This is a genomic window from Gracilimonas sp., from assembly GCF_017641085.1.
Taxonomy (GTDB): Bacteria; Bacteroidota; Rhodothermia; order Balneolales; family Balneolaceae; genus Gracilimonas.
Genome location: NZ_JAEPPI010000001.1, coordinates 346,029 through 461,371 on the forward strand (window position 1 = coordinate 346,029; position 115,343 = coordinate 461,371).

Consider the following 115,343-nt stretch of genomic DNA (forward strand, 5'->3'; position numbering starts at 1 on the left):
TTTTGTGGATGCCGAAAACTATATTCGCCGTTTTGACCTGGATTCCAACTTACTCGATGAATTCCGAATTCCGTCAGAAGTGAAATCTATAGATGAAATGAATGTGACCTCCCGGGAGATTTTGATTCTCGACAAAGAATCAAAAACGATTCACCGGTTATCCTTGAATGGAAATTATGAAGGGTTCTTTACTGCCAATGGAGTTCAAGCCCTGTTTGCCAACGAAGGGGGGATTTGGAGAGCTTTTTCAGATCGGGTTGAGTTTGAAAGCCGGTCAAGGCAGACGAAAACCATAAATCTATCTACCGATTTAAAAGCCACAGATATGCAGGTGGAGGATGGTATGATATTCATTCTAAGCTCAGGTGACTTGTACAAAATCCCAGGTTCCAACCAATGATTACCCTGGAAGAAATTTTTGATGCTGGAACATCTTTTGAAAAAAAGGCCGTTCAGGTCTTCGAATTTCAGCGAACTAATAACCCGGTGTACCAACGTTTTTGTAAGGCTTTAGATATCGTTAAAGTAACTTCGCTTAGCGAAATTCCCCTGTTACCCATACAAGCCTTCAAAGACACCGAAGTGCTCACTGCTCCTGAAAATTCAAAATCCAAAATCCAAAATTTAGAATTTCAAAGCAGTGGCACGTCAGGAATGAGCAGGAGCAGGCATGTTGTCCCCGATCCTGAGGTATATCTTCAGTCGATTACCAGGGGGATGAAGCATTTCTACGAACTGGATGATTATGTGATTTGGGCGTACACACCGGGCTATATCGAGAACCCCAATTCTTCCCTAATCTGGATGCTGAACGTACTTATGGAGCGGGAAGAATCAGGTTTGAGCAGATTTATGGAACTAGGCCAACCGATGAATATAGCCGGGTTAAAAAAAGTTCAAAATTCAGGAAAGAAACTGATGCTGTTCGGGGCCGCTTTTGGGCTGCTGGATATTTTGGATAAGGGGGAGATCCGGTTGCCGGAAGATTCTGTGATCCTTGAAACGGGCGGAATGAAAACGCACCGGCGGGAGATTACTAAGACTGAATTGCATGATCAATTAGCGAAAGGCTTTGGTTTACCCAAGTCGCAGGTTCACTCCGAATATGGGATGGCAGAGTTGTTGAGTCAGGCTTACAGCCAGGAAGGAGAATGGTTTGAGTGTGTGCCGTGGATGAAGGTGAGTATCCGAAACCCGAAGAATCCCATGGAAGAAGCAGCGTATGGGGAGGAGGGATTAATCGGAGTGATTGACCTGGCTAACCTGTATTCATGTTCCTTTATTTTAACGGGAGATAAAGGCCTCCAGCGGGCTGATGGAAAATTCCAGGTATTGGGGCGATGGAACCCGGAAAACCTGCGCGGATGTAATTTCTTAATCGATCAGGATTGAGCGGGTGTTTTATATAGCAGAAATGAAATTTCTAAAACTCGTTGTCATGCTGAACTTGATTCAGCATCTGATGCGGTTTGATAATTAGCAATGGCAGAAGTAAATCTGAACAAATATATTTCCAAAATACAGAAGGCTGTAGAGGAATGGCTGAGTCAGGAGAATCAGGTTCTCTGGAAAGCCGTACAGCAAACTGTTGATGATGGATTGTTCAGTCAGCACGATATTGAATTCCAACTTTCCGTTTTAAGAGAAAATATTGCGAACGGAGATATCCGGGAATGGGTGAATCGATCAGAGTTGAGTGATCGGCAAAATGCTAAAGGCCAGAAAGTGCTCTGTCTTCATGCCGGAAATTTACCGTTAGTTGGCTTCCAAACCGCTCTGGGAACCATTCTCTCCGGCGCTGATTACCACGGTAAGCTCTCCCGAAAAGACCCGCATTTATTGGCTTCTTTTTTGGATGAAATAGGAAAATCTCTGCCTGAGAAAAAGATTCACTATTCAACAGATCTGGAAAAATTTACAAACCTAAAAGCTGATAAAGTTATTTTTGCAGGATCTGAAGAATCCATTTCTGAAGTAAAAGAGAAAATCCGGGAGCTGAAGGCGGCAAAAGAAAATGCAGAGTACATCATCCGGACGGCCAAATTCTCCATTGCTTACCTGGAGGACTGGAATGAAGAGACAAAAAAAGAGTTGATTGAAGCGATGCTGAGGTATGGCGGGAAAGGCTGTCGATCGGTAGCTGTAGTGGTTGCCAATTTTGGACTGAAGAAGGTCAAAGAAGAACTTGAAAAAGCTACTAGAGAATTTTGGGAATTGAATCCCCAACATCAAAAACCCGCTCCGGATTTACAGTATCAATATGCCTATAACGCAGCCGTGGAAAAGAGGCAGCTTTGGCTGGAGGACTTCCTGATCCAGGAATCCGAGGAACTGCCGGATACCGACTTTACGGTAAACTGGGTGGAAGGAGGAGAGGAGAAAGTCAGAGAGTTAAAAACTCAATTCGGAAAGAAGGTGCAGTCGGTTTATTCAGCCGGTAAAAAAATTGCCGGAATAGAGACGGAAGAATTGGAGAGGGCTCAGCTCCCGCCACTTTGGTGGAAGCCGGATGGGGTGGATGTGGTGGAGCGGTTAATCAGGTAAATCCCACCAATCCCATAAATCATAGTTCCAAGTTTGAACCTTGATTTATGAGATTTTAGGATTGCCGGTATTGTTTATTTCATCCCCTCAATATAATCCCCAAACTTCCAGCTTGATTTAAAATCTTTATCCAATTCCTGATTGGTAAGCAAGGCTTTCACCATGGCAACGGGAATGCTGTTGTTTTGGAGGATGGTGTCGTGAAATTCCTTTTCGGTCATTTGCCCGGATTCGACAAGTTCCTGTCGCAGTGAATAAAACTGCATGGCTCCAACCATGTAGGCGATTTGATATAACGGCCCATAATTGCCTTCAAACGAGCGGCGGACTTCCGCTTCGGCATTGGCATATTCATGGCCCACTTTATCCACCAGGTAATCAATACATTCCTGTGGCGACCAGTTTCCAAGATGGTAATTCAGTGAAAACACAATACGGGCGGCACGGTGCATTCTCCAGTACAACATTCCGATTTTGTCTTCCGGGTTATCAGGGAAATCTTTTTCCCAAAGCACGAACTCCCAATACAGTGCCCATCCTTCCGTCCAGAAAGGCGTTCTGAATATTCGTCTGTGGGTTTCATATCGCCGGTTCATAAATTGCTGTAAATGATGGCCGGGAATGAGCTCGTGATGGACTACAGCCTTGGAAAAGTGAGGATTATTCCCCCGCATGCTCATCATTTTCTCTTCATGAGTCATGGTATAGGTGGGGTAGGCTATTCTTACAACCTCACCACCTAAAAAGAAGGGTGCAATTTTTTGCCATTCCGGGCTCAGCATCACCATGCGCCAGGTTTCCTTGGCCAGGGGCGGAATAGTGAGCAGGTCTCTATCTTCCAGGAAGGTGACGGCTTCTTCGGCTAAATCCTTCACCAACGGAGGTTGTTCTCCGGCGGGAACGTGTGTTGTCTTCACATACTCAAGGGCTGCTTTCCAGTCATCACCGTAGCCCAGCTCCCGGGAGGCTTTCAGCATTTCACTATAAGTCCACGCATACTGTTCGTTGGCAATATCTATGAGTTCCTGAGGTGTGTATGAAATCATCTCGAAGCCTAAACGGCGGATAATTTCACTTTTACCAATGGGGTTACCGATGATTCCTGAACCGTCATCATCTTCTGGTTTTTGATTGTAGTGTTGAGCAAGGGCTTTTTCATATTCTTCAAGAGAGGCAGTAAGAGCTGCATAGGGTTTCTCCACCCACCAGGTGAAATCAGGGTCGTAGCCATAATAAAACTCATAGGCTTCGGTAATTGCCTCTCTTCGTTCTTCGATTATACCGGCTGCTAACCCGGCCTGCTGCTTGGATAGCTTGGGGGTTTGCTCCAGTTCATTCAGCAAAGTAGCTGTTTCTGAATGCCAATTGTTAAACCGGGTGGCTACCTCTTTTCCATCCAGGGAGGTGCCCGACCTTCTCTCGGTAATAAAATCCATCATTCCCGTTTTAGCCGGAATACGTTCCGAAACCTCGTTAAACCGCTGGCGATCAGCCTGCAGGAAGTACAAAGAGCGTTCCAGATCATTCTTAAAAAGGAGGAAGTCCACTTTATCAGGATGAGCCAGCTCTTGGAAATTAATTTCATCCAGGTAGCTCAGCCACCGGGTATAAAATTCATCAAAACGGGTGAAATATTGTTCGGAGTTTTCTACAGAATATTTCCTGGATAATGCCCCGTAATCTTCCTGGTAAACAATAATGGCATCTTCAATAGAAGAAAAGGTAGTCTGAGCCACTATTTCATATTGAATAGAACACAGAAAAAGTGAAGTAAAAAAGGCCAGCAATGATGTTCGCATAAATTCCCGCTTTGTTAAAGAATATGGAAGCTATGAAAAGAAAAAACCGGCAGAACTGCTATGGGGAATTTGTTAAGGATTGAGATAGATTTTTATGAATGTCTCATATTCTTCTGAATAAGGCTTAAGATTTATTTCTTTGGGTGACTGATTAAGAGATTAAAAGCCAAATTTTACATATATTCCATCGATCAATAAATCGTAAAACATTATGGAAACAGTAAAAATATCTCCAAAATTTCAGGTGGTTATTCCTGCTAAGGTTAGGAAATCTCTGAACCTGAAAGCAGGTCAACGTGTACGGATGATCCCTATAGATGGAAAAATTGAGGTTGTTCCTGTTCCTGAAGCAAAATCATTGCGAGGTTTTGCCAAGGGTATTGATACCTCCATTGAGCGGGAGGAGGATAGGTTTTGAATGTTTTAGACTCATCGGGATGGCTGGAATATTTCACGGATGATAAATATGCAGATGTATTCGAGCCCATTATTGAAAATGATGAAGAGTTATTGGTGCCTTCCATTTGTTTTTATGAAGTGTATAAAGTGTTAAATAGAGAGCTGGGAAAATCAAAGGCGCTGGATGGGATAGCGCTCATGGCCAACGGTAAAGAGGTGTCGGTGGATCAGGAAATTGCACTTACAGCTGCACAAATAAATGCGGAGTTAAAATTGCCTATAGCAGACTCCATGATTTATGCAATTTCCCAAAAATATGAGGCTGAGCTCTGGACTTTAGATTCTGATTTCGAGGGGCTGGAAGGCGTGAAATACTTTTCGAAGAAGAGTTGAACCTTGATTTATTGGATTTCAGGATGCCCTTGATTTAAATTCTTTTGGTCAAAAAGAATAACTGAATAATTGAAAGTTCTCTTACCTCCCCAATTAACCCCAAAATCCATTTCAAAGGTTAAACAGGATTGTCTTATCTTTAATGCTCTGAGAATTTCGAAATTCAAAAAAGCATAAATGCACTCTTACAATCCGGCCGACATCGAGTCTAAATGGCAACAACACTGGCTCGAAAACAAAACCTTTGAAACGCCCACCGATAAATCCAAACCCAAGTATTATGTGCTGGATATGTTTCCGTATCCAAGTGGGGCGGGGCTTCATGTAGGTCACCCGGAAGGATATACGGCTACGGATATCATTGCCCGCTACAAGCGAATGAAAGGCTTCAACGTACTTCACCCGATTGGCTGGGATGCATTTGGATTACCAGCCGAGCAGTATGCGGTGAAAACGGGAACGCATCCGCGAATCACCACAGAAAAGAACGTAAATAAATTCAGGGAACAGCTGCAGGCTATTGGTTTCAGTTACGACTGGGATCGCGAAGTGAATACCACCGATCCGGATTACTATAAGTGGACCCAATGGATTTTCCTGAAGCTGTATGAAAAGGGACTGGCGTATGAAGATGAGGTTGCTGTAAACTGGTGCCCGGAACTGGGAACCGTACTGGCGAATGAAGAAGTCATTGACGGTAAAAGTGAAGTGGGTGGATACCCCGTTATCAGAAAGCCGATGCGCCAGTGGGTGTTGAAGATTACAGAATATGCCGAGCGATTGCTTCAGGATCTGGAAGAGCTGGACTGGCCGGAGTCGTTGAAGGAAATGCAGCGCAACTGGATCGGGAAATCGGTTGGGGCTGAAATTGATTTTGAGATTTCCGGCCACAATGAAAAGCTGAAAGTTTTTACAACACGACCGGATACCATTTTTGGTGCTACTTATATGGTGATGGCTCCCGAGCATCACCTGGTGGATAGAATCACGACCGAAGATCAAAAGCAGGCGATTGCTGATTATCAGGAAGAAGCGGCCAAGAAATCGGACCTGGAGCGACAGGAACTGAACAAAGAGAAAACGGGCGCTTTTACCGGCGCTTATGCCATCAACCCGGCCAACGGTAAGCAAATCCCAATCTGGATTGCCGATTACGTGCTCGACAGTTACGGAACAGGAGCCATTATGGCCGTACCGGGACAGGATGAAAGAGACTGGGAATTTGCCGAGAAATTTGATCTGGAGATCGTTCGTACGGTTCAGCCGGAAGAAGGATTTGAAGGAAAAGCCTACACCGGAGAAGGAGTTGCCATAAACAGTGACTTCCTGAATGGGTTGAAAATCAAAGAAGCCAAAAATAAAATCATTACGTGGCTGGAAGAAAAGGGAGCCGGAACCAAGTCGGTTAATTACAAACTGCGCGACTGGCTGTTCTCCCGTCAGCGTTATTGGGGTGAACCGTTTCCGATTATCCATGTGGATGGGGAACCAAAACCGCTGCCTGAATCTGAATTACCGGTAGAGCTTCCGGAAGTGGATAAATATCAACCTACCGGTGATGGCGAACCGCCACTGGCGAATGCAAAAAATTGGGTGGAAACCACCGATCCGGAGACCGGGAAAACAGCCATCCGTGAAACCAATACCATGCCGCAATGGGCCGGTTCCTGTTGGTACTACCTGCGGTACATCAGTCCAGAATTTGACGGCGGTCCCGTAGATCCGGATTATGAAAAGTACTGGATGCCCGTGGATCTGTATGTGGGTGGAGCCGAACATGCGGTTCTGCACCTGCTGTATGCCCGGTTTTGGCACAAAGTGCTATATGATATTGGCGTGGTTTCAACCAAAGAGCCATTTAATAAGCTGGTGAATCAGGGGATGATACTGGGTGAAATGGAATTCACCGGCCCCGATGGCAAAAAGATTACTGAAGATAAAGTAGAGAAGAAGGGTGAGGGCTTTGTGCTCAAAGGCACTGATACGAAAGTGGAAGCCCGGGCTCACAAAATGTCCAAGAGTCGCGGTAATGTCATCAACCCCGATAACATCATAGCTCAATACGGAGCCGACTCGCTGCGATTATATGAGATGTTTATGGGACCGCTGGAGCAGGTAAAGCCCTGGAGCACCAAGGGTGTAGAAGGTGTGAACCGGTTCCTGAATCGTGTTTGGCGCTTGCTGGTGGATGAAGATTCCGGAGAGATTTCTGCTAAGGTGAAGGATATAGAGGCCGAGAAGAAACACCTTAAACCTCTCCATGAAGCCATCAAGAAAGTAAGCGAAGATATTGAGGGACTCCGTTTCAATACTGCCATTTCCGCACTGATGATTTTTGTGAACGAAGCCAATGGATGGGATGAAATTCCTTTATCGGTAGCTGAAGAATTTATTCAGATTCTGAATCCTTTTGCTCCACATATAACGGAAGAGTTGTGGCGAATGCTGGGTCATGAAGAAACGCTGGCTTACGAAGACTGGCCACAATTCAACGAAGAATACCTGAAGCCCGATTCCATTACGTATCCGGTTCAGGTGAATGGGAAAGTCCGTGCTGATATCGAAGTGGATGCTGATAAGGCCAAAGACAAAGATTATGTGTTAGGCTTAGCCAAAGAAGAAGAAAACGTAGCCAAATATCTTGCTGATGGAAATCTGGTGAAAGAGATCTTCGTGCCCGGGAAGATTGTGAACCTGGTAGTAAAATAGTCAGGCCATAAAAAAGGCTCCGATGCAAAGCATCGGAGCCGTATAAAAGTGTGAATCGCAGATTATAAGGATTATGGGATTTCACTGATTGTTGTCATACAATCAGTGTCACACCCCTAAATCCGGTTGATTCGTGTTTCTAAATACGCGATTGAATTACCGCTCTTCAACGGATGTCCATTCCAGCCCTTTCTCACCAACATAAAGAGCACGCGGACGAATCAGGCGGTTATTAGCTGCTTGTTCCATGAAATGCCCGGTCCATCCTGAAACACGACTCATCGTGAAAATACAGGTGTACAGATCAGGCTCAATTCCAATTGAGTAGTACACGGTAGCTGAGAAGAAATCTACGTTAGGATCAATATCCTTCTCACTCTTCATGGTGTTCAGCATATCCATCGACCACTCATATAACTGCTGGTGTCCCGTTTCTTCAGAAAGATCTTTGGACATTTTTTGCAGCAATCGGGCACGGGGGTCAAAAGTCTTATACACCCGGTGACCAAAACCAGAAAGCTTTTCTTTATTTGCTAACTTTCTTTTGGTGAATTCTACAGCATCCGCTGTATCCGGATCTTTATCCAGCTCAAGAAGCGTATTCATAACTGCTGTGTTTGCTCCACCGTGGAGTGGTCCTTTAAGCGCACCAATAGCTCCTGTGATTGCAGAATACATGTCAGACTGTGTAGCGCAAATGGTACGGGCGGTAAAGGTAGAAGCATTCATTCCGTGCTCGGCATGCAGGATCAGGCAAAGATCCATGGTCTTTTCCGCTTGCTCACCGGGCTTCTCACCGTTCAGCATATATAAAAAGTTAAATGCGGTGCTGCCTTCATCAAGTGGCGCTACAAAGTCTTTGCCTTTACGGGCACGGTCAAAGGCTGCAATGATAGTAGGAATCTTAGCCGTGATGTCGATGGCCTGCCCCTCGAATAAAGTGTCATCAAACTTGCCATGCGTATCATCAAAGTCTGCAAGCATGGAAACGGCTGTTCTCAGAACGGCCATAGGCTCAGCACTCTTATCGGTAGTATTAATATAGTCGAGTACCGGTTGTGGAAGTGAACGATGCTCAATCAAAAGCTTCTTTAAGCTTTCCAGTTCTTCCGCGTTTGGCAGGCGATCATTCCAAAGCAAAAAACAAACTTCTTCAAAGGTTGCGTTTTCAGCCAGGGTGTCGATAAGATACCCGGAATAAATGAGTTCGCCTTTTTGTCCGTCAATAAAACTTTTAGATGTAGAAAAAGCTACAATGCCTTCAAGTCCTTTATTGATATAAGGATATTGTTGCTCGTCAAAGCCTGTGTGAATGCCTTCTGACATTTAGTACTCCAATTTATGTTAAAAGAATAATCTGCTCGGTAAGAGCCAACTTCACGCTGCTAACATTTTTAAATATACAAGCGTTTGTGGTTGGTAATAAAATCCGATTCTCGTTTGAGAAGAGCATCGAATATAGTAAAACGACCGCACAATTTTAAGTCAAAATGTTTAAAACTATTTCAATAAAACAAATGATCTTGAAGAAAGTGTGAAGATGTGCAGGTTTTCTGAAATTGAGCCAAGTGTAACATCAAAGATACCACAGCGTACTTTTTTATCGAACCAATTTAAATAACGCTATGGAATCTTATCAATTTGACTCTATCGGACTTGCTCACTTCGGCTTTGCTATTCTTTCTATGGTTTTGGGTGCGCTTGTCATTTTTAGAAAGAAAGGAGGATCCGTCCATAAAAAGTTAGGATACGTCTATTTTGGCTCAATGATAGGGCTGAATGTAACCGCCTTAATGATCTACAAACTCTTCGGTTTTTTCGGGCCATTCCATGTGTTTGCTTTGATCAGCTTGGTTAGTGTGATAGCCGGATTTGTTCCCGCTTACCTCAAGAAACCAAAGGACACCTGGCTGGAGTATCACTATGAATTTATGAACTGGTCGGTGGTGGGCTTATATGCTGCGTTCTGGTCAGAGACTTTTACCCGGTTCTTCAGTTTTCAAGGCTGGGATGGATTCTGGATGTTGGTAGGTACAGTCACGGTAATTACAGTTGCCATAGGTGCTTACCTGATTAAAAAGAAGAAGAGCTATTTTTTAGAAAAGTTTGGCGGAAAAAAATATGCCCCGGTTGATTAAGCCTGATTCTTGGCCTCATTCCAAAATACATCCATCTCTTCAAGGCTGGCATCTTTGAGGGCTTTATCCTGCTCCTTTAGCTTTTTCTCGATGTAACGAAAACGTTGCTCAAACTTGGCATTGGTTTTTCGGAGACTATCCTCTGCATTGAGGTCAAAATACCTGCTCACGTTAACCAGGGAAAACAACAAGTCACCAAACTCATCGGCGAGTTCATCAGGATTATTTGTCTCTAAAGCTTGCCGGAATTCCTGCAGTTCCTCATCCAGTTTTTCCCAGGCAAGTTTCCATTCCGGCCAGTCGAAGCCCACATTCGCTGCTTTCTCCTGCATGCGTTGCGCGCGGATTAATGCAGGAAGGTGTGCAGGCAGGCCATCCAGCGTAGATTTCTTTCCTTCTTTAAGTTTGATGTTTTCCCAGTTTTCAGAAACCTGTTCTTCGCCATTTACTTCCGTATCACCAAAAACATGAGGGTGCCGGCGGATAAGCTTTTCCATCAGCGTGTAAATCACATCCCCCATGTCAAAAGTCTCGGTTTCGGTAGCCATCCGGGAATGAAATACGACATGGAGCAGCAGGTCGCCGAGCTCCTTTTTGAACTCATCGAAATCCTGATTGTCAAGCGCTTCAATGGCCTCGTAAGCCTCTTCGATCAGGTTGTCTTTGATGGATTCATGGGTTTGCTTACGATCCCAGGGACATTCCTTCCGGAGAATAGCTACCAACTCTACAAGATCTTCAAACTTCCGGCTTGGCTTCATACTTGAAATTTTAAATTAAAAATTATGAATCTGAAATTACCCAATTCAAAATCTATAATTTCCAATTTCTAAGTTTTTTTCTTCTTCTTTTTGGCGGCGGGGAAGAGGATGTTGTTCAGTATCAGCCGGTAGCCGGGACTGTTGGGATGTAAGGCTAAATCGGTGGGGGGATCGTTTACCCGGTGCGTGTAGTCTTCAGGATCATGCCCGGCGTAAAAGGTGAAGGTTCCGCGACCGTAATTTCCATGGATATATTTAACCTGCTCTCGGCCGGGAGATTCGCCCAATATTACCGCCGATGATTTAACTTTGTCTTTCTGAAAGGCGGTAGTTTGTCCGTAAAAGCCACGCACGCTGCTCACGTGATTTTGAGTTAGCATAGTAGGAACCGGGTCCCACTTGGCTGAAAATTCAAAGAGGGTAAAAAAGTCCAGCGATTGGTCAACCCGGTTGATGCTTACCGGAACGTCAATGTTGGCATGCTCGTATTCACTGGGATTCAACACAATTTCAAAATCCTCAAAAGCGAGTGTTTTATTGAAATCCAGCTTTTCCTGGGCATTGGGATCGGCCGGGTCGCCGTCAAATTGTTCGGGGGCTATATCCACGCCTTCGGCAGCCAGAGCAATGTCGAACGTATCGGTTCCGGAGCACATCGAAAACAGAAACCCACCATTGCCTACATAGCGCTTGATGGTACGGGCTACTTCTTTCTTCTGTTCGCTGACTGAGGAATAGCCGAGCTCGCTGGCCATCGCTTCCATTTGCTTAACTTGCGCAATGTACCAAGGCATGTTGCGATATGTGGCCCAAAATTTGCCATACTGACCGGTGAAATCTTCGTGGTGAAGGTGAAGCCAGTCGTATTCATCCAGCTTACCTTCCAGCACTTCCACATCCCACACTTTCTCATATTCCACTTCGGCGTAGGTGAGGGCAAGCGTCACGGCATCGTCCCAGGGCAGAGCCTGGTCGGGAGTGTAAACGGCAATTTTTGGTGCCTTCTCGAGGTTCACAACGGCTGTATTGCTGCTGTTACTTTCTACATCCGCTACAATCTGCCGGGCTTCAGATGCGCTGATGGTTTCAAGCGAAACATTGCGCAGCCTGCTTTTTCGAACAATGTCATTTTCAACCGTTGCCAGGAAGCTTCCTCCGCGATAATTCAACAGCCACTGGGCGGTATATCCATCGGTGATGTGATTAAAAATGACACCATAGGCTTTGAGGTGGTTGGTTTGCGAAGCATCCATCGAAATCAGCACGTGCTGCTGGGCCGAAACCATAAGCATCGGGCTTAGCGCAAATAATAATATGGTAAGCAGTCTCTTGATCATATCAGGAGTTTTGATTGGTTAATTCTGTCAGTCGTTCTCTTGCATATGGGGCGTAAAATCCCTGCGGATATTCCAGTATAAGCCTCTCATAAATATCTTTTGGGGAAATTTCTACTGTTGAAGTTGTTGAATCAAGGTTCCAAAAGCAATCCTCTGTAGATTCACACGCCTTTTGTACAGATTGAATGTTAGTCTGTTCAGCTAGTTTTGCCTGTTCCCAAAGTAATTTCTCTTTGATGGGGGTGGCAGGATTTGATGCCAAAAATACGCTCAGCTCATTATACTTTTTGGCTTTTTGAATATGCGGAGATTCAACGAAAAAGAGTAAAGCATCGTCTTTTAAAGCAGTAAAACGCTCATCGTTTATCATTTCCAAAAATGCTTCAGAGCTTTTTGCAGACGCACCGTTATTTTCCATGAAAACAGCATCGGCAAACCGGGAGAGTAACTCGCCTGAAGTATCTACGGCCGTTCCCTGTTGCAGCCATAACCGAAGTTCGAGGGCGTCGTTGGCATAATAAGAGGTGTTCTGCCTGCCCAGCGATTTCAGCTGAATGCCAGCAAATTCGTAATCACCGGCATAGAAATCGGTGAGGGCGAGAAAGTAACGGGTTTTTTCGGCGAGTTCTCCAATTTCAGCTTGCTTATTAGCCCGTGTAAAACTGATGCGCGCTTCGGTAAACTTTTTCTGAGCAAGATGAATTCTTCCCTCCAGGTAGGGAATTTCGGGTGAGTCTCGCATGGCCGGGAGGTTTTTGAGTTTTCGCAGCGCTGTCCGGGCTTTGTCCAGATCAAAAACATGGTCGAGGGCTAACTCGGCTCTTTTAAGCTGCACATTCCCCATACCGCTATAATTGTTGGTCTCTGTCTCGATAGAATCCAGCATAACGGTAGCAAGTTTAAAGAGGCTGTCTCGTTTGTTGGTGAAGTCGAGATTGTAATCATCGATATACTTGGCCCATTTTGAATAGGTGTCCGCCAGTTCTTCCAGACCCCGCCACTTAATCTCACCGTAGGCATTGTCGGTGTAATAGGTGAAGGCATCTTTAGCCAGTTCAAATTCATTATTCTCGGTCAGCTGCCTGCCCAGGTTAAACAGCGAGTAGTTGTAGGATTGAGATCGGCTCTCATATTCTTTAGCTGTAGCAAGCGCCCGGCGGTATAATTTGTTTTCCTGAAGCAGCCAAATCTGCAGCTGGTAAAACGTTTGATAGTTGGGGGATGAAATGGAGAGCTTACCCAACCGCTCATCAATTTCAATGATGGTGATGTCGTACAGAATTGGGTCGTTATACCGAAGCAAACTGCGCTGTATATATGAAATCTGGTTTGGGGACGATTCCAGTAAATTCAGCCATTCTTCAATTGCCAGCTCGTATTCGCCGGCCCTCATGTAAGCGTTAGCTATATCCCCAAAAAATAAACGGTCGTTTTGAAATACATTACGCGCCTTTTTATACACCTCAACGGCTTCAACATATTCACGCCGGCTCACCATGGTTCGGGCGGTGGTTATATAAAGTTGTAGCTGACGGGGATGAGATTCCAGGTTGGCATACCAGATATCTAATGCTTTTTCTGTGTCTTCCTTGAAATGATAGATTTCCCCGATTCGGATCTCTACCTGACTCTCAACTTCGGGCTGGTCCTGGTATTTGTGTGCTATTTCGAGTCCCTGATCATATTGCTTTAACTGGATCAGGCAGTCGATTAACCGGTCAGCATAAACGTAAGTGCCGGGATTGTTATCGTGCAGTTCTTGTAACAGGGGCAGGGCATCGGCATATTGTTGCTGCTGCATAAGCCGGGTGGCAAGCTGGAAGTCGCTGTTGTTTTGAGCTGTGGCCGTGAAACTCAGCAGCCCGATAATCAATAAAGAGAATACGGTTTTTAAAAAAGTGTTCATGAACTCATGATATCAAATTCCGGGAAGAAAGATTTTATCTCCCTGTAAAAACGGTTCAGAGGAAACCCGACTACATTATAGTAGTCCCCATCAATTTTTTCTACAAACAAGGCGCCCAAGTCATCCTGAATTCCATAAGAACCGGCTTTATCCATGGGGTTACCGCTTTTTATATACGCTTTAATTTCCTGTTCACCTAACGTGCTGAAGGTAACTTTTGTTTGTTCATAAAAGGTGTGTTTGGCTTGAATGATGCCATTTTTATCAGTTTTAACAAATGCGACTCCCGTATAAACAAAATGATGGGTTCCACTTAACCGGCTCAAAAAGGCAAAAGCCTCGTCAGCGTCTGCCGGTTTACCCAACACTTCTCCATTATGCACCACGATGGTATCAGAACCGATGATGAAGCTATCGCTGAATTTGGAGGCAACATCGATGGCTTTCAAAGCGGCAAGGTCTTCCACCATTGGCCCGGGCTCTGTGTGCGAGCTGATTTCTTCTACATCACTGGGGGAAATCTCAAAAGCCAGGCCAATCTGTTGTAATAATTTCTTTCTTCGGGGGCTCTGAGAAGCCAGAACAATTCGAGTCATACCGTATTTGCACTTTTGGGTTTAGCAGATAATTAAATAACTTAGCCAACCATTTCGATCATAAATTTCAACTAAGTTAACTAAAAGAACATGGCAAAACGAGGACGTAAACAGGCGGATCATCAACCGATGTTTTTTTCCGCATATAACTACAAACTCATCGGGATAGCAATTTTCCTGATTGTAGCGGGTTTTACGGCCATGTACCTTGAAAATGAAGTGGACGGCTTTATTTCTCTTTTTATCTCTCCGATTGTGATTATGGCCGGCTATATCCTGGTTATATTTGCTATTATGAAGCACGACCGGGATGAAGAACCTGAAGCAGCATCCAGCTAAATATAAACGTGCTCGATCGCTGGGTAAATATCTTCTTTTCGTTAGCACTGGTTTTTGTATTCATCCTGTTTGGTGACTCTCAACAACACAACCAGATTCTTTTAGGGCTTTTTCTCGCCGCTTTGTTATCCATCACCGCTTTCATTTTGAACTGGTTAACGATTGACGGTGCTTCTTCAGCAACCATATTTGGTGGATTTGCTTATGGTTTAGGCGGACTTGCCGGGGCTGCCGTAGTGCTGGCCTTCTTTATATCGGGATCGGTGCTTTCCAAAGATTTAATATCCCGCGAAGGTTTCCTGGAAAAGAAATTCCGGCGTAATGGTAAACAGGTTTGGTCGAACGGGTTTTGGTTTGTCCTCTGGATTTTAATTTGGTTCTTGACCGATGTAGATGCTTTTCTGATTGGCGCCGTAACATCCATTGCAACCGCTGCTTCCGATACCTGGGCTACAGAAATTGGAGAAAACCGGCTAAAGGGTAAAACCCGGCTTATTACTACCGGAGAAAAAGTTCAGCCCGGAACCGACGGCGGCATTAGCTTTTATGGAACCGTTGCTGCACTTACCGGCGCAGCTTTTATAGCGGCTGTGTTCTGGTTTTTTGCTATTAACACCATGCTTTCAACCATTTTGATAATTGCGATCACCGGATTTTTTGGTTCCCTCATCGATTCTTACATTGGCGCCCGGTTTCAGAATGCGGCGTACAGCCTTCCCGGACTTTCATTAATTGGTTTGGAGAATATGTATGTTAGCAACAATTTCGTGAATTGGATTTCTGCAGGCCTGGCTTCAGTAATCAGTTTGATATTAATCTTAATCATTGGCGTATGAAATGGTATAAAAAACTACACTGGCAAATTATAATTGGATTGATTTTAGGTCTCCTTTGGGGGCTGCTGGCCAGTGTCACCGGGTTAAATGAATTTACTTCTGACTACATCAAACCCTTTGGCACCATTTTCATAGCCATGCTGAAGCTGATCGCGATGCCACTGGTGCTGGTATCACTTGTGGTAGGGGTTACCAGTTTAAATGATACCACCAAGCTGTCGAGGATGGGTTTCAAAACAGTGTCGATTTATGCCGTAACAACTGTTTTTGCGATCACTATAGGTTTAGTAGCGGTGAATGTGATTCAACCCGGAAAAACCCTCCCGGCCGAAACAACAGCCACCCTGCAGGAAAGCTACAGCGAGTCAGTTGACGATCGAAGCGCCACGGCAGAACTGGTGCAGAATCGCGGTCCGCTCGACTTTATTGTAGATATCGTACCCGAAAACTTCTTTGCTGCTGCATCCAATAACTCAAGTATGTTGCAGGTGGTATTTGTAGCTATTCTACTTGGAATTGGGATTATCCAGATTGGAGGTAAAAAAGCCCAGACGCTGGTGGATGTATTCGATGCCTTTAATGATGTAATTATTCGGATTGTGGAGCTCATCATGCTTACCGCTCCCTATGGGGTTTTTGCGTTGATGGCCTCCTTGATCATAGATCTCGCCGGGGATGACCTCTCTCAGGCTATGGAATTATTATACGCATTGGGGTGGTATTGCCTGACGGTAATCATAGCCCTTATTCTTCACGTTTTTATAGTTTATGCCAGCCTGTTCAAAGTGATGAGCGACATGAAGCTTTCGACCTTTTTCAGGGCCATACAACCTGCTATGCTGCTCGGTTTTAGTACCAGCTCCAGTTCAGCTACGCTTCCGGTTACCATGGAGCGTGTGGAAAAAAACCTGGGTGTTGAAGACGAAGTTGCCAGTTTTGTGCTTCCCATCGGAGCAACCGTGAATATGGATGGAACGAGTTTATACCAGGCAGTAGCGGCCGTATTTATTGCCCAGGCATTAGGGATGGATTTAACCATTGCTCAGCAATTGATGATTGTGTTAACGGCAACGGCAGCTTCCATTGGTGCTGCCGGTGTTCCCGGAGCCGGTATTGTGATGCTGGTTATTGTACTGGAAGCCATTCAGGTGCCCACAGCGGGAATAGCGCTCATCCTTGGGGTAGATCGCATTCTGGATATGTGCCGAACCACAGTCAATATCACGGGAGATGCTGCGGTGGCAGTGGCAGTGGCATCCTCAGAAGGGCGGTTAGGGGCTCCTAATCTGGATGATTAGAATTTCAGAAAACAGGAAATTTTATATGCCTTTATGCCTGAAAATCTGTTAATTGAAGGAACAAAACTAACGAGTAACACGTGTGCCTATGGCTCAAAAGTTACTATCCGGTAAACATTTAAAAGCACTACATATCGCCCTCTTCTTGCTGGTTGCCGCCTTGGGTTTCAAGGCAACAGCCCAGTCTGTATTGCTTCCGGGCGATGTAGTTATTGTATCTGCAAATGCGGATACTCATTCCATCGATTTTATACCGCTTATCGATATTGAGGAAGGTACGGTGCTGTATTTCTCAAATGGGAAGTGGGATAAGGAAGCTCAAACTTTATCCGGGAATGAGCTTAAGGTAACATTCAAGAGCCCGATTCAGGCCGGCACAAATATTCACCTAAATGACTTTAATGATGACCGGCTGGATATTGAAGGTGAGATGAGTTTTGAAGGCGGAACGTACCGTCTTTTTGCCTATCAGAGAGAAGAAGTATATCGGTTTATTTTTGCTATAGGCTGGGGGAAAGGGGGTGTATGGAATACCTTAGAGAAAGAAACACTGGGGTCAGACATCCCGGAAAGTTTGCAAGAAAGCGATCACACCTACCTGACACTGGGTGATGCCTCGAACTATCAGTATTACATCAGAAACGGAGCCAGCGGAACCCGGAATTTGTTGCTCCAGTATGTGGGAAATGAAAGCCATTGGCGTGGAAGTGAAAGCAAGCCTTTCCCAATTTTTGGAACCTCTTTTAATTTACTCGCCCCGCCGGTCGTTCTTTTTGATCAAAGTGTTTCTACTGTTCAGGAATCAGATTCGGTAGCTATTTTGAATGTCGCTATTTATGAACATGATGGCTCCAGGCTTTCCGTTGATGTTAAGTTTGACACCCTTCGAAGTATCACATCTCCTGATGATTACACCGACTTTGAAACCACAACCCTCAATTTTACCGGATTGATTGGGGATGGTGTATATGAAGTAAGGGTTCCGATTACAGATGACAGTGACTATGAAGGAAGAGAAACCGGTATTTTTACCCTGCAGAATTTAACAAAAGGAAATTACGGAGACTTCCTCACGCACAGCAAAATCATTCTGGACAATGAAAAGCCGGAGGTGTTAATATCTCAGGTTGCAAATACCCCTGAAGGAGCTGATTTTGTGGAACTCCAGAACATGGAAGATGGCGTTGTCTCATTAAATGGCTGGAGCCTTTCCTCTAAAGACCAAAAATATACATTTGCTGAAGATGCTGTTTTATTTCCTCAGCAAACCATTCGTATTAAGCATAAAGCTTCAGCGGCTGAAGTAGATTCATTAGAGACTACTATTTACACAAATCTTGATAGGCCTTTGCTCAATAGAAGAGGCGGACAATTGGTGTTGAAAGATTTCAGCGGAGAGAAAATTCATGAGTTCAAGTACTCAGAACTGAAAAGGCAAAGTGAAAGCAATTCAGGGAGGGATGACTTGGTTTCAGGTAATGTTATAAATAATAGCAATCCACAAGTTAATGATGGTAATCTGCTTGGGCTGAAGGCTTCTGTACAGCAAATGGCACAACCGGGGTTGAAAGTAATCACCCAGACTGATGGAATTAGAGATGTATTCCCGGAAGCACGATTAAAAGGCTGGAATGAGAGCGAACAACAATTTGTGGAAGTAGCTTCAGAGTCGGCTTCGATGTCTGATTTTGGAATTCTGATTGGGCACTTCGAGGGAGAAGAAGCACAGAAATTAGCCGAGTGGAAAAAGAAAACTTCACAAAAAAAGCAGAATAGAAGCACACTCTCATTTAGTGTTTCAGCTACTGATCATGACCAAAATGAAGCCTTAAACGGAACGGAAGGTTTGAATCTGGTTTACAATAATTTGGACAGTCCCGTCAGCGTACAACGAATTCTTGAGCTGGCTGAAGAGAAATATCCCGAAATTGCCATAAAACAACTTATCTACGGAGTGAAGCAAAATGCTACGGGAGACTTGGACTTTGTACCACTGCAAGATGAAGATCAAATTCCGGCTCAGGCTCCCTTTTGGATCATACTGGAAAATATCCAACCTGAAATAGAAATAAATTTCGATCTGCAGGAAATCAGCCAGCCGGCAGCTGCTGCAGATACAGAGGAACTGACGGATGGAGAAATAACGACGATATCCCTTAAGCTTAATTCACAGGCTCAGAGCGAAAAGGTGACCGTTCACTTTGCAGATAACGGCACAACGGAAAGCGTAAAAGACCTTAATTCGTACCCGGAGTTGTTCCTTGGCAACCACACTTTTCTGGATATGGCATTTTCCGGCGGGGAGGAATATTTCAGTGAGATTATACTATCCTCGAAAATAGAACAGGCGCTCTCATTGCCGTTGCAATTCAGTACTTCCGGTTCCGGTAAGTTGACTCTTTCTATAAGTGAGTGGGAGGCTATTCCTGCTGATTGGGAAATTAAGCTGGAAGATAAAGCAGCACAGAAAGAGTATGTTCTGAGAGAAGATTTCAGCATGACTTTCGACCACTCGGTGTTAGCTGAGGAAGCCAATCGGAACCGGGAAGCTTCGTTATCAGATTATGCGAAAAAAGACCGCTTTGTGATTCACATACAACCTCCCGGGCAAATTGCAGAAGGTGATGAGGAAGACGATACTTTGCCGCGGGAAGTAGAGCTTCACCAAAATTTCCCCAACCCATTTAACCCGGCCACTATTATTTCATTTTATCTGCCGGAATCAGAAGAAGTTCGTCTCTCTATTTTTAATATTGTAGGCCAGCCGGTTGCGGTGATTGCAGAAGGAACCATGTCGGCCGGAGAGCATCAGTTTGAATGGGATGCCACAGACAAACCCAGCGGGATGTACATCTATCAGCTGGAAGTTGGAAAGAGTGTTATGACCCGAAAAATGACATTAGTAAAATAGTGAACAGATTTCGTGTGATAACAGTTATTCCAAATAAGTAACCATAAATCAAAAAAGGACAAGTACTCTTTACCTATCATGCAGTTTAAAACAATTCAAGGGGTGGAAGTGCCCGAAGTAGGGTTAGGAACACACCGATTAATTGGCAGAGAAGGCGAAAACACAATAAAGCTGGCACTGAATCTTGGCTATCGCCACATCGACACTGCCCAAAGCTATAAAAACGAAAGAGAAGTCGGGGAGGCCATCAAGAGATCACATGTTGATCGGGAAGAGATATTTCTTACCACCAAAGTTTGGCATACCCATCTTGAGAAAGACGACGTTTTAAAGATTGCAGAAAACTCACTTCGGGAATTGGACACTCCTTATGTGGATTTGTTGCTGGTGCACTGGCCCAACCCGGAAGTAAACATCGAAAAAACGATGGAGGCTTTTCTGTCACTGCGCGACCAGGGTAAAGCGCTGAACATTGGCGTTGCCAACTTTCCGCTGAAGTTATTGAAGGAAGTGAATGAAGAGCTTGGTGCCCCCATCTTTTGCAATCAGGTTGAATACCATCCCTTCCTGAGCCAGTTTGATTTACTGGACTATACCGCCGAGCAGGATATCCTTTTTACCGCATATTCCCCGCTTGCACAGGCAAAAGTGATGGAGAATCCATTGCTTCAAAAGCTTGGTGAAAAATACGGAAAATCACCGGCACAAATTGCCCTGCGCTGGTTGATAGAACAAGAGCAGGTGGTTGCAATCCCGAAGGCTTCATCGGAAGAACACCTGAAAGAGAACATCGATGTGTTTGATTTTGTGCTGGAAGACGACGACTTCTATGCCATCGATGATATCCAGAAAGATACCCGGTTAATCGATCCCGACTTTGCCCCTGAATGGGATAAATAGTAGCTGATAAGCAACTATTCAACCCTTCCAGGGTTAAGCCAAATTTGTTTGAGTCAGACCGATTGCCAAAACCCTGGAAGGGTTAGTTCAGGCATCGAAAGGTAGATTCGGGCAAGAAAAAAAGCTTTTACTACCCATATATATTTCATAACCCTTCCAGAGTTAAACCCTCGTGCTTTTGTTAGGCTTATTGCCATAACTCTGGAAGGGTTATTGGTAGTATAGGTAAGGAGTTTAATCAGCTGCAGGCAGCTAAGGCCAGTACATCCCCATCCTGGTTTGTAAGCTGATGGCGGTAGTTTTGATGCTCTTCGTTTTTTCGTTCGGAAGTGATCATATCACCAGAGCGGCTTTCCCGCATGAACATGATATCCATGTTTTTGATCAGGTAGGCTTTGTCATCATCGTAAGTCTCCATCAGCCACTCCACAAAGCGGGCATTGTTTACGTGCTCGTTCATATCCAGGTCTGAATTTCGGACTACAAACTTTTTAGTTACATCCGCATCCTCAAAGGAATTCAAGCGATCGGATTTTACCGGCATCACATGTTCCAATTCTGATAACCGAAGGTCCAGAACGTCTTGCGGCATGCGGGTAGGCTTACGGGTCTTTAAATTGATCATCATCCAATAGCTGAGGCAAGCCCCGATTTGGGTGCCTTCTTCATCCAAAATGCGGTAATCCCGATAGGCTCGTAAAGCATCGCCGGCGGCCGGCCAGGTTTCGATAGTGATTTTTTCCCTCCAGTTTGGATAACGCTCAATCTTGATGTCCATACGATGAAGCACCCAGGTGAGGTCTTTCTCCTGAAGCTGAGTGATATCAAAATTGAGTTTGTGGGCGTGATTCCCGGCTACTTCCTGAAAGAGAGAGCAAAGGGCCGGAAGGGTAATTTGCCCCCCGGAGCCAACTTCACTGGCCCGGATGGTAAAGGTTTCGCTATGCTTGGTGATGTTATCAGTCATGGATGAAGGTGAAGTTCCGAATCACCCCAAACATAAATGAAAAAAAGGATTTATGTGTCGATGATTACTTAGCCGCATGCAATATTCGGTTGCTCCAGATCTTGATGTCATCCAGGATCACATAAATGGAGGGCAGTACCAAGAGGGTTACTACTGTAGAAAAGGTAAGTCCGCCTACAATGGCACGTGCCATCGGGAAGTAGGGAGGGCCGTCGCCGCCAATCTGTGTGGTTCCGAAACAAAGGGGAACCAAACCAAGCACAGTGGTAGCTGCCGTCATCAGGATAGGGCGCATGCGGTCTCGTCCGCCTTGTATAACGGCTTCCCTTCGCGATAAACCCTCACTGCGCAGATGGTTAATATGATCAATCAGCACGATCCCGTTATTCACTACAATTCCCATCAGGATAAGAATTCCGATGAAGGCCATCAGGTCAAAAGTGGTTCCTGTGATAAAGAAGAACCAAAAGATTCCGATCATACCGTAAAAAATGCAGGAGAGCACGCTGGTGGGATAAATAAGCGATTCAAACAGGGAGGCCATGATCAGATAAATCAGGAAAAAAGCTATGGAGATATTAAAAAGCATGGTGTTCATCGCATCCATATCATTTCCAAAGCTTCGTCCGTAGCTCCATCCGTAGCCGGCGGGATATATAATTTGATCCATCACCTGCGATATTTTTCCGCGCGCTTCATCCGATGTAATATCATCGAGGTTGATGGAAATCCCCAGGGAAGTGCGGCGGTTTTCACGGAAAATGCGTCCGGCGCCGGGTCGCTCTTCAAAGTCGGCAAGGGTGGCAAGCTTCACTGATTGATCGTCATTAATAGAAATCGGCAGGTTTTTAAGATCATCGATGGTTTGCCGGTTTACATCCTGAAAGGCAAGGACCACATCGATTTCACTGTCTTCACCGCGAATACGCTGTATGGTTTGTCCGCGCATAGCTCCGGATACCATGCTGGCAACCGCCGATGAGGTAAGCCCGAAATTACGGGCGCGGTCATGATTTACGGTGAGGCGGATTTCATCACTTCCGGTCTCCGCTTCAGAACGAACATCGGCAAAGCCTTCAATTTGACCAAGTCGCCATTCCACCTGTTCGGCCAACTCTTCAAGTACGTCCATCGATTCGCCCTGTACAAAAACCCGAACCTGTTCGGCACTGTTACGGCTGATAAACTCAAAAGCCGGCTGACCGAGTGCAATTTTGGGCAGGTCTTTTTGGATTTCTTCCTTAATCTGCGTCACCGCCTTTTTGGCATCGTCCTCGTCAATAAGGTTGATTGTAGATTGGGCGTATTCGGGCTGGTAGTAGGTGTAAACAGACTCTATTTCGAATTTATCCTGGTTTTCGTAAAGGTATTCTTCAATCCGATCTACCGATTCTTTTACTCGATCCAGGGTATAACTGGCATTCAGATTATATTGAAGGCGTAGCTGCCGTTCTTCAATCCTTGGAAACATATCCACGTTCATAAATGCAATAGGGACGCCGCCACTCAAAAACAGCAAAACAATAAAAAGCACTGAGATTTTACGACGTTCCAATAACCATCCAAGCAAGGCGGAGTATTTTATGGAAAGTTTATCAATAACTGTTTTTTTCTTTGATTTTTCAGGCGGATGAATCTTGGAGGCGAGCAGGGGTATCACTGTAAGCGAAATAACCAGCGAAGCCAGCAGAGCAATGATAATCGCCATACCTATGTAATACATATGCTGTGAGATAAAGCTCTCATTCACTACGTTTGGCAGGAAAACGATGATGGAGGTCAGCGTACCAGCCGTAACGGCTATGGAAACTTCTTTGGCTCCTAGAATAGCTGATTTACGAGCGTCATTTCCTTTGCGTTGATACCGGTGTATGTTCTCGGTTACTACTACGGCGTTGTCCACAAGCATACCAATAGCGAGCATCAGTCCCATCATGGAAAGGATATTCAGCGAAATGTCGAGGAAGTAGAAAAAGCCAAGCGTTACAATGAGTGAAAAGGGGACGGCTGTGGCAACGATGAGGGTGGTGCTCATTTGTCGAAGGAAAATATACAGTACAATTACCGAGAGCAGTGCACCGATCATTCCGGAATTAAAAAGCTCCCGAAGCGAACTCAGGATTCCGTCGGCCTGGTTAAACATCTCATAAATCTCTATGCCCTGCATTTCAGGAAGCTCATTTACCTTGTCAATTTCGGCTAAAACTTCATCAACTACCTGAACGGTATTGGCGGTAGATTCCTTGGTGATATCCAACCCGATTGCGTATTTGCGATCGAGGTGACGGGCATAATTTCGTTCGGGGGAAGTATATTTAACGGTGGCAATATCCTTTACGCGGATGTTATTATCGGCCACAATGAGATTTTCGATATCCTCAACGCCATTCAGGTTGCCAACCGGACGAACCATGTATCGCAGACCGGAATCAGTAATTTTACCTGCTGAAATTGAAAAATTCGCTTGTCTTAGGGTACTGCTCAGCCTGTTCAAGTTAATATTGTACTGGGTGAGCCGGTCCGGGTCAAGTTCAATACGTATTTCCTTTTTCTCTACGCCATACAGGGTAACCTGTCCAACTCCGGGAATGCGTTCGATGCGCTGCTTCAGGTTGCGGTTCAACAACTCATAAGCATCTGACAGATCCCGGTTACTGGAAATACGCAGCTGAAGGGTAGGGGCATCTCCATCCTGGAATTTATTGATGGTATAGTATTCAAAATCATCAGGTAGCTGATTTCGGATGCTTTCGATCTTTTCCTTAATCTCGATGGCTTTGAGATCAATTTCATTTCCCTGCTTAAAAATGACGATTACCCCGGCATTATCCTCTCCCGAATTGGAGTTAATACGTTCTACCCCGCTGATGGTAGCCAGCACTTCTTCAATAGGCCGGGCTATATTTTCATTTACCTCGGTAGGTGTAGAATTGGGGTATGGAAGCTGCACAAAAGCCCCGGGAAAAGTGATGTTCGGCATAAACTCGAGCGGTACCAGCCGAGTGGCAATTAACCCTACAACCAACAGGCTGACAAAAACCATGAGTGTGGTTACCGGGCGACGTATGGATAAATCGGTAATATGCATGGCAGTTTATTAAGCCGTTTCGGTTTCGGGTTGAGGGGTATAGCTCTTGCGGTCAAGGATGTCGTACATCACAGGAATAACCACGAGGGTGAGCAAGGTTGAAAACAACAGTCCGCCAATTACGGTGATACCCATCGGGGCACGCAGTTCGGCACCATCGCCAAAACCAATTGCAAGAGGGAGCAAACCGAGAGTAGTAGTCAAGGTGGTCATCAAAATCGGGCGTAAGCGGGATTTTCCCCCTTCTTTGATAGCCTCCAGTTTCTCAACGCCTTTCATGCGCATCTGGTTAATCAGGTCGATAAGCACGATTGCGTTATTAACTACAATACCGGCCAGAAGTATCAATCCTATAAATACAACCACACTGATAGTTGTGCCGGTGATGTATAGCCCAAGAATGGCTCCAACTAAAGCCAGCGGAATGGTAAAGAGGATGATGAATGGATGCAGCAGCGACTCAAATTGAGAGGCCATCACCAGGTACACAAGGAAAATAGCGAGAGAAAGAGCGAAGATGAGGGACTGAAAAGAGTCCGCCATTTCCTCATTTTGTCCGCCAATTTGGGCAAGAATTCCGGCCGGTAAAGTGGTTTCAGCCAGAGCTTGTTCTACTTCTTCGGCTGCTTCGCCCAAATCACCATAATTCAGGTTAGCTGAGACAATAGCGACACGTTGCTGTGCCACACGGCGGATTTCACCCGGTCCGTTAGCAATCTGCACTTTAGCTATCGCGCTGAGAGGAATAGGACGGTCGCTGTCCGGGTTTACAATCAAACGCTGAATTTCATCGATGGATGCACGATCGGCCTCACGGGCTCGAACCAGCACATCAATTTTACGATCTCTCCAGGAATAGCGGGTAGCCACATCTCCACGAACGTTACTTACAATACGGTCGGCTACTTCATGTACCTGTAAACCGAGGGCGGCAGCCCGGTCGCGATCAAATAAAATCTGGATTTCAGGGCTTCCGGTTTCCATGGTACTTTTCACATCAGCAAACCGGTCGTTTGAAGAAAGTTTACGGGCCACGGCATCACCGGCTAGTTTGAGTTTGTCCAGGTCAAAACCTGAAATTTCAATCTCAATAGGTGTTTTGAAAGAGAACAGGGAAGGGCGGGAGAATTTGTACTGCAAACCCGGAATTTGTTGAAGGGAAGATCGCATCTGATCCATCGCTGCTTCTTCTTCTGTAGTGGAAGAACCGGATGCAAGCGTTACGCTGAGCTCTCCCCAGTTTTCGCCGCCTTGTTCTGGATTGGCATCCATTTGGTTTCCAGTTCCTGCTACGGCAAAGGTGGTTCTTACATTATCCAGGTTCCTGGATTTGTTCTGAACCGAGCGCAGGGCTTTATCGGTTTCTTCAATTGGAGTTCCGGGAGGCAACTTGAATTCCACGGCAAACTCACCCTGCGATAGCTGAGGTATGAGCTCAATGCCGATTTGGGGAACCAATGCGAGTGACCCCACAAAAGACAACAAAGCAACCGTGAGGACAACAAATTTATGATTCAGAGACCAGCGAAGTAAGCCGGCATACACTTTTTCCGTAGCCTGATAGGATTGATCAAAAACCCATACAAAGGGTGAAAACAGAGCTTTTGTAATTTTGCTAATCCAGCGGAAAATGAATTTAATTCCTTTTGTTAAAGCAGTAGGGATGGTGTAAAACAAAAACATACGTACGGATCGTAGTCCGCGACCGGCCTTGGTTTTAGGCTCTTTTAAATTCAGGGGCTGAGATTCGGTTTTCTTTCCTCCAATAGAAGAGAGCATAGGAATCAGCGTGATGGCTACAATCAGTGAAGCCAATAAGGAGAAGGTCACCGTCAGTGCCTGATCACGAAAAAGCTGTCCGGCAATTCCTTGAACAAATACCAACGGAAAGAATACAGCGATGGTGGTGAGGGTGGAGGCGATTACGGCCATTCCAACTTCTCCGGCACCTTCACGGGCCGATTCTACAATTCCTTTCCCCATTTCCCGGTGCCGGGCTATGTTCTCCAGCACTACGATGGAGTTATCCACCAGCATCCCGATACCAAGAGCAATACCACCCAAAGACATAATGTTTAGTGAAATATCGTTGCCGTACATCAGGTTGAATGTGGCTATAATGGATACCGGAATAGAAACAGAAATAATGACGGTGGTCCAGAAATTCCGGAGGAATAAATACAGCACAAGTACTGCCAGAATACCACCAATGATTCCGGCATTCTTCACTTCATTCACTGCAGAAGCTATAAACACAGACTGATCATACACTTTTTCCAATTTCATGTTAGAAGGAAGGGCATCACGGATATTCCCCATTCGGGCGTTGACGGCCTCAGCCACAGCTACGGTGTTGGCATCCCCTTCTTTGTAAATGGCAATTTCCACGGCTTCAGCACCATTCAGGCGGGTGATGGCCTCACGTTCTTTATACGCCTGGGTTACATCGGCTACATCTTTCAGGTAAATGGTATTGTCCTGATTTCGGGCAACAACCACATTTCGAATTTGTTCTACCGACTTAAATTCATTCAGCGTCCGCACCAGATACTGCTGGGTTCCTTCCTCAAGCCGACCCCCGGAAAGATTTACGTTTTCAGCACTTAAAATCTGTGTTACGCTTTCAATAGGGATGTTCAAATAAGCGAGTCGCTGCTGATCAATGTTTACCTGTATCTCTTCTTCAAGTCCACCACTGATTTTTACCGAAGCAACCCCAAGGGCGGATTCTAAATTCTTTTTGAGCTGTTCATCCGCTAATACACGCAGGCCTTTCAATCGGGAAATTGCGTCCGGGCTTTCCAGGTCCTGATAGCCTGCGTAATCCACATTTACACCATCCCCGGAAGGATTATCAGTCCCGCCTTCGTTGTAATAGAGGGCATACCGCATGATGGGATCGAGCGTGGGATCAAAGCGTAAGGTAACCGGTTTATCGGCGTCTAAAGGAAGCTGAACGGCATCCAGTTTGGCCATAACGTCCAGGTTCGCAATGTTCATATCGGTTCCCCAGGCAAATTCCAGCACTACATCAGACTGACCCGCACGGGAAATGGAACGTACTTGCTGTACGCCTTTCACAACTCCAACCGCTTCTTCAACGGGCTTGGTAATCAGGTTTTCAACTTCAACAGGAGCTGCACCTTCAAATTCGGTTCGGATGGTGAGGGTTGGATAGCTGAGTTCAGGGAGCAGGTTTACATTAAGCCGGGAGAGGGAAACCATTCCGAACAGCAGAATCCCGACTGTAAACATGGCAATGGTAACTTTCCGGCGTATAGAAAGGTCAATGATTTTCATAGGAGAGCCTGTTTACAGATTGGAGATAACGTTTACTTTGGTGCTGTCCTGAAGACTTCCTTGCCCAATGGTGACTACCATTTCGCCTTCTTCCAGTCCTTCGATCACTTCAACATTCACCCCGTTGGTGTAACCGGTTTTAATAGCTTTTTTGAAGGCCAGTGAGTCTTTGATCACATATACACTTTGGGCGAGATCTTCCGACATAACGGCTGATTTAGGAATCATGCGGGTGTTTTCACGGGTGTCGTACACAATTTTCACACGCCCGAACATACCGGGGCGAAGCATACCTTTGGTTTCATCCACATACACAGTCACTTTAAACGTTCCGGTTTGGGAGTCCACAACCGGGCTGATGCGTTCTACATGGCCGGCGAAGGTTTGATTGGGTAAAGCATCCACTTTGAGTTCCGCGCGCTGGTCATTTCTGATTTTTGCCATCTCATGCTCCGGGATGTGCAATATTGCCTGCAATGGACTAAAATCGGTAACCCGATACACCTGCTGATCTGTGCCGATCATATTTCCAACTTTCACAAATCGCTCAGAAATCACTCCGCCAATCGGAGATTTAATAGATGTATGCTCAAGATTCAGTTGAGCAAGCTCATAGGCTGCTTTTTGAGACTCATACTCGTATTGAGCATTTTGGTAGGCTTCGGCAGCAATCAGGTTCTTTTCATAAAGTTCTTTGTTACGGTCAAAGTCGTTTTTCAGTCGGTCTAAAGTTGCTTTGGCCCGGGCTGCTTCAATACGGTACTGGTCGTCTTCAATTTTCGCGATCACCTGTCCGGCTTTAACCTCATCGCCTTCCTCAACATAAATTTCCCGAACAATTCCGCGAACTTTAGCTACCACTGTAGCTTCTTGTTCGGCTTCAAGAGTGGCGGTGTTGGCATAGTAAGCAGAGATATCTCCCCGGCTCACGTTACTGACTTCCACCGGAATAATCAGATCTTCGTCTTCACCATTTTGATTTTCTTCGTTTCCATTGTTACAAGCACTGGTGAATATCAAAGCTGTAATCATGACCAATAGCGGGAGGGAGTAGCGTAATGTTTTCATCTGAGTGTATTAAAACCGTTTTGATTATTTGCAACGGTGTTGGCTTACGCCCGGATGAAATCTTTGTTTCGGGAAGGCTGAAGTTTCTATTGGCTTGTTCTATACAATCTGACCAATCCGAGTGCTATTCTTCGGGCTGTACGGCTTGTATAATTTGTACCACGAGGTTGGAGCTTATTCAATGAGGCCGGGTCTCAGGATTAAGTAGTGAAGCGGAGCTTTGTTAAGAGGTTAAAACCCATATACGGATATGGAAAACTGATGGAAGGACGAGCCGGTAAGTGGATGATTGGTTTCGTTGACACTGTAAGTTGACCAGCTATAACTGAAATCCAAATGATTTGCTACGGACCTGATTACGGGGTGCTCGTTTTTGCTGAATAATAGTTTAAGAATCGGTTTGGCACTCAAAGAAACACCGGATGTATTCACTGATTTCCTGTAACCGGGTCCATAGTATCGCCCAAGTCCGGCTGTAAAACCTTCAAGAATATGTAGTCTGAAACCCTGACTTATTTCTATATCGTCATCACTCTTGGAAAGCAATACATTGTCCAGCATGGGAATGATGCCCGGTTTTTTGTTATAGCTGACCGAATTTCCATGCACAGCAATTCGGAGGTCTTTGGCATCAACAGCCCAGTCAATTTTTACCAACTCCATACTATTGCCGGCTATCATATCCTCATAAGCGAGTGAAAGTCCGTAACCAAAAATGGATTTTCGTGGCAAGGGGTCAGGTCTTACGGAGGCATCATACTGGATGAAGGCTCCATCATTTTGCAAGGCATACCCAATCGATGCTTCTGCTTTGAAACTATTGATAGAAAAGGGGTAACCGATCTGAATTCCGAAATCGTTGGCTTCAACTTTTGCCTGATATAATCCCAGATCAGAGTCAATCTTTTTGAATGAATAGCCAATACTCACCCAGATCCCGAAATCATATCTGAGTCCAACCGAGTAAAGCTGATAATTTTCAACGGGATTGTAGGTACTGTCAGGCATTGGGTTATTCAGATCAGAATATTGGATTTCTCCCAGTTCAAACCGGGTATTCATTACTCCAACACCAATACTAAGAGGAACATCATTAAACTTATATCCTGCAGCCAGAGAAGAGTTGTAAAGTCTGGGGTTATCATAGAGGTCAGGCAACCAGTTATTGCCATTTGGGTGAAATTGATAAGAGAAATTTTTTGAGGCTCCAAAGTTTCCGAGCTGAGCAGGGTTGTAATAAAAGGCCACATTATAATTGGAAGGGAGAGCTACCAATGCTCCGGCATTCATGTTGGTTTGGGCATCCGGCCTGATCTCAAGAAAAGGAACTGCTGTCACGGCCACTTGGGCATTTACATTCAAACAAACTGAGAGGAGAATTAGGGTGATAGCGGAAAGAAATTTCATCAGACCAGGTAATGACTTTAATATTTAGTGGATGACTGTTTTTAATACTCAAATCTGAGATAACACAAAGATTATGCTGAATACAATAATGAATACGATAAACATGCCCATGCATCCTTTCTGTTCAGATTCGATGATCGGCGTACCTTCTTTATAAAGATCAAATACCACTCCATTCATACCAAACCCAAACTGGATGGTGCATTCTACATCTCTGCCATCTTCCCTGACCGTGAACGTATGCTCTGCCCCCAGCATAGAATAGGTGGATGAGACCACCTCACCATTTACCTTTACCGTTTCTTTGCCAAGCAGTGTATTAAAGAGCTCAATTTTGTTATCCCCAAGGTGAACGGTTGTGTATTTCATAGTGCTGTACCCATTTGTTTAGCGATAAAAATTCAACTTTAGGCATAAGGTACTAATTTGTTGAGTTATTGAGTGAATAATTTCTTTCGTAGTAGTAGCCCGAATCAGATCCAGAAAAAACATAAAAAAAGCCACAAACCATCTTTCAGATTTGTAGCTCAGGGAGGGGAAATTCAGAATATCACCCCAGGAAATTAGCGCCTTTTTCAGGCACAACCACTTCCGTGTCGGTGATGTCTTCCAGTATTTCTTTGAATTCCTCAGGGTCTGCTTCAATAGGAGGCCACGTATTGTAGTGCATAGGCACGGCCATCTTAGCCCCGATCAGTTCTACAGCATAAGCGGCTTCTTCAGGCCCCATAGTGAAATGATCCCCAATGGGTGCCAGTACCACATGCGGCCGGTAAAGCTCTCCATAGAACTCAAGATCAGCAAAAATGTTGGTATCGCCCATATGGTAAATGCAGATGTCATCTTCAAATGAAAGCACGAGTCCGCCTGGATCGCCGGCATACTTTCCTTTATAGGAAGAGCTGTGGTTGGCAGAGACCAGCGTTACGGAAAAGTCTTCAAAATGAACAGTTCCGCCTTTATTAAAACCAATGGCTTGTTCTTCCGGCAACCCTTCTTCCTGTAAGATTCCCATCAGTTCCAGAATGCCCACAACTTTGGCTCCGGTATTTTTGGCAATTTCCACGGTATCGCCCACATGATCTTCATGCCCGTGGGTCAGTAAAATATAATCGGCTTCTTCTACTTCTTTAAGTTCATCCGGGGTGGAGGGGTTGTCTTTCAGAAACGGATCGATATAAATAATCTTTCCACTTTGGCTCTCCAGCTTAAAGGCTGAATGCCCCAGCCAGTGTGCTTTAACTTGTGTATTCATGATCTCCTTAATTTAATTAGGTTAAATCTGTTATCGTAAACTACTTAACTAAATGAAAACCATGCAAAAATGATTCGGTCTTTATCAAATTGATGATTAAGCGGTGTGCACCCGGTTATTTCAAAGCATAAATACTTGTATATTTAGGAGAATTAAAAAAGGACAAATGGGCATTTTAGATTCAATTGGCAATTTATTTGGAACGGAAAGCCAGCCGCAGAATAAGTTTAACTGGAAAGAGTTGACTTCTGAGGAAGACGTGGCGGACGTTATGCATACCTCCAATGAAAAGCCCCAGGTGATTTATAAGCACAGTTCGCGATGTGCCACCAGCTATTTTGCCCTGAAAAACGTAGAGTCCATTTCTGCTGAAGATCAACTAAAGGCCGATTTCCATATGGTGGATGTAATTAGTCGACGGCCTACATCTATGCATATTGCAGAGGAATTGGAAATCAGGCATGAATCTCCCCAGTTATTTGTGATCAAAGACGGGGAAGTGATATGGAGTGGCTCTCACAATCAAATCCAGGCAGAGGTTCTGGAAAACATACTTTAGAGAGTTATTCAGGGCCAAAAAAGTGCCCGTAAATGACAGTTTTAGGTTTTGGAAGGACAAGAAAAATGAAAAGTTTTTTAACGTGGATTACTGCGGTGGCTATCGGTGGATGCATCGGCTACGGAGCCAGCTTCCTGATGGAGATTGGATTAGCCCTGCCGATTGGTATAGGCGTATTGATAGGAAGCTCAGTGGGCATCACTATTAATATTCACCGGGATGAGGACCTTGACATCCCGCCGGAAGAGAAACCGGCTGCAAATTCTGATTCCGAAACAAAAGAAACTGTTTAAGACCGAACTTTTAGACTAACCTCTTACTTCTCAAACAGCTTTTTGATGTTCTTCTTAAAGTCCGGTTCTACTATTCCCTTATCTGTAATAAATCCGGTAATATACTTGTTAGGCGTTACATCAAAAGCCGGGTTGTAGGCATCTGTTTTCTTCGGGGTGATGGGAGTCTTAGCTAAATGTGTTACTTCTTCGGGTTCCCGTTCTTCAATTTCTATTTCATCACCGGTTTCGGTTTCAAGGTCAAAGGTTGAGAGGGGAAGGGCTACATAAAAAGGGATTTCATTTTCTTTGGCTAATACAGCAAGGGAGTATGTCCCGATTTTGTTTGCGGTATCTCCATTGGCTGTCACCCGGTCGGCCCCTACAACCACCATATCCACTTTGCCTTGTTTCATTAATGAGCCGGCCATGGAATCTGTAATCATATGGAAGGGTATCTCTGCCTGTTTAAGTTCCCAGGCCGTAAGCCGTGCCCCCTGTAAGAGCGGACGCGTTTCGTCCACCCAAACATGGATGTCTTTGTCGTCATCATCGGCGTGTAAAATTACCGATAAAGCAGTTCCATAGGCTCCTGTCGCTAATCCTCCTGTGTTGCAATGGGTGAGGATATTCCAGCCTTTTTCAACCAATTCAGCACCGTTCTCCCCAATTTTTTTGCATACGCGTTTGTCCTCATCGTGAATGGTCTTGGCCGTCTTGAGGATGATTTCCTTAATCTCTTCAAGGTCTTTGTCTTTATTAGCATACACGGTTTGATTGATCCGCTCCAGAGCCCAGCTCAGGTTAACCGCTGTTGGCCGGGACGACTTCAGGTATTCAATCCAGCGATTCAGTTCTACATTGAAGCTGGTAAAGTTCTTCGATTCCAAATCTCTGACGCCAAGATATAACCCATAAGCTCCGGCAATTCCGATAGCGGGTGCTCCGCGCACTTTCAGCTTTTTGATGGCATCCCAAACCTGCCCGATGGTATTCACATCAGAATATATTTCACGCAGCGGCAGCTGAGTTTGGTCCAAAATTACTAAATGATCGTCTTGCCAGGTAATTGATTGGTAGTTTTGTTGCATTACTTATCTTGGCTTTTTAAATGGAACGCGGATGAACTCGATTGAGCTGATCTTCGCGGTTAAAAATGTACTTAAGATTTGTTTGAAAATATTTTTCGTTTGAACTCGGGTTTCTTTCCAAAATTAAAAAGAAGTCCGACTTCAATATTAGTTGCTCTCAGGTAATTGATTAACTGAAATTCATGTTCTTGCATTAGTTTTCTGGATGCTTTCAGTTCTAAAATAACCTTCTCTTCTACTAAAACATCTGCAAAGAAAGTACCAACTTTTTGATTCCTATATTGTACTTCAATAGGCACTTGATTTACTACATTCAACCCTTGTCTTTTTAACTCAATCAACAGAGCATTCTCATATACACTTTCCAAAAACCCATAACCCAGCTTGTTGTAAACCAGGTAGAAAGACTCAATGATTTTTTCAGTTAATTTTTCATGAAGCATAAAGGCATTCCGTGATTAATACTTCTAAATATATAAAAACCACCAATATCTAATAAATTTCAGGTATTTAACTTAAATCCGTGAAATTCTGCCCAATCTGTTTTATCAGCGTTCCATCATAAAAAATCAGTAACCGGAAGCCCAGCCGTCTCCGCGGGGATCAACGCCGGCGCTTAGGTCACCGTTTTGTTCAACAAAAATGTTATGAGCACGACCCACATTGGGTATTTCAAATATCTTGTGCCCTTTGGCTTCCAGTAGTCTTTTTGTGTCGGGACTCAACCCAAACTGTCCGGGCATCAATACATCTGGCATCCATTGGTGATGGAAGCGAGCTGCTGAAGTTGCCTGCTGAGCCCTCATCCCAAATACAGCACGGTTCAGGAAACTCTGCAGGGTGGCTGTAATAATTCTCGGGCCTCCGGCGGCTCCGAGTACCATGTCCACTTTGCCGTCTTTGGTTACAATGGTGGGAGTCATGCTGCTGAGCATTCTCTTGCCGGGTTCAATAGCATTGGCTTCAGCTCCTATAAGTCCATAGGCATTCGGTTCACCGGGCTGAGCGGAGAAGTCATCCATTTCATTGTTAAGTAAAAAACCGCCGTTGGTTACCGAAACATGACTTCCGAATGAACCATTAAGTGTGGTAGTTACGGCAACCGCATTCCCATCGTTATCTATTATGGAAAAATGAGTGGTTTCCATGGATTCTGTATATCCCTGAATTTGTCCGTGTGATAGTGAAGTTGAAGCAGTCGCAGAATCCATTGAGAAACTGTCCATACGGCGGTCACTATAACTTTCACTTGTCATCTCTTCGATGGGGATATCCACGAAATCCGGGTCACCGAGGTAATAAGAACGATCAGCAAAGGCCCGGCGCATGGCTTCGGCCAGTACATGCACATAATCGGCGGAATTATGGCCCATTTCGGCCAGCGGATAATTATCAATCATTTCCAGAATTTGGGCTATCGCCACGCTACCGCTGCTGGGAGGAGGCATGATATGCAATTTATACCCAAGGTATTCGGCTACAATCGGCTCACGCCATTTACTTTCATAATTCCGCAGGTCACGATAGGTGATAAGTCCGCGATATCGCTCCATTTCATTTACGATGGCATCGGCAACCGGTCCCGAATAAAACCCTTCACGGCCAAATCGTGAGATTCGTTCCAGGGTTTCTGCTAAGTCTGTCTGTACAAATACATCGCCTTCTTTAAAGAAAGTTGTATCACCGGTGGTGAAATAGTTGCTCGATGCCTGATATTTCAGAAAGGTATCCTTGTGATTATTGAGATCCTCAGCTTGCGAATAGGAAAGCGAATATCCATCGCGGGCAAGTTTAATAGCCGGTTGAATAACTACATCCAGCGGCATGCGCCCATATCTTTCCAGGGCTTTGATCATTCCATCAACGGTACCGGGAACGCCCACGGCTAAAATTCCTTCCCAGCTTAAATCTGATTTAAATTCCCCATTCCGGATATACATATCCCGCGTAGCTTTTTGGGGCGCTTTTTCCCGAAAATCCAGAGCAGCTGTTTCGCCATTTGCCAGGTGAACAACCATAAACCCGCCGCCTCCGATATTCCCGGCCCTCGGTAAAGTAACCGCCAGCGCAAACTGAACAGCCACAGCAGCATCAACTGCATTTCCGCCTTTCATTAGAATCTCTTTTCCTATTTCTGAGGCGTATTTATCAGCGGTAACCACAAGTCCGTTCTCGTAGGTCTTGGAATTGAGAATCTGGGCCGATAACGCATGAGAGGTGAAAACAACAGTGAGCAGAAGGAGGAGCAAGCGTACGATGTAAGTCATGTATCAGGTCTTGTTTTAAAATTTCCGTGTTAAAATAACAGAACTAAGGCTTAATGCGGAACGAAAAGAATGTAAATTTATTAAGGAGATTGGGATATCGTATTTCAGGATCTGAGTTTGATGAACGGGTCAATCGTTACCGACTGAAATAAGGACACTTTATAGTTAACGATTTGTTTGTCAACCGAAATACCTGTCTATGCATCTCACAGGTAATGCTGACACGTAATTTTTCCAGTTTGCAAGCGAAGAGGTTCAGCCCTTCGATATTTGGAAGCAGGAGCTTCTGTCTGGTATTCCGAACGAGAAGTTCGGATCGAGTATGCCGTAACTGCCGATTGGAGGTACTTTAATTTACATCTTTAAGGTACAACGATCGATCATAGAGAAAAAGCAGCTGAGATCCATCCGAAGAGAACCTCTGATCGCGGGCAATGTTTGTCTCATCGGAATTATCTACAACCTGTTTTGTCGCTTCCCCCTTCATAGTATCATACACCCAGAGCGTCCACTGATAACCACCGTCGCAGCTATAAAGGGTCGCTTCAAGACACGTACGTTCCCAAAAGGCAAGCCGGGTGTTGTCATCCGACCAGCGAAAAGGCCCTTCAATGGTTTTTTCGGGTCCGCCTGAAGTTTCCCAAAGCTTTTCTTCCTTGGAGTCGGGATAGTGGTTAAGCCAAAGCGAAACCCGGGCGTTATTGTCAAAATCCCGTTTCATGTAGAGGATCCGGATTCCGTTTAAATCCCAAAGGGGAGGATAGAGTGGCAGGTGGGTAGAAGGGTTGCTGTAAAGTTGCCAGGTGTCATTAATCATTCCATCCAAAGAGACAAAAGCAAGCTGGTAGATATCCTCTTCTTCGGTATGCACCGTTTCATCCAGCTGGTAAACCAACACTTCTGAACGGTTGGGGGATAATGTTTCGGGAATGCCCTCAGCTAGCCGGGTACTGTCTCCGGAGGCTTGATCATACAGATAGGTAGAAAGAACGGAAGATAGTGGGTCTAATTTCACAAATAAAAACTGATTTGATGATACAGGAATAACAGGGCTACCGCCCGAAACCTGTATTTCAAGATCGGGGATTCTTTCCGGGGTCCCTCCGTCAATATTGACCTTGTAAACAGGAGCAGAGCAACCTGACAGGCAGGATGTCGGGAGGTAATAAATTGTTTCAGAATCAGGTTCATAAGCAGCATAATAACCGGGCTGATTATCTGTATTTGTTGCATTACCATCCGGAACTGAAATTCCATACAAGCCATGGCCACCATACCAGAAAGCTGTTCCATCTTCCGGCCATAGAAGGGTGCCGTAATAGAAACTGTGAGAAGGCGGGAAAGTATAGAAAGGAGATTCCAGCCCAAATTCTTTTACAGTACCGGGACCTGCCGGATCTTTTTTGCAGCTTGTAAAGAAGAACAGACCGCAAAGAAATACTATAAAGCTCCTTGAATGTACCATATACAACTCACTTGATTAATTAAGGGTGAGTCAGATAATCAGAACTAATAAAAATATAATCAGACCGGAATTTATTACCTAAATCAAAAAAAAGCTGTTGTGCTTCGTTTCTCTTTCTGTTAACAAGTAAAAACCATCAAGCGCGCGGGTGAAATTCCTTGTGAACCTGGTGTAGAAATGATCGGTCTATGTGGGTATAGATTTCAGTAGTCAGGATAGAGGAGTGTCCCAGCATTTCCTGCACGGCCCTTAGATCAGCACCACCCTCCAGAAGGTGAGTGGCAAAGGAATGGCGGAAAATATGCGGATACACGTTTTTCTTGATTTCGGCTTTCTCCGCTGCTTTTTGCACAATATTCCAAATACTCATGCGCGATAGTGCGCTTCCCCGCATACTGAGAAATACTTTATTCTTGGCTTTGTGAGCCTTCTCCGGATTAAAGAACTGTGGGCGCACATGCTCGGTGTAGTGCGATATGGCATCCTGGGCAATTTCTCCCACCGGAACAAGCCGCTCCTTGTTTCCTTTTCCAATCACACGAATAAACCCTATTTCGAAGATCAGGCGATCTTGCTCGAGTCCGGTTAGTTCGCTCACCCTCATTCCGGTTCCGTATAAAGTTTCAAGGATGGCTTTGTCGCGAATGCCGGCCGGGGTGGTCAAATCAGGCGTTTCTAGGATGGCGTCAATTTCATCCCGGTCTAATACTTCGGGAAGCTTGGATGCTTTTTTGGGTAACTCCACCAGTTCAGCCGGATTGGCTTTCGTGATGCCTTCTACCACAGCAAATTCATGAAACCCGCGAATGCTGGAAATATTCCGGGCCAGGGAGCTGGCTGATAGTAATTCTTCATCCACCAAAAAATTGAGAAAGTCTTCTATATGAGAAAGGGTTACGCCGGCAAGGTCATTGATTTTTTTCTCAGAAGTGAGGTATCGAAAATATCGCTCAAGGTCGTTTTTGTAGGAGACTACGGAGTTTTCGGTCAGGCCTTTTTCAAGCTTCACAAACTGCAGATATAAATCCAGTTCCTGCTTGAAGGCCACGTTTATTCGCCGGTTTCTTCTTGTTCTTCGGTTTGTTCTGAACCGTTTTCAGATCCGGCTCTTTCAGCTTCGGCTGCTTTTTCTTTGGCTTTCTCTTCTTTATCCCGCTCCTTGTCCTCCGGATATTCTACACGGCTGTGATACACGCCAACCAAAATATTCAGGAAGGTTTCCTTGATCACCTGGAGGTGTCGGAAAGTTAATGGACAATGACTAAGCTGACCTTCAGCTACCCGGTCATCTACCATTCGGTTCACCAGGTTTTCAAGCTTACTGTAAGTTGGATTCTTCATAGCTCTGGAAGCGGCTTCAATGCCATCAGCAAGTAAAAGAATACCGGTCTCTTTTGTGGAAGGAAGAGGCCCTTCGTACCGGAATTGGTCTTCCTGAAGCATACTCTTCATATCATCGTCTTCTTTCGCCTTCTCAAAGAAATAGCGGATAACAGAGGTGCCGTGGTGAGTTCTGATAAAGTCGATAATAATTTCCGGTAGATCTTCGTCTTCGGCCATTTTTACCCCTTCGCTAACGTGCGCCTTAATGACCATAGCGCTCATCTGGGGTTTCAGTTTGTCGTGTTCGTTAGCCCCTTTGGTTTGGTTTTCGACGAAATATTCGGGTTTCACCATTTTTCCGATATCATGATAGAGGGCTCCGACCCGGCATAAGAGGGAGTTAGCTCCAATAGCCGATGCAGCTGCCTCAGAAAGGTTGGCAACCTGCAGGCTGTGATGGAAAGTGCCCGGGGCTTTGTTCATCAGTTCTTTAAGAACCGGTTGGTTGGTATCCCCAAGCTCAATTAGGGTGAAGTCGGTGGTTACGCCGAAAATGGTTTCAAAAAGAAGAATTATAGGGTAGGTAAATAAGATGAACACTGAGCTAATGGCAATGTACATCAGGTCGGAGGCAAACATCTCCCAGCCGCTCAGCGTGGCAATATTAAAAGAGCCAACCACCAATATATATGTTATGAATACAATGCCGGGGGTTGTGAAGAAAAACTGGGAACGATCTTTGATATCCCGAACAGAAAATACACCCAGGCTACAGGCAGCAAAAGTAGCTACCACAAACTCAAAGCTGTTCCCGTTTACCAATCCCAGTAAGCTGGCGAGGGTGATAGAGGAGACCAATCCCACGCGTGAATCAAAAATGATAGTCAATACAATAGGGGCAATTGCAATGGGGATGATGTAAGGGTCAGCTATATCGAGATAGTTGACCAGGCCGGCGCCAAATGAAACAAGACCCATAGTAAGAAAAACCAGCAGAAATAGAGCGTTGTCGGAAGTGATGTTTCTTCGGTATAAATAGATATACATAAAGAAAACAAAGGTGATGGCAACAATGATGACCAACTGACCTGCAAATCGCACCCATTTTTCAATATTCGTGGCATTTTCAGAACGGGCTTCGGCAAGGCTTCTAAGTATATTCGCTCGTTCGGGAGTTACCAGGTCACCACGACGGATGATTACCTGCCCTTGCGCAATGGCTCCTTTTGTTTCAGAAATGGTGGCAAGAGCTTCTTCCAGCCGGGCCTGGGTGTCTTCTTCGCTATACTTGTAATTTGGTATGATCACTTTGTTATACAGCTCCATGGCAAGCCGCATTCTCTGTTCATCAAAAGTACGGTTTAGCTGAAATTGCATAAACTCGTTGGCTTCCCGGAGGTCCCGGACTCTCGCCAGATCTATAGATTGTTCGGTGCTTTCAAGAGTATTTCGTACAGTGATTTTGTCGGTGTCCAGGTTGCCCTTATTCCTGTTAATAATCCCCTGGTTCATCAGCTGGTCTATCAATTGCTCGAGCTGCTGCTTTACTGATACCCCCACAAACTGATTGGAAGGCAGGTTTTGACTTTGCACCTGTTCATAACTGTTAAAAAGCACCTGCCAGGAGGGTTCGGTAAGCTCAACATCGGTGATGCTCAGCTCCCGGGCAAAGCGCACGCTGTCATCATACGCCGAAGGCATATCATTCTTCTCTGCAATTTGCCAGTCGGCATAGGCTTCCAGCACGGGCTGAATATCCCGGTAAATAGAATCGATACGAGCCTGAATAGTAATGGGCACACTGGTATCAATCCGGAAGATAGGTGCTGTTTTATTGCGAATTTCCTGCCGTTCCTGCTCCAGTTCTTCAGCCGTTTTATTAAGTGCGAAGGTAAAAGGGGCGGTTAAATCAGGATTTCTCCATGGCTGGCCGGGGGTGTAATTTAAGCCAGAATTAACGGGGTTCTGCGGCAGAGAAAAAGCTGTGATGGCAATAAAAAACAGCAAAATCGCTATCCGTATGTATGGATTGCGTTTCAGCGAGTACTTTTCCTGCTCTTTTTTCTTTTTCTCGCCAATAAGAGGGGTAAGCTCTTTTTTCTTTTGGCCTAATCCGATTTTTTCAAGAAAGCTCATTAAGATGATTATATGAGAATTTACTTAGTTAGAAGTATACCAAGCGACAGTTAATTTACAAATCTTTTTGCAGTTTACTGTGATCCGATGTTATGAATGACGAGCGACCAGCGACGAGTGACTAACGGTCAGTTAACAGTGAACAGGAATCAGAAACTCCTACAGATTTTAATTTTGACTTTAGGCTTAGTAAACCCAACCTTCTGTCAATCGTCAATCGTCAATCGTCAATCCACTGAATGTCTTTTAGAACCAAGAAAAGTCTGGGTCAGCATTTTTTAACTGACAACACCATCATCTTCAAAATCATAGATGCCATAACTGCAGGCAAAGGTGACCGGATTATTGAAATTGGTCCCGGTACCGGAGCTTTAACCAAATGGTTGCTGTCGGGATGTGACGACGTGCACGCGATTGAGATCGATCAGCGGGCGGTAGAAGTATTGAAGGAGAAGTTTGATGACCTGAGGGTTCACCAAAATGACATTCTGAAAGTGAACTGGAAGGAAGTGATAGATCCGGATAAGAAGAATATTGTGGTCGGTAACCTGCCTTATTATATCACGTCTCCTATCTTATTTGACCTGTTGGAACACCGCCGGCTCTTTACCGAGGCCACGCTGATGATGCAAAAAGAGGTGGCTGAACGACTGGTGGCCGACCCTTCCTCCAAACAGTATGGAATACTGAGCGTACAAACCCAGCTTTTTTGTACGCCCGAGTTATTGTTTGATGTGCCGGCACATTCTTTTTCTCCGCCTCCCAAAGTTACCTCTTCCGTTATCAAACTTACTTTTGATAAGGAGCCGCTTTCGGTTTCGGATGAAAAAATAAAAGAAGTGGTTCGGACAGCTTTTAACCAGCGCCGAAAAAAACTAAGCAATTCTTTAAAACCGGTGCTGGGGGATTACCAACCCGATGGTTTCAATTTTGATGACAGGGCCGACCACTGGTCTCCCGAAACCTATGCAAAGTTGGCAGAGCATCTCGAGCAGTCTGACAACTTATCTTAACCCGGGAACCCTTCCTTCCTTAAAAGTGCTGTTAGTGATCAATTACGTCCGCTATTCGATTTTTTAATCGATTTGGTACGGAACTTGCATATCCCGTAGCGAAACAACGAATGGGCTCAGCCCTCAAAAAATTTAAACCATAAACTAAAACTAACAGGAGTCATAAAAATGGCTAAGATTCAACCTTTAGGCGACCGCGTGTTGGTACAGGCAGAACCTGCCGAAGAGAAAACCAGCTCCGGGATTATCATTCCAGATACGGCTAAAGAAAAACCGCAACAAGGTACTGTGATAGCGGTAGGTGCCGGTAAAGTGGAAAACGGCAATAAAATTGAAATGAGCGTTAAGGAAGGAGACAAAGTTCTCTACGGGAAGTACGCAGGTACAGAAGTAACTCTTGAAGGAGAAGAGTACCTGATTATGCGCGAATCTGACATTATGGGAATTGTTTCGTAACCCACCTTTTGAAAAAAATTAAATCATAAACTTAAAATTATAGATAATTATGTCTGCTAAGTTAGTTCACTACGATATAGAAGCTCGCGACGCACTAAAGAAAGGCGTTGACAAGCTTGCCAATGCCGTTAAAGTTACGCTTGGCCCTCGTGGACGCAATGTTGTTATTGAGAAATCATTCGGAGCTCCAACCGTAACCAAAGATGGTGTTACTGTTGCTAAAGAAATTGAGCTGTCCGACAAGATTCAAAACATGGGCGCTCAGATGGTAAAAGAAGTTGCTTCCAAAACCAGCGATAATGCAGGTGACGGAACAACTACAGCTACTGTTTTGGCCCAGGCTATCCTAAGCGAAGGTCTGAAAAATGTAACTGCGGGTGCAAACCCAATGGATCTCAAGTCCGGAATCGAGAAGGCTGTAAATGCTATCATTGATGAATTAAAATCAATGAGCCGCGACATTGACGATCGCAAAGAGATCGCTCAGATCGGTACCATTTCAGCAAACAACGATGAAACTATCGGTAACCTGATTGCTGATGCAATGGAAAAAGTTGGCAAAGACGGAGTAATCACTGTTGAAGAAGCTAAAGGAACTGAAACCTATCTCGAAACGGTAGAAGGTATGCAGTTTGACCGCGGATACCTTTCTCCATACTTCGTAACCGATTCTGAGAAGATGGTTACCGAGATGGAAGATCCGTACATCCTGATCTTCGATAAGAAGATTTCTGCGATGAAAGACCTGCTTCCAATTCTTGAGAAAGTAGTACAAAATGGAAATCCACTGCTTATTATCGCTGAAGATATTGAAGGCGAAGCATTAGCTACATTAGTAGTTAACAAGCTGCGTGGTTCTCTGAAGATTGCTGCTGTTAAAGCACCAGGATTTGGCGACCGCAGAAAAGCAATGTTGGAAGACATTGGCATTCTTACAGGCGGAACCGTGATTTCTGAAGAACGCGGATACAAGCTTGAAAATGCTACTCTTGATTTCCTAGGCCGCGCATCTCGCGTAACTATCGACAAAGATTCAACAACTATTGTTGATGGAAACGGTGAAGAAAAAGATATTCAGGCACGCGTAAATCAGATTAAGTCTCAGATTGAGAACACTACTTCTGATTACGACCGCGAGAAGCTGCAAGAGCGTTTGGCTAAATTAGCCGGCGGTGTTGCTGTTCTTTATATCGGTGCTGCTTCTGAAGTTGAAATGAAAGAGAAGAAAGCCCGGGTAGAAGATGCTTTACATGCAACCCGTGCTGCGGTTGAAGAAGGTATTGTACCCGGCGGTGGTGTTGCACTGCTCCGCTCTGCATCCGCCCTTGACAAGCTCAAAGGCGCAAATGCTGACGAAAATGTTGGTATCCAAATCATCCGAAGAGCTATTGAATCTCCACTTCGCACCATTGCAAACAATGCCGGTGTTGAAGGCGCTATTGTAGTACAGAAAGTACTGGATGGCAAAGGTGCTTATGGATACAACGCTCGTACTGAAGTGTACGAAGACCTCATCAAGTCTGGTGTAATCGATCCTACCAAAGTAACCAGAACAGCTCTGCAAAACGCTGCTTCTGTATCAGGATTGATGCTGACCACCGAAGCTGTGATCTCTGAGAAGCCTTCTAAAGGCGACGACGATGACAACGGCGGAGGCGGCATGCCAGGTGGCATGGGCGGCGGAATGCCGGGAATGGGAGGCATGGGCGGAATGATGTAAATCATTTCCTAACCTAACTTCCTCGCTCCAACGCTCTGCGTTGGAGTGAATGTTACGACGCTGAGCGTCATAACAAGAAACTTAAGAAACCCTGCGCATTTAGTTGTGCGGGGTTTTTTATTGCTTTCCGGTTTCAGTATAATCCTCTGTCTTCCAGCTAATTAAAGAAACCAATATGAAACCAATAGTCAGAAATATACTCGCTCTTATCACAGGACTTGTGGTCGGGGGATTTGTAAACATGGGAATTATTATGGTCAGTGGTTTCATCATTCCACCACCGGCTGGTACAGATGTTACCACTATGGAAGGGTTACAGGAATCCATGCATCTTTTCAAGCCCATCAACTTTTTAATGCCATTTCTGGCTCATGCTCTTGGCACTATGGTAGGGGCGTTATTAACGGCGTTCATTGCGACATCATCCCAAAAGAAATGGGCGCTGGGTGTAGGTGCTTTCTTTTTGGTAGGAGGAATTGCCAATGTGTCTATGTTGCCGTCACCGCTTTGGTTTAATATTGTGGATATTGGGGGTGCTTATCTACCGATGGCTTACCTGGGGGCTGTGTTAGCTGCTAAATTCCAAAACAAAGATTCATGAAGATATCCGGCGAATTTGAAGTAAAACTGAATCCGATCAAGGCTTATGCCGAAGGAGCAGAAGGGATTTCATTAAACCGAATGTCAATCGACAAAACTTTTTATGGGGATTTGAATGCCACCAGTAAAGGAGAAATGTTGAGTGCGATGACGCCCGTAAAAGGATCAGCCGGATATGTAGCAATGGAGCAGGTAACCGGTACTTTATCCGGGAAGAATGGGAGTTTTGTGTTGCAGCATTATGGAATCATGAATAAGGGAGAACAACAATTGATTTTAGAGGTAGTGCCAGATTCCGGCACGGATGAACTGGAAGGGTTGAAAGGCAAGATGGCGATCAACATTGCCGACGGCAAGCATTTCTACGAGTTTAAGTATTCACTCTGAAAGAGTTCCCCATTTGATGTAAATCATTCAGCGTCTGTGGAAGGTTTTTGGGGCTCTTTACCTTTAATAAGAAATCCAAGTATCAGGCCTGATACCAAACCAATAACTCCAGTTAAAAATAAGAGAACCACCAGCGACATATCCGTTGAAAACCATAGAAAATGGGCCTCAACAGAAACCGTATTTTGTATGATTATCAATATCAGGATAAGACATAGCACCGCAACGAGTGAGAGTTTTAATTTCTTCATTATATATCACCAATTTGTTAGGTTAATTCGAACAGCAATCGGGTAAATCTATTGCATATAAAGCATTAAGATTAATTTAGCCGGAAAAACTACAACTGCAAATGGATATGGCTAGTTATGGGAATAAGAAGAAATTACTTAAAGAGGGTTATGATATATGTTAAAAATTTAACTACTTCTGATACTTATCACTTAACCCGATTCCCTGTTTAATCATCGGGATGATTTTATCCAGCCGGCGTTGTTTGGTAGCTTCTTGTTTGGCTTCGGAAATGTATTGGGCATATTCCCGCTGCCTGCCCGGAGTCAGCTTCCCGAATTGTGCTTTTAAACCTTCATCTTTTGAAAAAGCCGTTGCCAGCAGGGGAGGAATCTTGGGTTTTCTCTTGGTATCGATTTTAACTTCTTTACCGGCTTTCTGATTCTCGATGGCCTGATGCAGAAACTCAGTAATAATTTTGTCGTCCATTTCTTCAAAAGCATGGTACCTGAGCTGTCGCATAGCCTTCGTTTTTCCTTCCTGGGCATTGTGAAGATGTCTCTCAGGGTCGTCCAGCAAAGCTCCATGGAAAAACCAAAGTCCGAAGTGCTCCTTAAAAGCCCCGATTCCTACAACGTTTTTTCCCTTCAGGGAATACACGGGCTGCCCCCATTTGATGGACATATCCAGTTCGGTCTCCGATATTAATTTGTGAAGGTGCCTGAGACTTTTTTCCCAGCGTTCATGCTTTTCTATGTATGCTTCAATAGACTTGATTTTGGCCATAGCAGTTGAGCTTATTTCATTAAGAGCATTTTTCGGGTTTGCACAAATTCTCCGGCCTCCAGGCGGAACAGATAGACGCCACTGGAGAGCTGATCAGCTTCAAATTTCACGGTATGAAAGCCGGCTTCCATCGGTTCATTAACCAACAGTGCAACCTGCTGCCCAAGAATATTATACACGGATACAGTTACTACCCGGGCTGAAGGTAGTCCAAACTGAATGGAGGTGGATGGATTAAACGGATTTGGATAATTTTGAAGTAATTCGAATTTAGTTGGGACATCAGGATTTTCAATGGAAACGAGTTGTTGTTTACTCAGAATCAATTCATAACGGTTATCCTCGTTACCCGTGTTTTGCAAAGTGAATCCATTCTTTTGGGGGCTGTTTTCTGAGCTGATATCCAGCTCTATTTGTTTCCCCGGCTCAATGTGTTGTTCCCAGTCTCCCTTTCTTAGAATGAAATCTACACCTGATAAGCCTTCAGTATCTGTAAGAGAGAATTGTACATTTCCGGAAGTATTAGACTGTATATTTAACGGAATGCTGAGTTCCTGCTCAAATTGAGGGAGAGCATTGATGTCGAAGTTAAGATCGTTTTCACCTATGGTAGAGAGTAACAGATAATTTTCGGCAAGCGGACTCATTTTAACAGCGTCCAGAGGGTCTTTACCGGAGAGCGCCCCGTCTTTAAATAATAGGTATGTGCTATTGGTAAGACCGGTTTGGTTGCCGGTAACCTCAAATCGGGCGTAAGAGAGATTTTCTGATTTTCCGTAGAAGTCACCGCCGGTTGTTATATCATCAGACTTGAAAGCAAGAGTCGCATCATTAGAAACGGTAGATGCTGATTGCACAAAAAATGCCTGAAAGGGTTTGATTAAGCCGTTGGTTAAATCGCCGACTCCACTGCTGTAGCTTTTCCAACTGCCAGAATTTACGTCATAAGCATAAACCGGGTTGTTTAGCTTGTTACTTCCGGTGTTGGCCAGAATGTCATCCCAATCTACCGTAGAGGGAAACGGGTTCCCTATAAGAGTATATCCATCTGCATTTTGGTTGATGCTGCCGGTCCCTAAAGTAGTTGTGCTTAAGCTGGATGAGCCCTCAACAGTAAGCAGCTTCGGGAAACCTCTGCTGGTAGAATCACCATACACCGATTCATCAAAAACATACATTAGGAAAGCATCGCCGGTCTGAATGGTGGTATCCAAATCCGCAACGGGAGTCCAGCCTTCGTTCGTGGAGCCTGCAAAGGTTTCATCCCACGTCCATACATTGGGGCTGCCGGTGGTTACATCTGCGTTGGTGGCTCCCTGTGTATGCAGCGGCTCAAGAAAATCCTTCAGGTTAATGGCAGTAGGTGCAGAAAGCATGCGATAGCCTTCTTCTCCGGTCAGCTCGATAGCAAACTGATCATTTGAATATAGATTATTGGGATCGATGCGAAGGTCTATGGGAATGGTCAAAGAATCATTATTGGGATCGTTGGTTTCCAGGTAAATGGTACCTTCATAGTTCCCTTCATCATTTTCATTGCCATAAAAGGTGACGGTCATCGTGTCTTTTTCTCCGGGGCGGATAGTCACGCGGTCATCACTGATGGTTAGAGCCGGTCCATATAAATCTTCAGCTGTGATGTGAATATCATCCACATAGATGTCATAAGAGGAAGAGCTTGGTAAAGATATCTCAAGCCTGGCAGGAATATTATAGCCTACATTGGTGGTAGTCCTTTCGATACTTTCATAACTGTAATTTACCGTACCATTGTTCTCGGTAGTAATTTCAATACCAACATCGGCCCAGTCATTAGTAAGTTGTACATCACTAAAAAAATAACGGTAATAACGGCTTCCGCTATAATTGCCATAGAAGCCGACATATCCGTCATTTTGTTCAAGAAAAACGCCTGCCGCCCGGTATTCATTGGGTGAGTAATAGCTTAAAAAAGCCCGGGGATAGCTTCCTGCAGAATAGATTTTCATTGAAATGTTATAGGTGCTATAGCGAGATGTATTAGCGAAATAGGGTGAGGATATATACAGAGAGCTTGAACCTGAAGGTATTCTAAGTGACTGTGAACCAGATGCTGCTTGTGAGGTGGTTATTTCGAACGTTTCTGTATCGTCATAAGTCACCCAATCATTAACTGCCGAATAAGAGCCGGCATCAAAACCTTCTGACTCTTCAAAGCCATAAAAAATATCCAATGGTTGCTTAATATTTTCTGTCTTTCTCATTTTCAGGCTGGATGAGTAGGCCATTTCTCCATCCAATTTAATTTCTAAGTCGGAGTTGCCGGTATTCTCAATGATAATATCTCGTTTTGATACTCCGGAAGGGAAAACGGTATCAGCAATAGAAGTGGTGGTTAGAGTTAGCGAAGGAGGGTCAATAACGGTTTCCCGGTAGTCGGCAATCCAGTTTTTGGTTAATGTCATTGAAAGGGCATTATCTGCAGGTGCACCGGCTCCATTATAGGTTCCTGAAGCACTGTCTATATACGTAACCCTTGGATTGGAAAAGTAAGGAATTTCAGAGGAGTTAGAATCCCCATAGTGCATAACGGTATTGTAATTATTTCCGTCAGAGGCTTCAAAATAGTGCCCGGTTGAAAACTGGAACATAGCTCCAGATTTATCTGCTGCAGACGAACTTTGGGTTCGGCCATGGCCATTTCCAAAATTATGACCAATCTCATGCATCAACGTATAGCCAAAAGATAATTGTTGAACACGATTTACGGAATGACTGTAAACGGGAGAACCACCAATGTCATCAGGAACATAGCCCAGCCCGCCGGTATCTTGAATTGAGTCGACCAGAGCGACTAAGTCGGCTCCAAACTGGTCTCTCAGGCTGTGTATATCAACAGTGTCGGAGGTGTGGGTGCTTCCGGCGTACGTGTTATCAGCCATGTTCGACAACACATCTGAAGTGCTTGAAGCCGTCGGATCATCAATCTCTACATATCCCAAATAGCGGATTTTAAGGGGCAGAGCCGAGTTTTCTATAATGTCTTCTTTAAAATTCTCATTCAGGGCAAAGATTTCATCTATATCGTTTGTGACACTGTTGTTGGGTCCGGATGCCCAGGCTTTTGCTGAAGAGGTATAAAGAATCAGGACATCAACGGTGGTAGTATCAGAGAATTGATCGAGATCATAAACCGGGTTGGCATAATTCCCACCGGGGGAGGTGGTCTTTGCCATAGCGGCAGAGACGGATGTCATCTGATCAACTCCGCATGCATGAACTTCTTCACTGATCTCAAAAAACTGATAAGCTCCGTTCTCATAACGAAGCCGGTAAGGTTTACCTTCAAAATGCAATATCCCGGAGAGCTTGTCATCTTTAATCATTAGGTGGCTGTAGCTGTTCTTCCCATTCAGTGGATATCCGGATACACCTGTATAACCAAAATTAAGCTTCTTCCTCTTTTTAATGGTTTGAAAGTACTGTTGGCCATCAAACTCAAGCTCTAAGGTTTCTCCCTGTCTTATGGAATGAAGAATTCTCTGCTCTTTTACTTCCGCCGTGTATGTTGCTGCAACACCGATCTTGGCTTTGGTTTTTGTGAACGAGAAATCCTGTGCAAAGGTGGGAATACTGAGAAATAAAGACAGACTCAGAATGAATAGAAATGATACGATCGATCTCATAAGATATGTTTTGTGAATATTGCCCCGATAAATGGTCTATACTGACCTTAATAAAAATGGGGGCTACTTACAAACCATCGGAAGGAGTACGGCAATAAAAAAGCCCTGCACAAATTAATGGGCAGGGCTTTCAAATAATTTTGAAGAACGTGCCTAAACTTTCATGGCATCTTCGATCAGCTTATTCTGCTCGGCTTCGTGAATCTTCTTCTGTCCCGCCGCGGGCGAAGCAGATGCCTGTCGGCCGGCATAGCTGAGTTTCTGTCCGTCTTGCAGGAGCTCCATAAATCGCGGAGCAACAAAATTCCAGGCTCCCATATTTTTGGGTTCTTCCTGACACCACACAATGTCTTTCACATTGGTGAAGTCTTTAAGCTGCTCCTGGATCTCATCGTCAGCAAATGGGTAGAACTGCTCCAGCCGGGCAATAGCCACATTTTCGACCTCATTCTCTTTTCTGTACTTGAGAAGATCGTAATAAACCTTACCGGAACAGATAACCAGGCGCTTCAAATCTTTAGGATCTGTGAAGTCTTTATCCACAATAAACGGCTGGAATTTGCCATCAGCCAGTTCATCTCTGCTGGAAGTGGCCATAGGGTGTCGCAACAGGCTTTTCGGCGTCATTAAAATAGCCGGACGCTTATTCTCCTGAAGGGCCTGACGACGCAGCATATGGTAATACTGAGCCGGAGTGGTCAGGTTCATAACCTGCATGTTATCTTCTGCACAAAGCTGAAGGAATCGTTCAAGTCGGGCCGAGGAGTGCTCGGGCCCCTGACCTTCATAACCGTGCGGGAGATTCATAACCAGTGCAGATTTCTGTCCCCACTTCGCTTCACTTGAAGAAACAAATTGATCAATAATCACCTGGGCGCCGTTGGCAAAATCACCAAACTGTGCTTCCCAGATCACCAACGCATCCAGCTTTTCCGCACTGTAACCGAATTCAAAGCCGAGCGCTGCAAATTCACTCAATAAACTGTTATGAACATGAAATTTGGCCTGATCATCAGAGAGATTATTCAGGGGGGTGAACTTCTGATTGGTTTCAGTTCCGTGTAACACGGCATGGCGGTGAGAAAAGGTTCCCCGCTCTACATCCTGTCCGGTAAGGCGAATGGTAGTACCGGTTTTGAGGAGCGAACCAAAGCACAAGAGTTCAGCAAATCCCCAATCGATTTTCTTTTCATTTTTATCGACAATTTCCGCTCTTTTAGCCAGCTGCTTCAACAGTTTGGGGTTGGCGTCAAAGTCTTTAGGTACGGTGTTCAGTTTAACAGCGATTTCTTTGAGCTCTTCGGCCGGGTAGGTTGTATCCGGGTAGGCTTTCCATTTGTCCTGAGGTGTTTCCGTACGGTCAATCAGGTTTTCTGTAATTTCAAGATTTGGTGCTTTTTTGGCATCCTCAAAAGCTTCCTGCAGCAGCTGATCAAACTCATCAAAAATCTGCTGGGTTTCTTCTTTGGTGAGCTCGCCGTTTTTCACCAGGTGCTCGGTGTAAAGGTCACGCACCGGCGCATGATCGTTAATTTCTTTGTACATGCCCGGTTGTGTGAAAGCAGGTTCGTCGCCTTCGTTGTGCCCATGCTTACGGTAACCGATAAGGTCGATAATAACATCCTTACCAAACTTCTGGCGGTAATCGAGCGCCATTTTCATGGCATGAACGGCTGCTTCCGGGGTATCTCCATTAACGTGGAAGATGGGGGCAAGAATCATTTTTGCCAGGTCGGAAGCGTATTCCGTTGATCGGCCGTCTTTAGGCAGAGTGGTAAAACCGATTTGGTTGTTGATGATGATATGCATCGTACCGCCGGTTTTATATCCTTCCAGCTGCGACATATTCAGGGTTTCGGCAACCACACCTTGTCCGGCAAAAGCGGCATCGCCATGCATCAATACGGGAACTACGTGCTTCTCGGCATCTTCTTTCTCATGATGATCCTGCATGGCACGAACGGCGCCTTCCACAACGGGATTTACCGCTTCAAGGTGAGAAGGGTTTGGCATGAGCTGAAGATCAATTTCCGCTCCATTGGCCGCTTTATGAACTCCCCTGGCACCCAGGTGATATTTAACATCACCGGAGCCCTGAATAGAATCAGGATCTATGTTTCCTTCAAACTCGGCAAATACGCGGTGATACGGTTTGTTCATGATGTTCACCAGCATATTCAATCTGCCCCGGTGGGCCATACCCATAAACATCTTCTCAATTCCATGTTCACCGGCTCGTTCCAGCATAAAGTGAATCATTGGAATCAATGTGTCGGCACCTTCAAGAGAAAAGCGTTTGTGCCCGATATATTTCTTATGCAAGAACTCTTCAAAGGCCATAGCCTGATTGAGCTTGTGCAGGATTTCCCGCTTGTCATTTTTCTCAAGCTGGGCATTGTTTCCGGTAGATTCCATGGATTCACGGAGCCACTTACGCTCTTCGAGATCCAGCAGGTGCATATATTCAACACCGATATTTCCGCAATACGTATCACGGAGCAAGCTGATGATTTCACGCAGCGTAGCTCGCTCTTTACCACCGAGTCCGCCACAATAAAACTCACGGTCCAGATCCCACAACGACAATCCGTAGTATTCCAGATCCAGTTCCGGGTTTTTACCGGGTTCTTTTTCAAGGGGATCAAGATCGGCAAGTACGTGTCCGCGCATGCGGTACATATTAATCAGTCTCCATACACCAACTACACGACTGTCGTGTTCCAGTGTAGGTGAGCCGCCGCCAAATGGACCGGAATAGGTATCCTGTCCGTATGGGAGAGGCTCATAAGGGATATCCAGATCAGCAAAAATCTGCTCATAGAAATCTTCCTGACCGCTGAGCAGGTCATCCATTTTCTTCAGGAACATGCCGGATTCGGCCCCCTGAATAACGCGATGATCGTAGGTGGAAGTCACCGTCATCACCTTGCTGACACCCAGCTGATTGAGTACGTCTTTAGACATCGCGCGGTACTCAGCCGGGTAGTCAATAGCACCGGTTGCAATAATGGCACCCTGGGTTTTCATCAGTCGGGGAACGGAAGAAACCGTTCCTATAGTCCCCGGATTGGTAATACTAATGGTGGTATTCTGAAAGTCTTCAATCTGAAGCTTCCCGTTCCGCGCTTTGTTAATAAGTTCCGCATAGGCATGCAGGAACTCTTTGAAATTCATTTTGTCAACGCCCTTGATGTTCGGCACCACTAAGTTGCGGGAACCGTCTTTACTTTCAAGGTCAACAGCTACCCCCAGGTTCACAGAATCAGGAACCACACGGTAGTGATTGTCGTCTTTGTACAGGTAGGAGCTGTTCAGGTTTGGAAATTCTTTCAGCGCCCTGATAATAGCCCAGGCGATAAAATGGGTAAAGGAAGCCTTGGGTTCATTTCGTTTAAGCAGATGACGATTAATGATCGTGCGGTCTTCAACCATCATTTTAACCGGAAGCACGCGAAGTGAGGTAGCCGTGGGCACTTCCAGGCTCTCATCCATATTCTCTACAATCTTGGTAGCCACGCCTTTAATTTTCTCGAGCGTGGCATTTTTTGGCGCCGCCACATCTTTCTGTGGCTTTTTCTGCTCTTTAGCCGGGGCTTCCTTGGCTTCAGCGGTATCTGCGCCATTGGCTTGAACCGTGGTTGTACTTTCAGACGGCTGAAGTTCTTCGGGCTCGGTAGCATCTACCGGTTTGCCTTCAAGCTCGTCAAAATAACGTTTCCAGTGGGCAGGAACCGATTGCGGCTCATTTTTATATTGATCGTATAATTCTTCTACGAGTGCAGAGTTAGGGCCAAATACGGCTTCAAGTGATTTCAATGGTTGTTAACCTCTACAGGGTTTTTGGCAGCGATTTAAATAGGTAATGAAAATTCGGCTCCAATGGTTCAGATTTTGAAGCATTGGCATATATTTTTTAGTAACCCGAAAATTAAGGATTACATTCTTAAAAAACGATATTTTCTGAAGGGTGTAAGTTACAAATACGCAAAGAGTAAAAAGGAATAATTATAAAGATAGAGGTGACGATAATTACGTCTCACATTTCATTTTCTTGCGGGCAACTGTTTGCTGTTTTTCTATACTAACTTTTAGTTGGAAAGATGTCTTTAATTCGCTTTCAGCAACCCCTATATTCAGGTTCTCAAAAACACAAAGCGACAGACTCAAAAAATCAGGAAATGAGCGAGAATTCATCAAAGAAGAAAGAAACAGGGGCTGAAAGTATAAACTGGGATCTCACCGACCTTTATTCATCCAACGAAGACCCACAACTGGCTAAAGATAAAAAGCAGGTTGTGGAACAGGCGGAAGCTTTTGGGGAAAAATACCGAGGCCGGGTTGCTGAACTTTCACCGGGTGAATTCAAAAAAATGCTGGATGAGTATGAAGAAATTTTAGACCGGTCCGGTAAAATTGGCTCCTTTGCTTATTTACAATGGTCAACGGATACTACCAATACCGCTTACGGAAAGTTGGTGGCAGAGTCGAATGAGCTGTCATCAGAAGTAAGCCAAAAACTGGTTTTTCTGGATGTGGAATGGATGCAGGTACCGGATGAGGAAGCTCAAAAAATGATTGAAAGTGAAGAGCTGAGCAAGTACAAACACTACCTGGAAAGTTCCCGAAGGTACAAAGAGCACGTGCTGGAAGAAGGTCAGGAGAAGATTATGTCAGCCAAATCTGTAACCGGCCGAAGTGCGTGGGTCCGCTTTTTTGATGAAACGCTGGGGGCGGCAAAGTTTGAGCTGGATGGCGAGGAACTGAGCGAGCAGGAAGTGTTGAGTAAACTGCATGAAAGCGACCGTGATTTACGAATCCGGGCCCATAAATCGCTCACGGATAAATTCAATGATCTGAGCCGGCAGCTTACATTTGTATTCAACACCATACTTGCCGACAAATCTACAAACGATAAACTTCGCAAGTACGACAGCTGGATTGATTCACGAAACCTGTCTAACCAAACCGATAAGGAAACGGTGGATGCCCTTGTTGAGTCTGTGACCTCAAAATACGAGCTGGTTCAGCGATACTATAAGCTAAAGCGCGATTTGCTTGGGCTGGACGAAATGAAGGATTATGATCGCTACGCACCCATCATGGAGAATGAGGCTACGATCGACTGGAATTCTGCCAAGGAAATGGTGCTGGATTCCTACACTAATTTTCATCCGGAGATGGGGGAAATCACCTATAAGTTTTTTGAGAAGAACTGGATTGATGCCGCCATAAAACCCGGTAAAAGAGGCGGGGCTTATTCCGCAGGTACGGTTCCCTCGGCTCACCCTTATGTATTCATGAATTTTGACGGGAAAATCCGAGACGTACAAACACTGGCTCATGAACTGGGGCATGGAGTGCATCAGTACTTGTCTCGCCAGCAAGGAGTTTTGCAATCATCAACGCCGCTGACCACAGCCGAAACGGCTTCTGTATTTGGTGAAATGCTGGTATTTCAAAAGCTGATGAAAGAGCTGGATGACCCCAAAGAAAAACTGGCATTACTGATTGGCAAAATTGATGATACCATCGCTACCGTTTTCCGCCAAATTTCTATGAACAGATTTGAGCATGCCATGCATACGGCACGGCGGGAAGAAGGAGAACTCACCAAAGAACGGTTCTCAGAGCTTTGGATGGAACAGCAAAAAGCGTTGTATGGAGATTCGGTGACTTTAACGGATGAGTATGGCATTTGGTGGAGTTATATCCCGCATTTTCTGCATACTCCCGGTTATGTGTATGCCTATGCATTCGGTGAACTGCTGGTGCTGGCTTTATATGAAGAATACACGCAGCGCCCGGAAGGATTCCCGGAAAGATATATGGAGCTTCTGAGTGCCGGTGGGGCTGAGTGGCCGCATGATTTAGTAGCTAAAATGGGACTTGATATCACCCAGCCTGACTTTTGGAACAAAGGTCTGGCATCTTTCGAACGCATGGTAGAAGAAGCTGAGGAAATGGCTAAAGAGCTGGCTAATTAAATTCCCTTAAATTTCATACACTCCAATAGCTTAACACACTTATAAATTACCGAGAATGTCTTTAGACCGACAAGAAAAAGCCTTACGGGAATACAAGCAGATCCTTCAGGATTTGGTGCATTTATTGCGAACATCCACGAAAGTTCAACTCTCTTACTTATGCTGGGTGAACCGCGCCCGGCAACAATTTGTGTGGGAAACCAACAGCACGGGACTTCCCAATGTGATGTTTCAGGATCGAGTAGCATTTGAAAATCATTTCCTGAATGAATTTAAAGATACCGATGAAATCATTCAGTTGATGGTGGGGGAAGACATCGAGAAAGCAAAACTCATCCACTATTTTGATTTTGTACAGGCCAAAAACATTCTGATTGTACCCTTTATAAACAAAGGGGAAACGGTAGCACTCACAGTTCTTGAAAGTGAGCAGGAGATAGATCAGGAAGCTATACAGGATCGCATCATGGCCTATAATAATGCCTTGGTAAATGTGCTGGATACCTATCTTGAAGTGGTTGATTTACACGAGCAGCAGCAGGAGTGGGAAGATTACGAAGAATCTCTGAACAAATTGGATTACCGGGGACATAAGGTCGAGATTTTTGCCACGATGATGGAAGAAATGCAAAAAAACCTGCCGAATGGCGGGGCAGTACTTCTGGCACCCGGCATGGAATCCTGGAATGTTATATTGCGTACTCAAAACTCAAAAAATCCTCCGAAATTAGGTCTTCAGCTGGAAGAAAAAAGCGTGGCCTATGAAGCCCTTGAAAAGGGAGAACCTATTTTCACGATGCATTTCAACAACAATCCCCGGAGGATAACCTCAGCAGAAAAAAGAACGGAAGGGGCTACCTTTGCTATCCCGGTGATGATCCACGACCGGCGGCAGGGAGTGGTGGTTTGCTATGATAACGATCCGCTGACCTTCAAAGAGTCCACCAAGCACAAGTTGTCGAATATGGTGCGGATAGCCGCTTTGAGTGTGCAATCTTCGGTGAAGAAATCCGGAATAGTGCAGGAAATCCTGACGCAGAATTTCGGCGCTTTTACTCCCGAGCTTTGGGAAATTGCCCTCAATAACGAGTTGGCAAAGCTGAAAAAGGGATCACCGGAAAACACCTGGCTGGGTTTGGTTGCCCCGGATGATGTTTCGGCACTTCGGACAAAATTCAGGCTGGAAGACCTCCAAAAAATCCAGACAGATTTTGTCACAAACCTGAACCCCTCCAAATATGGAATCCCGGGTTTTGTAGGCTATAACTCTGATTACGTATATGCGGTTCTGATTCAAAGCGATGACGAAGAAGCTGTGTCGTTCTGGATGGAAAAAATGAAGTCGAAACTGGAAGCAGGACTCAATCTATCCATCGGTGGAACGATGCGTCCTCAATTCAAGGTCGGCTATACAAAGCTTACCGATCAATCGGTGAACGCGTACCAGGTGATGGAGAAAGCGAAGAAAGCCTTAGCTAAAGTAATGAACGATAAGGAAGCTGAACTGGTGGAAGCATAATGGGAAATGCCTACATCATTGTTGTAGATGGATTGGGAGTCGGTGCGCAGGAAGATGCTGATCAATATGGCGATGCCGACATGAATACGCTGGGCCACGTAAGTGAGCAGACCGGAGTTAAGCTTCCAAACCTGCAAAAAATGGGAATTGGAAATATCATTCCTCTGGCTTCGGTTCCGGAAAATGAACAACCGTTGGCTGCCTATGGCAAACTTCGTGAAGTTTCAGCAGGCAAAGATTCTACCACCGGGCACTGGGAAATAGCGGGTATTCAACTCGAAAAACCTTTTCCTACTTATCCGAATGGTTTTCCTGAAAAAGTAATCAAGGATTTTTGCGATGGAATAGGGGTGGAAAAAGCCCTGTGTAATAAACCCTATTCAGGCACTGATGTAATTCGGGATTATGGAGAAGAACACCTCGAAACCGGATATCCCATTGTATATACTTCGGCCGACAGTGTATTCCAGGTGGCTTGTCATGAAGATGTTGTTCCGGTAAAGAAACTGTATGAGTGGTGTGAGTTTGCGCGTAATAAAGTCTGTATAGTAGACCATGAAGTGGGGCGGGTCATTGCCCGTCCGTTTACCGGAAAGCCCGGGAATTTTGAGCGTATCTCCGATAAACGTCACGATTACTCGTCGGTTCCTCCGGAAAATAACCTGGTGCAAAAATTGAATGATTCCGGAGTAAAAACATATTCCATTGGTAAGGTGGCCGACCTGTTTGCCGGAAAAGGATTCACCCAATATCGCCCCACTAAAAGCAATGCAGAAGGTATTTCCCAGCTGTTGAGCTTGATGTCGGCTCAACTTGATAACAGCTTCGTATTTGTAAACCTGATTGATACCGACCAACTATTCGGGCACCGGTTAGATCCCGAAGGGTATGCAGGAAGTTTAGAGGAATTCGACCGGGCTATTCCGGCGATTGTCTCTAAAATCAGGAAAGATGATTTACTGATTATTACCGGAGATCACGGAAACGATCCATGTTCGGACAGCACCGATCACTCCAGGGAATTTGTGCCTTTACTTGTATTCCCAAAGGGCAGAGCTGAGGCTGAGAATCTTGGAACAGGAGAAACCTTCTCAAATATAGCCTGCAGTGTGGTTGAATTTTTTGAGCTTGAGCATGATTTTCCCGGGAAATCATTTGTCTGATTTAATTAGAGGATGATAATACTGCTGCATCCATTTAATATTCAGCGAGAATTTCGTATATTGTTCAATTGTAAAATTCATGAAGTCGCAGACGCAATATTTAAGCTTTTCACGCGTGTTTACACAAAGCTTATAACACATATCATCTGCGCATTAGCGTACGCAAACATTCATTAAACGGTATTTACAGTGGCAAAAAGTTCTGGAATCTCTACCCGCGAGTCAGAGTCATTAGATCGGTATCTGCACGAAATTGGAAAAGAGAAACTAATTACCCCGGATGATGAAGTCCGGCTGGCCAAAGAAATTCAGAAAGGGAGTCAGAGAGCACTCGAAGATCTTACCAAAGCAAACCTTCGATTCGTAGTTTCAGTAGCAAAACAATATCAGAATCAGGGCCTATCTCTCGGTGATTTGATCAACGAAGGAAACCTCGGTTTGATTAAAGCTGCCAAGCGATTTGACGAAACCCGTGGTTTCAAATTCATTTCATACGCGGTATGGTGGATTCGTCAGTCTATTCTGCAGGCGTTGGCCGAGCAGTCCCGTATCGTTCGTTTGCCGCTCAACCGTGTGGGTGCCCTCAATAAAATTGGTAAAGAGCTTTCTAAACTGGAGCAGGAATATGAACGCGTTCCCTCCGCTCATGAGCTTGCGGAAAGCCTCGAAATGACGGTTGGCGAAGTTGCTGACACATTGAAAATTTCGGGCCGACACCTGTCGATGGATGCGCCGTTTGCCCAGGGTGAAGATAATCGCCTGTTAGACGTTCTTGAAAATGAAGAGATTCCCAACCCTGATTTCGATCTGATGGGTGAATCTCTGAAAGTGGAAATTGAACGAGCACTTTCAAAACTAACAACCCGTGAAGCGGAAGTAATTCGGCTGTATTTTGGAATTGGACGTGAGCACTCCCTTACACTGGAGGAAATCGGAGAACGCTTCGATCTTACCCGTGAGCGTGTACGTCAGATTAAAGAAAAAGCACTTCGTAAATTACGACACCATAACCGAAGCGCTGCATTAAGAGCCTATCTCGGATAATATTCGGGTAGTTTTATTCGTGAGATATAAGTCCCGCACAGATTTTTTTGTGCGGGACTTTTTTATATCCGGTATTTCTGCCTACTAATCTCCGATGGTTTGCGTTACATTTACTGCGATGAAAAGATTACTGCTCATAGTTTTAGTTATAGTAGGCTTCACGGAACTACTCGAAGCACAGCGCTACCCGTTCAGAACTTTCTCAATTGAAGAAGGACTTAGCGAATCGGTTGTTTATGACCTTGCCCAGGATGATGAGGGATATGTTTGGCTGGCTACAGGTTATGGACTGAACCGTTTTGACGGCATCCGGTTTCAGAATTATTTTGAAGAACATGGGCTCAACAGCAGCCGGATCCGCTCTTTATTTAAAGACAGTGAAGGTAAAATCTGGATTGGTTCAGAAGCGGGGGTAAATTACTGGCATGCCGATAGTATTCACTCGGTTCCCGCACTCTCATCCCTCCGTAATATGACGGTGATAAGTATGTATGAAGACCGGCTGGGAGACTTCTGGTTTGGAACAGATGGTAACGGGGTTTGGCAGTATTCCGAAGGCCAGCTACTAACGCAATACTCCACATCTAACGGGATGGTGGATAATCGAATCCGGGCTATAGCGGAGCGTGATAACGGTGAAATTTGGTTCGCGACAAGAGAGGGTATTACCATATTGCGGGATGGCAATTTCGTAAATATCACAGAGGATGATGGTTTACCAAATCAGCGAATTCGTGACCTGAAAGTAGATGAGAATAATACAGTTTGGATAGGTACACGGGGAGGACTTATTAAATATGAAGGAGATCAGTTCATCCAACTGAATAAAGAAGACGGACTTGTGAACGACCTCGTACAAACACTGTCAGTTACCAAAGATGGGGGTATCTGGGTTGGCACTGAAGAGGGAGCCAGTTTTTACGATGGAAATGCATTTCAAAACTACACGGTTGAGTCTGGCTTGTCAACAGAAATGATGTTTTCATCGATGCTGGACCTGGAAGGAAATATATGGTTGGGATCGTACGGTGGGGGAGTAAATCTTTTTTTGGGTAATTATTTTGCCAATTATGATGTGGAACATGGGCTGCCAAGTAAGCTGGTTACCTCGTTTGCTAAAGACGGAGAGGGCAGGTTTTGGATCGCAACTTATGGCGGAGGCATCACCGCTCTTGAAAACGGTACGTTCAATGATCATAACGTTAATAGCAGGCTGCCGGATAATCAGGTGTACACTCTTTTCACCGATTCCAAGAAGCGTATGTGGATTGGAATGGGGGAAGGGCTGGCTTATATAAAAGATGGCCGGTTGAAGGTATTCAGCGACCGTGAGTTTCCGTATCCAAGAGTTCGGAATGTGATGGAGGCTTCGGACGGGACGTACTGGATCAGCACCTACGATGATGGCATCATCCATTACCGAAATGGAGAGTTTTCCCAAATTACCTCAGACGATGGACTGGCAAGTAATCGCGTTTTGATTTCCATTGAAGGGGATGATGGCTCGGTCTGGATTGCTACTTATGGGGGAATTACCCGGTTTAAAGAGGGCGAATTTCAAAGTTTTGCCATTCAGGAAGGCCTTCCGAATAATGCAGTCATGAATCTTCTGAAAGATGACAAAGGCAGGATTTGGGCGTCTACCTTTGGCGGCATAGCCTGGTTTGACGGCCTCAAATTTCAGAGTATCACCCAAGACGACGGATTGCCGGACCGTGTTTGCTATTTCATTCACCAAAATGAAAATGGGTTATACTGGATCGGTACTACGGAAGGAGTGGTCAGGTTTGATGCTGATGAATACTTTAACGGAGATCCTGATGAACAACGGCAGGCTTTCAAGGTATTGAACAAGGAACTGGGGCTTATTGCGAATGAATTGAACCTGGGGGCCGTCTATGAGGATGAGCAGGGATACCTTTGGTTCGGTACGGTAGAAGGGCTTAGTCGGTTCAACCCAAAAGCCTATAAAGGAAATCAGGTTCCTCCTAAAGTTCATATTGTTGGGGTGAATGTATCAGGCAGAGAATACCGGCCGGATGAGCGCTTCTTGCTTTCCCATGAAGAGAATAACATCGAGTTTCAGTATGCGGGGCTTAACTTTACCGCGCCGAATCAGATTCTCTATGAATATAAGTTAAACGGAATTGATAATGGTTGGCAGCAAACTTCAGCCCGGTCGGTGAAATACCCTTCCTTGCCACCGGGGGAGTACACTTTTCAGGTGCATGCCCGGAATATTAATGGAGCCTGGAGCCCGGATATTGAGAAAGTTAAGTTTACAATCACAGCCCCGTTTTGGATGCAATGGTGGTTCTGGATATTGATGCTGGCTGTGGTGGTCGGTATCATATCGCTTTTCTACAATTATTATCGGGCCCGTAAAATGATAGACATTGAGCGTATGAGAGTACGAATTGCCAGTGATTTACACGACGATGTAGGTGCCAGTTTAACCGAGATAGCTCTCCAGTCAGACTTTCTTCAGGCCGGAGATGCAGATACCGAATTCAAAAAATCGTTGGAGCAGATTGGGAAGCAATGCCGGAAAATTGTATCGAGCCTGGATGACATCGTATGGTCGATTGATGCACGGAATGACACTCTCGGAGATTTGACGGATCGCATGCAGGATTATATCCTTCATACGCTGGAATCAAAAAACATGCAGGTGAACTATGATTTTGATAACCTGAATATGGAGAACAAGCTTCCGGTGTCGGTGAAAGAGAATGTGTATTTGATTTTTAAGGAAGCCGTTAACAACATCGCCAAGTACTCCAACGGAGATCGGGTGGATATAAAAATGGAAAACCAGAATGGCTATTTTGAATTTTTGATCGCCGATAATGGTACTTCCGGTAAAGGCACGAAGAAAACCGGGCATGGATTACGTAACATGGATATGCGAGCAAAAAGAATTGGCGCAGATATTACTATCAATACGGAGGATGGGTACTCGATTAAAGTTGAGGGAAAATTAAATACTAACTAAGGAGCAGGTTTAGTCATGGCTGTCATTGGAATTGTAGAAGACAACAAGAAGATCAGAGATTTAATACAGCGGTATTTGGATATGCAGAAAGACATGGAGTGTCCGGTTGCGGTCGATTCCGTTGAAGAGATGCTGGATTATCTCGAAGAACATCAAAAGCCTGAAGTGATACTAATGGACATTCAGTTGCCCGGAATGTCGGGGATTAAAGGCATGGAGGTTATCAAATCGAAGTACCCTGAGATTGAAATCATCATGCTTACGGTTTATCACGATTCACACAAAATCTTTGATTCGCTGAAGGCGGGAGCTTCAGGGTATTTGCTAAAGCACACTTCACTCCCTGAAATAAAAGAGTCTATAGAAAACCTGTTGAAGGGTGGAGCACCGATGTCGCCACAAATTGCCCGGAAAGTGATTTCTCATTTCAACGAAGAAGCACCCAAGAAAAATGAAGACAGCATGCTCACTAATCGGGAGCAGGATATCGTAAACGGGTTGGTTGATGGACTCAGCTATAAAATGATCGCAGACCGCTTCGATATTTCCATTGATACTGTCCGGGCCCATATCCGAAACATTTACAAAAAGCTTCATGTTAATTCGAAAGCAGAAGTGATAGCTAAATCGTTACGTGGTGAGATATGATAGTTAGCATTATCATGTTATTTTTTTTGGCAGATTCACCAGATAAGTTATTTTAAATTGTTGAACAAAATCCGGTGCAATGAAATATTTGGATACTAAGAACTTCATTATAATACTGATGCTTTTCTTTGTGAGTGTAGGTTGCGTTACACAGTTAAAAGTATCCGACTCAATTTCAAAGTCCTATGATAACTATATGGCTTTGGAAGCATCCGGTATCTACTATAAAAGCTATGAAGTTCAAGACTGGTATGATGAGCATTATCTTACCGGTTATCAGGGGGAGGCGGTTGCTCATAAATCTACTGAGAAAAGCGAGATAGAAGCTGAATCGCCTGATTCTGAACCAGATGTTCAGGAAGATTACGATTTCCCAGATCTGAAAGATCCCAGACTTCATTATAATCACCGTCATTACATTTGGGGGGAAGGATTTGGTGTTTATTTTGCATTTCAACTTGGCCGTTCTAACTCATTTTATCATAACAGAGGTTTAAGCGCTGCCGGCCATTGGTATTTTAGCCCTACCGGCCATTGGTTCTATAACTGGTATCCTTTTTATGGTTCCTTTGTCAATACAAATCCATACGACAGTTATTGGGGTGCTACCGATTATGCATATGCTGACCTCTATAATAGCTACACCCATGCTGAGAAGTACCGAGATCGATACAGAAACAGGAGAGGGTATATTCCTTCATTCACAACAGAAAGCCACAGGTACAGAGTAAACTCATCTGCCGTGGAACGATCCAGCACCAGAAAAAGAAGCAGCTCAGTTGATAACGCCAGGGTTAGAAGTACCGGGCGTTCTTCTGCCGGCGATGGTTCAACGGGTCGCTCAAGAGGTTCATCTGAAGGCGGTGATTCACGCTCACGTGGAGGCAGTTAATTGCTAAAGAAAGTCACATCCGACTGTGCTTCTTTACTAACCCTTGGCCTAATCTAATCTATATCTTCTTTATATGAGAAAGCATTCTCTGATACTGATACTATGCCTGTATTTATTCTCAACTTTTGAAGTTTATGCTCAGGATCAGCTCAAGCCAACCAGTTTCCAGAACCTGGCTCTGCAATTTACCGGGTCGGATATAACGGCAAGCTCTTCGCCAGTAATGCCGTCTGTAGCAAATGCATATGGGCACGGCAGCTATATGGATAATCCTGCTTCCATGGCTTTGATGCCAAATAGTGAATTTTCGCTCAGTTTTTATCAGCAAAATGCTTCTACAGAAAGCTACTATCTGGGAAACAGCGTGGATTCAGAAGCTGCCATAAACAGACTCGGAAACATCGGCCTGACCTATAGCCTCCCTACCCTTGAAGGAAGTATGGTGATCGGAGTCGGATATAGCAGGGTGATATCTGAGAACCGAAGTTTCGGATTTTCGGGAAGAAATTCAGATAATACCATTACAGATTCTTTTCTGGATGAAGGGAATGAATTCCATGACCTCGCTTTCGATACCTATGCCATCGACTGGGGAGATGTAGATCGAACGTACCTGGAATCAATTTTTAGAATCGGGTTTGAACCGGGTACGTTCCCGGGAATTAATCAGGACGGGAAGATAAGTTCTGAGACGTTATCAGGAGAGTATTCAGCTTTCTTTGCTACAGAATTTAGGCGAAATTTATTCATTGGCATATCTGCCGGATATATGCTTGGAGACTTTAACTATGAAAGAAGTTTTCTGGAGATAGATTCCCGAAATGACTACGACGGAGACTTTATTGAAGGAAGTGATATTGATAACATTTTGGTTCGAAATCAGCTCGATTCAGAATTTAGTGGTTGGATTTTCAGGGGCGGAGCGGTTTACAAATTTAATGGAGGGATTAATGCAGGCATAAGCTATGTGCTTCCCTCAACGTTTGATATTTCAGAGCTATTCTACTATTCCATTCAAACCTCACTGGATGATAATTCCGAGCCATTTTTCTCTGAAATAGAGCCTTCAGGTAGTTTCAGGTACAGGATTAAGAAACCGGGCATACTAAGAGTTGGGGTAGACTATGAAATCAAAAAGTGGATAAGGCTTGCAGCTTCGGCCGAATACATCGACTACTCGAAGGTCAGCTTTGATTTTGTATCTGACAGGGATGCACGGCTTACTGATATCGAATTCTGGAGAAATGAACAGCAAAGGCAGAATAACTTTGCTGAGAATAACAACAAGGCTGTTTTGAATGTGAAAGTAGGAGCCGAGCTTTCAATTAATGAAAATATGAAGGGTAGTTTGGGGTATTCTTACTTACCGGGTAAGTCAGAGCTTGAATACAGTGATGCTCATGAATTTTCAGGGGTATTCTCTGTTGGTTTACTGAATAATTTGCAGCTTAATGTGAGAGGATCGTATCTGCTGAAGGAGAATCAAACAACACTTTACAACTTCATTGATTTTGATAATGAGGCTCAAACTTCCAAATTCACAGCAGATGTACAAAGATTTAGAGTAATGGCAGGGCTAAAACTTCAATTTTAAGTTGATGGGGCTACCGAGATACTATTTTTATCTGAAGGGAAAACGATTTAGCCAATAATTATATTAGCATTAACATGTGATAAAATTTGGGCTGTAAAAGTTTCATCTTTTTCGTGTAATTTAAAATGTAGTCTTGAAAAGGTGCCATCATGAAATATTCGAAAGCAACAAACCGGTTTTTTCTACTTCTTTTGCCGTTCTTATTCACAGGCTGCTACACTCAATTTCAGACCTTCGATCAGTATCCTTTAGAGAACGACCGATATTCGGATTACTATTCCTGGAGTAGGTTCGAAAAAGGAGCTTCAGCAGATGCTGATGATACCGGTACTTCTTACTACAATAATGGGGATGAGGAATACCTTGACGAACAACTGGCGCTGGAAGAAGATGGTATTTACTACATAGACTACGAAACAGAGCAGTGGTACAAATCACACTTCGCAGATAAAATGTACTGGAAAGGATACAGTGCCGGTTATAACGATGGTTTCTATGATGGGTCGTTTCATCACCCATATAGTTCATGGTTCAGCTATAACAGGTATGGATATGGTTACGGCTATGGATTCTATGACTACTACTATCCACGGTACGGATCTTCAATCTGGATAAGTTTTGGCGGGTTTCATCACCCACGGTTTTATGCCGGCTATTTTGGTCACTGGGGATATTACGGCCCGTATTATGATGGCTACTGGGGGCATCCTTACTATTCCTACGTACGGGTTTATAATAATTATCACCGATCAAATAAATATCGCAGAAGCGCAGATCTTTATTATAAAGGTCCCCGGGGCAGTGGTTTTGCCAATGGTAGTGACTACAGAACCCGATCTGGTAACGGCATAACCCGAACAAGAAATTCCGGGCTTACACGGACACGAGGCACTAATAATGGAGTAAGGGTCAGAGGTACAGGCTCATCAACCAAAAGAGGTTCATCGGTTGGACGAAGCAGCGGTACCCGAACCAGAGGCTCTTCAGTTGGCAAAAGTCGTTCAGGCTCCAAAAATAATGGCAAGAGCAGAGGGAGCGGATCTTCGGTTGGCCGTGATCGTGGCAGTAAGGGAAGTGGCAGCAGCGGCACCCGGTCAAGATCCCGCGGAAACGATAGTGCTTCATTAAGCAGTACTTCAGTCAGAACCATTGACATTTCTGATTTTAATGGCCGCTCTTATACTATTCCGGCGCGTAAAGTCAGAACAAATGGGTTGAACCGATCCTCTTCTTCCAGATCAGCATTCAGCAGTTTTGGGAATTTATTGAACCGGTCTATCTTCAAATCAACTTCATCTTCATTTGACTTCAATTCGCGCAGTCGGATAAATACAAGCAGCTCCAAGGGCAATTACTCCAGAAGTACGCCCCGAAAAAGTTCCGGCACTAAGGTGACGCGAAGTTCATCTTCCAGTCGTTCTTCCGGTACCCGAAGCAGAGGTTCTTCAAGCAGCTCCAAAAAGAGAAGTCGCGGCGGAAACTAAGCTACCGAAATAACCAACTTTAAATTATTAATGATCATCTATGAAGAGGATTCTATTTTTTCTCTTGGTACCCTCGCTGTTTATTTCATCGAAATTATATGCGCAGGATGGCAACACACAAGTATCTTACTCAAACCTGGCCCTGCAGTTTAGTTCGTGGGATTTTAATGGTGATGCCGGTACCGGTTTATTCCCCTCGGTTGCTTCCCCCAACGGGTATGGAAGCTTCGCAGATAACCCGGCAAGTATAGCCTTTATTGAAAACGGATATGTAAGCTTCAGTCTGTTCAACAACCGTTCAGATTACGAAAACAGCTACCTGGGAAATACCATAAAGGCCGAAGACCAAAGTACAAAACTGGGAAATCTTGGCTTTGTGTATAAAATGCCTACCGAGCAGGGGAGCTTTGTTTTGGGAGGCGGGTACAATCAGATAAGTAATGAACGAGAAGTGTACCGGGTGGGAGGGCGTAATTCGCAAAGTACGATTACGGATGTTTTCAGAGAGCCTTCCAGCGACTATTACGATATTGCTTTTGACACCTACGCCATAGACTGGGGAGATGTTGATTCAACTTATCTTGAATCTATATTCAGGATTGGATTTCAGGAATACCCGGGCATTACCCAGGATGCTGAAATTACACATACTACCAATGTCGGAGAGTACTCGTTCTTCTTTGGAACCGAATTTCAAAAAAATCTATTTGTAGGGATTTCAGCCGGTCTGACAGCCGGAAATTATACCTACAGGCGAGATTTCCTGGAGCTGGATGACCGTAATGATTACAACTTCAATTTCATCCCCTCGGATGTTTCGGATGAAGGAACGGACATTCACAGCATTTTAACGCACGATGAAATTGATGCCGAAATCTTGGGTTTCTCACTCCGGTCGGGACTTATTTACAAGGTGAACCCTAAACTGAATATTGGTATCAGTTATTTACTTCCATCCACGTTGGTGGTCAGGGAAAGCTATTATTCTTCTATACGAACCGAGCTGGACGATAACTCAACTCCGTTCGAAGCAGATTTTGCCAGCAGTCAGGATTATGAGTACCGGATTAGTAAACCCGGGGAACTGAAAGCAGGGATTGCTTTGAACAATATTGGTAAGTTCAACTTTTCCGTTTCCGGTGAGATGATAAACTATTCCAATTTAGAGCTGGATCTTGTTTCCGGGAACGATCTGGATTTTGACCAGGAAGTTGAACTCAGGGATGAAGAAGAAAGCCTGGAAAGCTTTATGGGTTCTTCCTACCAAAGAGTGATTAACCTGAAAGGCGGGATAGGCTTTGATGTAAATGATGATGTAACCCTGAAGGCCGGCTATGGATACCTGCCGGGCAAAAGTAATATTTACGAAGCCGATCGAAATATATTTTCAGGTGGATTCTCTGCGCGGGTTTCTGAGAATATCGTGCTGGATGTGATGGGGCAATATTCGTTTTGGAGCGACCGTTCAACACTGTACAACTATTTCGATTACTCAGATAATGTGCCCCGATCAGAAGTAGTTGATTATCAAATAAACACATTGAAGATATTGGCCGGAATAAAATTTCTGTTTTGAAAATGAATTATTGAATCCCCAATAATACCTCCGTAGTTAGTTAGAAAAAGGTCTCGTGATTGAGACCTTTTTTTATGGTTTCTACAACCAGTCTTTTTTTCTGAAATAGACCACCATTCCCATGGTAGCTACAATCATTAGCCCCCAAACCGTTGGGTAAGCCCACTTCCATCCAAGCTCGGGCATATACTCAAAATTCATTCCATAAATACCGGCTATGAATGTAAGCGGAATGAAAATAGTAGCGATAATAGTCAGCACTTTCATCACCTCATTCATTTTGTTACTGACCTGAGACATATACATATCAAGCATACCCATGGCCATATCCCGGTAGTTTTCTATTCCGTCAATAATTTGAACGAGGTGATCATAAACATCCCGAAAGAAGATCTTGTTATCCTCATGGATCAGATGAGATTCTTCTCTTAGCAACGAATTCAGGCTGTCGCGAAGCGGCCATACGGATCTTCGGAAGAAAATCAGTTTGCGACGCAGAGCATGAATTTTTTCAGGAATTGATTCGTCGGATTTTTGCAGGATTTCATCTTCAAGCTCTTCAATTTCATTGCCGATTTTCTCCATCACCTTCATGTAATGATCCACGATGGTATCGATAAGGGCATAGGCAAGATAATCGGGACCGTGCTTTCGAAGGCGGGGTGCCGCATTTCTAAGTCGATGTAATACCGGTTCATATATAGGGTAATCGTCTTCCTGAAAAGAAAGAACCGAGTTTGGTGATAACACAATGCTTACCTGCTCCACTTTCAGTTCACCGGTTTCATCCTGGATTCTCATCATCCGCAATACAAAAAACATATGCTCGGAATATTCCTCGATTTTCGGCCGCTGCTGGGTATGCAGAATATCTTCCTGAATGAGAGGATGGAGATTAAAATAGTTCCAGATTTCCTTTAGTTTTTCAATATCGTGAAGGCCGCAAACATTAATCCAGGTTTTTGAGGGAGAGTCGAGATAGGGCTTGCTGTCATCAATTTCAGAGATATCGTGCTCTGACAGATGCTCTACATCATAGTCATATAGGTGCATCAAGACGTTTTCCAGTCGCTTCTCTCCAGTAAAAAGGAGTGTCCCCGGAGCCTGCCCGGGCTTTTTGGAACTTTGCTTGAGTCTTAAAAAAGAGGGTATAGGAAGTCTGTTCTTGATTTTTTTCATCATATGGCCTGATTAAAAACTTACTTCAAGAATAGTTCAGAATTAGGTTTTCAGCAAACAGGAAATCAGGCTGCCTCAGCCCTCAAAACCTCAAGCGGTGGTTTATTGTGAACGCCCCGGGTATTAAATAGCCCGATGAGGAGTACGAGAGCGGTGAGAATCAGAATCTCAACTCCGATAATGAAGAAGTTCGGAACGAACTCAATATCAAAATAGAAGTACCCGATTAAAGTACTTGCTCCCAGAGAAAGAATAAGCCCGGTGATGGAGGCCATCACACCCAGCAGAACATATTCAATAACCTGAATCTTGATGACCTGTTTTTTAGCTGCTCCTAAGGTTCGGAGCAAAACAGCTTCCCGTATCCGCTGAAAACGACTGGTAGCAGCCGAGCCGGCCAATACAATTAGTCCGGTAATGATGCTAAAGAGCCCGATAAACTGGATCACAAAAGTTACTTTATCGATGAAATTTCGAACGGTTTCTATTACCTGTCCAATATCTATAGCTGAAACGTTTGGATAACTTTGTACAAGTTCCTGCTGCAGTTCCAGGGAAGCCTCCCGGCTGGAGGTGTTAACGGTGGTTGCAAAAAACTGGGGGGCCGATTCCAGCACTCCGGCCGGAAACACCACGAAGAAATTCGGCTGAGGCTGATCCCATTTTACCGTGCGCGTACTGGCTACATAAGTTTGAATGGGAATTCCCTGCACGTTCCAGGTCAAGGTATCACCAATATCGATGGCAAGATTGTCTCTTTGGTCTTCTTCGATGGAAATAGGAAACGGCTCATTCATGTCGGCAGCATTTCCAATCCATTCTCCTTTAACTAATTCTTCGGATGGCAGCAAGGAATCCCTGTAGGTAGATCTGTATTCACGATTCAAGGCCCAGCCACTTGCATCTCGGGTGGTATCCTGGTCCCATTCCGCATTTGTGTATCCATTTATCCCTTGAATACGCATGGTAACGATAGGGACGTTCTGAAGAATTTCGTGCCCGTTGGATTGAATAATTTCATTAACTCCCTCATTCTGATCATACTGAATATCATACAAAGCAAGATTCGGCAGGTCTTGATCCCCGCCAAAGTCGATTTGATCAAGCAGCATATCCTGAGTGAGATATAAAGAGCTGATCATGGTAACGCCCAAACCAAAGGTGAGCAGGAGCGTTGTGGTTTGATTGTTGGGCCGGTACAGATTAGCCAGCCCTTGCCGGAGTTCATAACTGAAACCGGCTCGCAGAAACTTGCGGGAGCCTTTCATAATGAGTTTGGCAAATCCGGTCAGTAACAGCAGGCAGACAGCCAGTCCCAGCGTAAAGAATAAAGCAGGTACAAGCTCACCAAGCATCAGCCAGGCATAAGCGGTGATGAATACGGCCAGTATCAACCCTAAAATAATCTTGGTGGATTTTTGCAGGAGACCGGACAAATTCACATCCACTGTACGCAAGGAGAATAAAGGCGATATTTTCTTAACCGCGAGCAATGGGAAAAGGGCAAAAAGAATAGAAATAATCACACCGGTTCCAACTCCTATTAAAATAGAAATCCAGGAAATGTAGAGTTCGATATCTACCGGAAGAAAATCCTGCACCAATACCGGCAGGTACAACTGAACCACGGACCCAAGTACGGCCCCAAGAACAGAACCGACCAGTCCCATAGCCGTAGCCTGAATTAGATAAATAGCCATCGCCTGATTGGAGGATACCCCTACGCAACGAAGTACAGCTACGGTATTTATTTTTTGCCTGATGTACACGAAAATGGAGCTGGCAACTCCAATACCACCAAGCAATAAGGCAATAAAGCCGATAAGGTTCAGGAAGTTGGAAAGGTAAAGGATGGCTTCCCCAACTTCTTCCTCCCGTTCGTCCACCGTATCGTAACCAAAACGCAGATTTTGTTCATCGCGGAGCTGGTCAAGCCGGTCATCCACATACTCCATGTCAGTTCCTTCAGGGAACTTATGGTAGGAGATGTATTCCAGCCGGCTGCCTCTTTGGAGAAGTCCGGTTTCTTCTACGTTACTTTTAGGGATGAAAATACGCGGCCCGAAAAAAGAGGCCGCCACCGGTTGACCCGGAACATCAATAATGGCCCCTTCAATTTTGTAGGTCACCTGCCCTATTTTTACCGAGTCTCCGGGTTCAATGTCAAACAGCCTCATGATGGGCTCATCAACCAAAGCAGATTGATTTTGCTGGTACACATCGGCTGCAGATGCAGGTTCGGTAACCAAGTCGCCGTAATAGGGGAAATCCCCTTCAAAAGCGGTGATTTGAGAAAGCCGGGTCGTCCCATTTTTTGGGAAAAAAGCCATGGAGTTGAAGCCCAGTCCGGTAGTAACCTCACCACCTAATGAATCAAGTACTTGTTGCAATTCAGGCTGAAAGGGGGCGTTTCGTTCCACCTCAAGATCGGCCCCGAGGAGTTCTTTGGCCTGGTTCTCGATACTGGTGTTCAGGTTATCGCGGAACGAAGTAATGGCAACCTGAGCTGCGACTCCAACAATGATTGCCGCCATAAAAAGGAACAGCTTGGATCGGTTGGAGCGGGAATCCCGCCAGGCCATTTTAAATGTCCACCACATAGAATTTTTATTACTCATGGACTATTTGGCTACGGCTTCAGGTTGTTGTTTAGCAAAACTGTCTTCGTTAACACGTCCGTTTCTCAGCTTGATAATCCGGTCACACTTTTTGGCAAGTTCCAGGTCGTGGGTTACCAAAACCAGGGTAGTGCCTTGTTGTTCGTTCAGATCAAAGATCAGCTTTTCAATATACTGTCCGGTTTCGGTGTCGAGGTTGCCGGTGGGCTCATCAGCGAAGAGTATCTTAGGCTGATTGATGAATGCCCTGGCAATGGCCACACGCTGCTGCTCTCCCCCCGAAAGCTGGGTAGGGTAGTGATGGGTTCGGTCACCGAGTCCAACGCTGGTAAGTAATTCTATGGCACGTTCCCGCACTTCCTGCGTGGCTTCTCCGCGTAACTCCAGAGGAACCATCACATTCTCCACTGCTGTGAGCGTGGGTACCAGCTGAAAAGTCTGGAATACAAAACCCACATGGCGGTTTCGAACCTGTGCACGTTCGTCTTCGTTGAGTGGATTTAACGGAATTCCATTCAGGGAGACACTTCCCGAGGTGGGCCGGTCTAATCCGGCGCATAATCCCAGCAGGGTGGTTTTTCCTGAGCCGGAAGGGCCGACAATAGCGCAAGAGATGCCCTCTTGAATAGAAAAGTTTATGTCGTCAACGACGGTTAATATTTTTGAGCCGCTTTCGAACTTGCGGTATAACTGATGAACTTCGAGTATATTTGACACGTTACTTGTATTTGGTTATACCGAAACAAACAAGGGTATTGCCTTCTAACATTCCGTATAATTTTTTAAAAAAAGTACGAGATATAATCCAAATAGTTATCTGAAATGAGAATATTAATAACAGCTCTTTTTTTATGTACCATTTTTTCAATTTCATTACCTGCACAAAATGCTGACTCAAAGACTATTCTTATTTTTGGAGACAGTATTACAGCCGGACTTGGTGTTCAGCAGGAACAGGCCTTTCCGGCCATTATCCAGGAAAAAATTGATTCACTGGGTCTGAATCATGAAGTCATAAATGGGGGGCTAAGCGGTGAAACTTCAGCCGGAGGAGTACGGCGTATTGATTGGATTCTTCGCCGGGATATTGACATTATGGTGCTTGAACTCGGAGGAAATGACGGGCTTCGGGGAATTGATTTAAGTTCAACCAAAGACAACCTCCAGCAAATCATTGACAAGTACCGGGCAAAGAATCCGAACGGACAAATTATTCTGGCCGGGATGCAGGTGCCGCCCAACCTGGGGCAGGAATACACATCTCAATTTCAGGAGATTTATCCTGAGCTGGCTGAAGAAAACGATCTGCCTTTGATTCCGCTCATCATGAATAAACTGGGGGGTGAAGAAGAGCTGATTCAGGGAGATGGCATTCACCCTACTCCCAAAGGGCATGAAGTAATCGCCGAAACCGTATGGGATGTTTTGAAAGAGTATCTGTAAAACCTGAGAAGTTCATTCTCCTGTTTTATTTTAAGTGTATCCATTTTATCAAAAAAAACCTATTCATGAAAAAGCTACTTATCGCTTTCGCTGCATTTTTGATTGTATCTGTCAATGCCAGTGCACAGGATTCTCTTCTCGATTACGAACCAAAAGTATTGCTGGTAACGGCTCACCCCGATGATGACGCCTTGTTTTCGGCTACCATTTTTAAGACCACCCGGTTACTGAATGGAGCGGTAGATCTGGCCTTGCTGACTAACGGAGAGGGCGGATATACCTATTCAACCCTTGGAAATTATATTTATGACAAGGAGCTGGATAAAGAAGAAGTGGGCCGAAAGTGGCTGCCCGGAATCCGTAAGAAGGAGCTTATGGCCGGTGGCGACATTGTAGGAATTCGAAATTATTTCTTCCTCGATCAGCCGGATTTTGAGTACACCGAGGATGTAAATATCCCATTGGCGAAGTGGAATACAGATTGGGCGCGGGAAAAGCTGGCTTCAATTATGGAAAAGGGATCGTATGATTTTCTGTTCCTGATGCTGCCGTATGAAACTACCCATGGACATCATAAAGCATCGGCGGTGATTGCCCTCCAGGCTTTACAAACACTGCCTGAAGGGGAGCGCCCGATTGCCCTGGAAGCATTTATCCGAAGGGGAGAAGAGGATCCGGGAGTTTCATTCACAGAGCTGGAAGGATATCCTGAAACCAAAGTAATGCCGGGAAAAACATTCGAGTTCAATCGAAATCAGACTTTTGGAGTGAATGACCGAATGAATTATAACATCATCGGAAACTGGGTGATTGCCGAGCATAAATCCCAGGGAACCATGCAGCTGCTCATGCAAAACGATACAGGGGTGATTGAACAATATTGGTACGTGGCCCTGAACGGCGAGGAAGGCCTGGAAAAAACAGCTGAGTATTTTGAAGCGGTTAATATCGTTGAACCGTGAATTCGGCTGAGGACCGACGACCAATGACCAATGACCGGCGATTAACGATTAACGAAAAACCAATAACGAACTCACTCAATAGAAAAGGAGATGTTGATGTTGGCGGTTACGGAAACCGTTTGGCTGAAATCCATCATTGAGGCATCACTTCTCATGGCCTCCATAGACATTACATTCGATTTTGCCGGAAACCCGATTTGATGGTCCGAGTAATTTATGGTTTGAACCGGCCCCAGAGAAAAGCCGGAAGTCTTGGCAATCAGCTGAGCTTTTTGCTTAGCTGACTCTATGGCGCTAACCAATGCCTGCTCTTTTCCTTGAGAGATTTTCGTGGAAGAAAACTGCCCGTTAAAAGAATCAAAGCCATTTTCGATGAGCGCTACCTGAATCTCTTCATACATCCCAAAATCGTTGAAGGTCAGGCTAATGGATTGGTTGGTCCGGGTTACCCTGGAATCGTTGTTGTTGCGATAATTTGAACTCACCCGGCTCATGCGGATAGGCTGATAGTCAATATTTTCTTCGGTGATGTTATTTTGTTTCAACAATTTTGCCAGAAGGGATTCGCGTTCTTTGTGCAGGTTATAAGCTTCTTGTGGAGTTTCAGCTTCGGCATTTATGTTCACGTTGAAAATAATAAGGTCGGCCGGCAGCAGTTCTGAGGCACTCATGTTAATAGTGATCGTGCGCTCATTGGTTTGATTCTGGGCGGAAGTCTTTTCACTAAAACCCAAAAACATCATCGAAACGACAAGGGTGATTTTAGTAAGCTTTCTACCAGCCGATACCATACTCGGCTTTGATTTTTTGAATGTCTGCATATGATTTTCCTCTATCTAATTTAAAAATCCGGCTTCCGGAAATGTCGTATTCCTCTAAAGAATATCCGCCTCTGTACCAACCCTCTAACAACTCCAAATATTGCTCTTTGGTTTTTTTGTTCCCTAATTTTATGGTGAATTCATGGGTCTGATCTTTATTGGATACAGAGAATTGTAAGATAATTTTGGGGGTAAACCAGTTGAGTTTTTGAACTACATAAATTTTGATATCCGAATTTTTAGTTATTTCAATAGGAGAATCAGGGAAAGCTTCTTTTTTCTTTGTTGGATATAGTTCAATTTTCTGTTCTGATACTTCAGCTTTTCCTGCACTCCGTCTGAACAACACTCCCATAAATGCGAATCCATAGCCAATTACCATGCCTGCTGCAAGGAGCATCTGCTGCCATCCAGCTAATTCAAAATCCAGCATATCAACAACGTATATACTGGTAAAACAGCAGACAGCAACAAACATCCAAAGTCGGAATTCGATGGTTTCGGTGAATGTAATTCTGTCCGTCAACGGATCTTTGGAGGCAGAAAGGTGTGTCAGGTTAAATTCGGCTTTCATGGTTCCAGAATGTGAGTTACAGTTGGCAACATCTCCTCAACCCACATGCTGTACATTTTTGCGGATGGATGGAGTTCATCGGAAGCCAGGAGTGAAAGATCCTCTTCAGCCACCTCTGAGATAGGCGTAATATTAATAAAAGGAATATCATATTCGCCACTGATATCTTCAGCAATAGAATTATACTCACTGATTTTTCTGCGGATTGTCTCCGGCTCTTTAGACTGAGCAAATGGCGTAACCCCATAATTGGGGATGGATATGACGAAAACATTCCGGCTGTCTCCACCCGCAAATCCGATAGCCTGTTCCAGCAATTCACGGAATTCTGTTTTATACAACTCTATATCAAGCCACTGATACTGGTTGTTAACTCCGATCAAAAGGGAAACAAGGTCGAAATCAGACGAAGGATTATGCTCAGCAATTCCATTTTTAAGGTCAGAGGTTGTCCAGCCATTGGTGGCGATAATCAGGGTGGTATCCATTTGAAAGCCGAGGGTTGCAAGAGAATCAGCCAACTGGTTGGGGTAGTTATTTTTCTGCTCAATTCCCGTACCGATTGTATATGAATCGCCAAGCGCAAGATAGGAAACAGGCTCGGCTGATTCGCTGGCAGTCTTTTTAACCTTTGTGTCGCAATTGGATAACAGCAGCACAAAAAAGAATACAGGAAAAAATTTAAAACCAGTTTTTACTGAAACATTCATGATGAAAGTGCTTAAAGGGGGTTGTTAAAGTTCTGCTAAGGATACAAGAAGCAAAGCATTCATGCATAAATAAAAAGTAGTGAAAGCGCTTGCATTTATCCCAAAAACAGACTTTTATTTGGTGTTATATAAAAGTTCGGCCGAAATACGAGTTTCCATATATATGGGCTTATTTTACAGACGGTATAAAAAGTTGGCCTCTCTAACCATAATCAAAAGGATCAATACAATGAGCAACATGATTCAGCGAGTATTTACCTTGTGTATGATACTTACCTTTTGCGTGTGTAGCACAATTACGTACGCATCGAACATAGAAGATGAAACAGTAATATCAGGAATAGTCACTGATGTGGATGGTGAGCCATTAGCCGGGGTTAACATCCGGGTTGACGGTAAAGTAATCGGGACTTCTACACGCCCTGACGGCACGTTTAGCTTAACTGTGCAGCAAGACCCTCCAATAACGCTTATTGTATCTATTGTTGGATTTACATCTCAGCGAGTAGAAATAACCGAAGCCGTAGTTGACGACCTTGAGATTGTTCTGCAAGAACAAACCATTTCGGGGGGCGACCTCGTTGTTTCGGCTTCCAGGGTTGAGGAAAGTATCTTAGAAGCACCGGTTACCATCGAGCGTCAGGATGCTATTCAGATCAGAACAGCCGCTTCCGATGATTATTATAAAGCGCTTAGCACGCTCAAAGGTGTTGATATGACAACCAGTAGTATCAATTTTCAGATTGTGAATGCAAGGGGATTCAACTCTACCGGTAACACACGAATGGTTCAGTTAACCGATGGAATGGACACCCAGGCACCGGCGCTAAACTTCCCCATCGGGAATTTGAACGGTCCTTCTCAATTAGATGTAGAAAGCATGGAATTTATCCCGGGTGCTTCTTCTGCACTGTACGGACCAAATGCTTTTAACGGTATTCTGCTGGTGAACAGCAAGGATCCTTTTAACTATCCCGGCTTAAGCGTTATGGTTAAATCGGGTGTGAATCATGTTGACAGCCGTCCAACATTAGGTGAGCCGGATGATGCACAGCCGCTTTTTGAAACGGCGATACGCTATGCTAAATCATTTAATAACAAATTCGCTTTTAAAGTGAATTTCTCTTACTCGAAGGCCGAAGACTGGAGAGGTATTAATTATTCCGACAAAAATTCATCCCTGAATAACGGTTTTGCGAATAACCCGGCCTATGACGGAGTTCATACTTATGGAGATGATGGTACCTTCAATATTGCATTGTTGGGCCTGCCCGGACCTACCCGAACACAAATCGCTCAAAACGTTTCGGCCCAAACTGGCGTACCGGAAAGCGAAGTTGAACAATATTTAGCGGCATTGCCTGCCCAACCTGTTGCCCGAACAGGATATCGTGAAGAATACCTGGTTGACAGTGGAGCTGAAAACCTGAAGCTCGGAACATCTTTACACTACCGATTAAATGATGCTGTTGAAGCCAGCTATACCTTTAATTACGGTTACGGAACTTCGGTTTACAGTGGTGCTCAGCGTTACAGCCTGAAGAACTTCAACATCTCCCAGCACAAGATTCAGGTCGAAGGAGATAACTTCATGGTGAAAGCTTACGGAACTTTTGAAAATTCAGGAGATTCTTACATCGCTGATTTCGTTGGATTTTCTATTAATGATCAGTACCTGAATACCTCACAGTGGTATGGAGCCTATGGCGGTACGTTTGCAGGCGGGCTTATTCAAGCGGCAGCCCAGGCTCAGGGAGGCGACCCTTCGTACAACCAAGCTACGGTTAACGCTATCCTGAGTAATACGGCAGTAGTGAGTCAGTTCCATGCAGCAGCCCGGGCAGCAGCCGATGCCAACCGTTTTGCACCCGGTTCTGATGCTTTTGAAAACGCCAAGAACACGGCCCTTCAAAACGTAGTACCTAATGGTGCTCTTTTCGATGATCAGTCCCGCTTCCTGCATACTGAAGGTCAGTATAACTTCAAGAATGAAATTGATTTCATGGATCTTCAGGCCGGAGTGAGCTTCAGACAGTATCAACTGCGCTCTAATGGAACCATCTTTGATGATGACGGCGGCGTAGAGATTAACGAGTTTGGTGGGTTTGTTCAGGGTTCTAAATCCTTCATGGAGGATCGCATTAAGCTGATCGGTTCTCTGCGTTATGATAAGAATGAGAACTTCGATGGGCAGTTTAACCCACGTATTTCAACGGTGATTAACACCTTTGATAATCAAAACCTGCGGGCTTCTTATCAAACCGGTTTCCGTAACCCGACTACACAGGGGCAATACATCGACTTGAATGTACTTACGGCCCGATTATTAGGTGGTCTGCCTTTCCTTGCTGATAAGTATAACATTACTCAGAGTGCTTTTACTTTGGAAAGTGTTCAGGACTTCACCACGCAAGTATTAGCAGGAAATCCTGCTGCTGCGGGAGAGCTGGTACCTTACAATAACTTTGAGCCCGTAAAGCCAGAGCAAATCCAGACGTTTGAGATTGGATATAAAGGTCTGTTAGGAGATAAATTATTCTTCGACATGGCTTATTACTACAATATCTATAACGACTTTATTGCTCAGTTCCGCGTACGTCAGATCAACCAGGATCAGAACAGTGATGGAGTTATACAGGATAGTGAAATTCTGCCATTGACAGCACAAACGGCGCCACTGCTATTGTCCGGTTCAGCACTTAACACCTTCCAGGTGTATACCAATGTTGACAACGAGGTAGAATCGCAAGGTGCTGTAGTCGGGTTCGACTATAGCCTGCCAAGCAACTTTAAGGTAAGTGCAAACTACAACTGGAATAAACTGATTACCGATCAGAATGAAGGTTTTATCTTCGACTATAACACTCCGGAGCATAAAGTTAATGTTGGTTTAAGCAACAGAAGTCTGACCGAAAGTCTGGGTTTCAACGTGACCTGGAGATGGCAGGATGAGTTCAGATGGGTTTCCTCTTTTGCAGATGGAACCGTTCCTGCGGTATCCACAATCGATGCCCAGGTATCTTATAAGCTGAATAGCCTTAACTCGATTGTTAAAGTTGGAGGAAGCAACATCACCAACAACCGACATATTCTGAACTACGGCGGACCAAGTTTGGGTGCCATCTATTATGTCTCATTGACATTTGACGAGTTCCTGAACTAAACATCTGTACAACAGAACTTTGAAGCCCCCGCTCATGCATATGAGCGGGGGCTTTTTTATGCCATTTACTAAAAGGGATGTCATAATGAAGTAACTTTGTCATTTCATGGGAAGAGATAGATTGATGGCATACTATTTGCTCTGATCATTACAAACAAAGAAAATCCAAAGTATTAATACTGACTACAAGTAGATGAGCAAAGAAAAGATTTCAGAAGAAGATATCTCGACTCAGGAAGAGGTCGCTGAAGAAGTTCAAGATAATGAAACGGCTTCTGAGGCTGGCAATGAAGAACAAGAATCAGCCAGGAACGATAAAGATGCGAGAATTGAAGAGCTGGAGCAGGAACTGGCGAACACTAAAGATGGTCTGCTTCGTAAAGCGGCTGAGTTAGAAAACGTTCGCAAGCGTGTACAGCGCGAACGCGTTCAGCTTTTTGAAGAAGCGAAGGCCGGCGCCCTTGAAGACTTTATGCCCATCAGTGACGACCTGTTACGAACCCTTAAGGCAGCCGAAGAATCAGAAATAGAAGACAGCTTTCTGGAAGGGGTGAAAATGGTTGCCGATAAATTTGAGAAGGTGCTGGAAAAGCACGGCGTTGAACGCATCAACGAGACAGGTGTGCCCTTTGACGTGAACCTACACGATGCCATGATGAAACAACCCGCCCCGAATGAAGAAACCGGAAGTGATGTGGTTCTTCAGGTACTGGACAGTGGCTACAAAATTGGCAATCGCACAATCCGTCATGCTAAAGTTATAGTGAGCGAATAAGACATGTCTACCCAAAGAGATTATTACGAAATATTAGGAGTTGATAAAGGTGCTTCAGAGTCGGAGATAAAAAAGGCCTATCGAAAAATGGCCATGAAGTACCACCCCGACCGTAACAAGGGAGATAAAGAAGCAGAGAAGAAATTCAAAGAGGCGTCTGAGGCGTACGAAGTACTCAAAGATTCTGATAAAAGAGCCCGGTATGATCAGTTTGGTCACCAGGGAGTGAATGGAAATGGTGGCTTTGGCGGCGGAGCCGGAGTGGACTTTGACAATATGGGCTTCGAAGATATTTTCAGCCGTTTTGGGGATATCTTTGGTAGCGGATTTTTTGGAGAAGAAGCTTTCGGGGGTGGAGGCCGCAGAGGTCGCTCCCGAAGCAGGAAAGAACCCGGACAACCCGGTTCTGACATGAAAATCAGAATGCCTTTGACGCTTGAAGAAATTGCTTTTGGAGCCGAGAAGAAGCTCAAAATCAAAAAGCAGATCAAATGTGATGAGTGTAACGGTACCGGTGCAGAAACTAATTCCGACTTTGAAACATGCGGAACCTGTAATGGAATGGGTGAAGTACGGCAGGTAACACGAACCATGCTTGGACAAATGGTGAACGTTCAGGCTTGTCCGAATTGTGCAGGTGAAGGCCGCATCATCAAGAGTAAATGTAAGAAATGTGGTGGTGAAGGCCGTGTGAAAGGGGAAGAAACCATTAAAGTTAATATCCCTTCCGGTGTTTCCAATGGAAATTACATCACGCTGCGCGGACAGGGTAATGCCGGTCGTCGTGGTGGCTCAGCCGGGGCGTTAATTGTGCTTATAGAAGAGAAAGAGCACGAGCATTTTGACCGCGATGGGAACAATATCTATTACAACTTAACCCTGAGCGTGCCTGATGCAATTTTGGGAACCGAAGTACAGGTTCCTACACTGAAGGGTAAAGCCAAGCTTAAAATCGATCCCGGAACACAGCCCGGAAAAATGTTGCGTATGCGCGGGCGTGGGATTAAAGGGTTGAATAATTCAGGCGATGGCGATCAGTATGTACGCCTAAATGTGTACATCCCTGAAGAATTGACGGACAAGCAAAAAGAAGCCGTCAAGTCATTTAAAGACGAAGAGAATTTTGACCCATCTAACCTGGATGGTAGCGAGAAGAATTTCTTCTCTAAAATGAAGGACATGTTTGGTTAAAACCCACAAAATTAAATTACCGTAGAGACGCAAGATTTTGCTTCTCTACGGTTTACCAATTTTGGAAATCTATTCAGCAGAAACGGCTGTTCCGCTTACCGAAACCATGAGCATGCTTCCATTGGCCCCGATGGTTTCATAGTCAATATCAATGCCGATAATTGCGTTGGCACCAACGCTGTTGGCTTTCAATTCCATTTCTTCAAAGGCCAGTTTACGTGCTTGCTGCAGTTCTTTTTCGTAAGCACCGGAACGTCCGCCAACGATGTCTCTGATCCCGGCAAAGAAGTCCTTAAAGATATTGGCTCCCAAAATGGCTTCCCCGGTAACAATACCCAGATATTTTTGTACTTCTTTTCTGTCCAGGTGATTGGTGGTGGTCATAATCATGGTAATAGCTCCCTGAGTTAGTTGAATTTAAATGACTTAGTTATGTACTGATCCGGATCAAAAAAGTTACTTCAAAAACCGGATCCGGAGAAAAAAATTAATAAAAAAACCCCCGCCCATATACATGAGCGGGGGCTGAAAATTTCATAACCCGAAGTATTAGTTGCGGGGTTTGGCTTCATTCACCTTTACAGGGCGACCGTCAATTTCGGCACCGTCAAGTTGTTCGATAGCGGCTTCAGCTTCAGCTTTGTTATCCATCTCAACAAATCCAAAACCTTTTGAACGGCCTGAACCTCTGTCGGTAATAACTTTGGCTGAACTTACTTCACCATAAGCTTCGAAAACTTCTTTGAGTTGGTCGCTGGAAACATCATAACTAAGGTTTCCTATATAAATATTCATAGTATCAAAATGTGGTTAAAAATTATCGGATATAGGAGAAATCAGAGCTAAAATCTGAATGAATTCAAAAGTCTAAGTATCAACGTAAATCCATTCTAAAAGTACGTTATTTTAGGCCTTTCACAAAGGATTCAGGGTAATAAATTTTCGCGGACTACTTCAGGTTCTCCGTCTTCCTAATCGACTCTTCGGCCATTTCTCTATGGTAGGCTTCCAGCTTTTGAGCCAGAGCTTTATCATTCATTCCGAGCATACGGGCGGCAAGGAGTCCGGCATTTTTCGCTTTTCCAATGGCTACCGTAGCTACCGGAATACCGTTTGGCATTTGAACGATAGAGTAGAGACTATCCACACCGCCGAGCGCAGTCGTCTTAACGGGAACACCAATTACCGGTAGTGTAGTATGGCTGGCAAGCATGCCGGGAAGGTGAGCGGCACCACCTGCACCTGCTATAATGACTTTAATTCCCCGACTCCGGGCCTCTTTGCCATAATCAGCCATAACATCGGGTGTACGGTGAGCAGAAACCACGCGTTTTTCATAAGGCACGCCAAAGTGATCAAGGATTTCAGTGGCTTCTTTCATGGTGGGCCAGTCGCTGTCGCTGCCCATTACTACTCCGACGATTGGTGTGCTCATTGCTCAGATTTTTTGATTTGTTTGTTGTTGAGAAATATAGAGTTCAGAATTCATAATTCAGAATTTCAAATCTCTATATTTCGTGTCACATGCATGGCTTTCTTATATGTTTCCTCCAGGTTATCACCCAATAAAGTATAATGTGCCATCTTCCGGCCAACTTTGCTATCTACCTTACCATATACGTGAAGGTGTCCGTTTTCTTCCGCCAAAGCTTCTTTAATATAATCAGTTTCGGCCAGACGTTTATGTGTGCCCAGCAAGTTGATCATGGCAACGGCCGGTTTATTCAATCGGCTTGAACCGAGGGGAAGTCCGAGAACCGCCCGAACATGATTTTCGAATTGGGAGGCCACGGTTCCTTCAATGGTGTAATGACCGGAATTGTGAGGCCGGGGTGCGGATTCATTCAGGATTAGAGAGCCTTCTTCTGTCAGGAAAAACTCGTAGGCGAAGATCCCCTTGCCGTCAATAGCTTCAGTGGCTTTCACGGCCAGTTCCTGGGCCATTTCCCGAACAATATTCTCTACAGGGGCCGGTGATAAAACAGCCACACAGATATGATCTTTCTGAACTGTTTCGCAGCAGGGATAAACAACCGTACCGGTTTCGTTTCGGGCTACCTGAACGGCCAGTTCTTTTGTGAAATCCACAAAGGCTTCGGCTAAAATGTCTTGTCCTTCTTCGCCGCCCAGGTTTGAGAATGCTTCTTGAGCCTCTTCCATGTTGTTTACGGTTTCATTCCCATATCCGTCATATCCCCCTTTGGAAGACTTCAGCATATACGGCCAGCCATGATCTTCCCCAAATTGTTCCAGGTCCGATTCATTTCTGACCAGCTTGTAAGGAGTCACCGGAATTCCCGCAGCTTCGAAGGTTTGCTTTTCAATCAGCTTGTTTTCAATCAAGGCGAAGCTTTCCGGGGAGGGATAGATCGGAGTGCCACTTTTCTCCTGTACTTCTTTCAGGATATCTGAACTGATAAATTCATTTTCCAGAGTAATGACATCACATTCTTTGGCAAATTCCACCATGTCATCAACAGAGTCAAACGAACCGGAGGTGGAATAAGGAGTCATAAACTGAACAGGCTCATTCTCAGTCCGGTCCGAGAAAACGGCAACCTGAATACCAAACCGAAAGGCTTCAAGAGAACTCATCCGGGCCAGCTGACCGGCACCTAAAAATCCAAGTTTAAGATTGGCGGGTATAGAAGTACGGGGCATGGCGGGGTTTTTCTTTTAAAGGTAAGGATGATTGGGGAGTGAATCTATTTATAGAAGTAAAGCTTTTCATAAAACCGGTATTAATACTGATTCTTAATCCTTAATTTCAGGGCTGAAATAATATCAGCTCTACAATGGATATAGAAGAAAAGCTAAAGCAAATTAAATCAAGGTTCGAAGAAGTGAATGCGGCGATGAGTGACCCGGCCGTCTTCGATGATCCTGATAAATATACCGAGCTCACCAAAGAACGCAGCGATCTGGAAGAACTGGTTCAGGATTACGATACCTGGAAAGACCTTAAAAACCGGCAGGAAGGCAATAAAGAACTCATTGAGATGAATGAGGATGCCGAGATTACGGAGATGGCTCGCGAAGAAAATGCTGAGATCAAGAAGGAATTAGCAGAGCTGGAAGAGGAAATCAAAATGAAGCTGATTCCTAAAGACCCTGAAGATTCCAAGAATGCCATTATTGAAGTGAGAGCGGGAACCGGTGGTGATGAAGCTGCTATTTTTGCCGGAGATTTGTTTGAAATGTATCGCCGCTATGCCGACAAGCAGGGCTGGAAGATGAGTATCATGAGTATCGCTCATTCCGAGAAAGGCGGATACAAGGAAATTGTATTTCAGCTGGAAGGAGAAGAAGTGTTTGGTAAGATGAAGTACGAAAGCGGGGTTCATCGTGTACAACGGGTACCTGAAACCGAAAGCCAGGGAAGGGTTCATACCTCGGCTGCAACGGTAGCTGTGCTTCCGGAAGTTGAAGAAGTGGATATCCATATCAACCCGGCTGATATCCGTGTGGATACTTTCCGTGCGAGTGGAGCCGGTGGGCAGCACGTTAATAAAACAGATTCTGCTATACGTTTGACCCACGAACCGTCCGGCATTGTAGTGGAATGTCAGGAAGAGCGTTCTCAGCATCAAAACAAAGAAAAAGCTATGACGATGCTTCGGGCCAAGATGTATGATATTGAGCTGGAGGAAAAGCAGAAGGAGAGAGCTGCCGAACGAAAAAGTCAGGTTTCTACGGGCGACCGTTCCGCTAAAATCCGTACCTATAACTTCCCTCAGGGGCGGTTTACGGATCACCGCATCAATCTTACGCTTTATGATTTAGATAACATCATGAAAGGCGGAATCGATGAAGCGATTGAAGCGCTCCGGGTTCAGGATAACCTTGAGAAACTGAATGCTCTGGCAGAGGATTAATTCCGGCTGCTTATGGTACCTAACACTTTCCAGTGCTCTTCACTCAAGGCATTAATATCAAACACGGAAATTCCTGTAGCCCCGCCAGCTTTAGCTTTTTGAACAGCTGTTTGCAATTCGTCAGGGTTCAGAGCCGGAATGTAAAGTCCGGCCACGATATCAAAACGGTTGTGGGCTTCTCGAACACCTTGCTCGGTTGAAAACTGAATCCACTCCAGGTTCTGGCGGTAGAAGTTTTGGTACAGCATGGGGAGGGCGATATCTAAATCCCAGCTGGCCCAGTCTTGCCGAACCATCTGCCGGCTCATTTCCGGAAATGGAAATACAGCAGCTGTAAGCATCTTGTCTTCATTATGTACAATTTCGGCAATCTCATTCACCAAGCTGGTTACGGCGTTTAATCGAAACTGCAGCCATTCCATACTCAACTCGGGATGCTCCATTTCCAACGGGTCCACCCCGAAAAGGTCTTTAAATTCCCGGCGAGCATTGGGATGATAACCATAATCATACTCTGGAAACTGCCGGTCCTGAACCAGGTCGTATTTAGGCTGAAGATCTGCCCCAAGAATAACATCTACATATCTTACATAGTCGAGATGAACGGAAGTAAGCCCGGGAATTTTAGCGTATTTGGACATATTGGATTTGATATACTCTCTTGCACCTTCAGAGAAGGGGGAGAGCCACTGGTAGTAATCCACATAAGCTCTGTAATCGTATGAGTTGTCGCCGTTTCTGTTTACAGCGTACCATTCAGCGTGTTGGGCAGCTGTGGTGTCTCCGGGGCGGTTTAGCGTCCATACCCAGGCATGAATGTTCATGTTATAATCATCGGCAATATTAACCACGGTTTCAGTCTCTTCGGGACTGGTAGAAAGAAAAAGATCGGTGAGCCCGTTTGACGAAAAATGATCAAGTTGTTTATGCCACTCTTCTTCGGTTTCTGCGATATCACCTCCGGTCCAGGCGGCAATTATAAAGGAAGTTTCAGGAGTTTTTTCACTGCAACTAAGAAGCAAAAAGGTGTTGGCTATTAAAAAGAGAAGCAGTTTTTTCATGGTGATTTTACAATATATCCGTCTTGATTGATTATCAGTGAAGTATTATCTGAATTTACAACCGTGAGCTCAAATCCCAGCTTGGTTAAATGAACGGAGGCTGAAACAGGCTGTCCATTTACTGAAAAATCAGGCCCGCCTAAATCTTTAATATCGTCGGTAAATGTCCCGTTCGTATTTTTCCAATCCAGTTGATTTCGATACAAATGGAATAGCAGCTGGTACTCATTCACTAACTTATCTTTATGGATCTCTTCATCCCGGCTTTCCGCAAAGTAGAGGTAACCCCAATGTTCCGGCCGGTGCATATCAACAGCCGATTGTTGGGTCCATACCCAGTTATTTTCAGGAAGCCGGTTTCCGTCCGCGTCAGTTTTCTTTTTATAAATACCATTAACGATTTGATGCTGCCACTGCACCCTCGAAAAATTAATTCTCCACATGCTTCCGGCTCCGAACTGAGCCCCACGATCGATGGCAGTAACAGGCTTAATGGGGATGGCCATTTCAACACTCCAGCTTTCATCTATATCGGAAGGGTCATTTACTGTGCCGTCAACATCAATCCCAATTTTTGTTCCATTTAGATCCCAGTGATCTAAAACCGGGCCGTTTCTGCGATAGGGACGAGCCAGGAATAAATCCCAAAGTGTGCCCAGAGTGTTTACTTCAAACTCTGCATAGTAAGGCTGGAACTGGTTGGGCTTGATAAATATTTCAAAATCATTGTTGTAAAAAATAACCGCATCCCGATCGGTTATATCTCCCCAAACATGCTCCTCTTCCATCTCAGCAAAGAAATAGATGTACTCCTTATCCCACAGCATTTTTACCCGGGTATCAAAATATGGGCTTCGCTTAGCATCGCCTTCAATATCAATAAAAGGGTCGGTCCATTGAGCGAGCTCCCAGCTTGCTTCATCAGCCACACCGTCTATAGTAAGTGACTCCGGGCTTTTCAGGATGGTATAAGACTTGGGTATAACGAGTTCAAGAGTGTTGGTCTGAGCCTGATTTGAATCACAACCGACAAGCCATAGCGCAACAAGTAAAAGCGAGATGAAAAATTTCATTCCCGATTATACAAAAATAACCTTCACTCCGAAATTCAGATTCGGAATTGACTCGGTATCGATCGTTTTAGGGAGGACAAATAAAAAAGCCTGCATCCTATGGATACAGGCTTTTGGTTAAGAAACTATATGCTGAGTATTATTAAGCCTTTGGAGCAGCAGCAAGCAATTCATCACTTGCTTCGTCTTTAAACTGCTCAAAGTTGTGGATGAACATTTCAGCCAGCGTTCTAGCTTTCTGATCGTAAGCTTCTTTGTCTTTCCAGGTATTTCGCGGGATCAGCACTTCTGAAGGCACTCCGTCAACCGAAGTAGGTATCTGGAATCCGAAAACCGGATCGGTTTGATATTCTACCTTTTCTAGGTTCCCGGCAATGGCTTCGCTCAGCATTTGTCGTGTGTGCGGGAGTTTCATTCTGTGACCTTCTCCATACTCACCGCCGGTCCAGCCGGTGTTAACCAGCCATACGTTTGCGTCGTGCTTACGGATTTTTTCGGCAAGCAACTCGGCATACACAGTAGGGTGCAAGGGCATAAAAGGAGCTCCGAAACATGCTGAGAATGTAGCCTGAGGCTCAGTAACTCCGCGCTCGGTACCGGCTACTTTAGCAGTATATCCACTGATGAAGTGGTACATCGCCTGATCCGGTGTCAGTTTGGAAATAGGAGGGAGTACACCGAAAGCATCACAAGTTAAAAAGATGATATTTTCCGGGTGACCGCCTTTGCCTGTTTCACTTGCATTAGGAATATAATCCAGCGGATATGAGCAGCGGGTATTCTGGGTCAGGCTAACGTCGTCAAAGTCAGGTTCGCGATTTTCATCCAGCACCACATTCTCCAGGATGGTTCCCGGCATCTCGGTGGTGGCATATATCAGCGGCTCATTTTCTTTAGAAAGATTGATGGTTTTAGCATAACAACCGCCTTCAAAGTTGAAGGTGCCTTCATCGCTCCATCCATGCTCGTCATCACCAATCAGTGTCTTGTCGGGATCAGCAGATAGCGTCGTTTTCCCGGTTCCTGAAAGGCCGAAGAATATAGCTGTTTTGCCATTTTCATCATGGTTGGCTGAGCAGTGCATAGCCATCACGCCTTTTTTGGGAAGCAGGTAATTCATTACAGAGAAAATGCCTTTCTTCACCTCTCCGGAATAAAGCGTACCACCAATAAGGATAATTTTCTTGTCAAAGTTGCACAGTATGAATGTGCTGGTACGTGTGCCGTCTTTGTCGGGATTAGCTTTAAGATGTGGAGCAGCCAATACCGTAAATTCAGGCTCATGATTCTCCAGTTCTTCAGCAGTAGGGCGGATAAACATGTTATGCGCAAAAAGCCCGTGATAAGCGGCTTCACTTACAACGCGTACGTTCAGTCTGTTCTTTTCATCCGCACCGCAAAACAGGTCTTTCACAAAAAGGTCTTTGTCTTGCAGGTAGTTAACGGCTTTTTCGTACAGGTTGTCAAAAACATCTTCCGAAATTGGCTGGTTCACATCACCCCAGTCAATGTCATCGTGGATAGATGGTTGATCTACAATGAATTTATCCATTGGAGAGCGCCCGGTGAACTCACCGGTTAAAACCCTAAGGGCATAGTCTTTGGTGAGAACAGCTTCTTTTCGGAGAATAGCCTGTTCATAAAGTTCGGTAGGTGAGAGATTCCAAAACACATTTTCGTTGTCACCCAATCCAAGGTAATCGAGGCTTTTTACGGAATTTGGCTGGGTCGTTGTATCTACACTCATATCACTTTTTGTGGTTCAATTTTATAAGTCTCAAAGGTAAGGAGAAGCTCTAATAATATTAACCTTTCAAGGCCGAAAAACTTAAATACGAAAAGATTAATGAAATAGTGTGGAAGCGCTTTTTTAAGTAATGCAGGTAAGTTTTTTTACTTAAATAAGATTGATAGGAAGAGTGGATGCTTGAATTATTAAAGCAAGCTCGTAGTAAGGCTTCAAAAATATTTACTTTTTTGCTACTTAAACTGTGAAAATTATACGAAAATCAGAGATTATCCTCAGTTGCTTTTTTTTCAATTAGTTGTAAACGGTCTGGTTTCTCCCAGTTGTTATAGTGTGTTTCAAGCCACTTTTTTACAGTTTGTGTAAAAGGATAATCCAACCCGATTGAATTGCCAAGTTTATGGTACCCATTAAGTAAAAGCGAATCGGCTTGTTCAAACTTACCTTGTTGAGATAAACTAAATCCATAAGCACTTTTCGTCTGAGCCACTCTCCAGCCATCAGATGGGTAACCACTTAGGCGAATTTCATGGGCTTTCTTTAGCATTTCTTCTGCTTTTTTAGTTTGACCGGTTTCCAGGTAGGCAAGTCCTAATGCAAATAGAGGATCTGAGGTTCGGGGATGGCTGGGAGGGTATATTTGTTTATACTCTTCGTTTACCTGGTTGAGTATTTCAAAAGCCTGATCATAATTTCCGGTCCGCAGGTTTATTCTCCCAAGATTTAGCCTCGTACGGGAAACATAGGGGTGTTGATCTCCATAGAGTTTGGTTAGTTTTTGATAGGCAATATTTAGAAGGGAGTCAGCTTTATTAAACTGTTTCTGTTCCAATTTAATATGTCCTAAACTTCCAATACCGAGGGCCACGTCAATACTATTTTCATCTGTAAGTTTACGGTGCATGGCAAGGGATGCGCGCTGTTGTTCCTCGGCTTCTACAAGTTGGCCACTTTCCCTAAGCAGAGCCGAATAGTTACTCATAATAATGGCGGTATTTGGATGATCTCCCAAGACCTCCTGATACATTTCAACCGACTGTCTGTAATAAGGCCTTGCCTGATCATATAAACCCTGAGCATGAAAAAGAGTGGCCAGGTCATTGAGATTTTTGGCTACATGCGCATGATTCTCCTGTCCATGAATGGTGTACCGCAAATTAAGTGCTTTAGTGAGCATTGAATCTGCCGTATCATAATCACCCTTATTAAACCACATCAGGTTTCCTAAGTGATTTAGAGCAGAAATAGCAGGCTGATTTTCAAGTCCTTCTTCCGTTTGTTCAAAGTAGCTAATGCTTTTAGTAAGTAAAGACTCTGCTTCAGAGAATCTACCTTGTTCCTGGTAAAGAAAGGCCAGGTTTCTCATAGCTTTAGCTTGTGCATAATCAGGCCCTGAGCTGATTTGTTTTTGCAACTCAAGAGCGTCTGTAAGAAGTGTTTCGGCCTTCGCAAATTCACCAAGACTGTTATACACATCGCCGATCACACTTTTCATTTCTGCCTGAATCTCGGGTTGATTTTGAAGTTCATCATCAATCTTGTCGGAACCATACCTGAGAATGGAACCCAGTGTCTGATTCAGGCCACTTTCAGACTCTTCAAAATAGGGATTTGATTGACTGAAAAGGTCGGTAAGAAATCCAGCCACTTCTTCAGCTTTTTGAGCTTCAAGCTGTGCCTGATTGCGTTCCTGGGTAATCCTCCAGGTATAAAAACCAATTAAAGCTGAAATCCCAATAAGTATGCCAGTCGCAATAATAATACCCTGATGATGCCGCCGCATGAATTTCTCTGAACGGTAGCGGAATGAATCGTCACGTGCTGACACCGGTAATCCTTCATCATAATTATGCAGGTCGCTGAGGAAATCACTGGCAGTACGGTAACGTGATTCGGGCTCTTTGCGTATTGATTTCATGATAATCGCATCGAGATCACCTTTGAGCTTTTCTTTGACATCTTTTCCAGCAACCGAACTTGGTAGTTCAGGTTCTTTTTCTACAATTATTTGTTCAACCTGGTACCTGGTCAGGTCGTCCAGATCAAAAGGCTCTTGCCCGGTAAGAAGTTTGTATAGAATCACACCCAAAGAATAGAAATCAGAAGCTGTGGTAATATTTCCGTTTTTAATCTGTTCAGGAGAGGCATATCTCAGTGTTAAAATCTGGGTCCCGGTTTTGGTAAGGCTGAAGTCGTCATCATCAAGAAGTTTAGAAATACCAAAATCGAGGATTTTCACATTTCCCTGCTGATCAATTAGAATGTTATCCGGTTTCAGGTCGCGATGGATGGTAAGGTTTTCATGTGCATATTGAACGGCATCCAAAACTTTTTTGAACAGCTCAATTTTTTGTTTTACAGAACAGTTTTTTTGCTGGCAATACTCAGTTATAGGCTCACCATCAATATATTCCATTATAATAAACGGAAAGCCATCATCCGTAACGCCGCCATCGTAAAGCTGAGCAATTCCGGGATGCTTTAGATTTGCAAGGATCTGCTGTTCTTTCTTGAATCGTTGGATGTTTTCATCAGTAGCACGATGTTTCTGTATGATTTTCAGAGCTACTTCGTGAGTAAAGTCCTCATCGGCACGCTCGGCCAGAAATACGGAACCCATTCCTCCCTCGCCAATTTTCTCCGTAATGATATATGAACCGATTTTGGTGCCAATTACAGAATGGTTAGTGGAGAGGGAAGACAGGTCTTGGGAAGCTTGATCAAATAATCCTTCTTTGTATTTTTCAGGATGTTCAAGCCATCCTTCAGATTCAGTAATCGAGGCAAGTAGTAAGGTTACTTCATTATGCAGATCTCCATTGCCCTTACATCTTTCAAGCAAAAATTCTTCTCTCTCGTCGATAGGTAGTTCCAATACCTCATCTATAATTGTTTCAACTGTTTGCCAGTTATAATTGTCCATAAAAGTAGCTGCTTTATTGCCGGCTTAACAAAAGTCCTTCTTTATAGTGACTTACGAAAAGCCGTTTCCAATACGCTCATTTCTAAACTTCGAATTTCCCTTTTAACTCTTTATAGAGCCAACCCCTTGCTTTCATCCAGTCTCTTTTAACGGTGCTTTTAGAAATGTTAAGCGCTTCTGCGGTGTCCTCAATGGTCATTTCACCGAAAAATCTCATTTCTACCACTTTGGCCAGACGTTCATTTAATTTTTCGAGTTCGTTTAAGGCATCATCTATATCAATAAGTTCTTTGGCTTTCTTTTTTTGCTTACTGAAGATTTCATCGATATACGTCAGGTCTTTATTCTTCCCGCCTCTTTTTTGGGCATGCTTTTTACGGGCGTGATCAATCAAAATTTGGCGCATGCATTTGGAAGCGATTGCTAAAAAGTGGCTTTTATCCGAAAAGTTGATCGTAGTTTGATCAATCATTTTTAGATAGGCTTCATGAACCAGCTCTGTTTTGGAAAGAGTATGATCATCTCTTTGATGTATCATATGGCGATAAGCAAGCTGTTTCAGCTCTCCATAGATAAGAGGGTATAGCTGTTCGTAAACTTTATTTTCTCCCGACTTAAGCCTTTGTAAAAGCTGAGTTACTTCTTCTTTTTCCATCCGAAATTATTACCAATGAATCCTACGAAAACCTGAATTGAAAATTCAAACCTCAAGGATTAAAGTCAAAACTTATCTTAAAAATTATTGCATAAGCCTAAGTATTAGAAAATATTAATTATAATTGTTGTATTTGAGGCTCAAAACAGAAGGTGAGTCGGTAATAAGGTGTGAACTCTATGATTTCTGTGATTGAGCGGTTTTAATTTTCTGCTGCGTATTAACTGATGTAATACCAATAAAATGAAGAATCATGAGAATGCTCATATTCACAGCAGTGCTATTTATTCTACTTCTGCTTCCGATTTTCTTACAAGCTCAGCCCGGTTTACCTGCAGCCCCATCACAAGCGCCTATTGATGGCGGACTTGGACTTCTGGCTGCTGCCGGCGGAACCTATGCCTGGAAAAAGCTGAAAGACCGAAAGGAATAAAAATCCCGCTTCCATTCATCATCACATCAATAAAATTCCTCAAGATGTTCAAAAGAGACTTTGCTTACAATTTTGCAGAAACAAATAATAGAATCTATAAAAAACTCACAGCTTCCCTACTTACGTTTGCATTTGCAATGTTACTGTGGGTTCCTGTCCAGGCTCAATTAGATTACCAGTGGGTGTGGCAAAGTGGTTCTGACGAGATAGAACAATTTGGAGTGTACGGTACAAAAGGTGTTGCCTCGGTTTCTAATGTGCCCGGAGCCAGAGAGTATGCTATTTCATGGGTGGGCCCAGACGGTGATTTGTGGCTGATGGGAGGGGAAGGAGCCGATATAAATGGAGATAATGGTCACCTTAATGACTTATGGCGGTATGATATACCCAGCGATGAATGGACTTGGGTTAGCGGAGCTGATACGGTTGACCAAGTCGGGATATATGGTACTAAGGGGGTGGCAAGCAATTCAAATGTTCCTGGGGCAAGAAAAGGAGCCATTAGCTGGACAGGGCCAAATGGAAATTTGTGGCTAATGGGAGGGTATGGATACGATGTAAATGGAGATCTTGGTCAACTTAATGACATGTGGCACTATGACCTTTCCAGCGGTCAGTGGATATGGGTAAGCGGAGAGAAAACTCGTAATCAAAGTGGTGTGTACGGCATAAAAGGAAGCGCTTCAGCAGCTACAGTGCCAGGGAGCAGAAATGATGCTATCTCTTGGGTGGGTCCGGACGGCGATTTGTGGCTGATGGGAGGGTTTGGGTACGATGTAAATGGAAATGTTGGTAGTCTTAATGACCTATGGCGCTATGACCTTTCCAGCGAACAGTGGACTTGGGAAAGCGGGACTGATGATGAAAATCAAACGGGCGTATATGGTACGAAAGGTAATGCAGCAGTCTCAAATGTGCCAGGCGGTAGAACTTTTGCCATATCTTGGGTTGGTCCTGATGGCGATTTGTGGCTGATGGGAGGGATAGGGTACGATATAAATGGAGATGAAGGTTACCTCAATGACCTTTGGCGTTATGACCTTTCGAGCGAGCAGTGGACGTGGGAGAGCGGATCAAATATAGAGGGGCAAATGGGGGTATACGGTGTTAAAGGAGAAGCCTCAGACTCCAATTTGCCCAGGGCAAGAATTCATTCAGTTTCGTGGGTTAGCCCGGACGGTGACTTATGGCTAATGGGAGGGATTGGAGTAGGCGGTTTCCTCAATGACCTGTGGCGCTATGATCTTTCCAGTGAGCAGTGGACGTGGGAACGTGGGGAGAAATTTACCTATCAAAATGGAGTGTACGGTACGAAAGGAATCGCCTCGGCAACTACTGAACCCGGGAGCAGAAAAGGTTCTATCACTTGGGTGGACCCGAACGGCAATTTTTGGCTTATGGGAGGGTATGGGAGAAACTCTAATTTTGAGACTGATCGACTCAATGACCTATGGCAACTCACCAGTAAGCCCGGTGCCTTAGAACTGGACGGAAGCGCCATGTATGGAAGGGTACCTGATGTAAATGAGTTGGATGCCAGTAATGCCTTAACTTTGGAGACCTGGGTGAAATTTGATGATGTGGACCGAAGCTCTCCGGGACAAAATTACACCACGCTTGTTATGAAAGGGGATGTTAGCAGTACCTATTCCTATGGCCTGCTGTTAAATACGGGCAGCACAAATAAAACGCTGAGCTTCTACCATAATGGACTCACTTCAAACAATACTGATTATGACTGGACCGGCATACAAAATGACATCTGGTATCACGTAGCTGCTACCTACGATGGCTCAAATGCAAAAATCTATATCAACGGAGCAGAGCAGGCCATTTCAGATGTTTCGGGTTCTATCAGTAATACTTCTGACAGTTTGTTCATTGGCCAAAATGGAGGCAACACCAAATGGAGACTGGATGGTACCATCTCCGGAGTACGTGTGTGGGATGATGCCCGTTCCCAACAGGAAATTCAGGATAATATGAACCTTTCGCTGAGTGGTGCAGAACCAAATTTGGTGGGCAGCTGGCTGCCGCGAACCGGTTCACGCCACAGTGCCTCAGACCAATCCGGAAACGGTAATAATATGTACCTGTTCCGTGGGGATTACATCACGGACTTCCCGACTACAACCGGTGTTGTAATCGGCAGTGAAGGCTGGCGTTTCCTGGCTGCTCCGGGAGATACGAGTACGTACGGTGAATTGCTTTCAGATGTCTGGACCCAGGGATATACTGGATCAGACGGAGGTATACCCCCAAGCTCCAACGTCTATTATTATGATGAGACTACTAAAAGCTGGGAGGTTCCATCCAATGCTACCAATATCGTAGGCTCATCCAGTAACACCCCCGACAGTGCAGGCAATGGAGCTTTGGTTTTTGTTTATGCCGATGATGATAATGACGGCACAGATGATCCCTTTCCCAAAACCCTACAATTGGACGACTTTAGTAAAACCCGTCCGGTCAAGCTGCCACTTAGTTATACCGATTCCGGCGTGCCGCAAAATGATGGCTGGCATTTGGTTTCCAATCCTTATCCGGTAGCTATTAATTGGTATGAGATCGTTCAGGATGAAGCGAATACGAATACACTGGATTACACTTACATATGGGATCACAGTTTAAATGGCGGGTCCGGCGGATACCAGGTTCATTATGGGATTGCCAAACCCCCTTCTTTACCCGGCGAAAGCACCTTCGACGGTCGCATTCCGGCGTTCCAGTCTTTTTGGGTGAAAGCAGAGGGAGCCGATGCCAGCCTCAACCTGACGGCTGATCATCATGTGGTCAATACCGAATTGTATAAGAATGCGACCGATCCATCACCATATATTAAACTATCCCTGGAAGGACAACAGTTCAGCGACCAGGTCAGCGTGGTGTTTCCGGAAAGCGAAGACGATGCACGAAAAGACGTACCTAAACTAAATAGCCTGTCGGCACAACACGCCGAATTATTTATTGACGGTGAGGCTTCATCGCGATGGATGGCGATTCATAAAACCCCGGAAGCCCTGGAGCAGAATTTTTCGGTTCCTGTGGATGTGGATATTACCGTCAACGGCACCTATAGCCTCAGCTGGGATCAATCAGAAATTCCTGAAGAATGGACGGTGAAACTCGAAGACACCCAAACCGGAGAACGGATGGATGTCTCCGAAACCGAGAGCTTTGAGTTTACGGTCAACAGCGAAAGCAATGCCAAACTGGCCGATAGCAAACAGCTGATCCTGCCTAAAGCTCCGGGAAGCTCAGTGGCTAAGCATAATGAAGAAGAAACTCCGCGATTCAGGCTGCACTTTACGAACCTGGTGGGCACCAATATTGGTAACGGCTCAAATCTACCAGCTTCCGTGGAGCTTAACCAAAACTATCCGAATCCGTTTAACCCAACTACCACTATCAAATATGGACTACCGGAGCAGGCCAGCGTACAGCTGGAGGTGTACAACATGCTGGGGCAGCGGGTGGCTGAATTGGTTAGCAAAGAGCAATCAGCCGGTAACTATGAAGTCAACTTTGATTCCGGAGGATACACCAGTGGGGTATATATTTACCAGCTGACGGTAGGCGAGAAAGTCATCACCAAAAAAATGACGCTTATTAAATAATAAAATGAGCCGCTTTAGATTTTCTTTACGCATACAAGTATAAGTACAAGCAAATATCAATTGCTTTACAAATGGGGTTTTCGGGGCTCAGAATGAAAGGAAGGCAGTTTGCCTTCCTTTTTTTATGCATTCTAATTGGCCGGTACTTTCCATAGTTTATCCCTTCACCTTCAAACAAAAAATCGATACGTGGATCATTCGACTCTTCTGATGCCTGCGGAATGGTTCCGGCATTCAGCTACTCAGCTACACTGGCCTTCAAACCAAAACACCTGGCCCGGAGAACGACTGGAACGTGTGGAAGAGGTGTATTGCAGAATCATCGAGGAACTCCATTTTTTTGAACCGATTCACTTGTTTGTGGAAAACCTTGAAATTCGCAACCGGGTGATGCAAAAACTATCGGGCAAAGCCGTGGATCTGGATCGGGTAATAATTCATCAGCAAAAGATAAATGACGTTTGGGCCAGGGATTGCGGACCGGTTTTTGTGCAGCATGAATCCGGTAATTTTTCGATCATCGACTGGGATTATAATGCATGGGGAGAAAAGTACCCGGATTGGGAAGATGACAATGCAATTCCTGCTTTTATTGCACAAAAGTTTGGGGTGAACCGTAATGAACCGGGTATGATTTTGGAGGGTGGCTCAATTGACGTTAATGGCGAAGGTGCGCTGCTTACTACAGAAGCTGTGCTGTTGAATGGGAATCGGAACCCGGATCTATCCAAAGAAGAGATTGAAGAACGTTTACGAATCTATCTTGGGGCAGAGCAAATTATTTGGTTGAAAAGGGGATTGGCCGGGGATGATACCGGCGGAAAAATAGACAACATCACCCGATGGTTGAATAAAGATACCGTTCTTACCATGGTTTGTGAGGACAAGGAAGACGTAAATTATGATGCGCTTCAGGAAAACCTGGAAATTCTCAAACAAGTAGAGTTGAAAGGGGGAAAGAAACTAAATATTGAAACGTTGCCACTTCCTCAAAACAAAACGGTGGGTACTGCCAAAAATGGTTCAGAGTATGTTTCGGGCAGTTACGCCAATTTCTACATAGCCAATGGAGCTGTGTTACTTCCAATACTGGATGATAAGTGGGATAACCTGGCTAAAAGTCTTCTCCAGAAATACTTTCCAGGGCGCAAAGTAATTGGTATAGCATGTACAGATCTGCTGACAGGAAAAGGGTCCATCCACAGTATAACACAACCATGGTACGGGATAAACTAATCAGTCATTAGACGTTAGGTTCTCGTCACCGTTGGAAATACGGGTTGGGGTCTTTTCTGCTGAGACAATCACGCGTGCCGCTTTAGCAATCGCCCGGATGGTATTGGTGGCATGGGGAATATCTAACGTGTTAAACTCGTCCGACACCCTGTGATAATCCTGATCCACGTCGATAGGCGTTGTGCTGATGGTATGAGCCGGAACTCCCAGTCTTGCCAGGGTGGCATTATCAGAACGGTAAAACAGGTTTTGATTGGGATAAGGATCGGGATAGAATACAAAGTTGGAATCGGAAACGCTGTTTTGCAGAATTTCGCCAAAAGTGGATTTTTCAAAGCCGGTGATCCAGGCCGAATTTGCTCCGTCAACGTCCGGTTTACCAATCATTTCTATGTTAAACATGGCTACAATTTCATCGGGATTCATCTGCCGGGAAAAATATTTAGAACCATATCCACCCACTTCTTCGCCGGTAAAAGCCACAAAATAAAGGGTTCTTTCCGGCTGAGGCATTTTCTTAAAATATCGAGCCAGTTCTATGACGGCTGAAACACCGGAGGCATTGTCGTTTGCACCGTTAGCAATGGAGTCTTCATCCACCGGCGAAACCACACCAATGTGATCATAATGAGCGGAGAAAAGAACGATTTCATTTTCACGCTTCCCTTCAATTTTCCCGATTACATTCGCAAGCTGCTGACTTTTTACAGTATTCTCCAGGGTTATATCATAATTGGTAACCCGTCCGTCAAAGAACACAAAGATGTCGTTAGGTTTTGAACCAAGCTCAAAAGTTCGGTTCGACCGGCTGAAATAGGTGCGGTATTTATGAAATAATTTCTCGTGTTCCTCATCAACGATGATTACAGACGATTCATCATCAGAAGAGTATTCACTGAATTTATCCCGGTAGTCGTTGTTAGCTGAAATATAATGGATCGTGGAATTGTCGGCCGTCCAGTTAACGGTTTCTGCATTGGTAAGGCCGAAGTAATGCTGATCTCCCAAATCCCGGTTATTTATTGAAACCGAAGCCTGACTGGGTTTCAGTGAATAAATTGAAAATTCCTGCCGGAAATTACTATTACCGTGAAGGGTAGAGAGGCCGATATCTTGATATTCGGCAGATATGAAATCGGCGGCTTTTTCGATGCCATTCCCAAAAGCGTGACGGCCTTTCATTTTGTCGGAGCTCAACGTTTCTATGATGCGGGAAACATTGCGTTCGGAGACCTGAGGCTGTGGAGTGCACGCAGAAATCAAAAAACCGAAAATAACGGCAAAGAATACGGTTAAAGCTGGAATTCGATCCATGCTAACTTTTAAGGGTTTCGTTTTTAATACGCTCAATTTTAAGCAACCTTTTGGTCTCTATTTGAAAAAAAATGATACATCAGCGTAAAGCTCTGTAAAATCACGAAAACCATTTTCTCAGTGATGAATCTACCATACCCTTAGATATGGGTTTAGATATAAAGTCGTTCATACCGGCATTCAGGCATCGTTCACGATCTTCGAAGAATGCATTTGCCGTCATGGCTATAATAATCGGTTGGTTCTTCTGAGGTAGTGTTCCTCTTATTTGTAGAGTAGCTTCAATTCCATCCATCACGGGCATTTCCATATCCATAAATACCAGGTCATAGTTTTTGGAGTTAAGCAGTTCTAAGGCTTCTTTTCCGTTGGTTGCAATGTCCGGGTGAAGGTCATTTTTATTCAGAATGCTGGTAACAACTTTTTGATTCATTAAATTATCTTCAACCACTAATATTCTGAGCTTGGATAAATCCATCTCTTCATTATGGGCGGCTGATTTGATTACCTCTTCTTGCTGGTCATGCTCCGGAGGCTTGGTTTCTTCAGCTTCGATGGTAAAGAAAAAGGTGGTCCCTTTACCGGCTTCACTCTCAAACCAGATATCGCCGCCTAATGCCTCTACCAGTTTTTTACTGATTACCAGTCCCAATCCGGTTCCTCCGTGCTTCCTTGTACGGCTGGAATCTACCTGTGTAAAGCTTTTGAAAAGCCGGTGTGCGTCCTTTTTTGAAATACCGGCACCGGTGTCTGTTATTCTGAACAACAGATTACCGGGTTTTTGCACAGATACCATGGGGCGAATAAGAATAGAAATCTTGCCTTCGGAAGTGAACTTAATAGCATTGCCGATCAGGTTAATCAGGATTTGTTTAAGCTGTGTTTGATCCGTTAAAACCCAGGCGGGGACGGCTTCGCTAATCTCCAGAGAAACCGGAATGTTTTTTCCGGAAGAAAGTGGCGAGAGCATATTCAGAATTTCACCGGTAGCCTTGCGGAGATTAACGGGCTGGAAATCAGGTTTAATACCGGCAGACTCAAGCTTAGAGTAATCCAGAATGTTATTAATGATTTCGAGCAGGTTTTCCCCGCTTTGTTTGATGTTCCGGGCGAATTCTTGCTTTTCCTGTTCCGATTTTGATTCAAGGAGCAAGTCAGAAAGGCCGATTACGGCATTAAGCGGCGTTCTGATTTCATGGCTCATTGTAGATAGAAACTGACTTTTTGCTCTGGCAGCTTCCTCAGCTTTTATCCTTGCCCGGCTTAGGGAGTTTGTGAACCGGTAAGAAAGAATCAGGGATTGCAAAAAGAAGAAGGAGAAAAATCCAACAAAATTCAGCAGCAGATTTTCTTGAAGGATGGTCAGGTACTCTAAAAGGTTGTGCATGAAAACAGTAAATACTATGACTACACTGGCAAGGGCAAACCAAGCCCCCTCTCTTTTCTTAAATGCTGCTTTAATGTAAACCCAGGTGATGTAAGTCAGGGCTAAAGGTATAGATGCAAAAAACAGGTTAAGTATGGCAGTGAAATAAAATGGAGGGAAGAAAATGGTCACAAAAGAGAAGGCACCGAAAATTCCCGCAAAAACATAGATAAACTTCCTCGAAGCTTCCTGAGGGTATAGTTTATGGACAAAAATGCAAAACAAGGCCGCTGTAAAATACAATGAAAAGTATTCTGCCTTTATGGTAAGTATCCATGGGAGGTCAGGGAAGAGGTAATGCAAGGGATAAAGGCCGGTTCCAAAAATTCGGTAACTGAATAAGAAACAGACAAAGGCGAAATAGAACATGGGCAGTTCGTGGCGCCCGAATAGGTAGAGTCCCATAAAGAACAGGCCGATCATAAAAAGGCAACCGGTTAAAAGAAGGGTATAGCCTATTTCAATAGTGCGTTCGCGCTCAAGAAAATCCTCCATTCCCAGTTTTATGGGTAATCGAATTCCACCTTTGCTGTGCCTGAAGTTGGACACATGCAGAACTACCCGGAGTGTGTCTGACTGTATATGATCTATGGATACCGTACTTGGCAGCCAAAAAGGGGTATAGGCTTTACGGTTAGTTGCTACCTGTCCGTTTCGGGAAATCACTTCGCCATTGATATATAAAGTATAAGCGGTGTAAAGATCAGGAATGCTGATGGCCAGCGATGGGTGGTCACTCGGTTTAATGATCCGGACCGCATAGGTTGCATATCCGTAAGAGGAAAGCTCAGGGTCCTCATTCCATAAATGGGGAAAATCTACAAGAGGTGCGGCAGAGTCTTTGTTCACCTGGTCTGGAGGGATAAGATCACGCCAGTAAAAAAACCACTCACCATCTAAATCAATAACTTTCTCTTGCCGGAAATCAATGTCGGATAAATCAATCACCCCTTTTACAGCCAGTGGCTGGCCGATGGATGGTGAACTACTCAGTAATATCAGACTCCATATACAGGCTATGCTGTAATAAAGTTTGTGTCTTTGTTGCATTACTAACCCGACGAATTATTCAGTCAGAATGTATGCAAATGAAAGTCTTTTTAATATTAGAACTTAAACGGCTGTGGTAGGCTGCCATTCAAAACCGGGGTCTCCGAATTTTTTCAACGTACGGTAATGAGAAGCCACAGCCTGGCGAAAAGTAGGATGGTGATTGTAAGGAATACCGAATTCTTTGGCTGTATCCTCTACGATATAACTAATCTGAGGGTAGTGGATGCTGCATACCTTTGGGAAAAGATGGTGCTCAATCTGGAAATTCAATCCGCCAATAAACCAAGACAATGGTTTGTTCTCACGAGCAAAGTTATTGGTAGTAATCATTTCATGGATAGCCCAGTGGTTTTCAATTACGTTGTCTTCATTGGGCTCGGGGTGCATGGTTTCTTCCACCACATGCGCAAGCTGGAAAATGACACCAAGGATAAATCCGGCGGTGAGGTGTAGACTCATAAAACCGATTAACCAGTGGTACCAGGTAATATCCAATAACAACAATGGTAAAGCGATGGTATAGCCGTAGTACAAAATTTTTGTCACTATCAACGTGACCCATTCAGAAAGCGGGTGCTGTTTGTTTTCGTAGGGGCCCAGCGGACTTTTAAAGAAGTACCAGTAATCTTTAACAAAAACCCAGAAAAATGTGGCAAAACTATAGGCAAAAAAAGCCAGAATATGCTGTAACCGATGAACAGGCTTATGCTCCGAATGCGGGGAAAGCCGAATGAAGGCGGCTACTTCAAGATCTTCATCATGCCCGTGAATGTTAGTATAGGTATGGTGAATGATATTGTGGGTGATCTTCCAGATGTACCCGTTGGCGCCCATCAGGTCAAAAGTGAGTCCCAGCAGGTAGTTGATGGTTTTGTTGGAAGAATAAGCTCCGTGAAGGGCATCATGAGCTACGGAAAATCCAATACCGGCCATGCCCACGCCCATGGCAATACACATAACCCACATAAACCCAAGCGAGAATTGCCCTGAAATGAGGAGGGCATATGCTCCAAAATAAAGAGTAAGCAGCGCAACGGTTTTGATAACCATAGACGCATTCGCATGTTGAGATAAGTTGTTCTCTTTAAAGTATTGATCCACCCGCTTTTTTACCGTACGGCTGAATTCTTTGTCTATTTTATTGTTGAACGTAACTTTTTCTACACTCACAAAGCCATTGGTTTGTTAATCATTGCCATTTACCAAAATACGTATAATTGGATCAAAATCACTTATTGTCGGATATTATCTTCAACCCGCGTGCGGAAAGGCGCTGAACCAGTAATTCACCCAGTGCTGAAACGGGAGTTTTAAAACCCGATTTTGTCTTCAACTCATCGGAGTTCTCGGCCAAACATAAAGCCGATTCACATAAAAAAAACACCGTCGATTTATTGCCGGGATCACCGGGGTAACTCATTTTCAGTGAAGCCTTTTGGTTATCTTTATCTTCTGCAACAGCCAGTAATTTAAAGTAGCCATTCTCGATTTGTTCTTCTGAAGGACCTTCGCCCGGTGCCGGCATTATTTTTCGAAGAAGGTTTCTGAACCACTCAAAAGGCCCCAAGAGGGTAATAGAAAGCACAATAATTGATACCACAAAAAAAGGAACAGGATTAAACCATTGCCCCAGGGATGAATGTTCGCTATAGGAAATGCTCTCCGCATAAGGAGCACCCTGCTCTTTCATCAGCTCTGCTGTTCTATACACTACTTTGGAATTGATGGCCCCCATAATAAACGGTGCAGACCATCGCCTGATTGCTGAGTCGAAACCAAAAAACTGTGCATCTTCGGGTTTGTGAATGTTCTGTTCAGTGTTTTGGCTAAGCAACAGGGTGGGGGTATTCATCTTTTTATATTCACCGGTCTCAAACTTATTCAACATGGTAGCGATAGTGCCGCCGTTAAATCCCCCGCTGATTGAGTAATAACTTTTGATGCTCAGCTTTTCCGGTTGGTCAAACTCTTTTTGAAGCAGAAAAGCGGCAATGTCGGCCGGTACGGAATCAAATCCTGAAAAAGGAATCAGAAGAGCACCGGATTCCCTGGCCATTTCTCCATATGTATCAGCCATCTGTTTTATGAAGCCGACTTCACCCGTGATATCCAGGTAGTGAGTGCCGAATTTGGCGCAGGCTGCAATTACGTTTTCCCCATACAGAGAAAACGGACCGGCTGTAGTTATGACGATCTTTGTTTTTTGGACGACTTCTTCGACCCGCTCTTTGTTTAGGTTGTCAACAATAAAGCATCGGTTTTCAGGGAGGTCCAGTTTTTTAGCAAGTGCAGAAACTTTATCCGGATTTCGGGCGGCTATTCCCCATTTGAAATCTTCAGGGGCATGTTTTTTAAGGTATCGGGCCGCACGCCTTCCGGTAAACCCGGTAGCTCCAATAAGGATGAGGTCAAAAAATGTATCAGGCATAACGCATAAGTTGTAGAAAATAGCAGGTATAAAAAAACCCCTCACTTGGGTAAGTGAGGGGTTTATCTAAAGTATCAAAGGATAGAATTATCCGACTCTTGAAACTTCAACAGCGCTAAGGCCTTTAGGAGTTTCTTCGACTTCAAATTCTACTTCTTCACCGTCAGCAAGCCCCTCTTCAAATCCAAGGTTTTGAATGTTGTTGCGGTGTACAAAAATATCTTTTCCACCATTTTCAGGTTCGATGAAACCAAAACCTTTTTGAGCATCAAACCATTTAATTTTACCGTATTCCATAATGTGTTGTGTTGTAATGAGTGCAGCAGACTTTAATTAGTTCAAGAATTGAAGTGAATAAAGGTGCGGCTGCATAATTTATTGTTAGTTGTACAAACTATAGAGGGGAAACAAATACTAAACTAAATTACTAATACTGATTCTTACCATACATTTGCATCAGCACTAATATCTTCTTTATTACAATTAATACCAAATAATGCCCTGTTTATTTGGCGGATATGTCTATCAGGAAAAAATGTATTGTTTGTTTATAATTAGAATCAGATACTAAAAACTGAATCTCTTCTTTATAAAACAAGTAGAAGAGCATCGTTAACATAGCCTTGAAGCATATCTTGGTGTTGGAAGGAACCTAATTGAGGAAAGAGTGAATCAATTGTTGGCATTATTTAAAGGTGGAAGATATCGGGTAATAGTAGCCTCCATATGTGTGGTTTTATTTATTCAGTTGGCGGATACGAAACAAGTTTTTGCACAAGATTCTACCTCTTTTGAGCCTCAGAAAGCTGCTTTTACTATCAATGGCCGTGCAGACCGACCGGTTGTTATTCCATTCGAACTGGTGAATAACCTCGTTATTATCGAAGCCAGAATAAATGGCTCAGTTCCTTTAAAACTGATTGTAGATACCGGGGTTAGTAATGTTTTAATTACTTCACTTCCGAATGGAGAAGAAATATCGCTTAGAAGCACGCGTACGGTTACGTTGTCGGGTTTGGGAGAAGGGGATCCTATTGAAGCTTTCTATGCCGAACAAAACCAATTGAATATCGGGAGCGTTGAGGGATCAAATATTGAAGTGTTATTTCTGAAAAAAGATATTTTCAATCTTTCGGCCTTTATGGGGACGTACGTGCATGGGTTAATTGGCTATGACCTGTTTGCCCATTTTGCCGTGGAGATAGACTACATTGCCAAGAAATTGATTTTATATAAGCCGGAGGAGTTTGAGGAGAAATTCCAAAAACTTCCGGAACACAGGTGGTGGCACAAATATCCTATCACTATCGAGGAGAGAAAGCCTTATATAGATGTAGATTTTAAACACCGCCCCGGGTTACCGTACACCTCGCTTCGTTTGCTTATCGATTCCGGTTCAAGTAATGCTTTCTCCCTTTATAAAATCACTCGTGAGGATATCATAGTCCCGCAATCACATATTAAGGCACTTATAGGGGTTGGTTTGAGCGGAAACGTAAATGGGTATTTGGGAAGAGTCCAAAAAATGAAGTTAGGAGAAGAATTCATCTTTGAAGAGCCCGTTGTTGCCTATCCCGACAGCTTTGCCATAAGGAGGGCTTTTGAACTGGGAGATCGCAACGGGAGTATCGGTGGGGAAGTACTCCGGCGCTTTAAAATCATATTCCACTACCGCGATAATTATATTTTGGTAAGACGGAACCATAATTTCGGAGAAGAATTTCACTACAACCGTAGTGGAATAGATATAAATACTCCGCTTCCAAATATCCCGCTTTTTGTTGTTTCGGAAGTCCGGGAAAATTCGCCGGCTGACAGAGAAGGCATCAAAACAGATGATATAATTAAAAAAATAAACGGGGAGTCGGTGCTTGATATGGATCTGAATAAAATCATTAATCTGCTTCAAAAGAGTAAGCGCTCCAGAATGAAAATACGTGTCCAGCGAGATTCAGTATTTAAGAATTTTCATCTTTTACTTAATGATCAGCTCAAAGTAGATCCCAAAGAATAATATTTACCTAATTTGACAGGAAAATCAGCTTCAGAATTGGTAACTACTTCTCATTACTCTTCACATAAAACTTATGCACAACTATGAAATCAGGATTTAAAATATTTTTGTTTCTTTGCAGCTTGTCGGTAGTACTGCTACCTCAATTGGCTCAAGGTCAGGCAGTGGAAACTGATGACTTTTCAAAAACAGATTACCGAACTTCTAAAATAGACTGGTCTAAAACCTCCGAGCATCAGGTTACCATTAAAGGGAAAAAGGTGCCTTACACTACCACAGTGGGAAATCAGCCGGTTTGGAATGAGGAGGGCAAACCGATAGCCAGTCTTTTCTACACGTATTACGAGCGTTCGGACGTAAAGAATAAAGAGCGTCGTCCGCTGGTTTTTTCTTTTAATGGTGGGCCGGGTTCAGCTTCAGTTTGGATGCATATTGGATACACAGGCCCCAAAAAGCTAAAAATTGATGACGAAGGATTTCCCATTCAGCCTTATGGGGTAGAAGATAACCCGCATTCCATTCTGGATGTAGCTGATATTGTTTTTGTGAATCCGGTGAACGTCGCTTTTTCCCGCATTCTCGATCCTGAAACCGAGCGCTCCGAGTTTTTTGGTGTAAACGCTGATGTTGAGTACCTGGCCGATTGGATCAATACATTTGTAAACCGTCAGAATCGCTGGCCTTCACCCAAATACCTGATTGGTGAAAGTTACGGTACAACCCGGGTTTCCGGTTTGGCCAACGAGCTTCAGTCATCTTACTGGATGTATCTGAATGGGGTGATTTTGGTTTCCCCAACAGGACTTGGCGTAGATCGGGATGGTCCGGTAGAAGATGCTACAGCTTTGCCATATTATGCGGCCACAGCGTGGTATCACGATGCCCTGGGAAGTGAATTGCAGAGCAAAGATCTGGATGAAATCCTCCCTGAAGTGGAAGCTTTTGCAATTAATGAATTTATCCCGGCGCTTGCTAAAGGCGGATTTTTAGAGGATTCAGAAAAACAGCGTATCGCTGAAAAGGTATCCGAATATTCAGGACTTTCTGTTGAGTCTATTTTGGATCGAAACCTTCGCATTTCAACCTCCTTCTTCTGGAAAGAGTTGCTTAGAGATCAGGGGTTAACCGTTGGTCGCCTCGATTCACGATACCGCGGTGTTGATCGCCAAAATGCGGGAGAGCGCTATGATTATGACCCGGCGCTGACGGCCTGGAATCACGCGTTTACACCCGCTATCAATCATTACCTGAGAGATGAGCTTGGATACGAAACCGACCTGCAATACTGGACATTCGGGCCGGTTCATCCCTGGGACCGAAGCGGTGATAATACCGGTGAAGATCTGAGATCAGCGATGGCTGAAAACCCATTCCTGCATGTGTTGATTCAATCCGGATACTACGATGGTGGTACCAACTACTTTGATGCGAAATATACCATGTGGAATATGGATCCAAGCGGAAGACTCAAAGATCGTCTTTCTTTTAAAGGCTACCGCAGCGGGCATATGATGTATTTGCGGGCTGAAGACCTGGCTACTTCCAATGAAGACATCCGCGTATTCATAGAAAATTCCATTCCGGAAGAGGGAATGCCTGCCCGATATTAAAAAACAATTTCTCTGATTTGAAAAGGGATGCGTATAGCGTCCCTTTTTTTATTTTATGGAGCCTTAAGAGTGTCGGGTTTGGCGGCGGAAGCACCGAATATCCTCACTGCCCAATACACAAAAAATGCCCGAATGGAACTCATGTCGTCATCCATACACATTTCTTTCAGAAGCTCGTCAGCATATTTCCTGTATGAAAAGTCCAGGTACTGTTCCCTGATCAGCTGGTATAAAGCATCATGCACCAAAGAACCCTGCATGAAATTTTTGGTATCGATGGTTGGTCCGCTTGGGCCATCCCAGGAATATCCTTCTGAAATAAAAATCTTTCCGTTGGTATCGAGATATAGAAAGTTATTTCCCAGTTTTTCATCCGGGCGGATGTCAATAACTCTGGAATAGGATTCTACCAAAGTGTATTTATAATGTCGTCGTTTTTTGTAAAGAATCATTTGTTTCCCCATTGGTGAGTATAGTGACAAGAGTAGCAGGATGGGGCAGATGTTGCAAGAAAAAAATAGCAGGTAATAAAAAATCCCGCACTTAAAACTAAATGCGGGATTCAGATTCATTGAATCAGGATATCATTCGAGCAGATATACATCTACTGCGCTAAGTCCTTTGTCTGTTTCTTCAACAGCAAATTCAACTTCTTCACCGTCGTTAATATCCTCGTTAAATCCGAGGTTCTCGACGTTGTTTCGGTGAACAAAGACATCTTTTTCACCATTTTCAGGTTTAATGAAACCAAATCCTTTTTGGCCGTCAAACCATTTAATTTTACCGTATTCCATAATATATAATAAGTGTTGTTTCACAGGCACAGTGTACTATATGCTTCAAGATGAGCATACTTCATTTCAAGATCGGCTGTGAAGGTTTTGTGTTAGTTATACAAACTATTGAAGGGAAATAAATACTGTACTAATAAATAAATACCGATGTTACCTTTAATTTGTACCTCAAAGATCCCCTGAATATTGACCAATACCAAACTTCATTTCGGATTTTACACTTTGTGATGATTGGGGAGTGATGAGGTGAAATGGTGATGGAGTGATAAGTGGGGCGCTTATGGGAAATATTTCTAAAACCGAATTTTTCGATAAAAGCATAAGCTATCAAAATTTTAGTAGATCAGATATAAAAGTCACTTACCACATCACCATATCACTATTCCACCCAATCACTCATAAATCTCGTTAATCAAGCCCGCCATTCGAACGCCTGCTTTTACTAAGCGTTGCTCTACGGTGTCCCAATTTTTGTACGAATATTCGTAACTCAGCTCCTTGTCTTCCGGGAAATCATAAACCTGTGGCAGTAAAGCCTGAGACTCATACGCCCAGTCACGAATAGAAGTACTCTGCCATTCGCTGATTTGCTCTTCGGTAGGATGGTTTACAAAATCGGAGAGCTCAGTGTAGCTGAGCTGTTTGTCGTCTATCATTTCACTGTCCCACACCCGGTGCAGGTTAGAGTTACTCCAAAACCACTGTAATCTTACATCATTTCCACCACGATCGGTTCCGTTGCCTACATGCAGCGGTTGGTGCAGATCTCCAACAAGGTGAACCAATATCTTCAGGTTTTCCTCTTCTTGTTTTTGGGTGAGATTGCCTTCTTTCAGCTCTTTAACCACCTTCTCCAACGCCCATATGATATTGCCGCCCTCGGCTTTCTCTACTGTTTCATAGGTTTCACCTTCAGGAATGGTTACATAATGCCATGGGGCCATGAAATCGTAAGCATCGTCGGAGCGGACTTCATCCATCCAGGTGCTTACTTCTGCAAGGGACTCATTACCAAGAACACGTTCTACTTCAGCTGCGGCTTTGTCGGTGAGATACTGCTCGGCAACATGGCCGGTAGTGCGGTGGCCGATTTGTCCCCAGCGCAAAGCTTCATTCGCTGTTGATGTGAATCCTAAAGCAAAAATGGAAATAAGAGTTAAAAGCTTATTCATTAATAAATAGTTTGGTTTGAATTTTTTACAAGATAAGGGCGTCAGTATTACGATTCAGTAAAAACTTTTGATTCTACTTGAGCTCATTTAATAAATTCTGAAGATCAAGTGCTTTTGTGAACATATTCAGGGAGCCGTCCTCATTTCTGGGCCATTCATTTTCAGGTCGATCCCAATACAGTTCTACACCATTCTGGTCAGGGTCATCTAAATACAATGCTTCTGAAACCCCATGATCAGAAGCTCCTGAAAGCGGGTAATCAGCATCGATAAGTCGTTGCAAAATTTCAGCAAGATCTTTTCGGGTTGGATAAAGGATGGCCGTATGAAACAATCCGGTACTTTTTCTCGGTGCAGGTGGGGCTCCTTTGCTTTGCCATGTATTTAACCCGATGTGGTGATGATAGCCGCCGGCCGAAATAAAGGCAGCCTGATCTCCATAGGTTGTTATCAGTTCGAATCCCAAAAGTTCGCAATAGAAATCCAGAGACTGTTGCAAATCAGATACTTTCAGGTGCACATGGCCAATGCGGGTTTTAGCGGGGATTTGGTAAGAGTTTGCCATATGGGCTTAAAATTTTATGGTTCAATCCGATAATACGAATTCATGCCTAAAATGTAGTAGACGTGTAAAATATATAGCACCAGAGTTTCTAGCAGTCAAATTTAGTATTTTTCTGTAGGTTTCAGGGAAAATAAAACAGGAGTGATGAAGGACAATCGTAAAACATTAACCAGTTCAGAAGTTGAGCAGCTTTTTGAAGATGGGAGTATTATTGTTTTTAAATGTGAGCCTTCTTTTGCCTATCCCACAACATTTGTGAGTAAAAATGTAGAGAAGATACTTGGCTTTAACAGGGATTATTTTTTAACAACCCCAAACGCATGGTCTGGTCGTATTCATCCTGATGACAGGGAGAGGGTATCCACAAGCTTTCATAATATACTTGAAAATGGCGGGGCGGCAATTAATGAATACCGGTTTAAAAGAAAAGATGGTCGAATGGTTTGGCTTCGGGATGAAATTAAACTGCTGTATAACGAATCAGGAGAGCCATCATCAATATTAGGGACCTCTTTCGAAATAACAGACAGGAAAATATCGGAGTTAGAAGCTCAGCGGGAAATTGAAAACGAATTAAGAAACAGGCTTAACTTTCAAAACGCACTTTCATTGTGTTCTAACCTGTTGGTTGATGCTTCAGAGATCAGCGTATTTGATGAAGTTCTCAAGATTTTGCAGCGTACAACCGGCTCCGGCAGGGTTTACTTTTTCACCAATAAAACTACGCCGGAAGGGGAGCTTCTTGTCAGTCAGAAGTTTGAAGCTTGTGCAGAAGGTGTGATCCCTGAAATTGACAATCCGGAACTACAGAATATACCCTACAAAGAGTTTCCTTTCTTCTATCAAAGGCTTAAATCAAACCTGATTGTTAATAAACCAACAGAAGAATTACCGTCTCCGGAAAAGGAGTTGATGCAAGCCCAGAAAATATCATCTGTGCTTCTATTGCCCGTTTTTCAGGGAGATGATTGGTTTGGATTCATAGGGTTTGATTCTCTGACTGAGGCACGAAGCTGGGAACAATATGAGCTTTTGACCCTGAGAACTACGGTGGAAATTATTGGGAACTTTCTCAAACGTATTTCCATGAAAGAATCACTGATTCAGCAAAGAAACTTCACTCAGCAGATTCTGGATAACCTGCCAAGTATTCTTACGGTAGTAGATAGGAAAATGAATCTGCTCCTATGGAATAAAACCGGAGAAAAATTAACAGGCTACTCAGCTGATGAACTCAAAAATATGTCTGCATTCGACTTTGTTCCTAAAGAAGATCATAAAGAACTGATAGGAGCGATGAAGAAAATTCTGGCACACAATACGGCCGGCCAGGAAGTGAATGTGCAACATAAGAGAGGAATGATTAGCCCTTATTTTTGGAGAGGGAATATCATTGAGATGGATGGGAAGGAAGTATTTTTGCTCGTTGGCTTAAATATCAGCAAGCAGAAAGAAATGGAAAGAGAGTTGATTGAGGAGAAAAGGTTTGCAGATGCAATTATAGATGGCCTGCCGGGCACATTTTTTATGTTAGATGAAAACCTGAACCTGGTGAGGGCAAATAAAAACCTTGCGCAGGATATTGGATACTCGGTGGAGGAGCTCTTGAATCAAAAAATTCTGAACTACTTTTCTACAGATGATAAACAACAATTAGGCAGTAGGTTAAAGGAGCTCTTTGAAAAGGGGAAAGTAAGCTTGGAAACCAGTCCTGTATCTAAAGATGGTAATGAATTAACCCGTAATGTAAATGCGGTTCTGTTCGAACGAGGGGGAGAAACATTTATAATTGGAACCGGACAAGACATAAGTGATTTAAAGAAAAGAGAGAGGGAACTGCGGGCAAGCATTCACGAGAAAGAAGTGCTGCTGCAGGAAATTCATCACCGGGTAAAGAATAACCTTGCCGTTATCTCTGGTTTGCTGGAACTGCAGGTACATGAATACTCTGACCCGACCTTTAGCCGACTGATCCAGGAAAGCCAGATGCGCATCCAAACAATGGCTATGATCCATGAAAAGCTCTATAGGTCAGAAAGCCTGAGCAGGATCTTTATTCATGAGTACATTGATGATTTAATTGATCAAATCAGAAGCAGTATTAAAATTGGAAACGCCGAGATTAGCGTCAATACCGAAATCGAAGACGTAGAACTGAATATCAATCAAGCTATTCCATTTGCCCTGGCTTTAAATGAAATTATCTCAAACTCACTGGAGCATGCTTTTAAAGGAAAAGATCAGGGAAAGGTTACCGTAAAGCTGGAAGAAAGAGACGGGGTTATCTACAGTACTATCAAAGATGATGGAGTCGGGTTCTCAACAGAGGAAGATTTATCAACCTTTAACTCACTGGGAATGACGTTAATAAAATCTTTGCTTAGTCAAATTGAGGCCGAATGGACGATAGATGGAAAAGGCGGAGTTACCTATCGCATTGAATTCAGGAAAGACATGGAAAAAGGTTCAAGCAGCTCTCTCGATATTATCTGATCTACTACAAAACTGCCCGGTAAGCTATCCCCGAACAGACCTGTTTATTGACTATCCCATTCCCTTAAAATGTGAATTCCCCTACTCTCTTAATTACGTTTGGCTTAGCAATTTTCAGAAGTGTTTTGGGTACAAAAATGTGGATAACTATGTGGGAAAGTTGTGGGAAAATAGGTGATTTTTCTGTTGACAGTCGTCCGTGTTTTATGCTAATTAACTGGTGAACAAAGTCATCAAAAGTACTACGGTATAATTGATGGAAAGGTCGAAATAAAGTCCGCGGCCTTGTTTCTTTAAGATTTCAACCCGAAAGATTATAGAAAAGTGTTCCGGGCGATTTTTTTATGTCCCTGACTCAGCCTGCAAATTCCTGTATATAGGTCCGGTTCCCGGTGATGTAAACATCTTTCCTGTCTTTCACCATGTTAGCCAAAAAGTCGGCAGCTTCTTCATAATTGATATACAGATCCCCAATGGTAATGTTGTTGAAATAGTTATCTCCATAAATTTCCACACCTGCACTTCTCACTACTACTTTCTCAATGTCATCGTAGGTAAGTTTTTTTGAGATAATGCCATTCTGGAAAATCCCATCCCTGCTAAATACAATATTGAAACGGTGATAGGTAGGCAGCTGAATAGCAATTACAACTATTGCCAGTGTACAAACGGCAGAGAGGATGACTTTGAAAGCGAAGGGCTCATTGGTGCCGACCACAAAAAGTTGTACCAATACATACCCACAAATGAACATGGATAACGGTCCTAATGTGTACAGTGAGAGGAGTAACCATTTTTTAGGCCTTACTATAACCTCTTTCTTCGTCATTGCTATCCCTTTTTTAAACCCATTTATTTAACAAGTAAATATATAATAAATAATTTTTTAAATGACCATCCTAAAATTTAAATAAAGAAAAAGCTTACAAACACCTGTAAGGGTTTGAATTTGTTGTAGGCTGTTTTAATTGTACTAATTCACAATTCAAGACTCCTCAGTTACAACAGTAGGTTATTTTTAGTAGATTAATTGAGTTAAAAAGGGTGTATCGTTTCAATAACATCAACTCTAATTAAACAATGCAAGCGATGAAGGGTACTTTTGGATCACTATTTGTTGCTGTCATCTTCTTTCTGATTCTTCAGCCCGACTTATCGATGGCCCGCCAAAGCACGGACTCGGGTACCGTTGAGGGTGTTGTGCTGCTGGCGGCTAAGGAAAGTCCGGTTAGAGTTGGCGGAAGATATGGCCGTCCTTCCCGATCGTCAGGCGCCTCAACTTCATCCTCAGATTCCGTTCTTATTTGGCTGGAAAGTACAGAAGCTAATTCCGGTAGTGAGCAAAGAACGCCGGTTATATTTGATCAAAAAGGGTTGTCATTCCAGCCTTCGGTGTTACCCGTTCGGCTAAACGGTACCGTAAGAATCCGGAACTCTGATCCCGTATATCATAATGTATTCAGCCTATCTCCAAAGAACAGGTTTGATGTTGGGCGCAGGCCCAAAGGCGAATACCTTGACGTAACGTTTGATACACCCGGCGCTGTTGATGTTTTTTGTGATATCCACTCCAATATGCGGGCCACTATTTACGTGA

89 protein-coding genes (2 of these 89 cut by a window edge) are annotated in these 115,343 nt (G+C 44.2%); 42 read left to right on the forward strand and 47 right to left on the reverse strand.

The genetic code is table 11. The features are described 5' to 3' along the window. The 3 genes from JJ941_RS01425 to JJ941_RS01435 all read left to right on the forward strand — a co-directional run. Positions 1-400: the 3' end of a hypothetical protein gene (locus tag JJ941_RS01425; RefSeq protein WP_290961428.1), read on the forward strand. The gene continues 467 nt to the left of window position 1, outside the view; the window shows 400 of its 867 coding nt (coding positions 468-867); its start codon lies beyond the left edge, outside the window; it ends in the stop codon at positions 398-400. Then, positions 397-1,392 carry a hypothetical protein gene (locus JJ941_RS01430; protein WP_290961431.1) on the forward strand — a complete coding sequence of 332 codons (996 nt, stop codon included), beginning with the start codon at positions 397-399 and terminating at the stop codon, positions 1,390-1,392. Before JJ941_RS01425 ends, JJ941_RS01430 begins: the two co-directional genes overlap by 4 nt. Before the next feature lie 90 nt (positions 1,393-1,482). Then, the gene (locus JJ941_RS01435; protein ID WP_290961434.1) at positions 1,483-2,544 is read left to right on the forward strand and encodes an acyl-CoA reductase; all 1,062 of its coding nucleotides are present in this window, start codon (positions 1,483-1,485) and stop codon (positions 2,542-2,544) included. 74 nt (positions 2,545-2,618) lie between these two features. Here the strand turns inward: JJ941_RS01435 and JJ941_RS01440 are convergent, their stop codons facing one another. Then, positions 2,619-4,343, reverse strand: coding sequence for a DUF885 family protein (locus JJ941_RS01440; protein WP_290961438.1), 1,725 nt, complete (start codon positions 4,341-4,343; stop codon positions 2,619-2,621). Positions 4,344-4,554: 211 nt separating this feature from the next. Here JJ941_RS01440 and JJ941_RS01445 point away from each other — a divergent pair, with 211 nt between their 5' ends. The 3 genes from JJ941_RS01445 (at position 4,555) to leuS (ending at position 7,844) form a co-directional block, all read left to right on the forward strand. Next, positions 4,555-4,761 carry an AbrB/MazE/SpoVT family DNA-binding domain-containing protein gene (locus tag JJ941_RS01445; protein WP_255132584.1) on the forward strand — a complete coding sequence of 69 codons (207 nt, stop codon included), beginning with the start codon at positions 4,555-4,557 and terminating at the stop codon, positions 4,759-4,761. Further along, a complete protein-coding gene (locus JJ941_RS01450) occupies positions 4,758-5,135 on the forward strand; it encodes a type II toxin-antitoxin system VapC family toxin (protein WP_290961442.1) in 378 nt (125 codons plus the stop codon). Before JJ941_RS01445 ends, JJ941_RS01450 begins: the two co-directional genes overlap by 4 nt. 177 nt (positions 5,136-5,312) lie before the next feature. Continuing rightward, a complete protein-coding gene (gene leuS, locus JJ941_RS01455; protein WP_290961445.1) occupies positions 5,313-7,844 on the forward strand; it encodes a leucine--tRNA ligase in 2,532 nt (843 codons plus the stop codon). Between the two features lie 156 nt (positions 7,845-8,000). On the opposite strand, the gene JJ941_RS01460 is transcribed toward leuS, so the two are convergent. Further along, positions 8,001-9,170, reverse strand: a complete 1,170-nt coding sequence (locus JJ941_RS01460) for a citrate/2-methylcitrate synthase (RefSeq protein ID WP_290961448.1) — start codon at positions 9,168-9,170, stop codon at positions 8,001-8,003. 299 nt (positions 9,171-9,469) lie between these two features. On the opposite strand from JJ941_RS01460, the gene JJ941_RS01465 reads away from it, so the two are divergent. Beyond that, positions 9,470-9,982 (forward strand): DUF2306 domain-containing protein, encoded by a 513-nt coding sequence (locus JJ941_RS01465; protein WP_290961451.1) that lies wholly within the window; start codon positions 9,470-9,472, stop codon positions 9,980-9,982. Here the strand turns inward: JJ941_RS01465 and mazG are convergent. The 4 genes from mazG to JJ941_RS01485 all read right to left on the reverse strand — a co-directional run bounded on the left by mazG (position 9,979) and on the right by JJ941_RS01485 (position 14,582). Then, positions 9,979-10,743 (reverse strand): nucleoside triphosphate pyrophosphohydrolase, encoded by a 765-nt coding sequence (mazG, locus tag JJ941_RS01470; protein ID WP_290961454.1) that lies wholly within the window; start codon positions 10,741-10,743, stop codon positions 9,979-9,981. The genes JJ941_RS01465 and mazG overlap by 4 nt on opposite strands. A gap of 68 nt (positions 10,744-10,811) precedes the next feature. Further along, entirely contained in the window at positions 10,812-12,080 is a 1,269-nt protein-coding gene (locus tag JJ941_RS01475; protein WP_290961457.1) for an asparagine synthetase B, read from the reverse strand. Between the two features lies 1 nt (position 12,081). Next, entirely contained in the window at positions 12,082-13,986 is a 1,905-nt protein-coding gene (locus tag JJ941_RS01480) for a tetratricopeptide repeat protein (RefSeq protein ID WP_290961460.1), read from the reverse strand. Next, complete coding sequence (locus tag JJ941_RS01485) at positions 13,983-14,582, reverse strand: Maf family protein (protein WP_290961463.1); 600 nt, start codon at positions 14,580-14,582, stop codon at positions 13,983-13,985. The genes JJ941_RS01480 and JJ941_RS01485 overlap by 4 nt, the downstream gene beginning before the upstream one ends. 90 nt (positions 14,583-14,672) lie before the next feature. On the opposite strand from JJ941_RS01485, the gene JJ941_RS01490 reads away from it, so the two are divergent. From JJ941_RS01490 to JJ941_RS01510, 5 genes are all read left to right on the forward strand, one after another. After that, on the forward strand, positions 14,673-14,921 hold the full coding sequence (locus JJ941_RS01490) for a DUF3098 domain-containing protein (RefSeq protein WP_255132562.1): 249 nt from the start codon (positions 14,673-14,675) through the stop codon (positions 14,919-14,921). An 8-nt stretch (positions 14,922-14,929) separates the two neighbouring features. Further along, a complete protein-coding gene (locus JJ941_RS01495) occupies positions 14,930-15,757 on the forward strand; it encodes a DUF92 domain-containing protein (protein WP_290961468.1) in 828 nt (275 codons plus the stop codon). Further along, entirely contained in the window at positions 15,754-17,055 is a 1,302-nt protein-coding gene (locus tag JJ941_RS01500) for a dicarboxylate/amino acid:cation symporter (protein WP_290961471.1), read from the forward strand. Before JJ941_RS01495 ends, JJ941_RS01500 begins: the two co-directional genes overlap by 4 nt. 88 nt (positions 17,056-17,143) lie before the next feature. Next, positions 17,144-19,966 carry a lamin tail domain-containing protein gene (locus tag JJ941_RS01505; protein ID WP_290961473.1) on the forward strand — a complete coding sequence of 941 codons (2,823 nt, stop codon included), beginning with the start codon at positions 17,144-17,146 and terminating at the stop codon, positions 19,964-19,966. A gap of 78 nt (positions 19,967-20,044) precedes the next feature. After that, positions 20,045-20,866: an aldo/keto reductase gene (locus JJ941_RS01510; protein ID WP_255132554.1), complete on the forward strand. Its 822-nt coding sequence runs from the start codon at positions 20,045-20,047 to the stop codon at positions 20,864-20,866. Between the two features lie 238 nt (positions 20,867-21,104). Here the strand turns inward: JJ941_RS01510 and JJ941_RS01515 are convergent, their stop codons facing one another. The 7 genes from JJ941_RS01515 to JJ941_RS01545 form a co-directional block, all read right to left on the reverse strand. Then, on the reverse strand, positions 21,105-21,833 hold the full coding sequence (locus JJ941_RS01515; protein WP_290961476.1) for an acyl-ACP thioesterase domain-containing protein: 729 nt from the start codon (positions 21,831-21,833) through the stop codon (positions 21,105-21,107). 64 nt (positions 21,834-21,897) lie between these two features. Continuing rightward, positions 21,898-24,921: an efflux RND transporter permease subunit gene (locus tag JJ941_RS01520; protein ID WP_290961479.1), complete on the reverse strand. Its 3,024-nt coding sequence runs from the start codon at positions 24,919-24,921 to the stop codon at positions 21,898-21,900. A gap of 9 nt (positions 24,922-24,930) precedes the next feature. Continuing rightward, positions 24,931-28,221: an efflux RND transporter permease subunit gene (locus tag JJ941_RS01525; RefSeq protein ID WP_290961482.1), complete on the reverse strand. Its 3,291-nt coding sequence runs from the start codon at positions 28,219-28,221 to the stop codon at positions 24,931-24,933. Between the two features lie 12 nt (positions 28,222-28,233). After that, the gene (locus JJ941_RS01530) at positions 28,234-29,289 is read right to left on the reverse strand and encodes an efflux RND transporter periplasmic adaptor subunit (protein WP_290961486.1); all 1,056 of its coding nucleotides are present in this window, start codon (positions 29,287-29,289) and stop codon (positions 28,234-28,236) included. Positions 29,290-29,520: 231 nt separating this feature from the next. Beyond that, entirely contained in the window at positions 29,521-30,696 is a 1,176-nt protein-coding gene (locus JJ941_RS01535) for a hypothetical protein (RefSeq protein ID WP_290961487.1), read from the reverse strand. Between the two features lie 48 nt (positions 30,697-30,744). Beyond that, positions 30,745-31,065, reverse strand: coding sequence for a hypothetical protein (locus tag JJ941_RS01540; protein WP_255132544.1), 321 nt, complete (start codon positions 31,063-31,065; stop codon positions 30,745-30,747). Positions 31,066-31,246: 181 nt separating this feature from the next. Continuing rightward, entirely contained in the window at positions 31,247-31,951 is a 705-nt protein-coding gene (locus JJ941_RS01545) for a metal-dependent hydrolase (protein ID WP_290961490.1), read from the reverse strand. A 166-nt stretch (positions 31,952-32,117) separates the two neighbouring features. On the opposite strand from JJ941_RS01545, the gene ytxJ reads away from it, so the two are divergent. Next, positions 32,118-32,510, forward strand: coding sequence for a bacillithiol system redox-active protein YtxJ (gene ytxJ / locus JJ941_RS01550; protein ID WP_290961493.1), 393 nt, complete (start codon positions 32,118-32,120; stop codon positions 32,508-32,510). A gap of 65 nt (positions 32,511-32,575) precedes the next feature. Further along, positions 32,576-32,803 (forward strand): hypothetical protein, encoded by a 228-nt coding sequence (locus JJ941_RS01555; protein WP_290961496.1) that lies wholly within the window; start codon positions 32,576-32,578, stop codon positions 32,801-32,803. Between the two features lie 23 nt (positions 32,804-32,826). Here JJ941_RS01555 and mtnA read toward each other — a convergent pair whose 3' ends face one another. The 6 genes from mtnA to JJ941_RS01585 form a co-directional block, all read right to left on the reverse strand. Beyond that, on the reverse strand, positions 32,827-33,873 hold the full coding sequence (gene mtnA / locus JJ941_RS01560) for an S-methyl-5-thioribose-1-phosphate isomerase (protein WP_290961499.1): 1,047 nt from the start codon (positions 33,871-33,873) through the stop codon (positions 32,827-32,829). Between the two features lie 71 nt (positions 33,874-33,944). After that, on the reverse strand, positions 33,945-34,316 hold the full coding sequence (locus tag JJ941_RS01565) for a GxxExxY protein (protein WP_290961502.1): 372 nt from the start codon (positions 34,314-34,316) through the stop codon (positions 33,945-33,947). A gap of 126 nt (positions 34,317-34,442) precedes the next feature. Further along, positions 34,443-36,140: a gamma-glutamyltransferase gene (ggt, locus tag JJ941_RS01570; RefSeq protein WP_290961505.1), complete on the reverse strand. Its 1,698-nt coding sequence runs from the start codon at positions 36,138-36,140 to the stop codon at positions 34,443-34,445. Between the two features lie 349 nt (positions 36,141-36,489). Next, on the reverse strand, positions 36,490-37,605 hold the full coding sequence (locus tag JJ941_RS01575; RefSeq protein ID WP_290961508.1) for a hypothetical protein: 1,116 nt from the start codon (positions 37,603-37,605) through the stop codon (positions 36,490-36,492). A 136-nt stretch (positions 37,606-37,741) separates the two neighbouring features. Next, entirely contained in the window at positions 37,742-38,653 is a 912-nt protein-coding gene (xerD, locus tag JJ941_RS01580) for a site-specific tyrosine recombinase XerD (RefSeq protein WP_255132529.1), read from the reverse strand. Positions 38,654-38,655: 2 nt separating this feature from the next. Beyond that, positions 38,656-41,064 carry an HDIG domain-containing metalloprotein gene (locus tag JJ941_RS01585; RefSeq protein ID WP_290961512.1) on the reverse strand — a complete coding sequence of 803 codons (2,409 nt, stop codon included), beginning with the start codon at positions 41,062-41,064 and terminating at the stop codon, positions 38,656-38,658. A gap of 239 nt (positions 41,065-41,303) precedes the next feature. On the opposite strand from JJ941_RS01585, the gene rsmA reads away from it, so the two are divergent. From rsmA to JJ941_RS01610, 5 genes are all read left to right on the forward strand, one after another. Continuing rightward, positions 41,304-42,077, forward strand: coding sequence for a 16S rRNA (adenine(1518)-N(6)/adenine(1519)-N(6))-dimethyltransferase RsmA (rsmA, locus tag JJ941_RS01590; protein ID WP_255132526.1), 774 nt, complete (start codon positions 41,304-41,306; stop codon positions 42,075-42,077). Positions 42,078-42,245: 168 nt separating this feature from the next. Beyond that, positions 42,246-42,533 (forward strand): co-chaperone GroES, encoded by a 288-nt coding sequence (gene groES, locus JJ941_RS01595; RefSeq protein WP_255132524.1) that lies wholly within the window; start codon positions 42,246-42,248, stop codon positions 42,531-42,533. Positions 42,534-42,582: 49 nt separating this feature from the next. Continuing rightward, positions 42,583-44,253 (forward strand): chaperonin GroEL, encoded by a 1,671-nt coding sequence (gene groL, locus JJ941_RS01600; RefSeq protein ID WP_290961516.1) that lies wholly within the window; start codon positions 42,583-42,585, stop codon positions 44,251-44,253. A 175-nt stretch (positions 44,254-44,428) separates the two neighbouring features. Beyond that, a complete protein-coding gene (locus JJ941_RS01605) occupies positions 44,429-44,854 on the forward strand; it encodes a hypothetical protein (RefSeq protein WP_290961519.1) in 426 nt (141 codons plus the stop codon). Further along, complete coding sequence (locus tag JJ941_RS01610; protein WP_290961522.1) at positions 44,851-45,240, forward strand: DUF3224 domain-containing protein; 390 nt, start codon at positions 44,851-44,853, stop codon at positions 45,238-45,240. Before JJ941_RS01605 ends, JJ941_RS01610 begins: the two co-directional genes overlap by 4 nt. Positions 45,241-45,663: 423 nt before the next feature. Here the strand turns inward: JJ941_RS01610 and JJ941_RS01615 are convergent, their stop codons facing one another. The 3 genes from JJ941_RS01615 to JJ941_RS01625 form a co-directional block, all read right to left on the reverse strand. Then, positions 45,664-46,257, reverse strand: a complete 594-nt coding sequence (locus JJ941_RS01615) for a YdeI/OmpD-associated family protein (RefSeq protein ID WP_255132517.1) — start codon at positions 46,255-46,257, stop codon at positions 45,664-45,666. A gap of 11 nt (positions 46,258-46,268) precedes the next feature. Beyond that, on the reverse strand, positions 46,269-49,922 hold the full coding sequence (locus tag JJ941_RS01620) for a reprolysin-like metallopeptidase (protein WP_290961526.1): 3,654 nt from the start codon (positions 49,920-49,922) through the stop codon (positions 46,269-46,271). A gap of 153 nt (positions 49,923-50,075) precedes the next feature. Then, on the reverse strand, positions 50,076-53,738 hold the full coding sequence (locus tag JJ941_RS01625) for a multifunctional oxoglutarate decarboxylase/oxoglutarate dehydrogenase thiamine pyrophosphate-binding subunit/dihydrolipoyllysine-residue succinyltransferase subunit (protein WP_290961529.1): 3,663 nt from the start codon (positions 53,736-53,738) through the stop codon (positions 50,076-50,078). 362 nt (positions 53,739-54,100) lie between these two features. Between JJ941_RS01625 and JJ941_RS01630 the strand changes: the two genes are divergently transcribed. From JJ941_RS01630 to JJ941_RS01675, 10 genes are all read left to right on the forward strand, one after another. After that, on the forward strand, positions 54,101-55,906 hold the full coding sequence (locus JJ941_RS01630; RefSeq protein WP_290961532.1) for a M3 family oligoendopeptidase: 1,806 nt from the start codon (positions 54,101-54,103) through the stop codon (positions 55,904-55,906). A gap of 55 nt (positions 55,907-55,961) precedes the next feature. Continuing rightward, the gene (locus JJ941_RS01635; protein WP_290961535.1) at positions 55,962-57,425 is read left to right on the forward strand and encodes a GAF domain-containing protein; all 1,464 of its coding nucleotides are present in this window, start codon (positions 55,962-55,964) and stop codon (positions 57,423-57,425) included. Continuing rightward, positions 57,425-58,588 carry a phosphopentomutase gene (locus JJ941_RS01640; protein ID WP_290961537.1) on the forward strand — a complete coding sequence of 388 codons (1,164 nt, stop codon included), beginning with the start codon at positions 57,425-57,427 and terminating at the stop codon, positions 58,586-58,588. Before JJ941_RS01635 ends, JJ941_RS01640 begins: the two co-directional genes overlap by 1 nt. 189 nt (positions 58,589-58,777) lie before the next feature. After that, positions 58,778-59,632 carry an RNA polymerase sigma factor RpoD/SigA gene (locus JJ941_RS01645; protein ID WP_255132498.1) on the forward strand — a complete coding sequence of 285 codons (855 nt, stop codon included), beginning with the start codon at positions 58,778-58,780 and terminating at the stop codon, positions 59,630-59,632. A 118-nt stretch (positions 59,633-59,750) separates the two neighbouring features. Beyond that, positions 59,751-62,627: a sensor histidine kinase gene (locus JJ941_RS01650; protein ID WP_290961540.1), complete on the forward strand. Its 2,877-nt coding sequence runs from the start codon at positions 59,751-59,753 to the stop codon at positions 62,625-62,627. A gap of 15 nt (positions 62,628-62,642) precedes the next feature. Beyond that, on the forward strand, positions 62,643-63,275 hold the full coding sequence (locus JJ941_RS01655) for a response regulator transcription factor (RefSeq protein ID WP_255132494.1): 633 nt from the start codon (positions 62,643-62,645) through the stop codon (positions 63,273-63,275). Positions 63,276-63,354: 79 nt separating this feature from the next. Beyond that, complete coding sequence (locus JJ941_RS01660) at positions 63,355-64,167, forward strand: hypothetical protein (RefSeq protein WP_290961546.1); 813 nt, start codon at positions 63,355-63,357, stop codon at positions 64,165-64,167. Between the two features lie 73 nt (positions 64,168-64,240). Next, positions 64,241-65,761 (forward strand): hypothetical protein, encoded by a 1,521-nt coding sequence (locus JJ941_RS01665; RefSeq protein ID WP_290961548.1) that lies wholly within the window; start codon positions 64,241-64,243, stop codon positions 65,759-65,761. A 149-nt stretch (positions 65,762-65,910) separates the two neighbouring features. After that, complete coding sequence (locus JJ941_RS01670; protein WP_290961551.1) at positions 65,911-67,245, forward strand: hypothetical protein; 1,335 nt, start codon at positions 65,911-65,913, stop codon at positions 67,243-67,245. A 40-nt stretch (positions 67,246-67,285) separates the two neighbouring features. Next, entirely contained in the window at positions 67,286-68,821 is a 1,536-nt protein-coding gene (locus tag JJ941_RS01675) for a hypothetical protein (RefSeq protein ID WP_290961554.1), read from the forward strand. Positions 68,822-68,902: 81 nt separating this feature from the next. Here JJ941_RS01675 and corA read toward each other — a convergent pair whose 3' ends face one another. The 3 genes from corA to JJ941_RS01690 all read right to left on the reverse strand — a co-directional run bounded on the left by corA (position 68,903) and on the right by JJ941_RS01690 (position 73,335). Continuing rightward, positions 68,903-70,003 carry a magnesium/cobalt transporter CorA gene (gene corA, locus JJ941_RS01680; RefSeq protein ID WP_290961557.1) on the reverse strand — a complete coding sequence of 367 codons (1,101 nt, stop codon included), beginning with the start codon at positions 70,001-70,003 and terminating at the stop codon, positions 68,903-68,905. A gap of 62 nt (positions 70,004-70,065) precedes the next feature. Next, positions 70,066-72,618 carry an FtsX-like permease family protein gene (locus JJ941_RS01685; RefSeq protein ID WP_290961560.1) on the reverse strand — a complete coding sequence of 851 codons (2,553 nt, stop codon included), beginning with the start codon at positions 72,616-72,618 and terminating at the stop codon, positions 70,066-70,068. A gap of 3 nt (positions 72,619-72,621) precedes the next feature. Further along, on the reverse strand, positions 72,622-73,335 hold the full coding sequence (locus JJ941_RS01690) for an ABC transporter ATP-binding protein (RefSeq protein ID WP_290961563.1): 714 nt from the start codon (positions 73,333-73,335) through the stop codon (positions 72,622-72,624). Positions 73,336-73,440: 105 nt separating this feature from the next. On the opposite strand from JJ941_RS01690, the gene JJ941_RS01695 reads away from it, so the two are divergent. Together JJ941_RS01695 and JJ941_RS01700 are read left to right on the forward strand one after the other, a co-directional pair. Further along, positions 73,441-74,061: an arylesterase gene (locus JJ941_RS01695; RefSeq protein ID WP_290961566.1), complete on the forward strand. Its 621-nt coding sequence runs from the start codon at positions 73,441-73,443 to the stop codon at positions 74,059-74,061. Between the two features lie 65 nt (positions 74,062-74,126). Beyond that, positions 74,127-75,023 carry a PIG-L family deacetylase gene (locus tag JJ941_RS01700; protein ID WP_290961570.1) on the forward strand — a complete coding sequence of 299 codons (897 nt, stop codon included), beginning with the start codon at positions 74,127-74,129 and terminating at the stop codon, positions 75,021-75,023. Between the two features lie 71 nt (positions 75,024-75,094). Here JJ941_RS01700 and JJ941_RS01705 read toward each other — a convergent pair whose 3' ends face one another. From JJ941_RS01705 to JJ941_RS01715, 3 genes are read right to left on the reverse strand one after another with little or no spacing between them, the layout of a single operon-like run. Continuing rightward, positions 75,095-75,844, reverse strand: coding sequence for an SIMPL domain-containing protein (locus tag JJ941_RS01705; RefSeq protein ID WP_290961573.1), 750 nt, complete (start codon positions 75,842-75,844; stop codon positions 75,095-75,097). Beyond that, positions 75,798-76,418 (reverse strand): hypothetical protein, encoded by a 621-nt coding sequence (locus JJ941_RS01710; RefSeq protein ID WP_290961576.1) that lies wholly within the window; start codon positions 76,416-76,418, stop codon positions 75,798-75,800. Before JJ941_RS01710 ends, JJ941_RS01705 begins: the two co-directional genes overlap by 47 nt. Continuing rightward, positions 76,415-77,128, reverse strand: coding sequence for an SGNH/GDSL hydrolase family protein (locus JJ941_RS01715; RefSeq protein ID WP_290961579.1), 714 nt, complete (start codon positions 77,126-77,128; stop codon positions 76,415-76,417). Before JJ941_RS01715 ends, JJ941_RS01710 begins: the two co-directional genes overlap by 4 nt. Before the next feature lie 229 nt (positions 77,129-77,357). Here JJ941_RS01715 and JJ941_RS01720 point away from each other — a divergent pair, with 229 nt between their 5' ends. The 3 genes from JJ941_RS01720 (at position 77,358) to dnaJ (ending at position 82,257) form a co-directional block, all read left to right on the forward strand. Continuing rightward, entirely contained in the window at positions 77,358-80,291 is a 2,934-nt protein-coding gene (locus tag JJ941_RS01720; protein WP_290961581.1) for a TonB-dependent receptor, read from the forward strand. A gap of 193 nt (positions 80,292-80,484) precedes the next feature. Further along, positions 80,485-81,066 (forward strand): nucleotide exchange factor GrpE, encoded by a 582-nt coding sequence (locus JJ941_RS01725; protein WP_290961584.1) that lies wholly within the window; start codon positions 80,485-80,487, stop codon positions 81,064-81,066. A gap of 3 nt (positions 81,067-81,069) precedes the next feature. Then, the gene (dnaJ, locus tag JJ941_RS01730) at positions 81,070-82,257 is read left to right on the forward strand and encodes a molecular chaperone DnaJ (RefSeq protein WP_290961587.1); all 1,188 of its coding nucleotides are present in this window, start codon (positions 81,070-81,072) and stop codon (positions 82,255-82,257) included. 69 nt (positions 82,258-82,326) lie between these two features. Here dnaJ and JJ941_RS01735 read toward each other — a convergent pair whose 3' ends face one another. The 4 genes from JJ941_RS01735 to JJ941_RS01750 form a co-directional block, all read right to left on the reverse strand. Further along, positions 82,327-82,647 (reverse strand): heavy metal-binding domain-containing protein, encoded by a 321-nt coding sequence (locus JJ941_RS01735; RefSeq protein ID WP_255132458.1) that lies wholly within the window; start codon positions 82,645-82,647, stop codon positions 82,327-82,329. A gap of 159 nt (positions 82,648-82,806) precedes the next feature. Then, positions 82,807-83,052: an RNA-binding protein gene (locus JJ941_RS01740; protein ID WP_255132456.1), complete on the reverse strand. Its 246-nt coding sequence runs from the start codon at positions 83,050-83,052 to the stop codon at positions 82,807-82,809. Between the two features lie 154 nt (positions 83,053-83,206). Beyond that, positions 83,207-83,692, reverse strand: a complete 486-nt coding sequence (gene purE, locus JJ941_RS01745) for a 5-(carboxyamino)imidazole ribonucleotide mutase (RefSeq protein WP_290961591.1) — start codon at positions 83,690-83,692, stop codon at positions 83,207-83,209. 65 nt (positions 83,693-83,757) lie between these two features. Beyond that, the gene (locus tag JJ941_RS01750) at positions 83,758-84,918 is read right to left on the reverse strand and encodes a 5-(carboxyamino)imidazole ribonucleotide synthase (protein ID WP_290961594.1); all 1,161 of its coding nucleotides are present in this window, start codon (positions 84,916-84,918) and stop codon (positions 83,758-83,760) included. 140 nt (positions 84,919-85,058) lie between these two features. Here JJ941_RS01750 and prfA point away from each other — a divergent pair, with 140 nt between their 5' ends. After that, complete coding sequence (gene prfA / locus JJ941_RS01755) at positions 85,059-86,132, forward strand: peptide chain release factor 1 (RefSeq protein ID WP_349294176.1); 1,074 nt, start codon at positions 85,059-85,061, stop codon at positions 86,130-86,132. On the opposite strand, the gene JJ941_RS01760 is transcribed toward prfA, so the two are convergent. The 5 genes from JJ941_RS01760 to JJ941_RS01780 all read right to left on the reverse strand — a co-directional run bounded on the left by JJ941_RS01760 (position 86,129) and on the right by JJ941_RS01780 (position 93,591). Next, a complete protein-coding gene (locus tag JJ941_RS01760; RefSeq protein WP_290961597.1) occupies positions 86,129-87,193 on the reverse strand; it encodes a family 10 glycosylhydrolase in 1,065 nt (354 codons plus the stop codon). The genes prfA and JJ941_RS01760 overlap by 4 nt on opposite strands. After that, positions 87,190-88,266: a carbohydrate-binding family 9-like protein gene (locus JJ941_RS01765; RefSeq protein ID WP_290961601.1), complete on the reverse strand. Its 1,077-nt coding sequence runs from the start codon at positions 88,264-88,266 to the stop codon at positions 87,190-87,192. Before JJ941_RS01765 ends, JJ941_RS01760 begins: the two co-directional genes overlap by 4 nt. A 142-nt stretch (positions 88,267-88,408) precedes the next feature. Next, positions 88,409-90,013 carry a phosphoenolpyruvate carboxykinase gene (locus JJ941_RS01770; RefSeq protein WP_290961604.1) on the reverse strand — a complete coding sequence of 535 codons (1,605 nt, stop codon included), beginning with the start codon at positions 90,011-90,013 and terminating at the stop codon, positions 88,409-88,411. A 262-nt stretch (positions 90,014-90,275) separates the two neighbouring features. Next, on the reverse strand, positions 90,276-92,936 hold the full coding sequence (locus JJ941_RS01775; RefSeq protein WP_290961607.1) for a serine/threonine-protein kinase: 2,661 nt from the start codon (positions 92,934-92,936) through the stop codon (positions 90,276-90,278). An 82-nt stretch (positions 92,937-93,018) separates the two neighbouring features. After that, positions 93,019-93,591: a sigma-70 family RNA polymerase sigma factor gene (locus tag JJ941_RS01780; RefSeq protein WP_290961610.1), complete on the reverse strand. Its 573-nt coding sequence runs from the start codon at positions 93,589-93,591 to the stop codon at positions 93,019-93,021. A 253-nt stretch (positions 93,592-93,844) separates the two neighbouring features. Here JJ941_RS01780 and JJ941_RS01785 point away from each other — a divergent pair, with 253 nt between their 5' ends. From JJ941_RS01785 to JJ941_RS01795, 3 genes are all read left to right on the forward strand, one after another. Beyond that, positions 93,845-94,024, forward strand: a complete 180-nt coding sequence (locus tag JJ941_RS01785) for a PID-CTERM protein-sorting domain-containing protein (protein ID WP_290961613.1) — start codon at positions 93,845-93,847, stop codon at positions 94,022-94,024. A 44-nt stretch (positions 94,025-94,068) separates the two neighbouring features. Next, the gene (locus JJ941_RS01790; protein WP_290961617.1) at positions 94,069-97,641 is read left to right on the forward strand and encodes a LamG-like jellyroll fold domain-containing protein; all 3,573 of its coding nucleotides are present in this window, start codon (positions 94,069-94,071) and stop codon (positions 97,639-97,641) included. A gap of 189 nt (positions 97,642-97,830) precedes the next feature. Beyond that, a complete protein-coding gene (locus JJ941_RS01795) occupies positions 97,831-98,877 on the forward strand; it encodes an agmatine deiminase family protein (protein ID WP_290961619.1) in 1,047 nt (348 codons plus the stop codon). On the opposite strand, the gene JJ941_RS01800 is transcribed toward JJ941_RS01795, so the two are convergent. From JJ941_RS01800 to JJ941_RS01820, 5 genes are all read right to left on the reverse strand, one after another. Then, positions 98,878-100,191, reverse strand: a complete 1,314-nt coding sequence (locus tag JJ941_RS01800) for a M20/M25/M40 family metallo-hydrolase (RefSeq protein WP_290961623.1) — start codon at positions 100,189-100,191, stop codon at positions 98,878-98,880. It lies immediately after the preceding gene. A 100-nt stretch (positions 100,192-100,291) separates the two neighbouring features. Further along, positions 100,292-102,667, reverse strand: coding sequence for an ATP-binding protein (locus JJ941_RS01805; RefSeq protein ID WP_290961626.1), 2,376 nt, complete (start codon positions 102,665-102,667; stop codon positions 100,292-100,294). A gap of 63 nt (positions 102,668-102,730) precedes the next feature. Beyond that, the gene (locus JJ941_RS01810; protein WP_290961629.1) at positions 102,731-103,840 is read right to left on the reverse strand and encodes an acyl-CoA desaturase; all 1,110 of its coding nucleotides are present in this window, start codon (positions 103,838-103,840) and stop codon (positions 102,731-102,733) included. Between the two features lie 58 nt (positions 103,841-103,898). Further along, positions 103,899-105,098, reverse strand: a complete 1,200-nt coding sequence (locus tag JJ941_RS01815; protein ID WP_290961632.1) for a saccharopine dehydrogenase NADP-binding domain-containing protein — start codon at positions 105,096-105,098, stop codon at positions 103,899-103,901. A gap of 87 nt (positions 105,099-105,185) precedes the next feature. Continuing rightward, entirely contained in the window at positions 105,186-105,395 is a 210-nt protein-coding gene (locus tag JJ941_RS01820) for a cold shock domain-containing protein (RefSeq protein WP_255132410.1), read from the reverse strand. Between the two features lie 382 nt (positions 105,396-105,777). Between JJ941_RS01820 and JJ941_RS01825 the strand changes: the two genes are divergently transcribed. Both JJ941_RS01825 and JJ941_RS01830 read left to right on the forward strand, forming a co-directional pair. Continuing rightward, entirely contained in the window at positions 105,778-107,112 is a 1,335-nt protein-coding gene (locus tag JJ941_RS01825) for an aspartyl protease family protein (protein ID WP_290961636.1), read from the forward strand. An 83-nt stretch (positions 107,113-107,195) separates the two neighbouring features. Continuing rightward, complete coding sequence (locus tag JJ941_RS01830) at positions 107,196-108,722, forward strand: carboxypeptidase (protein ID WP_290968025.1); 1,527 nt, start codon at positions 107,196-107,198, stop codon at positions 108,720-108,722. Between the two features lie 53 nt (positions 108,723-108,775). Here the strand turns inward: JJ941_RS01830 and JJ941_RS01835 are convergent, their stop codons facing one another. The 4 genes from JJ941_RS01835 to JJ941_RS01850 all read right to left on the reverse strand — a co-directional run bounded on the left by JJ941_RS01835 (position 108,776) and on the right by JJ941_RS01850 (position 111,253). Continuing rightward, positions 108,776-109,174: a hypothetical protein gene (locus tag JJ941_RS01835; RefSeq protein WP_290961642.1), complete on the reverse strand. Its 399-nt coding sequence runs from the start codon at positions 109,172-109,174 to the stop codon at positions 108,776-108,778. A gap of 132 nt (positions 109,175-109,306) precedes the next feature. Then, positions 109,307-109,516, reverse strand: coding sequence for a cold shock domain-containing protein (locus JJ941_RS01840; protein WP_255132402.1), 210 nt, complete (start codon positions 109,514-109,516; stop codon positions 109,307-109,309). A gap of 392 nt (positions 109,517-109,908) precedes the next feature. Continuing rightward, on the reverse strand, positions 109,909-110,688 hold the full coding sequence (locus tag JJ941_RS01845) for a S1/P1 nuclease (RefSeq protein ID WP_290961645.1): 780 nt from the start codon (positions 110,686-110,688) through the stop codon (positions 109,909-109,911). Between the two features lie 73 nt (positions 110,689-110,761). Further along, positions 110,762-111,253 (reverse strand): VOC family protein, encoded by a 492-nt coding sequence (locus JJ941_RS01850; protein WP_290961648.1) that lies wholly within the window; start codon positions 111,251-111,253, stop codon positions 110,762-110,764. 144 nt (positions 111,254-111,397) lie between these two features. Between JJ941_RS01850 and JJ941_RS01855 the strand changes: the two genes are divergently transcribed. Beyond that, entirely contained in the window at positions 111,398-113,746 is a 2,349-nt protein-coding gene (locus tag JJ941_RS01855; RefSeq protein ID WP_290961651.1) for a PAS domain S-box protein, read from the forward strand. Between the two features lie 355 nt (positions 113,747-114,101). Here the strand turns inward: JJ941_RS01855 and JJ941_RS01860 are convergent, their stop codons facing one another. Beyond that, the gene (locus JJ941_RS01860; RefSeq protein ID WP_290961653.1) at positions 114,102-114,575 is read right to left on the reverse strand and encodes a hypothetical protein; all 474 of its coding nucleotides are present in this window, start codon (positions 114,573-114,575) and stop codon (positions 114,102-114,104) included. 260 nt (positions 114,576-114,835) lie between these two features. On the opposite strand from JJ941_RS01860, the gene JJ941_RS01865 reads away from it, so the two are divergent. Then, a protein-coding gene (locus JJ941_RS01865) for a hypothetical protein (protein ID WP_290961656.1) crosses the window boundary here: on the forward strand, positions 114,836-115,343 show its 5' portion. 182 nt of this gene lie beyond the right edge of the window; 508 of the gene's 690 nt are visible here — the first part of the coding sequence; it begins with the start codon at positions 114,836-114,838; its stop codon lies beyond the right edge, outside the window.

Coding starts and splice junctions, on each gene's coding strand:
- JJ941_RS01430 (WP_290961431.1), top strand. CDS start 397: ATGATTACCCTGGAAGAAATTTTTGATGCTGGAACATCTTTTGAAAAA.
- JJ941_RS01435 (WP_290961434.1), top strand. CDS start 1,483: ATGGCAGAAGTAAATCTGAACAAATATATTTCCAAAATACAGAAGGCT.
- JJ941_RS01440 (WP_290961438.1), bottom strand. CDS start 4,343: ATGCGAACATCATTGCTGGCCTTTTTTACTTCACTTTTTCTGTGTTCT.
- JJ941_RS01445 (WP_255132584.1), top strand. CDS start 4,555: ATGGAAACAGTAAAAATATCTCCAAAATTTCAGGTGGTTATTCCTGCT.
- leuS (WP_290961445.1), top strand. CDS start 5,313: ATGCACTCTTACAATCCGGCCGACATCGAGTCTAAATGGCAACAACAC.
- JJ941_RS01460 (WP_290961448.1), bottom strand. CDS start 9,170: ATGTCAGAAGGCATTCACACAGGCTTTGACGAGCAACAATATCCTTAT.
- JJ941_RS01465 (WP_290961451.1), top strand. CDS start 9,470: ATGGAATCTTATCAATTTGACTCTATCGGACTTGCTCACTTCGGCTTT.
- mazG (WP_290961454.1), bottom strand. CDS start 10,743: ATGAAGCCAAGCCGGAAGTTTGAAGATCTTGTAGAGTTGGTAGCTATT.
- JJ941_RS01475 (WP_290961457.1), bottom strand. CDS start 12,080: ATGATCAAGAGACTGCTTACCATATTATTATTTGCGCTAAGCCCGATG.
- JJ941_RS01480 (WP_290961460.1), bottom strand. CDS start 13,986: ATGAACACTTTTTTAAAAACCGTATTCTCTTTATTGATTATCGGGCTG.
- JJ941_RS01485 (WP_290961463.1), bottom strand. CDS start 14,582: ATGACTCGAATTGTTCTGGCTTCTCAGAGCCCCCGAAGAAAGAAATTA.
- JJ941_RS01490 (WP_255132562.1), top strand. CDS start 14,673: ATGGCAAAACGAGGACGTAAACAGGCGGATCATCAACCGATGTTTTTT.
- JJ941_RS01500 (WP_290961471.1), top strand. CDS start 15,754: ATGAAATGGTATAAAAAACTACACTGGCAAATTATAATTGGATTGATT.
- JJ941_RS01505 (WP_290961473.1), top strand. CDS start 17,144: ATGGCTCAAAAGTTACTATCCGGTAAACATTTAAAAGCACTACATATC.
- JJ941_RS01510 (WP_255132554.1), top strand. CDS start 20,045: ATGCAGTTTAAAACAATTCAAGGGGTGGAAGTGCCCGAAGTAGGGTTA.
- JJ941_RS01515 (WP_290961476.1), bottom strand. CDS start 21,833: ATGACTGATAACATCACCAAGCATAGCGAAACCTTTACCATCCGGGCC.
- JJ941_RS01520 (WP_290961479.1), bottom strand. CDS start 24,921: ATGCATATTACCGATTTATCCATACGTCGCCCGGTAACCACACTCATG.
- JJ941_RS01525 (WP_290961482.1), bottom strand. CDS start 28,221: ATGAAAATCATTGACCTTTCTATACGCCGGAAAGTTACCATTGCCATG.
- JJ941_RS01530 (WP_290961486.1), bottom strand. CDS start 29,289: ATGAAAACATTACGCTACTCCCTCCCGCTATTGGTCATGATTACAGCT.
- JJ941_RS01535 (WP_290961487.1), bottom strand. CDS start 30,696: ATGAAATTTCTTTCCGCTATCACCCTAATTCTCCTCTCAGTTTGTTTG.
- JJ941_RS01540 (WP_255132544.1), bottom strand. CDS start 31,065: ATGAAATACACAACCGTTCACCTTGGGGATAACAAAATTGAGCTCTTT.
- JJ941_RS01545 (WP_290961490.1), bottom strand. CDS start 31,951: ATGAATACACAAGTTAAAGCACACTGGCTGGGGCATTCAGCCTTTAAG.
- ytxJ (WP_290961493.1), top strand. CDS start 32,118: ATGGGCATTTTAGATTCAATTGGCAATTTATTTGGAACGGAAAGCCAG.
- JJ941_RS01555 (WP_290961496.1), top strand. CDS start 32,576: ATGAAAAGTTTTTTAACGTGGATTACTGCGGTGGCTATCGGTGGATGC.
- mtnA (WP_290961499.1), bottom strand. CDS start 33,873: ATGCAACAAAACTACCAATCAATTACCTGGCAAGACGATCATTTAGTA.
- JJ941_RS01565 (WP_290961502.1), bottom strand. CDS start 34,316: ATGCTTCATGAAAAATTAACTGAAAAAATCATTGAGTCTTTCTACCTG.
- ggt (WP_290961505.1), bottom strand. CDS start 36,140: ATGACTTACATCGTACGCTTGCTCCTCCTTCTGCTCACTGTTGTTTTC.
- JJ941_RS01575 (WP_290961508.1), bottom strand. CDS start 37,605: ATGGTACATTCAAGGAGCTTTATAGTATTTCTTTGCGGTCTGTTCTTC.
- JJ941_RS01585 (WP_290961512.1), bottom strand. CDS start 41,064: ATGAGCTTTCTTGAAAAAATCGGATTAGGCCAAAAGAAAAAAGAGCTT.
- rsmA (WP_255132526.1), top strand. CDS start 41,304: ATGTCTTTTAGAACCAAGAAAAGTCTGGGTCAGCATTTTTTAACTGAC.
- groES (WP_255132524.1), top strand. CDS start 42,246: ATGGCTAAGATTCAACCTTTAGGCGACCGCGTGTTGGTACAGGCAGAA.
- groL (WP_290961516.1), top strand. CDS start 42,583: ATGTCTGCTAAGTTAGTTCACTACGATATAGAAGCTCGCGACGCACTA.
- JJ941_RS01605 (WP_290961519.1), top strand. CDS start 44,429: ATGAAACCAATAGTCAGAAATATACTCGCTCTTATCACAGGACTTGTG.
- JJ941_RS01610 (WP_290961522.1), top strand. CDS start 44,851: ATGAAGATATCCGGCGAATTTGAAGTAAAACTGAATCCGATCAAGGCT.
- JJ941_RS01615 (WP_255132517.1), bottom strand. CDS start 46,257: ATGGCCAAAATCAAGTCTATTGAAGCATACATAGAAAAGCATGAACGC.
- JJ941_RS01620 (WP_290961526.1), bottom strand. CDS start 49,922: ATGAGATCGATCGTATCATTTCTATTCATTCTGAGTCTGTCTTTATTT.
- JJ941_RS01630 (WP_290961532.1), top strand. CDS start 54,101: ATGAGCGAGAATTCATCAAAGAAGAAAGAAACAGGGGCTGAAAGTATA.
- JJ941_RS01635 (WP_290961535.1), top strand. CDS start 55,962: ATGTCTTTAGACCGACAAGAAAAAGCCTTACGGGAATACAAGCAGATC.
- JJ941_RS01640 (WP_290961537.1), top strand. CDS start 57,425: ATGGGAAATGCCTACATCATTGTTGTAGATGGATTGGGAGTCGGTGCG.
- JJ941_RS01650 (WP_290961540.1), top strand. CDS start 59,751: ATGAAAAGATTACTGCTCATAGTTTTAGTTATAGTAGGCTTCACGGAA.
- JJ941_RS01655 (WP_255132494.1), top strand. CDS start 62,643: ATGGCTGTCATTGGAATTGTAGAAGACAACAAGAAGATCAGAGATTTA.
- JJ941_RS01660 (WP_290961546.1), top strand. CDS start 63,355: ATGAAATATTTGGATACTAAGAACTTCATTATAATACTGATGCTTTTC.
- JJ941_RS01665 (WP_290961548.1), top strand. CDS start 64,241: ATGAGAAAGCATTCTCTGATACTGATACTATGCCTGTATTTATTCTCA.
- JJ941_RS01670 (WP_290961551.1), top strand. CDS start 65,911: ATGAAATATTCGAAAGCAACAAACCGGTTTTTTCTACTTCTTTTGCCG.
- JJ941_RS01675 (WP_290961554.1), top strand. CDS start 67,286: ATGAAGAGGATTCTATTTTTTCTCTTGGTACCCTCGCTGTTTATTTCA.
- corA (WP_290961557.1), bottom strand. CDS start 70,003: ATGATGAAAAAAATCAAGAACAGACTTCCTATACCCTCTTTTTTAAGA.
- JJ941_RS01685 (WP_290961560.1), bottom strand. CDS start 72,618: ATGAGTAATAAAAATTCTATGTGGTGGACATTTAAAATGGCCTGGCGG.
- JJ941_RS01695 (WP_290961566.1), top strand. CDS start 73,441: ATGAGAATATTAATAACAGCTCTTTTTTTATGTACCATTTTTTCAATT.
- JJ941_RS01700 (WP_290961570.1), top strand. CDS start 74,127: ATGAAAAAGCTACTTATCGCTTTCGCTGCATTTTTGATTGTATCTGTC.
- JJ941_RS01705 (WP_290961573.1), bottom strand. CDS start 75,844: ATGCAGACATTCAAAAAATCAAAGCCGAGTATGGTATCGGCTGGTAGA.
- JJ941_RS01710 (WP_290961576.1), bottom strand. CDS start 76,418: ATGAAAGCCGAATTTAACCTGACACACCTTTCTGCCTCCAAAGATCCG.
- JJ941_RS01715 (WP_290961579.1), bottom strand. CDS start 77,128: ATGAATGTTTCAGTAAAAACTGGTTTTAAATTTTTTCCTGTATTCTTT.
- JJ941_RS01720 (WP_290961581.1), top strand. CDS start 77,358: ATGAGCAACATGATTCAGCGAGTATTTACCTTGTGTATGATACTTACC.
- JJ941_RS01725 (WP_290961584.1), top strand. CDS start 80,485: ATGAGCAAAGAAAAGATTTCAGAAGAAGATATCTCGACTCAGGAAGAG.
- dnaJ (WP_290961587.1), top strand. CDS start 81,070: ATGTCTACCCAAAGAGATTATTACGAAATATTAGGAGTTGATAAAGGT.
- JJ941_RS01735 (WP_255132458.1), bottom strand. CDS start 82,647: ATGATTATGACCACCACCAATCACCTGGACAGAAAAGAAGTACAAAAA.
- JJ941_RS01740 (WP_255132456.1), bottom strand. CDS start 83,052: ATGAATATTTATATAGGAAACCTTAGTTATGATGTTTCCAGCGACCAA.
- purE (WP_290961591.1), bottom strand. CDS start 83,692: ATGAGCACACCAATCGTCGGAGTAGTAATGGGCAGCGACAGCGACTGG.
- JJ941_RS01750 (WP_290961594.1), bottom strand. CDS start 84,918: ATGCCCCGTACTTCTATACCCGCCAATCTTAAACTTGGATTTTTAGGT.
- JJ941_RS01760 (WP_290961597.1), bottom strand. CDS start 87,193: ATGAAAAAACTGCTTCTCTTTTTAATAGCCAACACCTTTTTGCTTCTT.
- JJ941_RS01765 (WP_290961601.1), bottom strand. CDS start 88,266: ATGAAATTTTTCATCTCGCTTTTACTTGTTGCGCTATGGCTTGTCGGT.
- JJ941_RS01770 (WP_290961604.1), bottom strand. CDS start 90,013: ATGAGTGTAGATACAACGACCCAGCCAAATTCCGTAAAAAGCCTCGAT.
- JJ941_RS01775 (WP_290961607.1), bottom strand. CDS start 92,936: ATGGACAATTATAACTGGCAAACAGTTGAAACAATTATAGATGAGGTA.
- JJ941_RS01780 (WP_290961610.1), bottom strand. CDS start 93,591: ATGGAAAAAGAAGAAGTAACTCAGCTTTTACAAAGGCTTAAGTCGGGA.
- JJ941_RS01785 (WP_290961613.1), top strand. CDS start 93,845: ATGAGAATGCTCATATTCACAGCAGTGCTATTTATTCTACTTCTGCTT.
- JJ941_RS01790 (WP_290961617.1), top strand. CDS start 94,069: ATGTTCAAAAGAGACTTTGCTTACAATTTTGCAGAAACAAATAATAGA.
- JJ941_RS01800 (WP_290961623.1), bottom strand. CDS start 100,191: ATGGATCGAATTCCAGCTTTAACCGTATTCTTTGCCGTTATTTTCGGT.
- JJ941_RS01805 (WP_290961626.1), bottom strand. CDS start 102,667: ATGCAACAAAGACACAAACTTTATTACAGCATAGCCTGTATATGGAGT.
- JJ941_RS01815 (WP_290961632.1), bottom strand. CDS start 105,098: ATGCCTGATACATTTTTTGACCTCATCCTTATTGGAGCTACCGGGTTT.
- JJ941_RS01820 (WP_255132410.1), bottom strand. CDS start 105,395: ATGGAATACGGTAAAATTAAATGGTTTGATGCTCAAAAAGGTTTTGGT.
- JJ941_RS01830 (WP_290968025.1), top strand. CDS start 107,196: ATGAAATCAGGATTTAAAATATTTTTGTTTCTTTGCAGCTTGTCGGTA.
- JJ941_RS01835 (WP_290961642.1), bottom strand. CDS start 109,174: ATGATTCTTTACAAAAAACGACGACATTATAAATACACTTTGGTAGAA.
- JJ941_RS01840 (WP_255132402.1), bottom strand. CDS start 109,516: ATGGAATACGGTAAAATTAAATGGTTTGACGGCCAAAAAGGATTTGGT.
- JJ941_RS01845 (WP_290961645.1), bottom strand. CDS start 110,688: ATGAATAAGCTTTTAACTCTTATTTCCATTTTTGCTTTAGGATTCACA.
- JJ941_RS01850 (WP_290961648.1), bottom strand. CDS start 111,253: ATGGCAAACTCTTACCAAATCCCCGCTAAAACCCGCATTGGCCATGTG.
- JJ941_RS01855 (WP_290961651.1), top strand. CDS start 111,398: ATGAAGGACAATCGTAAAACATTAACCAGTTCAGAAGTTGAGCAGCTT.
- JJ941_RS01860 (WP_290961653.1), bottom strand. CDS start 114,575: ATGACGAAGAAAGAGGTTATAGTAAGGCCTAAAAAATGGTTACTCCTC.